The organism is Nocardioides sp. NPDC054178 (assembly GCF_055585005.1).
On sequence record NZ_JBVJKY010000001.1, the window covers coordinates 778,171 to 891,487 of the forward strand.

Here is a 113,317-nt window from a genome sequence, read left to right on the forward strand (position 1 = left end):
GGTCTGCGTGGTCGGGTCGCTCCGCGTCGCCAGCGGAGCGCTGAGCCTGGGGGAGCTGCAGGCCTTCATCCAGTACTCGCGCCAGTTCACCCAGCCCATCACCACCCTGGCCTCGATGATGAACCTGCTCCAGTCGGGCGTGGCCTCGGCCGAGCGCGTCTTCGAGCTCCTCGACGCCGAAGAGGAGTCGGCCGAGGCCGATGCCCCGCGCATGGGCGCCGACGGCGCCGGCGAGGTCCGCTTCGAGCACGTGAGCTTCTCCTACGACAAGGACAAGCCCCTCATCCAGGATCTCTCCCTGGTGGCTCGTCCGGGGCAGACCGTCGCGATCGTCGGTCCCACCGGGGCCGGCAAGACCACCCTGGTCAACCTGATCATGAGGTTCTACGAGCTCGACGGCGGCCGGATCACCCTCGACGGCGTCGACATCGCCTCGATCCCGCGGTCCGACCTGCGCGAACGCACCGGCATGGTCCTCCAGGACACCTGGCTCTTCGAGGGCACGATCCGCGACAACATCCGCTACGGCCGACCGGACGCGACCGAGGAGGAGCTCCTCGAGGCGGCCCGGGCGACGTACGTCGACAGGTTCGTGCACTCGCTCCCCGACGGCTACGACACCCTGATCACCGACCAGGGCGGCAACCTCTCGGCGGGCGAGCGGCAGCTGGTCACCATCGCGCGGGCCTTCCTCGCCGAGCCCTCGCTGCTGATCCTCGACGAGGCCACCTCCTCGGTCGACACCCGCACCGAGCTGCTCCTGCAGCACGCCATGGCGGCGCTGCGCTCGGACCGTACGTCCTTCGTGATCGCCCACCGGCTCTCCACGATCCGCGACGCGGACCTGATCCTGGTCATGCGCGACGGCGCGATCGTCGAGCAGGGCAACCACGCCGAGCTGCTCGAGGCCGACGGGGCGTACGCCGAGCTCTATCAGTCGCAGTTCAGCCACCCGGTCGTCGAGGAGGAGCCCGCGACGGCATGAGATAAACCCTTTGAACCCTGCCCGCCCCGACGTCTACCGTTGAGGCACACGGGAAAGGAGGTGATCCGATCAGATGAAGAACGATTGGATGCGTGAGGTGGCTGCTCGCTAGCAGCCCTCCAACCATGGATGGGGAGCTGGCAATCCAACGGCAGCCACCCGACCCGCAGGCGTACCGGACTCATCCACCGGGTCGGCCACCTGGCCCGCCTGCGGGTCGCCCCGTTTTCGGACAGCGGCCCGGCACCCGCGACAAGTTGTGTTTAACAACTAAACCGACGTACATTGGTTGACGATATTCAACCAGTTTCACGTGAGAGCCGAGTCCACACTTGTCAGAGTCCCAGCAGTCCTCGCAGGCCGTCGCGGCGCCGCAGATGACCCACCGTCAGATCATGGAGGTCCTCTCGGGCCTTCTGATGGCGCTCTTCGTCGCCATGCTGTCCAGCACCTCGGTCGCCAACGCGCTGCCGCGGATCGTCACCGACCTCGACGGCACCCAGGGCGGCTACACCTGGATCGTCGTCTCGAGCATGCTGGCGATGACCGCGACCACGCCGATCTGGGGCAAGCTCGCCGACCTCTACAACAAGAAGGTCCTGGTCCAGGTCGCGCTCGGCCTCTTCATCGTCGGCTCGGCGATCTGCGGGCTGGCCCCGTCGATGCCCGTGATCATCACTGGTCGTGTCATCGCCGGCCTCGGCATGGGCGGCATCGTCGCGCTGATCCAGGTGATCATCGCGATGATCGTCTCCCCACGTGAGCGCGGCCGCTACTCCGGCTACATCGGTGCCGTCTTCGCGCTCGCCACCGTCATCGGCCCGCTCGTGGGCGGCGTGATCGTCGACTCCCCGGTCGGCTGGCCGGGCGTCTTCTACGTCGGCGTGCCGTTCGCGGTGGTCGCCTTCGTCCTGCTGCAGAAGACCCTGCACCTCCCGCACGTACGCCGCGAGGTCAGCATCGACTACCTCGGCGCGTTCCTGCTGGTCGCCGGCGTCTCCACGCTGCTGATCTGGGTCACCCTCGGCGGCGACTCCTTCGCGTGGACCTCGCCGATGTCGTACGCCCTGGTCGCCGGCAGCGTCGTCGTGCTGGCCCTCGCGATCCTGGTCGAGGGCAGGTTCGCCAAGGAGCCGATCATCCCGCTGCGTCTCTTCCGCGACCGCACGATGATCCTCTCCACCCTCGCCTCGTTCTTCGTCGGTGCCGGGATGTTCGGCGCGACGGTCTACCTGCAGCAGTACTTCCAGACCGCTCGCGGGATGACGCCGACCCACGCCGGCCTGATGTCGATCTGCATGGTGCTCGGGCTCTCCGGTGCGGGCATGGTCACCGGCCGCCTGATCAGCTCCACCGGACGCTGGAAGCGCTACCTGGTCTTCGGCGGCATCATGCTGCCGATCGGGCTCTACCTGCTCAGCACGATCGACGAGCACACCAACCTCGCCCTGGTCGGCGCCTTCATGGCCGTCGTCGGGCTCGGCGTCGGCGCCACCAACCAGAACCTCGTCCTCGCGGTGCAGAACAACCTCGACAACAAGGACATGGGTGCGGGCTCCTCGGTCGTCGCCTTCTTCCGGTCGATGGGCGGCTCGATGGGCATCGCCGCGCTCGGTGCGGTGCTCTCCCACCGGGTCGAGGACGTCATCACCGACGGCATCCCCGCGCTGGTGGCCAGCGGAAAGGTCACCCCCGAGGAGCTCCAGAGCCTGCAGAGCGGCGGGCTCGCCGACCCGGCGAGCATGCCGAGCGCGATGCAGGCCCTCTACGAGCACGCCTTCGCCGTCGCCACCGCCGATCTCTTCCTGGTGGCCATCCCGTGCGCGGTCATCGCGCTGGTGGCGATCCTGGGTATCAAGGAGGTCCCGCTCAAGACTACGATCAAGGACCTCGCCGACGATGAGATCGCTCCTGAGGTCGCCGCGGAGCTCGAGGCGGGGGGAGCGGGCCGGAGATGACAGGGATGACAGCCATGGACGACGCCGCCCGGGGCGAGCAGCTCGACGACGGCCCTCGCGCCGAGTCGCTCAGCCGGCTCGAGTCCGAGGTCGGTGTGCTCGTGTGGAGGGCCAAGCGGGCCATGAAGGCACGCGGCCGGATGCTCCACCCGGACCTTCCGCCCGGCGGCTACATGATGCTGACCTGGATCGCCGAGCGTGGTCCGGTGCGCGCCTCCGCGCTGGTCGACGGGCTCGGGATCGACAAGGGAGCGGTCAGCCGGATGGTGCAGGCCATGATCGACCTGGGCCTGCTCGAGCGTCACCCCGACCCCGAGGACGGGCGCGCCAGCCTGGTCTCGGTGACGGCCGAGGCCCGGGACGGGCTCGACCGGGTGACCCGGGAGCGTCGCGTACGTTTCAACGACCGGCTGGCCGACTGGAGTCCCGACGACATCGACCGGCTCAGCGCTATGCTTTCCAGATACAACGAAGCCCTAGAACGCCAGGGCTCCTAGGGGATCGCGCAGCGATGATCTCTCCTGCAGGCCGACTTCGCTCGGGACACACCCTGCTGGGTTCGGTTTTTCTGACTGATTCAAGGATGTAGGATTAGCCCGTGAGCGATCTCATCGATACCACCGAGATGTACCTCCGCACCATCTACGAGCTGGTCGAAGAGGGAATCGTTCCGCTGCGCGCCCGCATCGCCGAGCGTCTGCACCAGTCCGGCCCCACGGTCTCCCAGACCGTCGCCCGGATGGAGCGCGACGGTCTGCTCACCGTCGAGGGTGACCGGCATCTGCAGCTGACCGACGAGGGTCTTCGCCTGGCCACCCGGGTGATGCGCAAGCACCGCCTCGCCGAGCGGCTGCTCACCGACGTCATCGGCCTCGACTGGGAGCTCGTCCACGAGGAGGCGTGCCGCTGGGAGCACGTCATGTCGGACACCGTGGAGAAGCGACTGCTCGACCTGCTCGGTGACCCGACCGAGTCCCCCTACGGCAACCCGATCCCCGGTCTCGACGAGCTCGGCGGCAAGCCCGCCGACGAGGACTTCATGGCCGGCGTCCAGTCGCTCACGGCGGCGGCGGGCTCCGAGCGCGCCACCGTCCTGGTGCGCCGCATCTCCGAGGAGATGCAGAAGGACGAGTCGCTGATGAGCGCCCTGCGCCGGGTCGGCGCGACCCCGGACCAGACCGTCGCCATCAAGGCGACCCCCGACGGGGTCCTGCTCGGCTCCGGTGGGGAGACCGCGGAGATCATCCCCGAGGCCGCGGACCATATCTTCGTCAAGGCCCTCTGACCCGCAGATACGTCGCCGATCGGCTCCACGAGTCGTCGTCGATGTGGCAACGCGGCGCCCACTTTTGCAACCGTGGGTGAAATTCTCTCGACGTCGGCAGAATCTGGCACATGACTCTGGACCGATTACGTCATCGATGCTTATGTTTGACGTGCAAGGCCTGCGGGAGGGAGACCTTCAGCAGTTGTCATGTCGAGACTTGCGGGGGTCTCCGGAGGGGAGAGCTCTATGGAGGTCGTTCATCTGCCCGCTCGCGGTCGCGAGCTGGATGAGACGTTCCGCCCAGTCGCCGTCCACCACACCGACACCGGCCTGACCCGTCACCTCGAGCGCGGCGAGGAGATCGTGCTCACCGACCTCGGTGGCGACTACCACAGCGCCAAGGTGCTGCTGATCGACGAAGGCCCGGTCTACCACTTCTTCATCGGAGCCAGACTCTCCGTCGACGAGGCCGCCGGGCGCATGGCCGACCTGCCGTTCCAGTCACGCTCGGCGTGAGGCCAAGGCCGTGAGAAACTCGGTGGTCCCGACCTCCAGCTTGTACGCAGCCTCCTCGTCACCCCTGGTGGCGCCGCGGTTCACGATGACGACCGGGATCTGGGCCTTCGCCGCTCTGCGCACGAACCGATAGCCGCTCATCACCGCCAGACTCGAGCCCGCGACGAGCAGCACGCCCTTCCCCTCGTGCCGCTCGCCGCGGGGCTCAGAGCCTTCCGTGCCGGCGAGCGCGTCGACGGCCGCCATGCACCGGGCGACCCGGTCCTTGGGGACGTTCTCCCCGAAGAAGACGACGTCCGGTTTGAGGATGCCGCCGCAGATCTCGCAGTCGGGCACGACGAAGTCCTGCGTCTCCTCGAGCGCGACGTCACCGTCGGGCCGGGTCTCCACGTCCGCGTGCGCCTCGGCCCAGCCCGCGTTGAGCGTCTCCATCCGCACCTGGAGGTCGCGCCGCGGGCTCACCGTGCGGCAGGACAGACAGATCACGTCGGCGACCCGCCCGTGCAGCGTGACGATCCGGCCGCTGCTCGCCAGCGTCGGTGCCGCCTGCTCGTGCAGACCGTCGACGTTCTGGGTGATCAGCAGCTCCGGGTCGATCGCGGCCAGCGCCCGGTGACCGGCGTTCGGCACCGCGCTGCCCATCCGCCGCCAGCCGAGGTGGCTGCGCGCCCAGTAGCGCTGCCGCTCCTGCGGGCCCGAGATGAACTGCTGGTACGTCATCGGCTGCCGCGACGGGCTGCCCGGGCTGCGGTAGTCGGGGATGCCCGAGTCGGTCGAGACGCCGGCCCCGGTCAGCACCACGAGGCGCCGGTCCTGGAGGAGGGCCAGGGCCGCGGCGTACGTCTCGTCCGTTGTCGCCCCGGGGGCGAGGGTCATCAGGCGTACCTCGCCTCGGCGCGAGCCTTGCGCTTGGCGGCCTCGACCTCACGGTTCTTCTTGGGGGCGTTGGTGACCAGGTCGTCGAGGAGATGCCGGGTGATGTGGGCGATCTCGGCGACGGCGTGGTCGAAGGCCTCCTGGTTGGCGGCAGAAGGCTTGGTGGTGCCGCTCACCTTGCGTACGAACTGCAGGGCGGCAGCGGCGACCTCGTCGTTGGTGGCGGGCGGCTCGAAGTTGTGGAGCGGGCGGATGTTGCGGCACATGCCTTCCACGGTACCTGGATCGAGGCGACCGTCAGCGGGACCGGCCAGGGGTGTGGGAGGGGGACTGGCCGCGCGGGTGCGGGGGGATCGGTCCGCCGTTGGGTGCGGTGCCCTTCGTCCGCCTCGCGTCGTCGGCCGGCGGAGCCGGCCGCGGCACGACGCCGTCCTCGAGCAGCTGGCTCGCCATCAGGGCCGCCTGGGTGCGGTGGCTGACGCCGAGCTTGGCGAGCAGACCGGTGATGTGGTTCTTCACGGTCTTCTCCGCCAGCACCAGGCGATCGGCGATCTGCCGGTTGGAGATCCCCTCGGCGAGCAGGACCAGGATCCGGCGCTGCTGCGGCGTCAGGTCGGCGACCACCTCGTGCATCCGGCGGCGCGCCTCGACGTTGTGGACCACCTTGGCCGCGGCCTCGGGGTCGAAGAGGGTGTGGCCGCTGGCCACGAGGCGTACGCCGGAGACCAGGCTCGTCGCCTCGATCTGCTTGAGCACGTAACCGGCCGCCCCGGCCATGATCGCCTGGCTCATCACCTCGTCGTCGGCGTCGGTGGCCAGGATCATGCAGCGGATGTCGCTCTTCAGCGCCAGCGCCTCGCGGCACAGCGCCACGCCGGAGGCGTCGGGCAGGCGAGCGTCGAGGATGAGTACGTCAGGACGGAGCGTCGCGATCAGCGGGCGCGCCTCGGCGGCGGTGCGGGCCTCACCGACGACCTCGATGTCGGGTTCGGGCGACAGGACCGTGCGCACGCCGACCCGCACAACGTCATGACCGTCGGCCAGCAGAACGCTGATCACCGCGTCGCCCACAGGCTCGTCTCACTCATCTCGTTGTTGGGGATGGTGCCTGGTCGTTCACTCATATGCCGATTCACCGAAAGAAACCGCTCAAGAGTATCCCTATTGATGCAACATTTGATCACTGAAAGACCCGTGCCGTCTCGGATTTCGTTGCTTCTGGAAAGGTAGCGGTCATGACGTCATCTCGCGATCTCGACATCGTCCTGTTCGGCGCGACCGGATTCACGGGCGGTCTGGTGGCCGGATACCTCGCCGAGAACGCGCCCGCGGGACTGCGGTGGGCGCTCGCGGGCCGATCGCTGTCGCGCCTCGAGGCGGTGCGCGACTCCCTCGGCTCCGCCGACGTCGAGCTCCTCCAGGCCGACGTGCACGATGCCTCGTCGCTGGCCGCGCTGGCGGCTCGGGCGCGGGTCGTGATCACCACGGTCGGGCCCTTCCTGGAGTTCGGCGAGCCGCTCGTCAAGGCCTGCGCCGAGGCCGGCACCGACTACGTCGACCTCACCGGAGAGCCCGAGTTCGTCGACCGGATGTTCGTGAAGTACGACGCCGTCGCCCGCGCCAACGGCGCCCGGATCGTGCACGCCTGCGGGTTCGACTCGATCCCGCACGACCTCGGTGCCTTCTACACGGTGCGCGAGCTCGCCGCCCGCGGGGAGATCACCGGACCGCTCACCATGAAGGGCGTCGTCCGCTCCAACGCCACCTTCTCCGGCGGCACCTTCCACTCGGCGCTGGGGCAGATGTCGCGTCCCCGGGAGATGGCAGCGGCGGCGCGCGAGCGTCGGGCGCTCGAGGTGCGGCCGGAGGGACGTACGTCTCGACCGGCGAAGCCCGCGTTGGGTCGCAACCGCGAGCTCGGCCTCTGGCTGCTGCCGCTGCCGACCATCGACCCGTTCATCGTCGCCCGCTCCGGCCGGTCCCTGGAGGCGTACGGCCCGGCCTTCACCTACTCGCACTACGCCGGGACGAAGACCCTGAGGTACGCCGTCGGCGGCGCGGTCGGTGTGGGCGGTCTCGCCCTCGCGATGCAGGTGCCGCCGCTGCGGGCCAAGCTCGGTGAGCGGTTCAAGCAGGGCACCGGCCCCTCCGAGAGCCGCCGTGAGAAGTCCTGGTTCACCGTCGACTTCGTCGCCGAGACCGACGGCCGGACGATCCGCACCAAGGTGTCCGGAGGCGACCCCGGCTACACCGAGACGGCGAAGATGCTCGCCGAGTCGGCGCTGTGCCTCGCCTTCGACACGCTCCCCGAGACCTCCGGGTCGGTGACCACCGCGGTCGCGATGGGCGACGCGCTCCTCGACCGGCTCCAGGCCGCGGGCATCCGATTCGAGGTCATCGGCGCATCGCAGGGCGCGGTCTCATAGGGAAATATCTGGAACTGGTGCCCCAGGCAAGAGTCGAACTTGCGACCTTTCGCTTAGGAGGCGGCTGCTCTATCCACTGAGCTACTGGGGCATTCGCGGATATCTTGCCATGCTGACGGGTGATACTACGGTTTGGGGTTCGATGCGGTCAGGGGTCAAACTTGGGGCCCTCGCGTAGGTTGAGTCACCGTCGACTCAACCCGAATCCCCCCAATGACAAGCGACGAGTGACGGTGACCTATGCCTGACGCCTCCATGCCTCCCCGACGTGGGGGTGCGGACTCAGGCCCCGGCGTGTCCGGATTCGAGTGGATGTACGGCGCCGACGAGCCTGCGAGCGACGAGCCCGGGGCGACTCGCGGCGGCCGTGGTGCTCGGGTCGCCGACGTACCGACCGACCAGCCGTCGGCGGAGCCCGGTGGTGGACGGCGGGCCGCCCGTCCGCAGTCGGAGTTCGTGTCGCCGCCGCCTCCGGGGCCGGGATCCTCGGGGGGTGGCCGTCGGGCTGCGCGTCCTGCGCGTCAGGAGCAGCCTGAGCCTCCCGCCGTCGAGCCGCTGCGCGCGGAGCCGGTGCGGCGGGAGCCGACCCGGGCCGAGCGCTACCAGGCGTTGGGCCGAGGCACCTCGGGGCCGACGCCCGCCCCGCCCGTCCCTCAGGAGTGGAACGCCCCGGACGAGACCGCCGTGGCCCCACCGCTGCGCGAAGCCCCGCGCCCCGCGCGCCGAATACCTCCGCCGCCGGCCCCCGCGCCCGAGGAGACCGCGATCGCGCCGGTGCCGGAGTGGTATCGCCAGGATCCTCACCCGGCTCCTCCCGTGCCCCAGGCCCCCGATCAGCAGCTCGCTCCGCCGGCCGCCCGCGAGTTCGACTGGAACGACCCCGGCGCGACCACGGTCGCGCCCCGGCCTGATCCGGCCGACCGGCCCCGAGGTCGTACGTCCTCACGCGATGAGCTGCACGAAGCCCGCCACGAGGCCTACCCCGCGCCGGGGCGCCGCGGCGCTGCGTACGCGTCCGGCTACGACGACGAGTCCTACGACGACTATCCGCCCCAGGGCGGCTACGACGAGCCCTACGCCCCCTACCCGGACGACGAGCGCGAGGATCGCGACAAGCCGCGGATCAGCGTGTGGCAGGTGCTCAGCTCGACACTGCTCGTGCTGGCGCTGATCGTCGGGCTGTTCACCGTCTACACCTATCGGCACCTGCGGTCGAACATCAGCACCGTCAGTCTTGGCGAAGAGGCTGCTGATGTCGGCCCGAAGGAACCGATCAACATCCTGGTGATGGGATCTGACAGCCGCGACTGCAAGGGTTGCGGCCTCGACGGCGAGAGCGGTGGCGGCTCGGACACCACCATCCTGTTGCACCTTTCCGCGAACCGTGAGTTCGCCTACGGCGTCTCCATCCCACGCGACACGATGGTCAGCCGCCCCTCCTGCAAGACGGAGGACGGGAAGACCGCCCCTGCTGACTATGTGCAGTGGAACGCTGCGTACGCCACCGCAGGTCCGACCTGCACTGTGGAGCAGGTGGAGTCGGTGGCCACCGAGATGTGCGGTGAGAAGTGCGACATCACCATCAACCATCTGGTCGTCGTCGACTTCGGAAGCTTCAAGGGAATGGTCGATGCGATCGACGGCGTCGACGTGTGCCTTCCGGAAGCAGTCGATGACAGCTACACCGGCGCGAAGTTCGAGGCCGGCCCTCAGACGTTGAACGGCAAGGAAGCGCTCCAGTACGTTCGCATGCGCCACGTCTTCGGTGACGGGAGCGACCTGTTGCGGGCGAAGCGTCAGCAGGCGTTCATCGGCTCGATGGCGGCGAAGCTGCTCTCCGGCGACACCTTGTCGAGTCCGACGAAGGTCCTCGGCTTCCTGAATGCGGCGACGAAGGGCCTCACCATGGACGAGGGCCTCAAGGACAACCTCGACACGATGGCCAAGATCGGTGCCGGCTTCCAGAGCATCGGGATGGAGAACATCAAGTTCCTCACCATCCCCGTGGCGACGGACCCGCAGAACGAGAACCGAGTCGTCCTCGACCCTGAGAAGGCCAAGAACGTCTGGAAGGCCATTGCGAACGACAAGCCGCTGACCAAGAAGATTGCGGCCGGGTCATTGGACGCTGGGCAGGCCGCGGGCGACAAGGATAAGAAGAAGTCCGGCGACTCGGGTGAGGGCACCGACGGCGAGACCGCTGGTTCGGCGCCCTCCGACGATGCCTCGTCGGGCGACGCCTCGGGCGACGCGTCCGGCAACGCCAGCAGCGGAGCGACCGAGGAAGAATTGGCCGAGATCGCCGAGCAGGCGAAGGCTGAGCGCGAGCGCGCGGGGCTGTGCTGATGGCCGACTCCGAAGAACCCGAAGCGCCCAAGGAGCCGGAGTGGAAACGCAAGCAGAGGCTGGCGCGGATCTTCGGTGACGTGCTCCCGGAGACGACCAGTGACGAGCGGGAGCCGTCGGAGGAGTCTGAGGAGTCGGCGTCGGACCGCTGGCTGAAATCGCAGGTGCCGCCTCATCACGGTGGGTGAGACGGCACCTGTCGAAGCGGAGCCCGAGGCAATCCGTGTTCTGGCGCGGATGTGTCAGCGGGCGCTGAGGCGGTCGCGGATCTGCTTGAGGATGTCGATCTCGGTCTCGCCTGGCTCGGGTTCCGGGAAGAAGCGCTCCTTGGCGGCGGTGTAGGGCTTCACGATCATGAAGTAGACGACCGCGGCCATGATGAGGAAGGAAATGAACGCGGTCAGCCAGGCTCCGAGGCTGACACCGCCCGGTTCGTAGTTCGAGAAGTCAGGCGTGCCGCCGAGCTTGCCGATCAGGTCCATGATGACGTCGACAGTGGCGGTGACCACCGACGCGAAGGCGGCGCCCATGATGAAGGCCACCGCCAATTTGATCAGGTCGCCCTGGAGCAGGAATTTCTTGAAGCCGTTCATGTCTTGCTTTCTCCTGTTGCTCATTGTGTGAGGTGAAGGAGACCCCGGATGTGGCGTGCGTTGGGCGTCAGTACGCGAAGGTGAGATAGCCACCCACCCCTGCTGATGTGACGTCCTCGACGCTGTCCTCGGCGACTCCGACGATGACCAGACGCCCCGCCGAAGCGTTCGTGACGCCAAATCCGTCGGTCTTTCCCTGTGCCATGGAATCATCCCGGCTCGCCTCCGCGGCCTGCGGGAGGCTGAGGATCAGCGTGTCGGTGGTGACCCGGGCGGTCTCGGCCGTGGCGGCGTCGGTGGCGTAGAGGTCGACGCTGTCGCCGACGTGGAGCAACCCGGCCATCTCGGCGTCGGGAAGCCGGACCGGGACGGCCACCAGGTCGGGGCGTCCCTCGGTCAGCTCCGGCCCCACGAGACGTACGTCGGTGACGGGCTCGCCGCGCCGCAGGGGCGCCGCGAGCCGCTCACCGAGCGGCGCTTCGGCCAGGTCGGCGGGCATGCCGGCTGGGTCGGTCTCGACGTCGGTGAGGTCGGCGGCGGTGAGGACCGTGCCGACCGGCAGATCTCGGGAGGCCACCGCCATCGTCGAGGTGTCGGGTGGGTCCGGCCGGGTGGCCGAGAACCCGATCGCGACCGCCGAGGCGGTCAGCAGGAACGCCAGCAGGCGTCGATGAGCGAGGACCCCGCGGCGTACGCGGCGGGAGAAGGACGTGATTCGAGTGAACATGCGGGCACGCTAGGTCGCTCCAGCGATTCCCGCATCTCGCTATCCACAGCCACGAACTCCCTGTGAGAAAACCTGTGGATAACCACCTGCCGAGACGTCACCTGCGTCGTTCGAGCTGGCACCGCGGTGCCACTTCGGCCGACGCGCGTGACGCCTCGGCCTCAGTCTGAGGAGCCGGAGGTGGCGGGCGCCGGGGAGGAGGTGCTCGAGGACGACGTCGTCGAGGACGTGGAGGACGTCGACGAGGAGGACCCGGAGCGGGAGTCGGTGCGGTAGAAGCCAGAGCCCTTGAAGACGACGCCGGCGGCGCTGAAGACCTTGCGCAGCTTGCCGCCGCACTCGGGGCACTCGGTCAGCGAGGCTTCGCTGAAGCTCTGGAACTGGTCGAAGGCGTGGCCGCACTCGGTGCAGGCGTACTGATAGGTGGGCACGTTTCTCCTAGAACAGAATCTGGCACTCGACGGGCGCGACTGCCAATATTAGCGAACGCCTAGGAGAAGCGCTGCATTCCCTCCGCGCTCGCGGCCGCACCCACGGCCCGGTCGTGCTCCTCCACCGGCACCGGGACCCCGATCTCCCACGGATAGAGCAGCGCGCAGGTAAAGGTTCCGGCCGGCACCCGAGCCAGGATCCGGTCGTAGGAGCCGCCGCCCCGCCCCATCCGATGGCCCTGCGAGTCGACGGCCAAGCCCGGGACGAGCACGACGTCGGCGCCGGCGATCGCCGAGACGCCCAACCGCTCCCCGCCCGGCTCCAGCAGCCCCCGAGGCGCCCGGACCAGCTCTCCGTCGTAGACGGCCCAGTCCAGGTCGTTGTCCGGTAGAAGGCAGGGCAGCAGGAGGCGTTTCCCGGCTGCGTCCAGCTCGTCGATAAGAGGTCCGGTGCCCGGTTCGGTGCCGATCGAGACGTAGAGGGCAACCGTTGCGGCGCTGCGTACGTCTGGAATACCAGTGACCACCTGTGACAGGGAGCGCGCCAGCGAACCCAGGCGGGGGAGCCCGATGCGCCCCCGGGTGGTCAACAACTGGTCACGTAAGGCAGTCTTGCGCCCCACGAAGTCAGCGGGGGCTGGACCATCAGAACCCGGAGGGGTGTGTGAACCCGACACAACGACAGCCTAGGCTTTCCTCTATGGGTAGCCCAGGTTTGGCCAAGGCAATGGCGAAGATGCGCGATGCCGGCGTGGAAGACGTCGCGGTGCAGACCTTCGCACATTACTACCGCCAGCTCGAGCACGGTGAGACCGGGATGATCCCGGAGGACACGATCGAGCCGGTCGACATCCCGTCGATCAGCGATGTCGAGGTCACTGACGAGGAGGCGCACGCCGCCATCGCGACCACCGCCGTGATCAAGCTCAACGGTGGCCTCGGCACCTCGATGGGCATGGACCGCGCGAAGTCGCTGCTGTGCGTGCGCAAGGGTCTGAGCTTCCTGGACGTGATCGCCCGCCAGATCCTGCACATGCGCGAGAAGTACGACGTACGTCTCCCGCTGCTGCTGATGAACTCCTTCCGCACCTCCGAGGACAGCCTGGCCGCGCTCGAGCGCTACCAGGACCTGCCGGTCGAGGGTCTGCCGCTGGAGTTCCTGCAGAACCGCGAGCCGCGCCTGCTGGTCGACGACCTGAGCCCGGTCGAGTGGCCGAAGGACCCCGAGCTCGAGTGGTGCCCGCCGGGCCACGGCGACATCTACACCGCGCTGCTCGACACCGGCCTCCTCGACCAGCTCATCGAGCAGGGCTACGAGCGGGTCTTCGTCTCCAACTCCGACAACCTCGGCGCCGTCCCTGACGAGAAGGTCGCCGGCTGGTTCGCCAAGTCCGGTGCCCCCTTCGCCATCGAGGCCGTACGCCGCACGCCGAGCGACCGCAAGGGCGGTCACTTCGCGCGCCGCAAGTCCGACGGCCGTCTCATCCTGCGCGAGACCGCGCAGACCCGCGACGAGGACAAGGTGGCGCTGCAGGACCTCAGCCGCCACAAGTACTGCTCGACCAACAACATCTGGTTCGACCTCAAGGCGCTCAAGAAGGTCCTCTCCGAGCGGGACGGCATCCTCGGCCTGCCGCTGATCCGCAACGAGAAGACCGTCGACCCCGCCGACCCGAAGACCCCGAAGGTGGTCCAGATCGAGACTGCCATGGGCGCCGCGATCGAGGTCTTCGAGGGCTCCCAGCTGATCGAGGTCGGCCGCGACCGGTTCGTGCCGGTCAAGACGACCAACGATCTCCTCGTCCTCCGCTCCGACGTCTACGACATCGGCGAGAACTTCGTGCTCGACCAGGTCGCCGACGAGGTGCCGTTCATCGACCTCGACGGCGACTACTACAAGTACGTCGCCAACTTCGACGAGCGCTTCCCGGAAGGTGCGCCGTCGTTGCGTAAGGCGAGGTCCCTGACCGTCAACGGCGACTGGACCTTCGGCAAGGGCGTCCAGGTCATCGGTGCGGTCGAGCTCGACGGCGCCGACGCCGAACGCGTCGCTCCGGCCACAGTCCTCTCCGACTAGTGTTGGCGGGGTGACCCCCGCTGAGTACCGCGAGCGAATCCTGGCCGACCTCGAGCCGATGCCGGCCTACCCGCAGCCCTTGATGGACTGCCTAGGACTGGCGGTGGCCGAGGACATCCATGCCGAGGTCGCGCTGCCGGGCTTCGACAACTCCTCGATGGACGGCTACGCGGTCCGCTACGCCGACGTCGCGACCGCCTCGGCCGAGGCTCCGGTGCGGTTGCCGGTGCTCGGTGAGATCGGTGCAGGACAGGCCTCGCTGCTGGCGCTGCCGCCGGGCGCGGCGGCGAAGATCATGACCGGTGCCCCGCTGCCGACCGGGGCCGACACGGTGGTGCCGTACGAGTGGACCGACCGCGGCGTCGCCGAGGTCGAGATCCGGCAGACGCCGGAGGAGGCTCAGCACGTCCGCTACGCGGGCGAGGACGTCGCCAAGGGTGACCTGCTCATCCCCGCGGGCACGGTGCTCGGCCCGCGCCATCTGGGCCTGATCGCCTCCGTCGGCCGTGCGCAGGTGGCGGTGCGTCCGCGTCCTCGGGTCGTGGTGCTCTCGACCGGCACCGAGCTGCGCGAGCCGGGCGAGACCCTGGGCCACGACTCGATCTACGACGGCAACTCCTTCCTGCTGGCCGCCGCCGCTCGTCGGGCCGGCGCGATCGCCTACCGCGTCGGGATCGTCCCGGACGAGCCGCGGGCATTCATGACGGCGCTCTCCGACCAGCTCGTCCGAGCCGACCTGGTGGTCACCTCCGGCGGCGTCTCGATGGGCGACTACGACGTGGTCAAGGAGGCGCTGACCCCGGAGGGTGTCTGGTTCGGCCCGGTTAGCATGCAGCCGGGCAAGCCGCAGGGGTTCGGCCGGATCGGCGAGGAGCGGGTTCCGGTCCTGTGCCTGCCCGGCAACCCGGTCTCCTCGTTCGTCTCCTTCGAGCTCTTCGTGCTCCCGGCACTGCGGCGGCTGATGGGGATGACCCCCGAGGCCAGGCCCGCGCGCCGCGCTGCGCTCACCCACCCGGTGCGCTCCCCGAAGGGCAAGGAGCAGTATCTGCGCGGCTGGTACGACGGCTCCCGCGCCGGGGTGTCGCCCATCGGTGGCCCCGGCTCGCACCTGATCGGCGACCTGGCCGGCGCGAACTGCCTGATCGTCATCCCGCCGGAGACGACATCGCTGGACAAGGACGCCGAGGTGGACGTGATCGAGCTGGATGTGGAGTTCTGATGGCTGACCGACTCACCCACGTCGACGAGACCGGCGCGGCCCGGATGGTCGACGTCTCCGAGAAGGCGGTCACGGCCCGCACCGCGACCGCATCCGGGCGGGTGCTGGTGGCACCTGAGGTCATCGAGCTGCTCCGCGGCGAGGGCGTACCCAAGGGCGATGCGCTCGCCGTGGCCCGCATCGCGGGGATCATGGGCGCCAAGAGGACCCCCGACCTGATCCCGCTGTGCCACCCGCTGGCGGTCTCGGGCGTCAAGGTCGAGCTGAGCGTCGCCGACGACGCCGTCGAGATCACCGCGACCGTGAAGACCACCGACCGCACCGGTGTCGAGATGGAGGCGCTGACCGCGGTCGCCGTCGCCGGCCTCACCGTGGTCGACATGATCAAGGCCGTCGACAAACGCGCGGTCATCACCGATATCCGCGTCGAGGCGAAGACCGGTGGAAAGTCGGGTACGTTCCAGCGATGAACGAGCGCCAGCGAGCGACCATCGAATACCTCATCGGGCGGCGTCCGTATCCTGGCGCTTGCGCTACGGAGGTCGCCCGATGAGCCTGAACGCGACCGTCGTCGTCGCCTCCAACCGTGCCTCGGCGGGCGTCTACGAGGACACCACCGGCCCCCTCCTCGTCGCCTTTCTGGAAGAGCTCGGATTCGTGGTCGGCCCTCCCGAGGTCGTACGCGACGGCGACCCGGTCGGCGAGGCGATCGCCCGCGCGGCGGAGGGTGGTGCGCGGGTCGTCCTCACCACCGGAGGCACGGGCCTGACCCCCACCGACCGCACTCCCGAGGTCACCCGTCCGCTGCTCGATCGTGAGATCCCCGGCATCGCCGAGGGCATCCGGGCGGCCGGAGTGGCCAAAGGGATCCCGACGGCGCTACTGTCCCGCGGTCTGGCCGGTCAGATCGGAGTGTGCGTGGTGGTGAACCTTCCCGGGTCCCGGGGTGGCGTGAAGGATGCGATCGACGTGCTCCGTCCGGTGCTGCTTCACGCCGTGGAGCAGTCGGTCGGCAGTGATCACTGATTGGTGCCATTGATGACCGACCCCGGCTGGCCCGCCGTCCTCTCCCACGGCGCGGTGACCCTACGCCCTCTCGACCGCACCGACGCCAACGCCTGGACCGAGGCGCGCCGCCGCTCGGCGGCCTGGCTGCATCAGTGGGACGCGACCGTTCCGCCCGGTTCGAGCGCGCGGCCCACGTCGTTCGCCAGCCTCGTACGTCGCCTTCGGCGCCAGGCCAAGCGGGGCGTGACCTATCCGTTCGCGATCGACGTCGACGGTGTTTTCGCTGGTCAGGTCACGGTCAACAACATCGTGCGGGGCTCGGCGCAGTTCGCCTCGATCGGCTACTGGATCGACCAGAGCTTCGCCGGCCGTGGGGTGATGCCGCTGGCGGTGGCGCTGGTCATCGACCACTGTTTCACCACCGCGAGGCTGCATCGGATCGAGATCTGCATCCGGCCGGAGAACTCCAACTCGCTCCGCGTCGTGGAGAAACTGGGCATCGACGAGATCGGATATGCACCCCGATTTCTGCATATCGACGGTGCCTGGAGAGATCACCGTATCTTCGCGATAACGGTTGAAGAATGTCACCAAGGAATGCTGGTCAGGCTCGGTTTGTCACCTGAATGAGGCATTGACTCGGCGTGTCCTGCTGAAATCACACAAGTCACACGCGACACACCACTGCACGTCCGCCTACGGGCTGGTAATGGCTCCTACGCTTCTTAACGTGGACCCGAGCGCACTCATCTTCGTCGCCCTCGCCGTGGCGTGGGCGGTGTACTTGGTGCCCAAAGCGCTCGAACAGACGGCGACGGCCGAGGACGGGACCAAGAGCCGGGCCAGCGCCGCCATCTCCAAGTCCCGCCGGATCCTCGCACGGCGAGAGGCCACCGGCAAGGACTCCAGCGATCTGGTGACCGAGAAGTCGCCGAAGAAGTCCGAGGTGGACGACGACGCGACCGCGGAGCCTGCTCCGCGACCCGTCCCGATGGCCGTACGCCGCCGCGCGGCTCGCGCCGCGGCCAAGCGCCGTTCGATCGTCCTGGGGGTGCTTGTCTTCGGCCTGGCCGTGGTCGGCGCGCTCGCCGGCTTCGGTGTCTTCGGCCCGGTGTGGATCGCGATCCCAGGTGTGCTGGTCGTCGCCTGGCTGGTCACCTGCCGGCTGAGCGTGCGCCACCAGCGTGAGGTCTGGGCACGGATCCCGTTCCCCGAGGACATCCCCGAGCCCGAGCCCGTCGCCCCGCCCCGGGTCACCTTCGACATCGACCAGGACACCGGCGACCTGGTGGCCGTCGTCGAGCACGACGACACCGGCGAGCACCTCCCCGCGGGTTCCTGGAAGCCGGTGGAGACGCCGCTGCCGACGTACGTCTCCAAGGAGGCCGCGCCGCGCCGCACCGTCCGCACCATCGACCTGGACGCCACCGGCGTATGGAGCTCGGGCCGCAACGCCGCCGACTCCGAGCTCGTCCGCCAGGCCGAGGAGGCCGAGCGCGCCGCTGCTGCGGCCGCCGAAGAGGCGCGCGGCCGCGCCACGGGCTCCTGAGGCCATCCTGATTGGGTAACACCGGCGACGAGATGCTAACGTTTCTCATCGCTTGGGGCTGTGGCGCAGTTGGTAGCGCGTCTCGTTCGCAATGAGAAGGCCAGGGGTTCGAATCCCCTCAGCTCCACAAATCAGAACCCCGCCTGACCTGCGGAAACGCAGAAGGTCAGGCGGGGTTCTTTGTGTTTGGTGCTGCCGTTGCGGGAAAGATTCCCCCCCCGAGCCGTTCCCGCGAGCCAACCGAACTCCTGCGCGCTCTTCGAGCCCGAGGTCTCTGACGCCCGCGAACTGCCAGCGGGTCTCCGAGTGGAGATCGGGCATGAGTCTTCGATGCGGGTCTGCGTGGGGTCGTTGGTCGAAAGTGCTGGCGGGGAACACAAGAACCCTGTAGTTGCACGTATCGCCGACCTGCGATGGTGTCCTTCATGAATACGGGGCCGCAGACTGATCCTGACCGGCACTACGACCCAGGAGGCTGGTTGGCGCGGTTCGCGAGTCGGATCCTTGTGGTCTGTCCGCGATGCGGGGGCCGTGCTCTCGTCGTCCCCCGGCCAGGCACTCCTGATCCCAAGTATTCAAGCGAGCTTCTGTTCCAGCCGCGTCGTTTGGTTTGTGGAGGGTGTGGTGCTGCCGACGACTGGAAGCCCGAGGTGCGGGGGGCAGGGCTGGTCGGTGCGGTGCTAGGCGGAAGCGAGGATCCGTTCTTCCGACAGCCTCTGTGGTTGCAGACTCGTTGCGCCGGGCACATCTTGTGGGCTTATAACGAGGAGCACGTCAACGAACTGTCTGCCTACGTCGGAGCGCGATTGCGAGAGCGTGGCGGCGCGCGGCCGACGAGGTCGATGTTCGCTCGGCTGCCAGTGTGGATGAAGGCGTCAAGGAATCGTTCAGAGGTACAAGCCGGCTTTGAGAGTCTGCGGAAGCTGGCGGAAAGGGCGGCGCCTGCTGACCGTTCCGCTGTTGCCCACGAGCGCGGCGACCGCGCCCGAGTGCACAGGAGTATGTACTTTCGGGGCGGCCCGTATGAGTCTTGACGGCTCTGATCAGGGTCGGGGACGATCGCGCGAACGTTCCCCCCGATTCCCCCCGAGGATGCAACGGCAGGCAACTGATGCAACGCTAGGGAGCCTCTCGTAGCGCATGGATCAGGGTCGACAAGCCTTCGCAATTAGAAGGCCAGGGGTTCGAATCCCCTCAGCTCCACAAGTAAGAACCCCGCCTGACCTGCGGAAACGCAGGAGGTCAGGCGGGGTTCTTTGTGTTTGGTGTTGCCGTTCCGGTGACGATGTCCCCGGGCTCCCCCGAGCCGTTCAGCGACTCGAAGGCACATCTGTCGCCGACCACGCCGCGAGCAGCTGGAGCCGCTCGGCGGTCGGCGAAGCGGGCTCCGGGATGTAGGTCGAGAGGATGATCGACGGCGCGGAGTCGATCGACAGCTGCTCGAACTGAAGGGCGAGCTCGCCGACTTCGCGGTGATGGATCGTCTTGCTGCCCGCCCGGTGCTGTGTGACGTCGTGGGTCGCCCAACGCGTACGGAAGTCCTCGCTGCGGGTGGAAAGCTCGCCGATCAGCCGCGTGAGGTGGCTGTCGTGCGGTGTTGCGCCGGCCTGGGCTCGCAGGATCTGCACGCACACGGAGGCCGCGTCGTCCATGTCGGCATAGAAGCCCTTGGCGGCAGGATCTAGGAACACGAATGAGGCGAGGTTGGGCGGAGCGGTGGCCGAGCGTCGGGTCGGGCTGCTGTAGACGACGTCGAACAGAGCCCGGCCCAGTGCGTTAGCGGCGAGCATGTCGAGGCACCCGTTGTGAGCGATCGCTGGGGTCAGAACCATCGAGTCCATGAGCAGCTGCACTCCCTGTGGCACGGCGGTGACCGTGTTTGTCCGCCGGCGCGCGCGGGAGGGACGTCGTGCGGTGCGCGCGAGATCGTACAGGTAGCTGATCTCGGCGTCATCGAGGCTCAGCGTGCGGGCGATGGCGTCCAAGACATCGTCGGATACACCAGTGAGGTCGCCCTTCTCGATCTTGGTGTAGTAGTCGACGGATACCCCCGAGAGCATGGCTACCTCCTCGCGGCGCAGACCCGGCACGCGTCGGAGGCCACTGGTCGGGAGCCCGACCATGTCCGGGGTGATCTTCGCGCGGCGCGTGGCCAGGAAGTCCCGCACGTTCTCGTCCTTCAGCGTCATGCCTCCAGGCTACGAACGCCTGGCGCCGCGAGCCAGGCTCTGACAGAACCCCCGGCGCACTGTCCGTGGCCCGGGTGAGGGGTTCCAACGGAACCTTCCGCGATGGAGCGAGCGCGTCAAGCATGGAGGTCGTCGAGAGATCGGCGACCAAACGGTCTCTCGGCAGACATCAGCAACGACCTGGAGAAATGTGATGACAGCACGAACCGAATCCGTGAGCTTCGGCTCCCCGGGGATGGCCTGGGACATGGCGGGGACCATCTACCTCCCCAGCGACTTCGACGCGAACGGTTCCTACCCGGCGATCGTCAGTGTGCACCCCATCGGTAGCTGCAAGGAGCAGACTGCCGGCAACGTGTACGCCAAGGCGCTTGCCGAGGCCGGCTACGTGGCGCTGGTCTTCGACGCCAGCTACCAGGGTGAGAGCGGCGGTCAGCCGCGGCGTGTCGAGGATCCCGCGCAGCGGGTCGAGGACATCCGCGTCGCGATCGACCACCTCGTCACACTGCCGTACGTCGACGCCGCCCGCATCGGCGGGATCGGAGTCTGCGGCGGTGGCGGGTACGTCATCAACGCGACGATGACCGACCGTCGCATCAAGGCCGTCACGAGCATCACCGGCGTGAACTTCGGCCGGCTCAGCCGGGAGAGCTTCGCGGGCTACGACCCGGTCGCGGCGCTGGAGCAGATGGCCGCGCAGCGCACCGCCGAGGCGCGCGGCGAGGACGTACGGGTGGACGGCTTCCTCCCTCCGTCGGTGGAGGAGGGCCGCGCAGCGGGCCTGACCGACATCGACGTGCTCGAGGCGACCGACTACTACAAGACCGACCGTGGCCGGGCCGCGAACGGCGTGACCAGTGCCGTGTTCTCGCGTCGCGCGAACGCGATCGGCTGGGACGCCTTCTTCGGGGCCGAGCGGCTCCTCACCCAGCCGCTGCTCGTCGTGATCGGTGACAAGCCCGGCGGCTTCGGCGCCTACCGGGACGGCCAGGAGATCTACGGCCGGGCGGCCTCGACCGACAAGCGACTCGTCGTCGTGGAAGACACGTCCCACTACGACCTCTACGACCAGCCGGAGCCCACGCGCCAGGCCGTCGAGGCCGCCGTGGACTTCTTCGGCACCCACCTGTGAGCCCTGCTCACACTCGATAACCACCCCAGGTCGAGGCAGGGTGAGGGGGGTGCCAACGGAACCTTCCTCACCTCTCGACCGCGACACAGGATTGAACTGTTCGACGCAGCCGGGTCCGCCAGATGCGGACCGACCCACAACGACACTGCGTCGCCTACAAGGAGAGTCATGAGCGAGAGCATCGAGATTCAGACCAAGAACGGCTACGGCACCACGCTGGCCGCCGTCATCAACTTCCCCCCGGACTTCGACGAGTCGAAGGCCTACCCGGCCGTCGTGGTCTCCCACCCTGGTGGTGGCGTGAAGGAGCAGGCCGCGGGCCTGTACGCCGGCCAGCTCGTCGAGCACGGGTTCGTCACGGTCGCCTACGACGCGTCGTTCCAGGGCGAGAGCACCGGAACCCCTCGTCAGCTGGAGAACCCGCACATCCGCACCGAGGACGTCAGCGCCGTCGTGGACTACCTGACCACGCTGTCGTACGTGGACAACGACCGGATCGGCGCGATGGGCATCTGCGCCGGTGCCGGCTACACCGCCAACGCGGCGATCAATGACCCGCGGATCAAGGCCGTCGGCACGGTGAGCCTGGTCAACATCGGCCAGATGTTCCGCAACGGCTGGGAGAACAACGTCAAGGACGCCGACGCGGCGCCGGTCCTCGCGATGGGGGCCGAGGCCCGCACGACCGACGCGGCCGGCAAGGACAACCAGTTCCCGCTGGCTCCGCTGCGCGAGGAGGACGCTCCGAACGAGGAGCTCCGCCAGGCATGGGAGTACTACCACACTCCCCGTTGCGAGCACCCGAACGCACCGGGCTGGATGACGACCCGGAGCCTGTCGCAGATCATCACCTACGACGCCTTCCACAAGGCTGAGGCGTTCTTCACCCAGCCGCTGCTCTGCATCGCTGGTAGCGACGCTGGGTCGAAGTGGATGAGCGACGACCTGTACGAGCGGGCCGCGAGCACCGACAAGTCCTTCTACATCGTCGACGGGGCCAACCACATGACCCTCTACGACGGTGAGAAGGAGGTTGCCGAGGCCGTCTCGCAGCTCGGCCCGTTCTTCACCGCCAAGCTCTGAGGCTGTTCGGGGCGGCGAATCCAGATCGGAGGAGCCGCCCCGTGCCCGCCTCCGGACCCGGTCAGCCGGATCATCGCCGCCTTCAGCTGAGCTGCCGGCCGGTAATCCGCCAACCCCCGTACTGGAAAGAAGGATGACATGAGTTCCTGGACCAAGGACGAGCTGGATCGCATCAACGCGGAGACCTACTTCACCGTAGGTGCGACGCTGCCCGACGGCACCACCCCGAAGACCGTCGACATCTGGTCGGTCCCGGTGGGAGACCGGATCTTCATCCGCTCCTACAACGGCACCGCTGGAAAGTGGTACGGCCCAGCCCTCGAGACCGGTCGCGGCCGGATCTCGGCCGGCGGAGTGACGAAGCAGGTGCGCTTCGTCGTGGTTCCGGCCGACGACGAGGAGACCAACAAGGCTGTGGACGCGTCCTTCTTCCAGAAGTATGCAAGCAGCCAGTATTCGGTGACGATGTCGACCGAGCCTGTTCGACGAAACACCCTCGAGGTCGTTCCCGAGGACTGACCGCACCCGTTGGACGAGTGTCCCGAAGGGCCGTGCTCGGCCTCCGGGACACTCGGACGTAGAGAGGTAGCAATGAGAGCCGAATCCCGTTTCCGACTCGTTCCCATGAGGCCGCGCGACCCCGAGGAGGACGGACGAACGGCCTCGACGCTGGAGTTGTTCTTCGACCTCGTCTTCGTCGTCGCGGTGAGCATCGCCGCGGTGCAGCTGCACCACGCACTCACCGAGGGCCACGTGCTGGACGGGATCGTCAACTACGGGATCGTGTTCTTCGGGATCTGGTGGGCGTGGATGAACTTCACCTGGTTCGCCACGTCCTTCGACAACGACGACTGGCTCTATCGGGTCCTGACCATCGTCCAGATGGGTGGCGTGCTCGTCCTGGCCTCCGGGATCGGCCCGGCGTTCGAGAAGCACGACTACTCGGTGCTCATCTTCGCGTACGTCGTGATGCGCCTCGCCCTGGTGGCCCAGTGGAGCCGTGCCTCTCGTTGGGCGGGTCCGTCCCGCCGGGCGACGATCATCTACGCAGCAGGTATCTCGCTGGTCCAGATCCTGTGGCTGGTCTCGCTGCTGCTGCCGGCCGAGATGTTCCCGGTCGCTCTTGTCGTGCTGATCGCTGCCGAGCTTGCGGTGCCGATCGTCGCCGAGCGCACGGGGAACACGCCGTGGCACCCGCACCACATCACCGAGCGCTACGGCCTGTTCACCCTGATCGTCCTGGGAGAGAGCCTGCTCGCCTCGGCCAACGCGATCATCGAGGCGCTCCACGACAGCGAGGAGCTGGGCCCGCTCATCGCCATCGCCGCGCTCGCCCTGATCGCGACCGCGGCGCTGTGGTGGATCTACTTCTGGCCGCCCCACCATCGAGCCATCAGCAGCTTCGCAAGCTCGCTGGCCTACGGCTACGGCCACTTCTTCATCTTCGCCGCCGCGGGTGCCTTCTCCGCGGGCATCGAGGTCGAGATCGACGTCCTCACTGGGCACAGCGAGCTGCACCAGCCGTACGCGTCGCTCGCCTACACGATCCCCCTGGCCGTGTTCATCCTCGGCATCTGGGTGTTGGCGATCAGGCCAAACGCGGATCGGGTGGTCAACGTCGTCGTCCCGACGGCCGGGCTCCTGGTGCTGGTCGACCCGCTGACCCCGGTGCCCTTCGCCCTCACCGCGGTCATCCTCATCGCCACCGTCGCCGTTCTCGTGTGGCGGCGGCCGATCGACGAGGACGCCTGAGTCCTCGCCGCCCTGAACGGGGTACTGGGAGCGTCTGGATCGGTCGCGGGGAGATGCCTAGCGTCTCGACCATGATGTCCTTGCCGCCACTCCGCACCGTACCCGTCGTGGTCGCCCTCCTCCTGCTGGCGCTGGCCGGGTGCGGATCGGGTGGCGAGGCGTCTGGTGCGAGCGGGGAGGAAGGGTCGCCGTCGAGCGCCGTGGCCTCGCGCTCGACCGAGGCGCCCGATTCGGCGGAGTCTCCCGGCGATCTGCTGCCGGTCGTCGCCGAGTTCCTCCGCGCGTGGAACGCCGACGACGCCGATGGCTTCGCCGCGACCTTCCCCGAGGAAGGCGTCCTCATCGATGCGGGCCGCCGGATGGAGGGGCGAGCCGCCATCAGGGAGTTCGCCACGGTCGAGCTGATGAACTACGACGTCGAGCTGGTCGAGATCACCGAGACCTCGGGATCTGGCTAGGTCATCCTTGTCCAGGTGAGTCAGGGGGAGACCGGCGGCTTCCGCGCCGTGTTCGACTTCACCCTCGACGGGGACCGGATCGGCCTCGCTGATCTTCAGTTCGCGCAGTAGTGGTGAACCGGTTGCGGACGCCTCGGGCGGCAGACCGTCACCCCTGATAGCATAAAATATGAAATACCTTGGAACTGAGGAGCGCCGCCATGAACACCCGAACCGCCCCGGACACTGTTGCGCCGCAGGACATCCGCGGCATCCTGGAGTCGCGCTGGAGCTGCCGCGCGTTCCTTCCTGACGCCGTTCCGGACGAGACGATCGACCAGATCCTGACGTTGGCGCAACGGACCGCGTCCTGGTGCAACACCCAGCCCTGGCATGTGTACGTCACCCGCGGCCAAGCCACCCGACGCCTCGCGGACAGCCTGCTCGGCTATGTCGCCGACGCGGATCCCGCACCTGACCTTCCCGCTCCCGGCGGCTACCTGGGCGTCTACAAGGAACGACGGCGCGAAGCCGGCCTCAAGCTGTACGCCAGCCTCGGTATCACCCGAGAGGACGTCGAGCGGCGAGATGCCCAGCACCTGCGCAACTACGGATTCTTCGACGCCCCGCACGTCGCGGTCGTCACGACCGACCGCACCCAGGGCGTCTACGGCGCGGTCGACTGCGGCGGGTTCGTCGCGAACTTCATCAACGCGGCGACCTCGGTCGGCGTGGCGACCATTCCCCAGGCCGCCATCGCCATGCACTCGCCCCACGTGCGCGAGTTCCTCGACCTGCCGGACGACCGTCTGATCGTGTGCGCGATCAGCTTCGGCTATGCCGACCTCGACGACCCGGTGAACGGCTTCCGTACGAGCCGCGCCTCGGTCGCCGACGCTGCATCCTTCATCGACTGAAGGTGGCGGTGAGCGCCGCCACCTGGGTGTCGTCGACCGTGGTGAGCCGCGCCTCGACGTCCGCGTCGCGGCGTACGTGCGTCACGGTTGCCGGCTGACCGCAGAACAGCGGAGCGGTGAGCCGGTGCGCCAGACGGCGGACGGGCCGTTCCGGCTCGGCCAGGCGCAGCGTCTCGGCGAGGGCGAGCGTGGACAGCGGGCCGTGGACGACAAGACCCGGGTAGCCCTCGACGAGGGTGGCGTAGGGCCAGTCGTAGTGGATCCGGTGGGCGTTGGCCGTCGCCGCGCTGAAGCGCATCAGCAGGGTCGGGTCGGTGACGAGGCGCCACCCGGGTCCGTCCGCGACGACTGCCGGACCCGAGGGGACCAAGGCGGAGGCAGCGGTCGCCGAGGGGGCGTCGGCGACCGGGGCCGCGGCGGGGCGGTAGACGATGTCCTGCCGCTCCTCGAGGAGCGGCTCCCCGTCCAGTGACCGCAGCCAGGTCCTGGTCTGCACGATCGCCAGCCGGCCGCTGCGGCCGTCCTTGACCTGGACGCTCTCGACGACGGCCTCGCGCTCCACCTGCGCTCCGACGCGCAGGTCGCCGTGGAGGACGACCTCGCCGCCGGCGAACATCCGCCGCGGCAGGTCGATCGGGGGGAGGAAGTCACCGCGCCGCGGGTGGCCGTCGACGCCGAGCACAGAGCTGGGGGACCAGCGGGGAAGCGCCACCCAGTGCCACAGCGGTGGAAGCACCTCCCCGACCCCGGGGAGGGGGGAGCCGGAGTCGAGGAGGGCGCTGAGGGCGATGACCGCCGACGGGTCCACGGTCTCGCGGGTGATCACCGGATGCGGTTCCCAGCCGGGGAACTGCGGCACGGAAGGGGTGGCGTCGGTGCTCACATGAACCGCCCGCCGGTGACCTCGGCGACGGTGCCGGTCATGTAGGACGAGAGCGAGGAGGCGTAGAAGACCGCGACCGAGGCGATCTCGGCCGGCTCTCCGGCGCGGCCCATCGGGATCTCGGCCATCTTCTGGTCCCAGGCCTTCTGCGGCATCGCCTCCGTCATGGCCGAGCGGATCAGGCCGGGCTGGATCGCGTTGACGCGTACGCCGTGGTGGGCCATCTCCTTGGCGGCGGCCTTCGTGAGGCCGATGATCCCGGCCTTCGCGGCCGAGTAGTTGGTCTGCCCGACCATGCCGACCTTGCCAGACAGCGAGGAGATGTTGATGATCGAGCCGGCGCGCTGCTCGCGCATCCGGGCGGCGGCGAGCCGGGTGCCGTTCCAGCAGCCCTTGAGGTGGACCGCGATGACCTGGTCGAACTGCTCCTCGGTCATGTTCCGCATGGTCGCGTCGCGGGTGATGCCGGCGTTGTTGACGACGATGTCGACCGCCCCGTAGGTCGCGGCGGCCGTCTCGAGCGCGGCTCCGACCTCGTCGGCGGACACGACGTCGCACGCGACGCCGATCGCCACACCGTCGCCGAGGCCCTTGGCGGCGGTCTCGGCGGCCGCGCCGTCGAGGTCTGCGATGACGACGCGTGCGCCCTCGGCCACGAACGCCTCGGCGATCGCCAGGCCGATGCCCTGCGCTCCGCCGGTGATGACCGCGGTCTTGTTGTCGAGAAGGCCCATGGTGGTGCTCCTATTGGGTGGTTGCGGGTGAGGTGTTCGGTCAGCTGGAGAGGTGGCTGGAAGCGGCGATACGTCGGGCGCGCGCGATGACCGGTGCGTCGACCATGCGTCCCTCGACGACCACGACGCCGTGCTCGGCGGCATCGGCCGCGGCGAGGATGCGTTCCGCCCAGGCGACCTCGTCGGCGCTCGGCGCGAGCGCCGCGGCGGCTGGCGCCACCTGAGCGGGGTGGATGCACAGCTTGCCGGTGAGGCCGAGAGCGGCCGATCGCATGACGTCCGCGGTCAGCCGTGCGGTGTCGCGTACGTCGCCGGTGACGCCGTCCACCGGCCCGGCGATCCGGGCGGCGGCGGAGGCGAGGACCAGGGCTGTACGGCTGCTGTCGATCGCGGGAGCGTGGTCCGGGTCGACGCCGAGCTCGGCGGCGAGGTCGTAGCTGCCGAGGGCGAGGCGGGCGACGCCGTCGACGGTCGCGATCTCGCTCGCGCGCAGGACGCCGAGCGCGGTCTCGATGAGGGCGACCACGCCGGATCCGGGTGCGAGGGAATCCAGGACCGCGGCTACCTCGGCCGGGTCCTCGGCCTTCGCCAGCATCACCAGGACCGGCCCAGTGGCGGCCAGAGCCGCGAGATCGGCCCGGTGCCACGACGTACCCACGGCGTTGATGCGTACGGCGACCGGGCCGGTGGCTTCGGAGATCCAGGCGCCGACGTGGTCTCGGGCGCTGTCCTTGGCTGCGGGGGAGACGGCGTCCTCGAGGTCGAGCACGGTCACGTCCGCGCCGCTGGCGGCGGCCTTGTCGAAACGCTCGGGCCGATCGCCCGGGACGAACAGCCAGGTGCGGGCGGTCGCCGCGCGGAGCAGGGCAGTAGTGGTCTCGGAGGACATGACAAATTTTATATAATACAAAGAATGTCTTGTCGAGCCCTTCTCTGCTGATCCCAATATAATATAAAGTGCTAGCCATGGACTGTCAGGGACTCCCGACCAGGGGCAAGGAGAGCAGGCGATGAGCGCGCCACTCGACGGCGTGACCGTCGTATCGCTCGAGCAGGCGATCTCGGCGCCGCTCTGCACCCGTCATCTCGCCGATCTCGGCGCCCGGGTGATCAAGGTGGAGAACCCGCGAGGCGGTGACTCCACGCGCCACTACGACCGGGTCGTGCACGGCAGCATGTCGGCTCACTTCGTCTGGCTCAACCACGGCAAGGAGTCCGCTGCTCTCGACCTGACCGACCCGGACGACTTCTCGGTGCTCACCGGGCTGCTGTCCAAGGCCGACGTCTTCGTCAGCAACCTGGCTCCGGGTGCGCTCGGCCGCCTCGGGCTGGCCCCCACCGACCTGACGCAGCGTCACCCGAGCCTGATCATCGTCGACGTCTCCGGCTACGGCACGGGTGGTCCGCTCGACCACAAGCGTGCCTATGACCTGCTGATCCAGGCCGAGGGCGGTTCGTGCGCCACCACCGGATGGCCCGGCCGGCCGGCCAAGTCGGGCATCCCGCTCGCCGACGTCGGCACCTCGCTCTACGCCTACTCCGGCATCCTCGCCGCGCTCTACCACCGTGAGCGCACCGGCCAGGGCGCGGTCATCCCGATCGCCATGCTCGACGTCGTCGCCGAGATGATGGGCTTCGCCCTCAATCAGGTGATCCACGGCGGCGTCGAGCCTCAGCCGGTCGGCATGGGATCGCCGATGGTCGCCCCGTACGGCGCGTACCCGACCCTCGACGACCAGACCGTCGTCCTCGGGACCACCAGCGACAAGGAGTGGCACCGCCTGGCCGGGCTGATCGGCCGCCCGGAGCTCGCCGAGGACGAGCGCTACCGGCACAACCACCACCGCGTCGCGGAGCGAGCCGATCTCGACGACGCGATCTCCGCCTGGACCTCGACGCTTCCCCTGGCCGAGATCCAGGAGCTCGCCGACGCGGCGGGGATCGGCAACTCGCGGTTCAACCTCGTCGGCGACCTCGCCGTGCACCCCCAGCTGACCGCGCGTGACCGGTGGCGACAGGTCGGCACCCCCGACGGTCCGGTGCCGGCCCTGCGTCACCCCGCAGTCGGCACCGACTGGACCCTCCGGTCCGGGTCGGTCCCCGCCCTCGGCGAGCACACCAACGCGATCCGTGCCGAATTCGCACAGACCCAGATCCAGGCCGACCCGGCCGTTGCAGGAGGACCCCATGAGTGACAGCCCGATCGTGAGCCAGGTCGACGACGAGGAGTTCGCCCAGATCCTCGACCTGGTGCGCACCTTCGTCCGCGACGAGGTGGTTCCGCGGGAGCGGGAGATCGCCGACACCGACACCATCCCGGAGGACCTTCGCAAGAAGGCTGCGGAGATGGGCCTGTTCGGCTACGCGATCCCGCAGGAGTACGGCGGCCTCGGGCTGCATCTCGCGCAGGACGTCGAGCTCGCCTTCCACTTCGGCTACACCTCGCTCTCGTTCCGCTCGCTGTTCGGCACCAACAACGGCATCGCCGGCCAGGTGCTCGTCGGCTACGGAACGCCGGAGCAGAAGGAGGCGTGGCTGCCCCGGCTCGCCTCCGGTGAGGTGATCGCCTCGTTCGCGCTGACCGAGCCCGAGGCCGGCTCCGACCCCTCCGGCATGCGTACGTCGGCCCGCAAGGTCGACGGCGGCTGGGTGATCAACGGCAACAAGCGCTTCATCACCAACGCCCCGCTGGCCGGCCTCTTCGTCGTCTTCGCAAAGGTCGTCGAGGAACGCGAGAAGCCGCGGATCGCGGTCTTCCTCGTGCCCGCCGAGACCCCGGGCCTGGAGGTGGCCAACAAGGACAGGAAGATGGGTCAGGAGGGGGCCAGCACCGCCGACCTCACCTTCGTCGACGTCGAGGTTCCCGACGACGCGCTGATCAGCGGCGACATCGACACCGGCTTCCGTGCCGCGATGTCGGTCCTCGCGCGTGGTCGCGTCCACATCTCCGCGCTCGCTGTCGGCGTCATGGAGCGGGCGCTCGAGGAGTCGGTGCGCTACTCCGCGGTGAACCTGCAGGGCGGCAGGCCGACCGGCGACCAGCAGCTCGTGCAGGCGATGGTCGCCGAGCAGAAGGCCCTCGCCATGGCCGGCAAGCAGATGACCCGGGAGGCGGCCCGGCTCTACGTCTCCGGCGAGGACCGCCGGCTCGCCCCGTCCGCCACCAAGCTCTTCACGACCGAGAGCGCCGGCCGCGTGGTCGATCTCGCCGTGCAGACCCACGGGGGCAGCGGCTACATGCGCGAGTCCACCGTCGAGCGCCTCTTCCGCGACGCCCGGCTACTGCGCCTCTATGAGGGCACCACGGAGATCCAGAAGCTCATCGTCGGGCGCGAGCTGATGCGCCGCGAACGTGCCGGCGAACCCGTCAACGGCCGCTGACCCGATCACGAACCAGGAGAACAGATGTCCCGCTACGTACGCTTCCCGAACCTGAGGATCGACGGCCCCGACGAGAACGGCGTGATCGAGCTCGTCTTCGACACGCCGCCGATGAACCAGGTCTCCGACGCGGCGCACGGCGAGCTGGCCGAGGTCTGGCGTGAGTTCGACCGCGACCCCGCCGTCCGCGCCATCCTGCTCCGCGGCGAGGGCCGCGCCTTCTCCGCCGGCGGGTCCTTCGAGCTCGTACAGAGCCTGATCGACGACCGGGAGAACCGCAGCCGCACCATGAGAGAGGCGCGTGACCTCGTCTACAACGTCCTCGACTGCAGCAAGCCCATCGTCTCCGCGATGCACGGGCCGGCTGTCGGGGCCGGCCTGGTGGCCGGCGTGCTCGCTGACGTGTCGGTGGTCGCGAAGACCGCTCAGCTCATCGACGGCCACACCCGGCTCGGCGTCGCGGCCGGCGACCACGCGGCGATCTGCTGGCCGCTGCTGTGTGGCATGGCGAAGGCGAAGTACTACCTGATGACCTGTCGCCCGCTGAACGGTGAGGAGGCAGAGCGGATCGGCCTGGTCTCGCTCTGCGTCGACGCCGACGACCTGCTCGACACCGCGCGTGAGGTTGCCCGCGACCTGGCGCTCGGGGCCGCCGAGGCGATCCGGGCGACCAAGCAGTCCCTCAACGGCTGGTACCGCTCGCTGGCCGCGCCGATCTTCGAGCACTCGCTCGCCCTGGAGTTCTACGGCTTCGGCGGCCCCGAGGTCGTCGAGGGTCTCGCCTCCCACCGCGAGCGTCGTACGCCTGACTTCATCAACATCGAAAGGACCCGGGCATGAGCATCAGCAAGGACGAGCAGGAGATCATCGACCTCGTCGCCAAGTGGGTCGACCAGCGGGTGCGTCCCGAGGTCCGCGAGGTCGAGGCGGCCAACGAGTATCCCGAGCAGTGGATCGCGGAGATGAAGGAGATGGGGATCTACGGACTCCTCGTCCCCGCTGAGTACGGCGGCATCGAGGTCTCCACCGAGTGCTTCGCCCGGGTCACCGAGGAGCTCGCCCGCGGCTGGATGAGCCTCGCCGGCGCCATGGGCGGCCACTCCGTCATCTCCTACCTGGTCCGCACCTTCGGCACGGACGAGCAGAAGGAGAAGTATCTCCCGCTGATGGCCACCGGCGAGCTCCGGGCCACGATGGCGCTCACCGAGCCCGGAGGCGGCAGCGACCTCCAGGCGATGCGGACCACCGCGACGGCATCCGCCGACGGCGAGAGCTACACGATCAACGGGACCAAGACCTGGATCTCCAACGCCCGCCGCTCCGGCCTGATCGGCCTGCTCTGCATCACCGACCCCAGCGTCAGCCCCTCGCACGGCGGCATGAGCGTGGTGCTGGTGGAGAAGGTCCCCGGTGTCGAGATCTCCAAGGACATCCAGAAGCTCGGCTACAAGGGGGTCGAGGCCTGCGAGGTCGTCTTCGACGGCGCGGTCGTCCCCGCCGATGCGGTCCTCGGCGGCGTACCCAACCAGGGGTGGAGCCACATGATGCGCGGTCTCGAGGTCGGCCGGATCCAGGTCGCCTCCCGCGCGCTCGGCGTCGGCCAGGCAGCGCTCGACGCGGCCGTCGACTACGCCCAGGTCCGCGAGTCGTTCGGCAAGCCGATCTGGAAGCACCAGTCGGTCGGCAACTACCTCGCCGACAGCGTCACCAAGCTCCAGGCGGCCCGCCTGCTGACCGCCGACGCGGCCCAGAAGCTCGACCGCGGGGAACGCGCGGACATGGAGGCCGGGATGGCCAAGCTCTTCGCCTCGGAGGCGGCCATGCAGATCGCGCTCGACGCGGTGAGGGTGCACGGCGGCTACGGCTACTCCAAGGAGTACGACGTGGAGCGCTACTTCCGCGACGCCCCGCTGATGATCGTGGGCGAGGGCACCAACGAGATCCAGCGCAACGTGATCGCGGCCCAGCTGGTCGCTCGCTCGAAGGGACGCTGACATGGCAGAGATCAGGAGGGCTGCGATCGTCAGCCCGCTGCGTACGCCGGTGGGCACGTTCGGAGGCTCGCTGCGTGACCTGCCGGTCGAGGACCTCGCTGCGACCGTGGTGCGCGCGGTCGTGGACGGCTCCGGCGTGGATCCCGAACGGATCGACGACGTCGTCTTCGCCCAGTCCTACGCCAGCTCCGAGGTGCCGTGCATCGGCCGCTGGGTCGCACTGCACGCCGGCCTGCCGATCTCGGTGCCGGGCATGCAGCTCGACCGTCGCTGTGGCGGTGGCCTCCAGGCCCTCACCTCGGCGGCGATGATGGTCCAGACCGGAGCGGCCGACGTCGTCCTGGCCGGCGGGGTCGAGTCGATGAGCCGCATCGAGTACTACTCCACGACCAACCGCTGGGGCGCCCGTGCGGGCACCGTGTCGCTCTACGACCGTCTCGACAGAGGACGAGAGCGATCCCAGCCGGAGGCCCGCTTCGGCAAGATCTCCGGGATGATCGAGACCGCGGAGAACCTCGCCCGCGACTACGGCATCAGCCGCGAGACCGCCGACGAGTTCGCCGCCCGCAGCCACCGCCGGGCCGCCGAAGCCTGGGCTGCCGGGCGGTTCGCCGACGAGGTCGTTCCGGTCGAGGTCCCGCAGCGCAAGGGTGACCCGGTCGTGTTCGCGCAGGACGAGGGGATCCGCCCCTCGACGACCCCCGAGAGCCTCGCCGGTCTGCGCACCCTGATGCGCGAAGGGACGGTCACCGCCGGCAACTCCAGCCAGCAGAACGATGCCGCGGCCGCCTGTCTGGTCGTCGCCGAGGACCAGCTCGAGGCCCTCGGGCTCGAGCCGCTCGGCTACCTCGACAGCTGGGCCGCGGCCGGATGCGACCCGGCCCGGATGGGCATCGGGCCCGTCCCGGCGCTCGAGAAGCTCGCCGCGCGACAGAGCAGATCCGCGCGCGAGGTCCTCGACGAGCTGACCCTGGTCGAGCTCAACGAGGCCTTCGCCGTCCAGGCGCTGTCGGTCCTCGAGGGCTGGAAGTGGAACGACCCCTCCCAGTGGGAGGACCGCCTCAACGTGAACGGGTCCGGCATCTCGCTGGGCCACCCGATCGGCGCCACCGGCGTCCGGATGGTCACCACCATGCTCCACGAGCTGAAGCGCCGCGGCGGCGGCAGCGGCCTCGCCACGATGTGCATCGGCGGTGGCCAGGGCATGGCCGCCACGTTCCGGAGCGCGTGACCCGAATCCCGACCGAACAGGAAGCAGAACCGATGACCACCCCAGAGAAGTTCGGCCCGCTCGCCGGGCTCCGCGTGATCGAGCTCGGCGCCGTCGGGCCCGGTCCCCACGCCGCCATGATCCTCGCCGACCTCGGTGCGGACGTCGTACGCATCGACCGGCCCAGCGGCACCCAGCTCGGCCGGCCCGACGCCACCGACCCCATGCTGCGAGGACGACGCCGGGTCGACGCCAACCTGAAGACCGAGGAGGGCAAGGCGATCCTGCTCCGGCTCGTCGAGCACGCCGACGTGATCCTGGAGGGCTACCGGCCCGGGGTCGCCGAGCGGCTGGGCATCGGGCCCGACGACCTGCTCGCGGTCAACCCGCGCCTGGTCTACGGCCGGGCGACCGGGTGGGGCCAGACCGGGGCGCTGGCCGACAAGGCCGGGCACGACATGAACTACATGTCGCTCACCGGTGCCCTGTACGCCCTCGGACGCGAGGACGAGTGCCCGCCACCGCCGCTCAACCTGATCGGTGACTACGGCGGCGGGTCGATGCTGCTGCTCTCCGGTGTGCTGGCCGGCATCTGGAGCGCCGGTCGTACGGGCCGAGGCCAGGTGGTCGATGCGGCGATGGTCGACGGGGTGACCCTGCTGTCCCAGAAGGTGTGGTCCTGGCTCAACCAGGACCTGTGGGTCGACAAGCGGGAGTCGAACTTCATCGACGGCGGCTCGCCCTGGTACCGCACCTACCGCTGCAGCGACGGCAAGTTCATGGCGGTCTGCTCGATCGAGCCGCAGTTCTACGCAGACCTGCTCACCGGTCTCGAGATCGATCCCGACAGCCTGCCGCCGCAGCGCGAGCCCGCGAGCTTCCCGGTGCTGACCGACACCTTCGAGAAGGCGTTCTCGACCCGTACCCGCGACGAGTGGACGGCGGTCTTCGACCAGCTCGACGCGTGCGTGACCCCGGTGTTGTCGTGGACCGAGGCCGCTGAGCACAAGGAGCTCCGCGAGCGGGAGAACATCGTGGTCGTCGACGGGGTGCCGCAGTCCGGCGTCGCTCCGCGATTCTCCGAGACCCCGGGCCGGGTCCCCGCCCCGATGCAGGACCCGATCGGCGTCGACGAGGTCGTCGCCTCCTGGGAGCAGCAGTCATGACCGCCGGCGGTTCGGCCTCGCAGTCGGGCAGGGTCGCCGTGGTCACGGGCGGCACCGCCGGCGTCGGTCTCGAGATCGCCGAGCGTCTCGCCGCACGTGGGGCGAGCGTGGTCATCACCGGACGCTCGGCCGAGCGTGCCGAACCGGCCCTGGACCGGCTTCGCAAGATCTCCGACGACGTCGCGTTCGAGGTCGCCGACTCGTGCGACGCCGCCCAGCTCGCCGCGATGGTCGATCGTGTCACCGCTCGTCACGACGGTGGCATCGACATCCTGGTCAGCGCCGGTACGCCGCACGAGCTCGGCCCGACACCGTTCGCGGAGATGACCGCGGACGAGTTGCGTACGGCGATCGACGGCCGCCTCTACCCGCGCATCCTGCCGGTGCATGCGGCCCTGCCCGGGCTGCGGAGGCGGGGTGGGTCGGTGGTCATGCTGACCACCGACGCCGGACGTCATGTGACACCGGGGGAGTCCGTCATCGGCGCCGTCGGTGCCGCGGTGATCCTGATGACGAAGGCTTTGGCCCGAGAGCTCTCCCGGGATCGGATCCGGGTGAACAGCGTCGCGATGACCATCACGTCCGACACCCCTTCGTGGGACGCGATCTTCGCGACCGAGAGCTTCCAGTCGAAGCTCTTCGCCAAGGCCGTCGAGCGCTTCCCGCAGGGCCGTCCCCCGAGCGCCGGTGAGGTGGCTGACGTGGCCGCGTTCCTGGCCGCCGACGCCGTTCAGGTCAGCGGGCAGACGGTCAGCGTCAACGGAGGGCTCTCCTTCGGCGGATGGTGAGGAGCGCTCTGTCGGGGGTACCGCCGGCCCCTGGCTCGGGCCGGCGGTTGCTGGGTAGCCTGCCGATATGAGCGCGGCCGACCAGGTCCGGCTTCCTCATGCAGTGACGAGAGCGGTCCACTCCCGGTGTTCCGGCTGTGGCCGACGTACACCTAGGGGGAACTGATGAACTGGACCAGCGACGAGGTCGAACGTATCGGCGGAGCCCAGGAGCTCCGCATCACCAGCTACCGGAACGATGGATCGCTCCGGCGCTGGACGCCCATCTGGGTGGTCAGGGTGGACGATGCCCTTTACATCCGCTCCGCTTACGGCGCGGACGGCGCGTGGTATCGGCATGCCACCCAGGGCAAGGCCCGTGTCGCCGCGGCGGGGATCGAGGCGGATGTCGATCTCGAGCCCGTCGACGAGGTGACGAACGGCCGGGTCGCCGAGGCCTACAGCGCCAAGTACAGCAACCAGCCGAGCTCGCTGCGACCCATGCTCGCCGAGCCGTCCGCCTCCTCGACCGTGCGGGTCACGAAGACGAGCTAGCGGCCGGCTCGATCCAGCTGCTCAGGGGGCTCCTCAGGGGGTACTGACAGCCCACCCCTAAAGCATTGCCATCGATCATATATTTCATAGTATCGAACGTGACGGCAGTCACAGGACTGATGGCAACGCGAGGTCTCACCTCGCAGCGAAAGGATCATCGTGGGCGAGAACCTCGACAAGGTGTTCATCGGGGGTGAGTGGGTCGATTCGACGTCGGCCTCGCTTCTGACAGTGACCAACCCGTACTCGGGCGAGGTCGTCGCGCACGTTCCGGACGGCACCCCGCAGGACATGGACCGTGCGGTCGCGGCGGCGCGCGAGGCGTACGACCACGGCCCCTGGCCGCGCCTGACGGTGGACGAGCGTGTCGCCGTGCTGCGTCGGCTCAGCGACCTCATGGGCGAGAACGCCGAGGAGATCGCCGGCATCGTCACCGACGAGATGGGCTGCCCGATCTCGCTGTCGCGCGGCTTCCAGTCGGTCGGCGCCAAGATGGCGCTCGACGCGTTCATCGAGCTGGCCGCCGACTATCCCTGGCGCAGCCTGCGCGAGGCGGCGACCGGCCGGGCGCTCGTCGTACGCGAGCCCGTCGGCGTGGTCGCCGCGGTGGTTCCGTGGAACGCGCCTCTGCAGATCGCTGTCATGAAGCTCGCGCCCGCACTCATCAGCGGCTGCACGATCGTCATCAAGCCGGACCCGAAGACTCCGCTCAACGCCTATCGCCTCGCCGAGCTGGTGGCGGCCGCCGGCGTCCCGGCCGGGGTGGTCAACGTGGTTCCCGCCGACCGGGAGGCGAGCGAGAGTCTCGTACGCCATCCGGACGTGGACAAGGTGACCTTCACCGGGTCCAGTGCCGCCGGCCGGCGGATCGCCTCGCTGTGCGGCAACGACCTCAAGCGGATCACGCTGGAGCTCGGCGGCAAGTCCGCGGCGATCGTGCTCGACGATGCCGACCTTGCCGCCACCGTGGAGTCGCTGCGCATCGGCACCTTCCGAAACACCGGGCAGGTGTGCAGCCTCAAGACCCGCGTCCTGGTGCCGCGCTCGCGCGAGGCCGAGTTCCTCGACGCCTTCACCTCGATGGTGGCGACCATGCCGATTGGCGACCCGCGTGACCCGGCCACCCAGCTCGGCCCGCTGGTCAGCGAGCTGCAGCGCGAGCGTGTCGAGGGCTACATCGCCTCCGGCAAGGAGCAGGGTGCGCGTCTGATCACCGGTGGCGGTCGCCCCTCCGGCCTCGACCAGGGCTACTTCGTGGAGCCGACAGTCTTCGCGGGTGTCGACCCGTCGATGAGGATCGCCCAGGAGGAGATCTTCGGCCCGGTCGCCGCCGTCCTCACCTACGACGGCGAGGACGAGGCCGTCGCCCTCGCCAACGACTCGGCGTACGGACTGAACGGTTCGATCTTCAGCGCCGACCCTGAACATGCCGTACGCCTCGCCCGCCGGATCCGGACCGGCACCGTCGAGGTCAACGGCAGCCCGGCCGGCTTCCACGCGCCGTTCGGCGGCTTCAAGACGAGCGGCATCGGCCGCGAGGCCGGCCACGAGGGCTTCGACGCGTACGTCGAGCTCAAGTCGATCGGTCTGCCTGCCGGCTACATCCCGGCGCTCTGACTTTCACTTCAACCCATCACTAAGGAGCAGGACAATGGCAGGAGCACACCTGGAGACCCAGGCACGTCTGGTCGTCTCGGGCCTCAACGAGGACGGCAAGTCCGTCATCGTCAGCGACGCTGACTCGACGGTCCGGGTCGCAACCCCCGGCTTCACGGTCTGCGAGCTGTGGCAGACGGACAGTCTGCCCGCGCCGGTGCTCAGCGACTCCACGCTCGGCACGGACCCCGTCATCGACCCGCCGGCCGCAGGCCTCGTGGTTCGTATCGCGTCCTTCCCGCCCGACGCCGAGTTCGACCCGGCGGCGTACGCGGACTCCCTTGACGCCTTCGGTCACGACGACGCCGGTGCCGGGGTTGACGACTCGACCGAGGGTCACGGCGGTGCCTGGCACGAGACCGACACCGTCGATGTCGTCACCGTCATCTCCGGTGAGGTCTATGCGGTGCTGGAGGACTCCGAGACGCTGCTCAAGCCCGGTGACACCATCGTCAACCGCGGCGTGAAGCACATCTGGAGCAACCGTACGGAAGAGCCCTGCGTGGTGATCGCGACCATGATGAAGGGTTCGCGCTGATGCGTGGCGTGGTCTTCACCGGCGACCGGAACCTCGAGATCCGCGACTTCCCCGACCCGACCCCCGGCCCGGGGCAGGTCGTGCTCCAGATCAAGGCCTCAGGGCTGTGTGGCAGCGACCTCAAGTTCTACCGTGACCCGCCGGGTGCGGCGCTGAAGGCGCTGGGCTTCAAGGACTTCGCCTCCCGTGGGATGGCCGAGGACGCCGCGATCATCGCCGGCCACGAGCCGTGCGGTGTCGTGGCTGCGGTCGGGCCCGACGTCCCGCCGTCGACGTTCAAGGTCGGCGACCGGGTGATGCAGTTCCACTACGACGGCTGCGGGGTCTGCGACCCCTGTCGGACGGGCTGGACGCAGATGTGCACCAGCGGTGCGACGATCTACGGCGCCACCGCCCACGGCGGTCACGCGGAGTACATGCTGGCCCCTGCGAGCTCGCTCGTGCACCTGCCCGAAGAGGTCAGCTTCTCGGCCGGCGCCGCCATCGCGTGCGGCACCGGCACGGCGTTCGGTGCGCTCCGGCGCGGTGACGTCACCGGCCGCGACACCGTCGCGATCTTCGGGTTGGGCCCGATCGGGCAGTCGGCGATCCAGTTCGCGGTCGCCCTGGGCGCCACCGTCATCGCGGTCGACATCGCGGCCGACCGTCTGGAGATGGCGACCAAGATGGGGGCGCACCACGTGGTCAACTCGGCCGAGTCCGATCCCGTCGAGGTGATCCGCGAGCTCACCGGCGGACGCGGCGCGACGGTCTCGATCGAGAGCTCGGGGGCCCCTGTCGCCCGGGTTGCGGCGACGCGGTGCCTCGGTGCCTGGGGTCGGGTGGTCATGGTCGGCCTCGGTGGTGACCTGACCCTCGACGTCTCGCCGGACCTCGTCCTCAAGCAGATCTCCGTGCTCGGGTCCTACACGTTCTCGAGCGTGGGCATGGGGGAGTGCGCCCGGTTCGTCGCGACGCACGGCATCGACGTCGACGCGCTCTTCACCGACCGCTGGGCGATCGACGACGCGGCCAAGGCCTACGTCGAGTTCGACAAGCAGACCCGGGGCAAGGCCGTCCTGGAGTTCTGACCCGTCACCTCGCCCCGGACCGGGGGCGGCCGCCCGTCGGCCGCCCCCGGTCCTGCGTACGTCGACACCGCCCGTCGCGGGCAGTGCGTCAGCGCGCTCGTCCGGGCGGCGTCGTGGCTGGCCGGGGCGGCGACGTCCAGCTCGCGAGCAGCTGGAGCGCCTCCGCGGTCGGGGAGCCGGGGTCGGCGGTGAACGCGACCAGCGTGGCGTCGGGGACGCCGGCGACCGCGAGCGCCTCGTAGCGGAGCGCGAGCTCGCCGGCCATCGGATGACGGAAGACCTTGAGACCGCGGCTGTGGAACCGGACGTCGTGGGTGCTCCAGCGCGTGCGGAAGCTGTCGCTGCAGATGGTGAGCTCGTCGATCAGGTCCGTCAGCGCACGTGAGTGCGGCGAGCGGCCGGCCTCGAGCCGGAGGAGCGCGACGACGTCGTCGGCGACGTGGTCCCAGTTCGGGAACGTCTCCTCGGCTCGGTCGTCGAGAAAGACGAACCGGGCGACGTTGGGCGGCTGGGTCGTGGCTCGGGCGAAGACCGAGCCGTAGAGAGCTCGGCCGAGGTCGTTGGTGGCGATCACGTCGAGCAGGGAGTTCAGGACCACCGCGGGCGAGCCGGTCATCGAGTCGAGGAGGATTTGGACGCCCTCCGGCACCTGGCGGCTCGCCGGGCGGCGGGGACGCGACCGCGGTTGCCGGCGGGCCTCGGCGCGGACGAGGTCGACGAGGTGCGCGACCTCCGCCTCGTCGAGCCGGAGCGCGTCGGCGATCGCCTGCAGCACCTCGTCCGAGACGCCGGCAACATGACCGCGCTCGATCTGGATGTAGTACTCCGGGCTGACCCCCGCCAGCAGGGCCACCTCGTCGCGACGCAGGCCTGGTACGCGTCGCCGGCCGCCGGTCGGAAGGCCCGCCTGCTCCGGCGTGATCTTGGCGCGCCTGGTCATCAGGAAGGCCTTGATGTCCTTGCTGACGTCCATGCCTGTCAGCCTAGGGCGGGCTCAGGAGTCCTGGAAGAGGACACCGGTGTCGAGCAGTTCCTCGACGCGCTCAGCGCCCAGGAACTCGGTCGCGACCGCGCGGCTGTCCGCGCCGACGCGCGGGGCGTTGGTGCCACGATCGGGTCGCTCGCCTCCGAAGCGCCAGGGGGGACGTACGAGGGAGACGCCGTTGCGCTCGGGCTCGATGAGCTCGAGCCACTGCGTCTGCGGGTGCTGCGAGAAGCTCCCCATCGTCAGGACCGGCGCGAACGGGACGTCGTTGCGGTCGAGGATCGTCTCCCACTCCTCGAGGGTGCGCTCGGCGAAGACGGGCTCGACGATCTTGACCAGCTCGAAGTAGTGCGCGACACGGTCGTTGTAGGTCGTGAAGCGCGGGTCGTCGAGGAGCTCGGGGCGGTCGATCGACGCGACGAGCCCCTGCCAGAACTTCTGCGACGAGGAGAGGTGGACGGCGACTGAGTCCCCGGTCTTGGTCAGGAGGCAGAAGTTCTGGGCCTGGGGGTGGCGGCTCTCGCGGCTGGGGTTCTGGTGGCCGTTCTCGAAGTACTGGGTGAAGGCGTCGACGGTGAGCGTGCTCATCGCCTCCATGATCGAGGTCTGGACGTGCTGTCCCTCACCGGTGGTCGCCCGCCCGACGAGCGCCGCCAGGATGCCGGCGGCCGTCGAGATGCCGGTGATCAGGTCGGCCACGATGATGCCCGACAGCTGAGGATGCCCCGCGTCGCCGAGCAGCGAGTACGCACCGCCGAAGGCCTGGCCGATCGTGTCGTACGCCGGCCGCTTCGCCAGCGGGCCGCCTTCTCCGAAGCCGCTCACCGAGGTGTAGACGATGTCGGCTCGGAGGGTGCGGCAGTCATCGGGGCCGAGTCCGAGCGCGGCCAGCTTTCCGGGCCGCATGTTCTCCAGGACGACGTCGAAGTGGGGGATGAGGTCCTTCACGAGCGCGATGCCCTCGGGGTCCTTCAGGTCGACGGCGATGCTGCGCTTGCCGGCGTTGTACTGGATGAAGTAGAGGCTCTTGTCGTTCGCGTGACGGCGGAAGTCGTCGCCGCCGTGGGGCTTCTCCACCTTCACGACCTCGGCGCCGAGGGCACACAGGAGAGAGGTCGCGTAGGGGCCGGAGATGTACCCGCCGAACTCGAGTACCCGGATGCCGGTGAGTGGCTTGTGCTGCATCGTTCACACCTCGTCTGGGAATGTGGTGGGGATCACCGTCCGAGCAAACATTATATAAAATCCAAGGATGTGGCAAGCGTCTCAAATGGGGATGCTGCTCCGGCAAAGTTTCATATGAAATCCTTGACCGATAATATATTGTACGTCATTCTGGTCTCGATGTGACGCGACTCACGTACGCACTTCGGAGGACCATGATGACCACGCTGTCTGTTGCCCGGACCGGCCAGGGGAGAAGACGTCGACAACTTGTCGGCCAGCTTCCCTGGATCGGCCTGACCGCCCTGGTGGTGGTGCTCGCCCTCATCCCGCTCGTGCCGCTGCAGGCCAAGGCCTTCGCCGACGGCGGGGCAGGCCTGCGGCAGCTGCTCGACATGCCGGGTCTCGGCGCGGTCGCGCGCAACACCGTGCTCCTCGGGGTCGGTGCCATGGCCGTCGGCATGGTTATCGGCACGATGCTCGCGCTGTGCGTCTACACGATGTCGCCGCGGCTGCAGGCCTTCTTGTCGTTCACCCCGGTGCTGCCGATGATCATCCCGTCGGTCGCGCACGTCGTCGGCTTCGTGTTCCTGTTCTCTCCGGAGAACGGCTACGCGAACATCCTGCTGCGCCAGCTTCCGCTGGTCGGCGACGACGGCGCCGGGCCGGTGAACGTCTACACGCCGTTGTGGATCGTGATCTACACCGGTGTCCATCTGTCGGCCTTCGTCTATCTCTTCGTCTTCAGTGGGCTGAAGGCGCTGGGGGCTGACTATGCGCAGGCGGCCCGCGTCAACGGTGCGGGCAGCTTCCGTGTCCTCGTCACCGTCACGCTGCCGATGCTGCGCCCCACCTTCGTGTACGCCGGCATGGTGAGCCTGCTGCTGGCGCTCGGCCAGTTCACCGGGCCGCTGATCCTCGGGCGGCGCGAGGGACTGGACGTCCTGACCACCAGGATGTTCGTCCTCACCAACGACTTCCCGGTTAACTACGCGCTCGCCGCGTCCCTCGGCACACCGCTGCTGGTCGCGGCCTTCTTCCTGATCTTCCTGCAGCGCCGTGCCGTCGGCGACCAGAAGCGCTTCGTCGGCCGTGGCGCCATGAGCATGGAGCGGGCGCACGTCAGCCGGCCCGTCAGCATCCTGGCGACCGGTTTCGTGGTCGCGTTCGTGACCGTCTCGGCGATCCTGCCGATGCTCGCCCTCGGGTACGTCTCGCTCTCGACGTACTGGAGCGGTGACATCAGCCTCGACAGCCTCACCTTCGAGCACTACCGCGAGGCGCTCGCCGGTCCGGCGCTCCGTGAGGCGATCACGACCAGTCTGACCGTGACGGTGATCGGCGTCCTCGCGGTCATGCCGCTCGGGCTCCTGGTGGCCCTCGCCCTCACCAACAAGGACCGGATCTGGCGCCCGGTCGCCGTGGTCGTCGACGTCTTCGCCGCATTGCCGCTGGCGGTGCCGGGTGCGCTGGTCGGCTTCGGGTTCCTGTTCGCCTTCTCCGCCCCGGCGGTCGGGCTCTACGGAACCCGGACCTCGCTGATCATCGCGTACGTCACGATCATGCTGCCCTACGCGGTCCGCTACCAGCTCGCGACGCTGATCGCGCTCGGCCAGCAGACGACCGAGGCCTCTCGGGTCAGCGGTGCCGGCGTGCTGCGCACCTTCGGTCGGATCGTCCTGCCGCTCGCCCGCGGTGGCATGGCCGCGTCGGGCGCGGTGATGTTCGTCCTGCTCATCCATGAGTTCGGCGTGTCCCTCCTGCTCCGGTCCCCGGACAGCACGGTCATGTCCGTCCTCCTCTACGACCAGTTCAGTACCGGCTCCTACCCGCAGGTCGGGGTGACCGCCATCGTCATGACGGTGATCACGGGAGCCGGTGTCATCGCCGCCCTCGTCTTCGGCGGCACGAAAGCAATGGAGCGACTGTGAGCAACACTTCCGTGACCGAGAAGAGTCCTGACGTCATGACCAAGCACGCCGCAGAGGTGGCGGTCCGGGTCTCTGGTCTCCACAAGACCTTCCAGCGCAACCGTCAGAGCGTCCACGTCCTGAAGGACGTCGACCTCGAGGTCCGGCAGGGTGAGCTCCTGGTCCTCCTCGGCCCGAGCGGCTGTGGCAAGACGACGCTCCTGCGTTCCCTGGTAGGCCTCGAGCGCCCGACGGAGGGGACCGTCGAGCTGGGTGGCGAGACGGTCGTCGACGCCTCCCGGGGGATCTTCCTCCCGCCCAACCGGCGCAACGTCGGCATGGTGTTCCAGAACTATGCGCTCTGGCCGCACATGAAGATCGCCGACAACGTCGCGTACCCCTTGAAGGCACGGAAGATGCGGACCGCGCTGCAGGCCGGACGGGTCGCAGAGGTGCTCGACACTGTCCAGTGCGGCCACCTCGCCGATCGGTACCCGCCCGAGCTCAGCGGTGGCCAGCAGCAGCGGGTTTCGCTGGCACGGGCCCTTGCTGCCCGGCCGGCTCTGCTGCTCCTCGACGAGCCGCTCAGCAACCTGGACGCCCTGCTCCGGATCGAGCTCCGGGCGCAGCTCAGGCTGCTCCACCGAGAGATCGGGTTCACCGCCGTCCATGTGACCCACGACCAGGAAGAGGCGCTCGCGCTGGGCAGCCGCGTCGCGGTCATGAACCAGGGCCGCGTCGAGCAGATCGGGCCACCGCGCGACGTCTACCGCCGTCCGGTGACGGAGACGGTCGCGGACTTCCTCGGCGCCCGGAACCGCTTCCCGGTCGTCGTCGACGCCGCCGGAACCCGCGTCGCGGGCCGCCCGGTTCCCGGGTTGACCGGCCGCTATCCACAGGGGGAGTACTCGCTGCGGGTCCGTCCCTCCCGCCTGCACCTGCGCCCCGCGGGCGCCGCGGAGATCGAGCCCGACGTCGCCTGGCTCGACGGCGGGACCGTGCTCGAGGTGCTTCCCGGGGTCGACCTCCGCGAGTACGTGATCGGCGTCGGCGACCAGCGAGTTTTCGTCGACCTGCCCGTGCGCGACCGCCAGTACGACGTGGGCGACCGCGTCGACCTGGGGTTCGTCCAGGACGCGACGCTCTGCTACCGCCCCGACGGCTCGATCGTCGACTGACCGCCCATTCCCCGAGATAAACAGGAGAGAACACCATGAGCAGCATCCGAGGTTGGCGGCGGATGGCCGCACTGGCCGTGCTGGGCCTGACGATCGCGACACTTCCGGCATGTGGGTCGTCGGGCGGTGGCGGCGGAGCCGAGCTGAGTGCCTGCCCAGCAGAGCCCGACGTGGAGAAGGCGAAGGCGGAGGGCGGTCTCGTCGTGTACACGACGGTGCCGGAGCCTCAGGAGAACCGCTTGGTCGAGGCCTTCAACGAGAAGTACCCCGACATCAAGGTGAACGTCGTGCGCGGCGCCGGCGAGCTGCCCGAGCGCATCGGCGCCGAGGCGAAGTCCGGCTCGGACGGCGCCGACGTGTTCACCTTCAGCGACCCCTCCTGGTTCAAGTCCAACGAGAAGGACGTCATGACGCTCGACGGCCCCTCGGCCCAGGCGTGGCCCGACGAATTCTGGGAGGTCGACTCGAAGGCCGCCCTGAGCAGCCTGGCGCCGTTCGGCATGATCGTGTGGAACACCGAGAAGTTCCCCGACGGTTTCAAGACCTGGGAGGACCTCCTCGATCCGTCGGTCAAGGGCCAGCTCGGCACGCGCTCCGACATGACCGCCGCGTACGTCGGCTACCTGGACTTCGCGGAGCAGAACCTCGGCGCCGACTATCTCCCGAAGCTCGCAGCGCAGAAGCCGAAGTTCTACCCCTCGGCCGTGCCGATGGTGCAGGCTGTCGCCTCGGGCGAGATCGGTGTCACCAACCTCTCCGTCCCGGTGATCGTGGACGAGTTGAAGAAGTCGGGCGCCCCGATCGAGTCCGTCGTGCCGGACCCCGGCTACGGCATCGCGTTCGCCACGGGCGTGCTGAAGAACGCCCACCGTCCGTACGCCGCGTGCCTGTACGCCGACTTCGTGCTCTCCAAGGCCGGCCAGACTGCCTACAACAGCGACGGTCTGGGAGCGAGCGCCCTCGAGGGCATCGACGGGGCGATGTCGACCGACGGCCTGCAGATCTTCGACTCGGAGAAGTACACCCCGGAGGTCCTCGCCGAGTGGAAGACGAAGTTCGACCAGACCTTCAACTGACGGCGACGGCGGCGATGGACGAGGTCTGCGGCGCAGAGGTGATGGGGGAGCGTGCCTCGGGGCGCTCCGCCGCGCGCCTGCTGCTCGACCCGCGGTTCGGGCCGTACTTCGCGGGCAAGGTCCTGTCGCTGATGGGGCTGTGGGGACACAACCTCGTCAGTGCCGTCGTCGCCTACCAGGTCACCGGGTCGGTCACGTTCGTCGGCCTGGTCAGCCTGGCCCAGTTCGGTCCGCAGATCGTCCTCGCCGGGTGGAGCGGCGCCGTCGCCGATCGCGCCGACCGGGTCACCCAGGTGATCCTGGGCCGTGGCCTGAGTCTGGCCGCCTCGGCCGGACTCGGCGTGTGGTGCCTCGGTGGTCTCGACCGGCCCGGCACGGTCGCCGTCATCCTGGTGACCTCGGTCCTCATGGGTCTCGGCCTCGTCCTCGGCGGCCCGGCCATGATGGCCCTGGTGCCGTCGCTGGTGGCTCCTTCCGAGCTGGCCACGGCGGTCCGGCTCGACTCGATGCCGATGCTGATCGGACGTACGGTCGGACCCGCGGTGGGTGCGGTGATGCTCGCCGGGATCGGTCCGGGACCTGCCTTCCTGGCGGCTGCCGGCGCCAACCTGGTCTTCCTCGTCGTGCTCCTCGGGATCCGCCCGTCCGGGCCCCGGCCAAAAGAGGTACGCACCGACGAGAACCGGTCGATGCGCGCGGCGCTCGCCCTCGTGCGGGATCGCCCGCGTCTCGCCCTCCTCATCCTCGGTGTCACCGCGACCGCTTTCGGTGCGGACCCGTCGATCACGCTGGCACCGGCCATCGCCCACGTGAACGGCATGGGGGAGGCGACCGTCGGGACGTACAGCGCCGCCTTCGGGTTCGGTGCCGCCGTCGCCGTCCTCGCCATGGGGCCGGCCGGCCGTCGCTTCGGCCTGCCGCGGCTCGCCTTCTGGGGGCTGACGATCCTCGCCGTCGCCAACGCGGCGCTGGCGCTGCCGATCGGGCTCGGTTCGTCGGTCGTGGCCTTCGGCCTGGGCGGGGTGGGCATGTCGCTGGCGATGACCGCGTGCACGACACTGCTTCAGCTCGCGGTCCCCGACGAGTTCAGGGGCCGGGTCATGGGGCTGTGGCTGATCGGCTTCGTCGGGTCCCGGCCGTTGGCCGCCCTCCTCAACGGCGCGCTCGCAGACCTGGTCTCGGTCGTCGCCGCCCTCGTCTTCGTGGCGATCGTCGTCGCGGTCTCGGCCTGGGTGTGCCGGCCGTCCCGCATCGGTCCCTCCTCGGAGAAAGCGAACTCGGATGCAAGGAGCACATGATGGATGACTCGGATCGGGTGGCGCAGTTGGACGGACTCGTCAGGGTGCGCTGGGGTCGCTACCTCCCCTCGCTCAAGGACACGGCGGCGGACGAGATCCGTCGGCGGATCTTCGCGGGCGAGCTGCCGCCCGGGTCGAAGATCGACCAGGAGCGGCTGGCTCGCGATCTCGGGATCAGCAGGGTCCCGGTGCGGGAGGCCCTGATCACCCTGCACGACGAGGGGATCATCGAGAACGTCGCCCGGCGGGGAGCCTTCGTCGCGAGGCTGAGCAGGGAGGACGTCCACGACCACTACCGGCTCCTCGGTGTGGTCTCGGGGCTCGCGGCCGAGCGTGCCGCGGCGAACCTGAGCGACGAGGACCTTGCCGGGCTGCGGGCCATCGCGGACCTGATGGAGTCGGGCGTCTCGGCGCGGGAGGAGGAGCGGCTCAACTTCGAGCTCCACCGCCGGATCAACCGAGCGGCTCGGTCCCGCCGGCTGCTCTCGGTCCTGGGAGTGCTCCAGCACGCCATCCCGGGGACGTTCTACGAGTCGCACTCGGAGTGGTCCGACCGTGCCCACGACGACCATCGCCGCATGATCGACGCGCTGGAGGCTCGAGACGGCTCCCGCGCGCGGCAGGAGATCGAGCGGCACTTCGTGGGCGCTGCCGATCGCGCGGTCGCGTACCTCGAGGCTCGCAACTTCTGGGGTGACGCTCGAACCACTAGCGCAAAACATAATATATAACGTACGATCTGAATCAGGTGGTGTCGCAACTCGTCGATGCCGCCCGCCCCGGATGAAGAGGTGAGGTATGACTGGACCCCTCAGCGACGTGCGCGTCGTGGTCCTTGCCGGCATGGGGCCGGTGCCCTTCCTGTCGATGCTGCTCGGCGACATGGATGCAAAGGTCGTGACGGTCGTACGCCCCCCGACGCGTCGGCAGCGGGCTCTCGGCCAGACCGAGGGGCTGCGGGAGGAGCACGACGTCGTCAACCGAGGCATCAGCAGGGTTCCGGTCGACCTCAAGGACGCGGCCCAGGTGGAAGACCTGATCACGCTGGTCGCGGAGGCGGACATCTTCGTCGAGGGGTATCGCCCGGGAGTCGTCGAGCGGCTCGGCCTCGGTCCCGAGGTGCTGCTCGCGCGCAACCCCGCCCTCGTCTACGCGCGGCTGACCGGCTGGGGTCAGACCGGTCCGCTCGCGCGCTCGGCCGGCCACGACATCAACTACGTCGCCCAGTCCGGAGCGCTGCATGCGATGGCGCGGGAGGGTGAGGCGCCTCGACCGCCGATCAATCTGCTCGGTGACTACGCGGCCGGCGGCACCGGTGCGGCGTTCGGTGTGCTCGCTGCGCTGCACGAGGCGCGCCGCACCGGTCGGGGTCAGGTCGTCGACGCGGCGATGCTGGACGGTGTTGCCCTGTTGACGGCTCGCCTGCACGGACTCCGTGCCGCCGGGCTGTTCAGCGACGTCGCCGGCACCAACTACATCGACTCGGGAGCGCCGTTCTACGAGGTGTATCGGTGCAAGGACGACCGCTTCCTGGCTGTCGGGGCGCTGGAGCCCGACTTCTACCGCGAGTTCCTTGCCGGCCTGGACGTGGACACCTCGCGCTGGCCGGACCAGGACGACCGGGAGCACTGGCCAGAGCTGCGCCGTCTCATCGCCGACACGATCGCGGCCCGGACCCGTGACGAGTGGGCGGACGTCTACGAAGGCACCGACGCGTGCGTCACTCCGGTCCTGACCTTCGACGAGGCGACCGCGCACCCGCACAACGCCGAGCGTGGGCTCTTCGCCGAGCGCCACGGCGTGCTCCATCCCGCGGCGGCGCCTCGGCTGAGCCTGACCCCGGGGCGCTCGGGCGCCCCCGCCGGTCCCCGCCACGACGACCTCGCCGCGCTGCGTAGCGCTTGGGCGAGCTGACCCCCAACCGACCACACAGCATCTGGAGAACCCGTGAGCGACTTCGACATCCTGGACCACCTCGAGGAGGGCGACACCGTCCTGATCGGTCAGGCGACGGCGGAACCACCTCGCCTGGTGCGCGACCTGATCACCGCCGCCGAGAAGCTCGAGGGCATCACTGCCTTCTGCGGCTACACGCTCAGCGACGAGTGGAACGCCGTCGGGGAGCATGGGCTCAGCGTGCGTGCGTACGCCGCGCACGGTGCGCTGCGCCGGCTCGGCAAGATCGGCAAGCTGGACGTGCTGCCGTGGCACCTGAGCTCGGTCGAGCCGTACATCACCAGCGGGCGCCTGCCGGTCGACGTGGTGCTCCTGCAGGTCGCGCCCAAGGACGAGGACGGCTTCTACAACCTCGGCGCCACCGTCGACTACGGGGTGATCGCCGCCGAGCACGCTCGCACGGTGCTGGTCGAGGTCAACCCGAACATGCCGCGCACTCGCTCGGCCCGTCGTCTCCACGAGTCGCTGGTGGCCGCCGAGATCCTGTCCACGGCCGAGCTCGCCGACTCGCCGGCCCGGCCGGCGAACGACGTCGAGAAGGAGGTTGCCCGACATGTGGCGGGCCTGATCCCGTCCGGGGCCACGGTGCAGCTCGGCGCGAGCGCGCTCGCCGACGAGGTCGCCCTCCGGCTCCACGACCGCCAGAACCTGACCGTACGTTCCGGGCTCGTCGGGGACTGGCTCGTCGATCTCTACGAGGCCGGTGCGATGGCGCCGGGCCCGAACACCACCGTCACCGGCATGGTGCTCGGCACACGCCGGCTCTACGACTTCGTCGACAGGAACGAACAGGTCTGGTTCGCCCCGACCCAGGACATCGTCGATCCCGCCGAGATGCGCAACTGCGCGCTCTATGCCGCGGTGAACTCCGCCATCGAGGTGGATCTGACCGGTGAGATCAATGCCGAGGTCGTCGGGGGCCGCTACGTCGGCGCCGTCGGTGGGCAGGTGGACTTCTTCCGGGGGGCGCGCGCCAGCCGCGACGGCCTGGCGATCGTCGCGCTCGCCTCCACGCACCCCAACGGGGACAGCCGGATCGTGACCGCGCTGAGCGGCCCGGTCACCTCGCTCAAGAGCGATGTCGACCTGGTCGTCACCGAGTGGGGGATCGCCGACCTGCGAGCCTCCTCGCTCCACGAGCGGACTGTCCGGCTGATCGCCGTGGCCGCTCCTCAGCACCGCGACGCGCTCGCGGCGGCCGCGGGCCTCTGACCCGGGTCAGGCGGTCTTCTCCTCGTCCCACAGCCCGCGGCTCTTGAGCAGGTCGACCAGGTGGCTGGTGCTCTCGAGGAGGTGCTCCTCGGTGAGCTTCCGAGCGGTGCGGCCGTCGCGCTTGCGGAGCGCCGCGATGATCTTGTCGTGATCGTCGCGGGTCGCCTCGACGTGCCCTTCGATCTCGGCGTAGAAGCGGTTCGGCAGGTGCTGGACGATCGAGCTCAGGATCAGCGCGAGGCGCTGGGAGTGGGCCGCCTGGTTGAGCTTGCGGTGGAAGGAATGCCCGAGCTCGCCGACGCGCTCGCGATTGCCGGCGTCGACCGCTGCGGCGTACTCCTTGTTGACCTGCTCGAGGTCGTCGATCTCCTCGGGTGAGATCCGCTTGGCGGCCCGCGCGGCGAGCTCGCCGGCGAGCTTGGCCTGCGCCCAGAAGATGTCGGTGACGTCCTCGGCGGTGAAGCTCTCCACCATGAAGCCACGGCGGGGGACGAGCCGGACGAAGCCCTCGTTGCTCAGTGCCAGGAGGCCCTCGCGCACCGGGGTGTTGCTGACCCCGACCGCCTCGGCGATCGGCTCGAGACGGAGAAAGTCTCCGGGGCGCACCTGCCCCGAGAGGATCAGCTCGCGCACGTACGTCGCGACCTCGTCGGGAAGCCCCCGAGACCTGTTTGCCACTGTCGCCAACTCGGATCAGTCCCTCTCGAACGCTCCAAAGGATTTTTCCGATGATATACCGCGCGGCCCGGCGCTGGAGGTAATGGAGGGCGGTTCGAAGGTGATCGTTTGCCGAGCACCTCTTGCGGATTACGCTTCGTCGATAATATATTATCCACAACATGAGTTGAAATGCCCGCGATTCCTGGAGGAAACATGGCCGGCCTGTACTTCGAAGAGTTCGAGCCCGGAATGGTGATCGAGCACGTCAACCGTCGCACCGTCACCGAGACCGACAACGTCCTCTTCAGCACCATGACGCTGAACCTGGCGCCGCTGCACCTCGACGCGGAGTACTCCGCGCAGAGCATCCACGGCCAGCGCCTGGTCAACAGCCTCTTCATCCTCGGCCTGATCTGCGGCATCACGGTCCCGGAGACCACTCAGGGCACGACGCTGGGCAACCTGGGCTTCACCGACATCAAGTTCCCCAAGCCCGTCTTCCATGGCGACACGATCCACGTGGAGACCGAGATCGTCGACAAGCGGCTCTCGAAGAGCCGCAGCGACTCGGGCATCGTCTTCTTCCGCCACAAGGGTCTCAACCAGCGCGGCGAGCTCGTCGCCGACGTCTACCGCACCGGCCTGATGATGACCCGTCCGGTCGCCGAGTCGGCCTGAGGACGGCCCGGCCATGGATGGAATCGAGCTCTTCGGAGTCGCCCCCGACCCGGCGTGGACCCCGACCGACGAGGTCCGGGACCGCAGTCGGCTGCTCCGCGCGATCGAGCGTTGGGGGTACGCCGGCCTGACCGAGATGCAGCGTGCCTCGGTCGAGGACACCGAGGGATTCTGGCGCGGCGTCGTCGACGACCTCGATGTCACCTTCGACGTGCCGTTCGAGCGCGTCCTCGACGAGACGGCCGGCAAGGCGTTCCCACGCTGGTTCGCCGGTGGCCGGCTGAACGCCGCGACGCTGTGCTCCCACCGTCATGCGGTGGGCCCGCTCGCCGAGAAGGAAGCGGTCGTCTACGAAGGCGACAGCGGCCAGCGCCGGTCGCTGACCTACGCGGAACTCGACCTCGAGGTGCGGCGGTTCGCCGCGAACCTGGCTGGTATGGGCGTACGCGAGGGGGACCGCGTCGTGCTCTTCGTGCCGGTCGTCCCGGAGGCCACGGTCGCGTTCCTGGCCTGCGCGATGATCGGTGCGATCACCGTGCCGGCCTTCACCGGCTACGGCCCGGACGCGCTCGCGACGCGGATCGCGGACTCCGAGGCGGTCGCGCTGATCACCTCGGACTCGACGACACGGCGCGGCAAGGACGTACCGCTCAAGGCCACGGCCGACGAGGCGATCGCCTCGCTCGGTGGCACGTCGCCGCTCCAGCACGTCGTCGTCGTACGCCACACCGGCTCCGACGTCCACATGGCTCCGGGACGCGACGTCTACTACGACGACCTGGACCCGAGTCCGGCGCCGGTCGAGACCGTGAGCGTCGACGCGAATGCCCCGCTGTGCATCGTCTACACCTCCGGCACCACCGGTCGCCCCAAGGGCATCGTCCACTCCCACGCCGGGCTGGCGGTCAAGGCCGCGGTCGACTTCGGCTACGGGTTCGACGTCCAGGAGGACGACACGATCGGCTGGATCAGCGACATGGGCTGGCTCGTCGGCCCGCTGATGATCATGGGCGGACTGCAGCTCGGCGCCACGATCGTGCTGATCGAGGGCGTTCCGGTCCACCCCACGACCCGGCGCATGTTCGAGATCATCGAGCGCAACCGCATCACGTTCCAGGGCGTCGCGCCGACCGCCATCCGCGCGGTCCTCGCCTCGGGCGTCACGGACTTCGGCGACCTCTCCTCGCTGCGTGCCTTCGCCTCGACCGGCGAGGCCTGGGACGAGCCCACCTGGTGGTGGCTCTTCTCCGAGGTCGGCCAGGGAAAGCGCCCGATCATGAACTACAGCGGCGGCACCGAGGTCGGTGGCGGTCTGCTGACCAGCTATCCGTTCCTGCCGATGGCCCCCGCGTCCTTCAACGCGCCGCTGCCCGGCATCGACCTGGCCGTCCTCGACCAGGACGGCAAGCCGGTGGTCGGCGAGGTGGGCGAGCTGTCCGTGCTCAACACCTTCCCGGGCATGACGCACGCCTTCTGGCAGGACACCGAGCGGTACGTCGAGACCTACTGGTCCCAGTTCGACGACGTGTGGATCCATGGTGACCTGGCCAGCGTCGACAAGAACGGCACCTGGCGGATCCACGGCCGCTCCGACGACACGATCAAGGTTTCCGGCCGCCGGGTCGGACCCGCCGAGATCGAGGCCGCTCTGCTCGTCGACCCGCGCATCGTGGAGGCGGCCGTCATCGGCGTACCCGACCAGCAGCGAGGGCAGCGCGTGGTGGCCTTCGTGGTCGAGGCCGCAGCGGGAGCGGACCGGGGCGACCTCGTCGCCACGGCGGAGGCCAACGTCGGCCGGGCGTTCGCGCCCACGGTCCACGTCGTCGAGACGCTGCCGAAGACCAAGAACGGAAAGATCATGCGCCGCGCCATCCGTGCCCGGCACCTGGGTACGCCGGTGGGGGACATGTCGTCCCTGGACCCGGCGACCCCCCTCGAGAACATCCCCGTGCACGAATCAGGAGACAAGTGATGAGCGAGACCGAAGAGAGCAACGTCGACATCGTCCGGACCGCGACCCGCGAGCTGGCCCGCAAGTTCGACTACGACTACTGGCGTCAGAAGGACAAGGACCACGAGTACCCCTGGGAGTTCGTCAAGGCCTTCGCCGACGGCGGCTGGCTCGGTGCGCTGATCCCGGAGGAGTACGGCGGCCTGGGCCTCGGCCTGCAGGAGTGCGGCGCCATGATGCAGGAGATCTCCGCGTCCGGCGCCGGCATGAGCGGTGGCTCGGCGATCCACTTCTACGTCTTCCCGCCCGCGCCGATCATCCGCTACGGCTCGGAGGAGATGAAGAAGGAGTTCCTCCCGAAGCTCGCCGCCGGCGAGATCCTGATGGCGTTCGCGATCACCGAGCCCGACGCGGGCGTCGACACCTCGCGGATCAAGACCCGCGCCGACAAGGTCGACGGCGGCTACGTGATCAACGGCAAGAAGGTCTTCATCACCAACGCCAAGAACGCGCACAAGATCCTGATCGTCGCCCGAACGTCCCCGCGCGACGAGGCGCGGCCGCTGGACGGCATCACCCTGTTCTTCACCGACCTGGACCGCGAGAAGATCACCGTTCGCGAGATCGACAAGCTCGGCCGCGCGGCGATCGACACCAACGAGCTCTTCATCGACGACCTGTTCGTCCGTGACGACGAGGTCATCGGTGAGGTCGGCAAGGGCTTCAAGTACCTGATCGACGGGCTGAACCCGGAGCGGATCGTGGTGGGCCTCGAGGGCGTCGGCCTCGGCCAGGCGGCGCTCGAGCTGGCCAGCAAGTACGCCAACGAGCGCGTCGTCTTCGACCGCCCGATCGGCAAGAACCAGGCCGTCGCGCACCCGCTGGCCGACTCCTGGATCCGGCTCGAGGCCGCGCAGCAGGTCGCGATGAACGCCGCCAGGCTCTTCGACGAGTACAAGGACTGTGGCAAGGAGGCGGCGGCCGCGAAGTTCCTCGGCGCCGAGTCCGGATTCGAGGCGTGCGACCGGGCGATGTCCACCCACGGTGGCTACGCCTACGCGAAGGAGTACCACATCGAGCGACTGTGGCGTGAGGTCCGACTGCTCCGCAACGCCCCGTTCTCGCAGGAGATGGTCCTCAACTACATCTCCGCGCAGGCCCTCAAGCTGCCGCGCTCGTACTGAGCCGCGGCGTACGACGAAAGTAGGAACAGCCATGAAGCCGTACCGCTCCATGCTCTTCGTGCCCGGCCACAAGCCGACCTGGGCCGAGAAGGGCGTCGCCTCCGGCGCTGACGCGATCATCCTCGACCTCGAGGACTCGGTCCCGCCGCAGGACAAGGAGGCCGCCAGGGGTCTCGTCCGAGACACGATCACCCGCCTTGGTGAGGCCGGCGCCCGTGCCGACGTCTGGGTGCGGCCCAACAGCGCCGACTCGGGCCTCCAGGGTGCCGACCTCGAGGCGGTCACCGTGCCGGGTCTCGCCGGTCTGTTCCTGCCCAAGGTCCTCGACGCGAACGAGGTCGTCGGGATCGATGCCGTCGTCTCGCACATCGAGGCCCGCGAGAGCATCGAGGCCGGGACGGTGGAGCTGATCATCAGCTACGAGACCGCCTGGTCGATGGCGCACTGCGAGGAGATCGCCGCGGCCTCCCCGCGCATCGGCAGCCTCCTCGGCGCCACCGGTCCGAACGCGGACGTCGGGCGCGAGCTCGGCTTCGAGTTCAGCCTCGCGGGTCTGGAGTCGCTCTACCTCCGCAGCAGGATCCTGCTGGCAGCGCGCTCCAACGGCATCCACCACGCCGTCTCCGGCGTGTGGCAGGACATCCACGACCTGGATGGCTGCCGCACGTTCACGGAGGACCAGCGCAAGCTCGGCTACCGCGGCCTGGTCGCCATCCACCCCTCGCACGTGGCGATCGCCAACGAGGTGTTCACGCCGTCCGAGGAGGTCGTGGAGGAGGCTCGCCGCCTGATCCAGGCCTACCGCGACGCCGAGGCCGCCGGTCACTCGGCGGTCACCTTCGAGGGGCAGCACATCGACCTGGCCCACGCGAAGACCGCCGAGGGCCTGATCGAGCTCGCGGACTCGCTGGCCTGACCCCGGGCGGCTCGTGCCGCTCATCCTGAAAGATCGAGGAACTGAATGAACATCGTTGTCTGTGTGAAACACGTACCGGACGCGACCGCGGACCGCAGGTTCGAGAGTGACGACACCGTCGACCGCGTCGGCGTCGACGGGCTCCTCTCGGAGCTCGACGAGTACGCCGTGGAGCAGGCGCTCCAGCTGGCCGAGAAGAACGAGGGCTCGGAGGTGACGGCTCTCTGCATCGGTCCGGAGGGCGCGGTCGACGCCGTGCGCAAGGCCCTCCAGATGGGGGCCGACAAGGGCGTCCAGGTCGTCGACGAGGCGATCGCCGGCTCGGACGCGATCGCGACCTCGCTGATCCTGGCCGAGGCGGTCAAGAAGATCGGCACGCCCGACATCGTCATCACCGGCATGGCATCGACCGACGCGGGCACCTCGCTGGTTCCCGCGGCACTTGCCGAGCGGCTCGGCCTGCCGCAGGTCACCTTCGCCTCCGTCGCGGAGGTCCAGGGCGACCAGATCCGGGCCAAGCGTGACGGCGACGTCGCCACCGAGATCATCGGCGCGACCCTGCCGGTCGTCCTCTCGGTGACCGACCAGAGCGGCGAGCCGCGCTACCCGTCCTTCAAGGGCATCATGGCGGCGAAGAAGAAGCCGCTGGAGAAGCTCTCGCTCGGCGATCTCGGTGTCGATGCCGGTCAGGTCGGTCTCGAGGCGGCGTGGACCGCGGTCGAGGCCATCGCCGCCCGCCCGCCGCGTACCGCCGGCGAGGTCGTGAAGGACGAGGACGGCTCCGGCGCTACCGCGCTGGCCGGCTTCCTCGCCTCGAAGAAGTTCATCTGAGGAGTTCGAGCATGGCTGAGATTCTGGTGCTCGTCGACCACGTCGACGGCAACGTACGCAAGACCACCAACGAGCTCCTGGCGATCGCTCGTCGCCTCGGTGAGCCGTCGGCGGTGTTCATCGGCTCGGGAGCCGCGCCGGTCGCCGAGCTGGCGAGGTTCGGTGCCGAGAAGATCTATGTCGTCTCCGACGCCGAGGTGAAGGGCTACCTCGTCGCGCCCCGGGCCGAGGTTCTCCAGCAGGTCGCTGCGACCGCTGCCCCGGGCGCCGTCCTGATCTCCTCCTCCGCGGAGGGGAAGGAGATCGCGGCCCGTCTCGCGATCAAGCTGGAGTCGGGCGTCATCACCGACGCCGTCGACGTCGATGCCGACGGCACCACGACGCAGTCGGTCTTCGCCGGTGGCTACACCGTCCGTGCGAAGGTCACCAAGGGCACCCCGATCATCGCGGTCAAGCCCAACGCCGCCGCACCCGAGGAGGTCGCCGGCGCCGGCACCGTCGTGGACGTCCCGGTGACGATCTCGGCCGCCGCGAAGGCGGCCACCATCGTCGCCTCGCAGCCGCGTCAGTCGACGGGTCGTCCCGAGCTCACCGAGGCCGCGATCGTGGTCTCCGGTGGCCGTGGCACCGGCGGTGACTTCGCTGCCGTCGAGGGCCTGGCCGATGCGCTCGGCGCCGCCGTCGGTGCCTCCCGTGCCGCGGTCGACTCCGGGTGGAAGCCGCACACCTTCCAGGTCGGCCAGACCGGCAAGGTCGTCTCCCCGCAGCTGTACGTCGCCAACGGCATCTCGGGTGCGATCCAGCACCGTGCCGGGATGCAGACGTCGAAGACGATCGTGGCCGTGAACTCCGACGAGGAGGCACCGATCTTCGAGCTCGTCGACTTCGGTGTGGTGGGCGATCTGCACACCGTCCTCCCCGCCGTCACCGCCGCGGTGGCGGCGAGCAGGAGCTGAGCCCGGTGACGACGGACGAGTTCGACGGCCGGGTCGCCGTCGTCACCGGTGCCGCCGGCGGCATGGGGTCGGAGATCGCGGCGCGGCTCGCGAGCCAGGGTGCCCGGGTGTTCGGAGTGGATCTGCACGTTCCCGATGCAGACGACGACGTCGCCCGAGGGATCACGTTGCTGTCGTGCGACATCTCCGACCCCGCCGCCGTACGTCAGGCCGCTCGGGCCGTCCTCGACGACGCCGGGCGCATCGACCTCCTGGTGAACGCCGCCGGCGTGGTGAGCACGACACGGCCCATGGAGTCCATCGGCGACGACGAGTGGGCGCGGATGATGGGAGTGAACCTGAACGGGGCGTTCCACTGGATGCGCGAGGTGCTCCCCGGCATGAAGCAACGGCGGCTGGGCAAGATCGTCAACGTGTCCTCCCGGGCGGGGCGGACGCTCGCCAACTTCGCGGGCGCCCACTACTCCGCGTCGAAGGCCGCCCTGCTTGGGCTCACCCGGCAGGTGGCGCTGGAGGTCGCCCCGGACAACGTCCATGTCAACGCCATCGCGCCCGGCCTGGTCGAGACGCCCATGCTGACCGGGGCGGTCGACGGCTCCCGGCTCGATGCCGCCCGAGAGACGACTCCGTTGCGGCGCGTCGGAACGCCGGGCGACATCGCGGAGCTCGTCCTGTTCCTGCTGTCGCACCGCTCCGACTACATCACCGGTGCCACCGTCGACATCAACGGCGGTGACCTGATCCTGTGAATCGCGACCCTCGCTTCCGGGGCGATGTCGTGATGACGTGTACCCATCTGACTGGAAGCTGGAGAAGGCGATGACCACCTACGAGATCGAGGGTTCCGAGGATCCGATGAGCACGCTGTGCCGCATGGCGGTGCAGACGCGCTACGAAGACCTTCCCGAGGACGTGCTCGAGCATGCGAGGCTGACGCTCCTCGACGCGATGGCGGTGATGATCGGCGGTTCGGGGATGGAGGGCATCCCGGCGATCGCCGAGCTCGTCAAGGAGAAGGGTGGCGCCGAGCAGTCGCTGCTGCCCTTCTACGGCGGCCGCGTACCGGCCCAGGAAGCGGCGCTCGCGATCGGTCCGATGCCGCGCGCGATGGACTGCGGCGACCTCCATGAGGAGGCCGGCCACATCAGCGAGTACATCCTCGCCAGCCTGTTGGCGGCGACCGGCCTGCGTGCCGACGTCACCGGCAAGGACTTCCTGACCGCCTGGGTGGTCGGGCAGGAGGTCCTCGTACGCGTCGGGTCGGCGTATCGGGTGATCAGCTCCGCGATCAAGCACAACGACTGCGGTGGCCACTACATCTTCGGTGCGGTCGCGGCGGTCGGGAAGCTCCTCGGCTTCTCGCAGGAGCAGATGGAGAACGCTCAGGGGATCGCCCGCACGATGACTCAGCCTCACACGATGGCGATCTACGCGCCGGCGACGCTGATGGTGAGGGTGCACCACGGGCTGGTCTGTCAGTCCGCGATCCTCGCCTGCCTCCTGGCCGAGCGCGGCATCACCGGACCGCGCCAGGAAGTCCTCCTCGGGGCGAGCGGATTCCTCAGCACCGCCCGCTGGGACACCGATCCCGAGGCGCTGACCCGGGGACTCGGCGAGCGCTGGGAGACGACCCAGATCACCACCAAGGGCTATAGCGCCTGCTACTTCTCGCACTCGTCCATCGACGGCATCATCGCCCAGATGGCCGACCACGGGTTCGGTCCCGGCGACATCGAGCGGATCGACGTCGCGGTGTCCACTCCCGGCTGGCGCGCGGTGTGCGAGCCCGTCGAGAGGAAATGGGACCCGCAGACCGTCCCGGAGTGCCAGTTCAGCCTTCCGTACGCGATCGCGACCGCTGCCTTCGACGGCACCGTCTTCGTGCAGTCCTACTCGGAGGAGGCACGAGAGCGCGGTGACGTACGTGAGCTCATGGCGCGGATCGTGGCGACCGAGGACCCTTCCGTATCGGACTGGGGTGCGCGCCTGGTGACGACGCTCCGTGACGGCCGCGTCATCGGCACCGATCACGTCTACGTCAAGGGGCATCCGAAGAACCCCTTCAGCCGGGACGACTTCGTGGCGAAGTTCCGCAGGTGCGTCCCCTTCTCGGCGCTTCCCCTGGACGAGGAGACCGTTGCGACCATGATCAGCGACGTCCTCGCGCTGGACGAGGTCGATGACGTCGTTGCTGCCCTGCTGATGCCCCTGATGCCGTCGGATCTCGGCACGCACTGACGTCTCGGGACGCGATGAGGCGCCCGCCCCGACTGTCGGGGCGGGCGCCTCATCTAGTGCGAGCTCATGTCGCTGTCGCGGGTCTCCCGCAGGGCGGCCGTGCACAGCAGCGCCACCAGGCAGAGTCCGGCGAGGAAGATCCCGAACGCGTACGTGCCGAACCGTGCCTCCAGGACCGGGGCGAGCAGCGGAGCCGCCGCACCGCCGAGGACCCCACCCAGGTTGTAGGAGATGCCGGTCGCGGTGAAGCGATGCCGGGTGTGGAACTGCTCGGGGATGAATGCGCCCAGCGGCCCGTAGGCGATGCCGGTGATGATCATCGTCACCCAGGCCACGACCATGAAGGTGGCGACGCTGTTGGTCCCCAGGATGTGGAACATGGACAGGGACCACACGACGCCGAGGGCCTGGGCGCCCATCAGCACCGGACGGCGGCCGAACCGATCGCTGAGCCGACCACCAGCCAGGGTGGCCGCGGTCAGGAAGACGCCGCTGACGATGCCGGTCAGGAGAACGTCTTGGAGTTCCAGGCCGAGGGTGCCGGTGGCGAAGCTGGTCATGTAGGTGCCGTTGACGTAGAAGAACGAGAAGACGAGCAGGCCGACTCCGCCGGCGAGCAGGATCTGCCGCCACTGGGTCCGGAATGCCTCGGCGATCGGGAGCTTGGCTCGTCCGCCGCGGTCGAACTCGTTCTTGAACACCGGCGTCTCGTCGAGCGACAGGCGAACCCAGAGCCCTACGGCGATGAGCACGATGCTGGCGAGGAACGGCAGGCGCCAGCCCCAGGACAGGAACGACTCCTGGCTCATCAGGAGGCTGGATGCCAGGAACGTGGCGCTGGCCAGGGACATCGCGACGGTGCCGCCGAGCAACGGGAACATCGTCCAGAAGCCGCGCTTTCCCGCGGGTGCGTACTCCGCGGAGAAGAGGGTGGCACCGGCCCACTCGCCGCCCGCGGCGAGGCCCTGGGCGATCCGCAGCGCGATCACCAGGATGGGTGCGGCGACGCCGATCGAGGCAGCCGTCGGCATCATCCCGATCGCCACGGTCGCGACCCCCATCACCATCAGCGAGGTGATCAGGGTCTTCTTGCGGCCGAGCCGGTCACCGAGGTGGCCGAAGATCACGCCGCCCAACGGGCGGGCGGCGAACGCGACGCCGAACGTGGCGAACGAGGCGGCCGTGCCCGCGGCGCCGCCCAACGCCGGGAAGAGGATCTGAGGGAAGACCACGGCGGCTGCCGTGCCGTAGATCATGAAGTCGTAGAACTCGATGAGCGTTCCGATGGAGCTCGCGATCGCGACGCGTCGGTTGACGCCCTTGGTGCTCGTGGTCGAGACGTTCGTGGAGGTGGGGGGCTGCTCGAGCCCCGCCGTGCTGTGTGGGTCCATGGCACTTCCTTCTGGTCTACGCCGGGCCAGTTGTGTGACCTGCGTCGCACGAGGATGATATATAATGCATAATGGTGTCAACCGACGGTGATAGGAAATGTTGTGCGCATGACGAGAGGGGTGCGGCGATGATCGCGTGGGCCGAAGCCACTGTCGGCGATGTCTTCGACGCGGCGCTGCGGGCGGAGCCGGACGGCGAAGCCGTGGTCTGTGGTGAGCAGCGGATGACGTACGCCGAGCTCTCGGCCGAGGTCGATCGGCTGGCGGAGGGGCTCCGGCAGATCGGCGTGGGCAAGGGGGACCGCGTCGCGCTGTGGATGGTGAACCGGACCGAGTGGCTGGTCACCTACTTCGCGGTCGCGCGCCTCGGGGCCGTGCTCGTCGCACTGAACACCCGCTACACCGCAGAGGAGAGTCGGCACATCCTCGAGGTCTCCGAGGCCAAGGTCCTGGTCGTCCAGGACCGGTTCCGGCGCCACGACTACGTGGCCACGCTGTCGACGTTCTGCCCGGAGGTCGATGATGCGGAGCCGGGGTCATGGTCGTGCCGCAGCCTGCCGGCACTCCGCGACGTAGTCGTCGTCGGATCCGGGGCGGCCCGGGGCACCCGCACCTACGGTGCCGTGGTCGAGGCCGGGGAGCGAGCCCTCGAGGGCGGAGCGGTCGCCCCGCGTACGGCCGTCGCCGTCGACGATCTCTTCCTGCTGCTCTTCACCTCGGGGACGACCTCGAGGTCCAAGGGCGTGATGCTGACGCACCGCAACATCGTGGCCAACAACTTCAGCAGCGGCGAGCGCCAGCGGCTGACCTCGGCGGACCGGATGCTCTTCGTGCTGCCGCTGGCATCTGCCTTCAGCTGCGCGCACGGGCTCATCGCGATCCTCAGCCACAGCGGAACCTTCGTCCTGCTCGACGCCTTCGACCCGACCGAGTGCATGCGCCTGATCGAGGCCGAGCGGTGCACCACGATGTACGGCGTCGGCTCGATCTTCCAGGATCTGATCGACGCCCCCGATCGGCCGAGCTTCGACCTCCGATCGTTGCGGACCGGCGTTGGCATCCTGACGCCAGAACAGGCACTGGCGATCCAGACGGAGCTTGGTGTCCCGGAGTACCACAATGGATGGGGTATGACCGAGTCTGGCGGCGTCAGCACGATGACGAGCCCGGCCGACCCGAGTGCCATCCGGACAGGCACCATCGGAACTCCGCTTCCGGGCGTGCAGATCAAGCTGGTCGACCCAGCTTCGGGAGCCCAGGTCGAGGTCGATGCCCCCGGCGAGATCCTCGTCCGAGGCAGTTCGGTGACACCGGGCTACTACCGCGACACTGCGGCGACCGAGGAGCTGATCGACGGCGGGGGCTGGCTGCACACGGCCGACCTCGGACAGTGGCTGCCAGGGGGCTATCTGAAGTACCTCGGCCGTCTCAAGGACGTCATCAAGACGAACGGGTTCAGCGTGTCTCCTCTGGAGATCGAGGAGGTCATCACCGCGATGCCGGGCGTCCGCGCGGCCGCGGTCGTGGGTGTCCCGGACCCGCGCGCCATGGAGGCGGTGTACGCCTTCGTCGTCCGCGAGCCGGGGGAGGGCGATGCGCTCGATCCCGACGGTCTGCGCCGGCTGTGCGCCGACCGGCTCGCCGGGTACAAGGTGCCGAGGCATGTCGAGTTTCTGGACGGGGACCTGCCCCGCAACGAGCTCGGCAAGGTACTGAAGAAGGAGCTGCGCGGGATGGCTCACTCGCACCTGTCGCGCGGATCTCAGCAGGAGGGGGAGTCATGAGCCGTCCGCTGGAAGGTATCCGGGTCGTCGAGCTCGCCGGGCTCGGCCCGGTCCCGCATGCCGGCATGCAGCTGGCGGATCTCGGGGCAGAGGTCGTCCTCGTCACGCGTACGACGGGGACCGAGCCGGAGGGCGGCAACAGCCAGGTGCTTCGCGGACGCACGATCGTGCGCGCCGATCTCAAGGACAGGGGCTCGCGCGACGAGGTGCTCGAGCTGGTCCGTCACGCAGACGTCCTTCTCGAGGGCTTTCGGCCGGGAGTCGCGGAGCGGCTGGGAGTCGGTCCGAGCGAGTGCCTGGCCGTCAACGACCGGCTCGTCTACGCACGGGTCACCGGATGGGGCCAGGACGGACCGCTGGCGACCGCCGGCGGCCACGACATCAACTACATCGCGTTGACCGGCGCCCTGCATGCGATCGGGACCCCCGACCAGCCGATCCCGCCCCTCAGTCTCGTCGGGAACTACGGTGGCGGGTCGATGTTCGCTGTCGCCGGCGTTCTGGCCGCTCTGCTCCAGCGGGAGCGAACCGGCAGGGGCGACGTGCTCGACATCGCGACGATCGACGGCACCGGTGCCCTGCTGCAACCCATCCTCGAGCTGCATGCGCAGGGCGAGTGGTCTGATCGACGGGGTGCCAACCTTCTCGACGGGGGACGGCCCTACTACCGGACGTACGTCTGCAGCGACGGTGAGCACGTCGCCGTCGGAGCGATCGAGCCGAAGTTCTACGCGAACCTCCTCGAAGGCCTCGGACTCGCGGGGGGCGATCTCCCCGAGCAGGACGACCCCGAGGGCTGGCCCGTCGTCGTGGACGCCGTCGCTGCGGCGTTCGCCCGGCACCCGCGCCGTCATTGGGAAGGGGTGTTCGCCGCGCTTGACGCATGCGTCACTCCGGTCCTCCGGTTCGAAGAGGCGGTGACGCATCCGCACGTTCGGGCACGCGGCACCCTCGTTCAGGGGCCGGACGGCATTCGTGCGGAACCGGCTCCCCGCTTCGCTTCGGTCACTGACGCGCAGGCGCCGGCCTCGCGATCGACGACCGCGACTGCCGTGGCGGAGGAGTGGGCGCGAGCCAAGGGGGGACATGACGGGCCCCCTCGGCTCGCGGACGAGGCGGCACCTCAGTAGCCACCCGGGCGTTCGTCGTCTATCGGTTGAACGCCGTAGTCATGCCTCTGTCAACAGAGTCACTTGCCGACGGCGGACAGGTCCTGATCGTCGATCGTCGCGAACGGCGTGTGCGTCGTGGGATCGAGAATCTCGGCAAGGTGCTGTTGGACGAGCTCGGGGGTGAGATCTCTGCTTGCAAAACCCTCGTTGAAGCCGAGCACGAGACGTTGTACCTCGCCCCCTTGGGTCTGGAGCACCTCGCCGTTCACCGCGCATTCTTCATGGGCCAGATAGGCGACGACCGGACTCACGAGCGATGTCGGCAGGTTGTCGCGCATGAACTGCTTGAAGTCATCGGGCAGGTCGGCCTCGTCGGACATCCGCGTCGCAGCGGTCGGCGCGATGGCGTTGACCTTGATCCCTACTGATTCCGCCTCGAACGCCAAGGTGCGGGTGAACGCGAAGAGCGCACCCTTTGCCGATACGTATGGCGTCTGCTCCGGGAAGCCGATGAGGGTCGGTGATGAGGTGAGGACGACCCTGCCCGCATCACTCTCGACGAGGTGCGGCCACGCGGCGGCCGTGATTCCGGCACTGCCGAAGAAGTGAACCTCCATGTGCCGTCGTATGGACGACATCGCGTCGGCACCGAATGGCTGTGCCTGATTGATGCCAGCGTTGTTCACGACGATGTCGAGCGCTCCGAACGCGCCCACCGCGGCCGCGACGACGCCCTCAGGATTCTCGGACACCGAGTCGAAGTTCGCGACGGCACGTCCGCCGGCCGCGACGATCTCGGCCACAACTTGTTCGGCCGGCTCCGTGCTCTCCCCGGTGCCCTGGGCCGACCCGCCTAGGTCGTTGACCACAACGGCGGCACCTCGCGCCGCCAGCAATCTGGCGTGCGACGCTCCGAGGCCGCGCCCGGCCCCCGTGACGATTGCGACGCGGTTCGAGAAGTCCAACATGTTTGCTCCTAATGCGTGGGGCGATTGACGCCCGAGGCAAGCGGCGACGCCGACCCTCATTGGTTCGTCGGGCATCCGCGGCGTGCTCGGTCTCCTCGGGCTTTGTGTGTGACGTGAGCCACATGGCCATATTACACATAATATTTGATCTGGCTGCGAGGTCCGACAGTGTCATGGCGGATGTCTGGCGGCACACCGACGCCACAGCGTGGTTGACGTCACACAATAATGTATTGCATATTGTGTAAATGGATGTGTCGCATGGTGGCGTGCGCTCGCTCGATTCGAGCGGTGTCCCTGGTGAGATCGGCGAGCGGTTGCGCGACGTCGCGGCGGCAGTGGCAGATCTGACCGACACCGATCCGGGTGCGTTCGGAGACATCACCCACTCCCGTGTCTTCGTTCGGGAACTATGGGACCGTCTCTTGTCCGGAGTCAGCAGCTCGATCCCGACCGAGACCGTGGTCGCGACCCTCGCGCGGGTTCGCGAGATCGAGCACGAGCTGGACACGCGTGAGCATGCCCGTGGGACGGAGGTCCTCGTCCGAGTCCGGTCTGCTCTGGCCGCGCTGCGGGCTGCGCGAACGGTCGATGATCTGTTCGGTCGCGCTGCTGTCGCCGCATGCGGCCTCGGGTTCGACCGGGCGCTGGTCTCCATCGTGGATGACGGCACCTGGCGATTGCACTCCATGCAGGTCGAGCAAGACGCACGATGGGCGGATGAGATCCTCGCCGTCGGCAAGGAAGCCTCTCCGGTTCTCGATAGCGGCATCGTCGAGCACGATGTGCTCGTCGGCGCCGATGCCGTACTGGTCCACGATGTCCAGCAGAACGAGCGGGTGAACCCCGAGCTCGCGACGGTCACACGCTCCGACTCCTACGGCATCGCTCCACTCGCGGTCGACGGACGTATCGTCGGCCTGGTCCACGGGGACTGCTACCACCAGCGTCGCCGTCTCGGTGAACGCGACCGCGCCCTCCTCGGCCTGTTTGCCGAGGGGGTGAGTCACGCGCTGGGTCGCGTGCTCGTCCTGGAGAGGATGGAGAGCATCAGGGCGGGCCTGGCGGAGATGTCGATCCCGGCCATGCCGAGACCAGCGGTTGCACGAGAGGTCGCCGATCCCAGCGTCGGCCACAGGCTGCTCACGCGACGGGAGAACGAGATCATGCAGCTGCTCGCCGACGGCGACGCCAACCGTATGATCGCCCGCCGGCTCTCGATCACCGAGGGCACGGCCAAGTGCCATGTGACCAGCATTCTGCGCAAGCTCGGAGCCGCCAATCGGGCAGAGGCCGTCTCCATCTGGCTCCGTTCCGTCTGACGATCATCCAAAGGTCAGAGAGAACATCTGACCGATGGCAGACGCGTGGTAACTCCCCTGGGAGGCACTGTGATCCGTGTCACGCCACCATCGGATCGACGGGATCCGGGAGGGGCGCACCTACGGATCACGGAGGCGCACATGAGCGGCAGCGAGTCGACGAGCGAATGGGTCGTGGGCATCGATGTCGGCGGCACGTTCACCGACATCATCGGTCTGAACCGAGACACGGGCGAGGTGAGGGACGGCAAGGTGCTGTCCACCCCCCAACAGGAGGACGGCGTCCTCGAGAGCATCGCGACCATCGGGCTGGAGATCGGACAGGTCGCCGAGATCGTCCACGGTCACACCGTCGGTATCAACGCGCTGCTCAGCCGGACGGGAGAGCGGACCGGGCTGATCGCGACCCGCGGCCACCGCGACCTGCTCGACATCGGACGTATGCACCGCGAGTTCGGGGACCGGTTCTACGACCCGACCTGGGTCCGCCCTCACCAGGAGCGGCCGATCGTCGCCCGCGAGTCTCGTTTCGGCATCCCAGAGCGCCTTCGCCACGATGGATCGACGTTGCTGCCGCTGGACGAGGACTCCGTCCGCCAGGCTGCGCGCGACCTGGCGGATCAGGGCGTGAAGTCGGTAGCGGTCTGTCTCATGAACGCCTACGGCAATCCCGCCCACGAGCAGCGGGCGGCGCAGATCGTCGCTGAGGAGCTCCCTGACGCGTACGTCCAGACCTCGGCGCTCTACCCGGTCACCAAGGAGCACGAGCGCACCGCGACGGTTGCCCTCGATGCGTACGTCGGCCCGCTGGTGGTCGGCTACCTGAACCGGCTGATGGCACGGCTGGACGAGGGCGGTTACGCCGGAACCCTCTGGATCATGATGATGAACGGCGGCGTCGCCACCTTCGCCGACGCCGGTCGGGCGCCGGTGTTCCAACTCGTCTCCGGCCCGGTGGGCGGTGTCAGCGGCAGCATCAAGCTCGCCAACGAATGTGGTTCGCCGAACCTGCTCACGATCGACGTCGGCGGCACCAGCACAGACGTCGCCGCCATCCGAGGCGGCTCGACACCGCTCACAGACCTGTGGACGCTCGAGACAGGATTGACGCTCACCATGCCCCTGGTCGACGTCGAGAGCATCGGATCGGGCGCCGGCAGCATTATCCAGCCGAATGCGCTGGGCAACATCGCGGTCGGGCCCGCATCGGCGGGATCCAATCCCGGACCGGTCTGCTACCAGCGAGGCGGCACCGAGCCGACGCTCACCGATGCCTGCGCCGCTCTTGGGGTTCTCCAACCGGACCTGTTCGCGAACGGCGCCATCACGCTCGATGTCGAGGCGGCGGTGAAGGCGCTCGAGAAGGCCGGCAGCCAGTGGGGCATGAGCGCGATCGAACTTGCTGCCGCGGCGTACGAGATCGCGTGTCAGGACATTGCCGCCAAGGTGCGTTCGATCTCGGTGTACCGAGGGCTCGATGTGCGTGAGTTCGCCCTGCAGCCCTCCGGCTCTGCCGGACCCATGCTCGCCGACCGGGTCGCGCAGATCCTGGGCACCGGCAAGGTGGTCGTGCCTCGCAGTCCGGGACAGTTCTCGGCGCTCGGCCTGCTCCGCAGCGACCTGATGGTCACACGCGCTCAGTCGATCATGGCCCCTCTTGCCGGGGCCAGCGCCGAGGTGATCGAAGACGCGTTCGTCGCGCTTCAGGACCAGATCCGCGACGAGCTGAAGATCCAAGGCGTCGACGTAGACCGGATCCGGTTCGACCGCGCGGTCTTCGCGATGTACCGCGGTCAGACGTGGGACAACCGGATGCCGATTCGGCCCGGAGCGCTCACCGCCGAGAGGGCCGACGCACTGGTTGGCGACTTCAACACGTTCTACCAGGAGTCCTACGGATTCGCTGCCCCGGAGATCCCGGTCGTCGTCTCGACCGTCGAGGTGACCGCGGTGATCCCGCGGGAGGGCGGGGTGTTCGACCTGACCGTCGACGAGGGCGAGTCGTTCCTGCGTTCGGCCCAACTGACCGTCCCGGGAACGACGGAGCCCGTCGAGGTGCCCGTCCATGTGCGTGAACGCATCAAGCCCGGCGAGCAGATCAGTGGCCCCGCACTGGTCGCCGAGAAGTTCGCGACCAGCGTCGTCCTGCCGGACCGCGAGGCCCGAGTCGATGACGACCTCAACCTCATCATCGAGCCTAAGCCCTGAGGAGCAGACAGATGACCATCACCACCCCTGACCCGACGACCGACCCAGCCGACGCCTCGGCCGACGTCGAGCTCGACATCCTTCGACACGGCCTCACCGAGGTGGCGCGCGAGATGCTCGACTCCCTCATGCGGAGCGCCTTCTCGCCCGTCTGTCGCGACATCCTCGACTGTACGGCGGCCGTCCACATGCGTACCGATGACGGTTGGGAGACCGTGGCGCTGTGGGAGGGCTGCATGCAGCACGCCTTCACCGCTCCGCATATTGCCAACTTCGTCATGGACGACTGGGACGTCGACACGATGCAGCCCGGCGATGTCATCTTCGTCAACGATCCCTGGCGTGGAACGATCCACCAGTCCGACGTGAACCTGCTTCGGCCGGTCTTCGTCGATGGCCGGGTGGAGTTCCTGCTCCACTCCACGTCACACCTGGTCGATCTCGGGGGAGCCATCCCGGGCGGCTTCTCGAACGGCACCCAGACGCACTTCGAGGAGCAGCTGAAGCTTCCGCCGACCCTGCTCTACGCCAACGATGTCGCCGTACGACCGACCTTCAACTTCATCCTCGAGAACAACCGCGTTCCGCAGATGGTGCTCGGTGACCTCAGGGCGCTCTACGGCTGTCTGGTGGTCGGCGAGCGGCAGCTGCTCGACCTGGTCGGCCGCGGGACCCTGGAGAAGGTCCGTGCCGCAGGCAGGTATGCGGTCGATTCGGTGGAGGCGAGCATGCGGCGTGCCATCGCGAGCATCCCCGACGGTGACTACTCCGCCGAGGACTTCCTCGACGAGGACGGCGTCACCGACGAGGCGATCCCGGTCCACGTGACCGTGAAGGTGCGAGGCGACTCGATGGAGATCGACTTCTCCGGCTCGGGGCGCCAACCCCTCGGCAACTGCGGTACGGCATGGGCAGAGGCCGGGCGCTGCATCGAGGCCGTCAAGCTGATGGCAGATCCGGCGACTCCGGTCAACAGCGGCACGATGCGACCGATCGAGGTGCTGCTTCCGGCCGGGAGCATCGTCCAGGTACTGCCGCCGTCGAGCTGCTCGAACCATGCTGACATCGGCGCCCGAGCCATCAACGTGGTCACCCAGGCGCTGAGCCAGGCGACCGACGAGTCCTTCGCCCCCGACACCGGTACGGCGGTTGTCATCAGCCTCGGGGGCATCGACAGCCGCCCCGGCCACGAAGGCACTCCGTGGGGCGCCTTCGCGCTGACGGGTGGCGGCTGGGGCGGCACCTGGAAGGGTGACGGGATCTCGTTCTGCGTCGTCCCGATCGGCAACTGCCGTACGTCGGTGCAGGAGCACGTGGAGATCGAGAGCCCGCTCGTGGTCGTGCAGCACGAGATGCTCATCGACACGGCCGGGGCAGGGCAGTTCCGCGGCGGGCTGGGGGCTGTCTACTCGATCTACGCCGAGTCCGACACCGTCGTGACGGTCACAGCGGACCGGGTCCGTCAGGGCGCTCCCGGCGCCAACGGTGGCGGTGCCGGCGCTCCCTCCGTCGGCTGGTACGTCGAGAACTTCGACATCGGGCGTCACACCGACCCGCTCGACCTGCGCGGGGCGACACCGCTCTTCGGCATGTTCGCCGCCGACGGCCGGCCCGACCCCAACGGAGGTGAGTTCGGCCTGGGCGCGCGTTACAACACCGGGAAGTTCTCCGGGCTGATGCTCAAGGCCGGCGACGCGCTGCGCTTCGTGATCGGCGGTGGTGGCGGCTGGGGCGATCCGCTCGCCCGGAGCGTGGAGAAGGTCGCCGAGGACGTACGCAACGGTCTGGTCAGCTCGGCGAGCGCGGAGCAGGCCTACGGCGTCATCGTCGGCGACGGCGACGGCGCCGTCGACACCGACGCGACGTCGGGCCTGCGAGCCGACCTCGCGGCGCGGCGTACCGCTGGCACCTGGAGCGTCCCCATCGCCGCCCCGCTCACCTGGACCCTCTGAACCGACAGGAGTTTCGTCATGGCTGTTGACCGTCTTCTCTTTCCTCGCCCCGCGACCGACCGGGTGTACGTCGAACGCACGCCCGTCGAGGCGATCTGCCCGTCCTGTGGTGGCAGCGATGTCGCCCGTTACCCCGTCGCGAGCCACCTGGGTCCGCGGATGGTCGTGAAGTGCCAGGACTGCTTCACACACCTGTCGCTGACGCGTCCCGAGCCGGAGGACAACTGGCCTGCCTGGCGTTCGCCTGCACGTGACTGGCCGGCCTCACGTATCGGCTGACGGGGGACCTCGACAAGTGGACGGCAAGGGCATTGTTCCGCTCGGCCAGATGTACGCCCGTGGCTTCCTCGATCACGCCGAACGGCCGGCGTTGCGCGACCGGCGACGGGAGATCGGCTACCAAGAACTGGGCGTGAGGGTTCGTCGCCTTGCGTCGGCTCTGCGCAGGTTGGGCCTCGAGCGGGGTGACCGTGTCGTGATCGTCGGGCCCAACCGGGTGGAGTGGGCCGAGGTGGAGCGCGCGCTCGCGATCGGTGGTTTCGTCCGGGTGGCGTTGTTGCCGAGGCTGCATCCTGCAGAGCTGGCGCAGATCGCCGCCGACGCCGATCCGGCGCTGGTGGTGGTCGATGCCTCGTGGTTGGCGGAAGCGGGCCGGTCCTGGATTCCCTCGCACGTCGAACAGTTGGTCGTCATGGGACCGGGCGAGATCCCGGCGGGAGCGTTGGGGTTGGAGGAACTTCTCGACTCCGGTGAGGACGAGCACGCTCCTCTGCCCGAAGGCAGCGATTTGGCGGCGATCCTCTATACGTCGGGCTCCACCGGGCTGCCGAAAGGGGTGAAGGTCACCCACCTGAACGCGGGCGCCCGGGTGCGTGGCATCCTCCATGAGCTGCCAGACCTCGGGGCCGAGGACAGTGCGCTGCACACCGCCCCGATCAGTCACTTCAGCGGCGGCATCAACGAGGCGGTGGCGGCGGTCGGTGGGCTCAACGTCCTCGAGGAGTCGTTCGAGGCCGGGCAGGTCGTGGACGTCGCGCTGTCGGGTGAGGTGACGGTGCTTCCGTTGGTGCCGACGATGATCACGATGGTCCTCGAGGAGCTCGAGACCCGCGCAGCGCCGACAGGGAAGGTCGGCAACGTCAGGGTGCTGCCGTACGCAGGATCGGCCATCCAGCCCGACCGAGCTGCGAGAGCCCACGACTACTTCGGCCGCGCGATGCAGCAGTTCTACGGGGCGAGCGAGGCGCAGATGCCGATCGCCGCCCTGGGCCCCGACGAGCATCTTCCGGACATCAATGCTCGCGGTCTGCCCCGCTTGGCTTCAGCCGGACGGCCCACGGCTTACGTCGAGGTCGCGATCGTCAGTCCTGATCGTCAGGCCCAATCGCCGGGAGAGGCGGGGGAGATCGCCACCCGTGGCGCCCATGTCGGCCCGGGCTACTGGCGGAACAAGGAGGCGACGGCAGAGGTCTTCGTCGATGGCTGGTGCTACACCGGCGACGTCGGTTACATCGACGAACACGGCTATCTGTTCATGCTGGACCGCCGTAAGGACATGATCATCACCGGTGGGTTCAACGTCTATCCACGCGAGATCGAGAACGTGATCTCGGCTCTTCCCGGGGTCCGGGAAGTTGCGGTCCTGGGTGCTCCGGACGAGCGGTGGGGCGAGGCGGTCACTGCGGTCGTCTCCCTGGTCGATGGAGCCACGGTCGCGTCGGAGGACGTGATCGCGCATTGTCGGAGCCAGCTCGGCGGTTACAAGGTCCCCAAGCGGGTCATCGTCATCGACGACCTACCCAAGGGCGGCACCGGAAAGATCCAGAAGGTCGTGCTCCGCGACCGGCTCTGGGTCGGCTGGGCTCGCCGTGTGTGAGCGCGTTATGCGTAAATCGGACGGGATCCCTGCGCGGAGCGGATGGTGACGTCGGTCACATTCTTCATACGGTCGATGTGAGGTCGACAACGACCCGTTGCCCAAGGAGAAAGCCCTATGTCGCATCCCGTCCAGACGAGTCCACCCGTCGTGCTCGAGCGCGTCAGTGTCACCGGCGACTGCCCGCGCTGCGGGGAGGCCGTTCTCGCCGCCTATCCGGTCTGCTCGGAAGGTGGCTGGTTCGATGTCGTGAAGTGCCAGTCCTGCCTGCACTCGATCTCGCGTGAGCGTGGGCCGCTGCTCGGCTCCATCCAGCTCCTCGCTGACCTGGTCTGAGGAGGACGAGATGAACATGATGGCAGTCGACGTGGGCGGGACGTTCACGGACGTGGTCGCGGTCAAGGACGGTCAGATAGTGACCGCGAAGGTCTCGACGGAGTACGGCGACGTCGCCTCACCGGTCCTCGCCGGGGCGGCGGAGCTCGGGGTCGGGGACCTCGCGACGTTCAACCACGCGAGCACGCACGGTCTGAACGCGGTGATCACGCGCAACCTCCCGAAGATCGCCTTCCTCACCACCGAAGGACATCGCGACATCCTCGACATGGGTCGGGTATGGCGGCCGGCAGAGGCGATCCTGGACCCGGGTTGGCGCCGTAGCTTCGGCGACGCGGCGCGGCCGCTGGTGCCGCGCTATCTGCGTCGCGGCGTCCGCGAGAGGCTTCTGGCCGATGGTTCGGTCCTCTTCGGTCTGGACGAGGAGCAGGCCCGGGAGCAGCTCGAGCTGCTGGGCCGCTGTGAGGTCGAGGGCGTGGCGATCTGCCTGATCAACGCCTACGTCAACGCTGCACACGAGGAGCGGCTGCGCGAGCTCGTCCGCGAGGTGCTGGGAGACGTCCCGTGCTCGATCTCGAGCGAGGTCTCCCCGCTCGCCAAGGAGTACGCCCGAGCGTCGACGACCGTGGTCGACACCCTGATGAAGATCATCTACACCGACTACACCGCGCGCCTCGACCGCGGCCTCGCGGAGCTGGACTTCGAGGGCCAGCTCAACTTCGCTGACTGCGCCGCGACGTTGGTCCCGGCGGCCGCGGCGATGAACCACCCGTTCCGCATCGTCTTCTCCGGCCCGTCGGCGGGCACCGTCGCCTCGGCGCACTTCGGTGCGTTGATGGGCGAGGACAAGCTGCTGTGCGCCGATATCGGGGGCACCTCCTGCGACATCAGCGTGGTCACCGACGGCACGCCGTTCGTGAACACCTCCTTCGAGCTCGAGCACGACCTCGTGGTGAACGCTCTGGCCAACGACATCACCGCGATCGGTGCAGGCGGCGGCAGCCTGGTCACCGTCGCGGCCACCGGTGAGATCCAGGTCGGTCCTGGCAGCGCTGGCGCCGAACCGGGGCCGGCGTGCTACGGCCGTGGCGGCACTCAGCCCACGACCACGGACACCTGCCTGATGATCGGCATCATCGACGGCGACTCCTTCGCCGGCGGTCGGATCAAGCTCGACAAGGAGCTCTCGCGTGCAGCCTTCGAGTCGTTGCCCGGCCAGCTGACGCTGGCGCAGCGGGTCCGGCACGCCTACGACATGGCCGTCCACAACATCGCCGAGGGCGTCTTCAACGTCGCGATCAAGAACGGGGTCGATCCGCGCGACTACAGCCTCATGGCATACGGCGCCGCGGGGCCGATGTTGCTCCCGGCCGTCCTCGACACGATCCGCTGCAAGCAGGTCGTCGTGCCGCCGTACCCGGGCCTCTTCTCCGCGCTCGGCCTGCTCTCGGCCGACCAGGTCTTCACCGTCAACCGTGGTGCGTACACGGTCCTCTCGGAGGAAGCGATCACCGAGATCGATGCGATGTACGCCTCGATGGAGGCGGAGCTCCGTGACCAGGTGGGCGCGGGCGACGGAGTGACGTTCGAGCGCAGCTTCGACGGTCACCTCCTCGGCCAGAGCTGGGAGACCCCCTTCGTCCCGGTCCCGGACGGCACCATCGACGCCGACGCGATCGGGCAGATGATCGCGGCCTTCCACGACACGTACGAGTCGCGTGCCGGCAACCGCTTCGAGCATTTCCCGGTGCAGGGAGTGACCTTCCGGGTGCGCGCCGTGGTCGACACCGACAAGGTCGCCTACCCGGTGCTCCCGACCCGTGATGGTGACGCTCTGGTGCCCGTCCGCAGGGTGCAGCTGGAGTTCCTCGGTGACGGCGACGCCGATGGTGGTCAGGTCGCTGAGGTCTACGACCGGACCGACCTGCGGCAGGGCGACGTCCTGACCGGCCCGGCCATCGTCCAGGAGGAGCTCTCCACCACGCACGTACGCGCCGGGCAGGAGGCGACCGTCGGTCGCCACGGCGAGCTGATCATCAGGAAGAAGTGAGTGAGATGACTCTTCAGACCACCCCAGAGACGCTGTTGCGCGAACTGCCGGACGCAGATTTCAGCGCCCGCTACCACGCGGACCGCTTCACCGCCTCGGTGATCACCAGCAGGCTCAAGTACGTTGTCGAGCACATGTCCGCGGCGTTCATGCGTGAGGCCTTCTCGCCGATCATCCGCGACTGGTACGACTTCGCGTGCACGATCAGCGGGCCGCCCGAGCAGGACTACCCGATGGCGGTGGTGAGCAACAGCCTGACACCGTTCCTCGGCACCATGGCTGACGCGGTGCGCAACGCCGTCGTCGAGTACGGCCCGGAGAACCTCCGGCCCGGTGACGTCCTGATCTGCAACGACCCCTACCGCGGCGGGCGCCACGTCAACGACGTGCTGTTCGTCCGCCCGGTCTTCGAGGGCGAACGCCTGGTGGCTTTCGTGAACATGTGTGCCCACCAGCTCGACATGGGCGGCACGGTCCCCGGCGGTTTCTCGGCGACCAAGCAGAACGTCTACGAGAACGGCCTCGTCATCCCGCCCATGCTGATGTGGTCGGGAGATGCGCCGGTCCGCTCGACGTTCAGCCTGTTCTTCGACAACACCCGGTTCGGCGCGCTCCTGCTGCCCGACTTCAAGAGCATCTTCCAGCAGCTCAAGCTCGGCGAGCGCCTGCTCCACGAGAACGTCGCGCGCTACGGTCTCGACGCGTTCCTCGGCACGCTCGGGTATGCCGTCGACACCTCGGCCGAGCGCATGCGGGTGGCAATCACGAAGATCCCGGACGGTGACTACGAGGGCACCGCGCTCATCGACGCCGATGGCCTGGACGCCTCGATCGACTATCGGCTGAAGGTGGCGGTCCGCAAGCGCGGGGAGGACATCGAGGTCGACCTGTCGGGGACATCTGCCCAGGCCCGCACCTGCATCAACGCGGGCGTGCTCGACGCGAAGACCACGGTCGGAGTCGCGCTCACGATGCTGCTCGACCCGCTGACGCCGTTCACCAGCGGAACCTGGCGCAACATCGACCTCGTCGCCCCTCCGGGTTCGCTGGTCACGTCGCTTCCGCCGGACGGCGCCAACATGATGTTCTGGGAGGCCTCAGGCGCCCTGATCGCCGCGGTCTTCCAAGCGCTCAACCCGGTGCTCGGCGAGCTCGGCGTCGGCGGCGACTACGGGTCCACGAACACGCACAACGGCATCGGTGTCATGCCGGACGGCACGCCGTGGTCGAGTGTCGTCCAGGCCGGTGGCGAGCACGGTCCGTGGGGCGCCACGCGCCACGGTGACGGAGACAGCTACACCGTGCTCTACAACCTCAACAACCTCGACCCGGCGACCGAGACGATGGAGCACGATGCGCCCCTTGTCGTCCTTCGGAAGGAGCACGCCATCGACACCGGTGGCGCGGGCGCCCACCGGGGCGGTGCCGCGCATCTGAAGGACACGCTCTGGCTGACCGATGCCCAGCAATGGCTCTCTCCGTTCCGCTACAAGGAGCCGAGCGGTGTCGGTGCCCACGGTGGCCGGCCGGGACCCAATGGCGCGATGTGGTTCATTCCGCCGGAGGACCCGGGCGTCGTGCCGACGTCCATGGTCGGTTTCAGCGACGAGGAGTACGCACGCAGCGAGCCCGTCGCCGGGCTCATCGACTCCGCGACCAAACGGCTCGAGCCCGGTGGGGACTATCGCCACTTCGGTGCCAAGCCGATGTGGACCACCTCGGCGAACACGGTTCTACGTGTGCAGACCAACGGCGGCGGTGGCTGGGGCCACCCGTTCGACCGTGACCCGGTCCGCGTCCTCGCGGACGTACGCGATGAGTACGTCAGCATCGCCGGCGCGGCGAGGGACTATGGAGTGGTCGTCCTCGGCGACCCTGCCACCGATCCGGAGGGTCTTCAGATCGACGCCGACGCCACGGCCGCACTACGCGCCGCACACCCAGGAGGTCTGTGATGGGTACGAGCTTGACCTGGATCACGGACTCGGTCGTCGGCCAGGCACCGCCGGTGCCGCCCCAGAAGGCGGCCATCGCCCTGGCCGACCAGCCGCCGCTGAGCTGGGCGGACCTGCATGCGTTGGAGCTGAGGTACGCGAGCGCCCTGCTCGCTGCGGGTGTCGGCAAGGGCGACCGGGTCGGGATGCTGCTGAAGAACTCCACCGATTACATCGCCCTCTACCTCGCGATCGCGCGCGCCGGTGCGATCGCCGTACGGCTCAACTGGCGGCTGGCTCCGGCGGAGCTCGAATTCATTCTCAATGACTCGGGCGCGGCGGTGCTGCTGTTCGACGAGGAGTACGCCGACGGCGTCGCCCGCATCCGGTCGGGGCTCGCGGTCGATACGTACGTGGTGCGCGGCGGAGAGCTGTCCTGGGCCGTAACGTTCGATGCGTTCGTCGACGTCGACGTCGCACCGCCCACGGCGTTTCCGGAGACATCGCTCGATGACCCGGTGGCACTGATGTACACCTCCGGCACGACGGGCCGGCCCAAAGGCGCGATCTGGACGCACGGCAACGATCTCTGGTTCGCATCGATCCAGGGCCTGCGCTGGGGATACGACACCGACACCGTCGCGCTCACTGCAGGGCCGCTCTTCCATGCCGGTGGGTTCGAGGCGCTGCTGCTCGGCGTGCTGTGCAGCCACGGCACGGCAGTCACCTACGCCTCGGGAGGCTTCGACCTGACGGAGTATCTCGCCGCCGGTCGCGAGCGCGGAGCGACCGACATGTTGCTTTACTCGTTCATGATCCCGGAGCTGCTGCGTCTTCCCGACGTGGCATCCCTGGTCCCGTCGACCCTGCGCCGCATCGTCTGTGGCGGAGACACGTTGATGCCCTGGGTCTACGAGGCGATGGCACAGCAGCTACCGGGCATCGAGCTGGTTCAGGTCTTCGGCCTCACCGAGGGCGGCGCGATCAGCACCTGCCTCGAGGGGAAGGACAGGGCACATGCCGGCTCGGTCGGCCGACCGATGCCGCTGACGCAGGTGCGGGTCGTCGATGCCGAGGGGCATGATGCTCCGGCCGGCGAGAGCGGTGAGATCTGGGTCCGCAGCCCTGCCGTCAGCGGTGGCTACTGGAATCGTCCGGAGGCGAGCGCCGAGACGTTCGTCGACGGATGGTGCCGCACAGGGGACCTTGGGGTGCTCGACGCCGACGGATTCCTCAGCATCGGAGGTCGTGCCAAGGACATGATCCGGACGGGCGGAGAGAACGTCTACCCGGCTGAGGTCGAGGCCGTCCTCACCACAGCGCCCGGTGTGGCCGATGCCGCAGTCGTCGGGGTTCCCGACGTCCGATGGGTCGAGGTCGGGTGCGCGATCCTTGTGCCGCTGACGGGCGCGACGATCGACGTCGAAGTGGTCAGACAGCACTGTCTGGACCGTCTGGCGAAGTACAAGGTGCCGCGCCACTTCGTAGTGGAGAACGGCCTGCCGCGCACGGCGTCGGGCAAGGTCAAGAAGTTCGAGCTGCGCGACCAGTATCGCGCCGTAACGACCTCGTGAGCGACCGGGCGCTCGACTCGATCGTCTCAGTGACGGCGAGGCGAGCGCCCGGTCTGCGACGGTGACTCACCGAACCGCTGACGATATTGCTGCGCGAAGCGCCCGGGGTGGAAGAAGCCCCAGCGTGCTGCGACGTCAGTGACGGGCTCGCCTCCGCGAAGCAGCTCGTTGTGGACACGGTCGAGACGAACACCTCGCACGTACGCGCTGGGGGACAGCCCCAGCACATCATGGAACTCTTGCTGCAGCGCCCTCACACTCAGCCCGACGCGGTGCGCCAGGTCGACGCTGGTCAGCTCGGCCGATGGGTCAGCATCGATCAGGTCGACGACCTCGTCGATCCGTGCGCGACGTACGGGCGTCGATGCCTGCGACTGCAGCGCCGTCCTGAGCTGGCTGGGCACCACCATGAGCACCTGGGTCATCAGCAGCGACTCGAGCTCGTAGAAGGCAGCGGGCATCGTTGCCAGACCTGCCGGGCGGCTGAGCTCGCCGTAGACGAACCCCGTGGTCGACAGCAGGGCCTGAGTGGCACCAGAGGTCAGGTCGAAGTTGAGGTCGAACTCGATGAGACCTACCGGGCGGCCGATCATCCTGCTCGCATGGGCCTCCAGCTGCTCGCGTCGCAGCTTGATGACGTACTGCTCGGCGTCGGGGCTCCAGGTGAGCAGGAGGGGATCGTTGGGGAGCAGGGTCACACCGGCCCGGCCTGCTCGCGCCTCCCCGTCCTGACCGCGTTGGCTGGCCGTGCTCGAACCGGTGAGCGGAAGGCTCACGACGTAGTAGGAGTGCATCGGCGGTGCCGAGATGGCGACCTGCGCCCCGTACGACATACGGCCGATGGCCGTCTGCCGGCCCACTGCCATATCGACGTTGAGATCCAGGGACTTGTCGCCGACGACGTGCATCTCGTGCTCGGAGAACGCCTGGGTGACGTGGTCGCGCGCCACTTCCACGTCAGATGTACGGAACGCGACATGGTGCGGCGACATCGAGCGCTCGGACATCAGCTCGGCGCCTTCGCCGTCGCGCGGGCGACCCCGGGTATGACTGCGTGGCGCGAGTTTGCCAACGCAACGACACTGGAGGTGCCGAATGCGCCCTGGCGGTCGTAGAGCACGGCCGACCCCACGGAGATCCCGGAGTCGCTGGAGCGGTGGGTCGCAGAGATCCCGACGCTGCCGCCGACCGGCAGCCGAGCCAGCGTGACGGACACGTCGGCGTTGATGAACTCGACACCACGGTCACCCCAGTTGACAGTCAGGCTCGTGATGTCACTGGCCGCCGACACGATCTCGAACGGCGTTGGGGAGGAGCCCTCGACGGTGACGAGGGGCTGCTGCCAGACGGACTTCGGAAGCTCGTTGTGGTGCTCTGCCGCGGTTGCGGTCCACGTGCCATCGCTGAAGTAGCTGCGCCCTTCTTCGTCATAGGCGAGCGAGTTCGCGGGCGGACGAACTCGACCGCTGGGCGTCCAGACCTGTCCGAGCGGTTCGTCCGAGGTCGCCAGGAACAGGACGTGAGCGCGGGCGACGACGGTCTCTTCCTGGAGCAGCTCGCTGTCCACCAGAGTCAGGCGACCCCCTGCACGAACGATGTTGGTGTGGGTGGTGGTCGGCAGCATGCGAGCAGCTCGGAAGAGCTCGAACGACGCCCGCGCCGGCCGGCGTCCATCGGCGGCGCAGGATTGCTCAGCAGCCCGCCCGAGAAGCCCGGTGATCGCAGGGCCGCGGAGGTTGTCAGGACCCCACCCGCTCATTGCCGGAGAGAGGGGGATGAAGCGGCCGTCCTCTTCGCGGAAGAAGGCGTCGGATGTGTTCATGACGTCGACGGGTCGAAGATGCTTGTCGAGCAGTCGACTACGGCGCCACCGCCGTCGGCCACCACTGTGTGCCCGGTGACCATCGAGGCATCGGACGAGGTGAGGAAGGCACACACCGCCGCGATCTCCGCCGGGTCGGCAGGCCGCCGGAGGGGTACGCGGGAGGTCGCCGCTGCGTACGCCTCCTCGATGGTCGTGCCGTCCCGATCAGCGATGAAAGCCATGCCGCCATCTCCGAGGGGAGTGCGGATCCAGCCCGGACTGACGCCGTTGACGCGTACGCCCTTAGGGCCGTATTCGCGGGCCAACCAGCGGACCAGGCCGACGACGCCCGTCTTCGCCGCCGTGTAGCCAGCGGCGCCGACCGGACCGGAGAAGATCCCGGCAGAGGAGGAGATCAGGACGGCTGACCCCTTCGAGGCGATCAGGTGAGGCATCGCCTCTGCGGTGAGATAGAACGGCCCGCTCAGGTTGATGTCGAGACTCTTCAGCCAGCCCTCCTGAGTCTTGGGACTCGTGGTAGAGGGGACCTGGGCTCCCTGGGCACCGATGACCGCGTCGATCCCGCCCAGTTCTTGCGCCGCTCGTGCCACGACCTCACGGAGTTCCTCGCGCACGGTGCCATCGGCTGGAAGTGCTATGCCTCCCAGCTCATCGGCGACGGCGCGCACCCCATCGGCGTTGATATCGGTCAGAGCTACCTGGGCACCATCGGCGGAGAGGCGTCGGGCGACGGCAGAGCCGAGGCCGCCGGCCGCACCACTGATGAGAACGCGAGCAGGACGCGCGATTGCATAGGTCATGAAATGCACTTTATATTCGAGTGGTCGGGTCGCCAAGGGGTATGGGATCTGTCTTTCGGGGGATGGCGCGGCGCCGTCGTATGCGGGAAGCATGAAGAAGTGCTCCTCGGAACATCTCGCTCCAGGTGTCACACCCCGAGTAGCTAAGGATGCAGATGAACAAGGTTGAGATCGGCGGATGCTCGGTCGCTCACGTCGACGATGTGTTCGTTGCGGGCGAGTGGGTGCCGGGTGACGGAGGGCGTGATCGTGTGGTGACGCCGGCGTCAGGGGCCCTCGTCGCCGAAGTCGCCTTGCCCAGCGTGAACCAGGCGACGGCTGCGGTGACGGCGGCCCACGAGCATGGACTCGCTCGATGGGGCGGGATGGCAGTGACCGAGCGGATCGCCGTGGTCCGACGCTTCTGTGACCTCCTCGAGTCGCGCCTGGATGACCTCGGTTGCGTGTGGGCGGTCGAGGCGGGCATGCCGGTCCGGTACAGCCGCACACTGCACAGGTTCGGTGCGGTGGGCGCTTGGAACGCGTCCATCGCCGCCGCACCCGATGCGTTGCAGGAGAAGATCGTCACCGGGCCGATGGGTGACGTGGCCGTGCGCCGCGAGCCTGCCGGCGTCGTCGCCGGCGTCTTCGCCTACAACGGGCCACTCGTCACGATGGCCACCAAGATCGTCCCGGCCCTCCTCGCCGGCTGCCCGGTGATCGTCAAGGCCGCACCGGAGTCACACCTGATCATGCGGCTCGTCGCGGCGTGTGCCGAGGAGGCGCGCTTCCCGGCGGGAACGCTGAGCATCTTCACGGGTCCCGCAGACACTGCGAGGGCGCTGACTCGAGACCCTCGGGTGGATCTGGTCTCGCTCACCGGAGGACAGGCGACGGCCAGGGACATCATCGAGGCGACCGCACCTCGCTTTGCCCGCACCCATCTCGAGCTGGGTGGGAAGTCGGCGGCGGTGATCCTTCCGGATGCGGATCTCGATCGGGTCCTGCGCAGCCTGGTCCCGGGTGCGACAGCAGGGACGGGACAGGTGTGTGCTCTCCTCTCCCGCGTCCTGGTGCCGGAGTCGCGGCACGACGAGATCGTCGAAGCCCTCCGGGCGGCGTGGAGCCGCCTCACCATCGGCGACCCGCTCGACCCGGCCACCGACATCGGTCCTCTGGCAAACGAGGCTGCGCTCGAACGTACCAAGTCCTTTCTCGCTCGGGCCCTCGAGGAAGGCGCCACGATCGCAGCCGGTGGCGGAGCTCCAGACGGACGCGAAGGGCTCTGGTTCGAGCCGACGATCGTGACGGGCGTGGCCCGCGAGGCGGACCTTGCCCGCAACGAGGTCTTCGGCCCCGTCACCGCCGTGCTCACCTACAGCGACCTCGATGATGCCGTTGCCCTGGCCAACGACACCGAGTTCGGTCTCGCGGCGAGCATCTATACGCGCGATCGGGCCGTGGCGCTCGACCTGGCCGGTCGGGTCACGGCCGGTTCGGTCGCCATCAACGGGTTCGGACCCGACGTCACCGTGCCCTGGGGTGGCCGCTGCGGTTCCGGATGGGGCCGCGAAGGCGGTGCGGAAGGCATCCAGGAGTTCACCGAGCTCAAGCAGATCCTGGTCGGGCCGGGTCTGTCCGACTGACCGATCATCCACCACCGAGAGAAGAGATCCCGATGACTGACGACCGACTTCCCGCCACCGTGGGAGACCGACACCTGTTCATGGCGTGGAGCACCCACACCACGAACTGGGACACCTACGGCACCTGGTACGACGAGGAACACATCCCGCAGGTGATGGACACCACCGGCATGGTCGGTGCCCAACGGTTCGTCCTGGACGACACCAAGCCGCTGCCCGGCGTGAAGAAGCTGGACTGGGGCCACCTCGCGATGTACGAGCTCGAGCAGACTCCGGACGCCTTCCGCGAGGAGGTCAAGAAGATGCTGATGTCCGGCGACATGGTGCTCCCTGGCTACATGGTGCAGCCGTTCAAGGCCCTCTTCCTTCGCCCCGTGAGTGAGGTCCACTACGGCGCAGACTGGGACGCCAACCGTCTCGACGAGCGCCACCTCTTCTTCGCCTGGAGCACCCACACCACCGACTGGGACACTTACGGCAAGTGGTACGACGAGGAGCACATCCCGCAGATTCTCTCCGTTCCAGGGATGCTCCGAGCGCAGCGTTTCCTCCCCGCTGAGACCAGGCCGCTTCCGGGGGTCGAGGTCCCGAACGAGGGTCACCTCGCGCTCTACGAGATGGCCGGGAGCCCCTCGACCTTCCGTGAGGAGTGCAAGCGGATGCTGATGTCGGGCGAGATGGTGCTCCCCGACTACATGGTGCAGCCGTTCGGAGCCACGTTCATGGCTCCGGCCAGCCCTCTCTGGCTCGCCGCCGACTGACCTGCAGTGCGCCAAGAGGGCGTCACTTACTCCGCGAATACTCCGCGAAAACCTCTCCGAGGGGCCCCGAGATCGCCCGAGACGATGAGGTAGCGTGGAGCGTGTCGTCGACGTCGATGACAGATGTCTGCCCAGGTCAAACGGTGGTTGCATGAGATCCGCCGAGAAATCTCGAGAGGTTTGGCACCCGAAGATGGGCGCCAGGCACCAAGAGAAGGCCAGGGGTTCGAATCCCCTCAGCTCCACCAAACGAAAACCCGGTCTCACCTGCGGAAACGTAGGACACGAGGCCGGGTTTCTTGGTTGTCATTCGCCCGCCTCCTCGTCATGTGCCCCCCTGGTGCCCTCCGGAGGCTTCTGAGCACCCCGGTGGCCGGTGTCGTTGAGCCGGTCCAGGCCCGCGGCGTCGGCGCCCGTGCCGAGGAAGTGCAGGTAGAGATTCGTGGTCGCGATCGACTCGTGACCCATCCACTCCTTGACCGTGCCGACGTCGACGCCGCGAGCCAACCACAGGCAGGCAGCCGTGTGACGGAGGTCGTGAAGCCGTCACCCCTGGCCGGTTTGCTCCTACTCCAAGGTGGGGTGACGGCATCTCGGTGCAGGATCGCCCCGGTGGCCGTTGCCCGGAACTCATCGCCCTGGAGCGACTTCGAGTACGTGGCAGCCACGACGTCGACGAGCGCCTCGACGCCTGGCGCGAGACTCCGAGGCTCCCCATCGCAGGCGTCAGGATCGACACCAGCGAGACAGCCCCCGAAGAGGCAGCGCACCGGATAGATCGAGTCGTCCGACGCGGGGGCTGACGACTTGGTCGACCGGCGAGTCGCCGCGGCAAGATTGGTCAGTGTCCCGGCTCCCAGCGAAGGAACACCCAGTGCTCGCCGGGCAACAGATCGCGGGTCGCGTGAGGGATTGCCCGGAACCTCACGGAAACCTCGGGCGGATAGTCAGCGATGCAGTATGTCTCGGCCAGGGAAACGCACTCCTCCTGCACCTCGCCGACGTCGCCCTCGTACAAGAAGCGACCTTCGATCGTGCCTTGCTCCGAGGAGCCTTCGTACTGCACGGCCACGCCACGCAGGTCGGCCGTGACCTGCTCCCAGAGGGCGCGCATCATCGACAGCATCACGTCTGACCGCATTTTCGTCACGGTCGAGTATCGCCTCCGCTGGGCGACCCGGGGGTCAGAAGGTCGCCCCGGTCGGGCTTCATGAGCGAAGCGTCACGACGGCAAGACGCTGGCGGTCTTGCGATCCGTCAAGTGACGGTGACCGTCCGCCGCCTGCGTCAGGGACGCACGCCCGGCTCAAGTAATCGGCCGATCAATCGGCGAGCAAAAGTCGATTCAGTTCCGCGACCCTGTGGATGGTGATGCCGTCCACCTGCTCACGAACGTGCCGCGCAAATGAAGAAGAGCGCCCGGTCCGTAGACCAAGCGCTCACTCTCCAGCCACAGCAGCGCAACGGATCAGCCGAACCCGTCCCGACCGCCACAGCCTGCCTATACCGTGCGGCCGGTGATTCTCGGCCAAGCCGCCTCGTCGAGCAGCGGCATCGTCTCCCACCTCCTGACCGTCATCAGCGTCTGTGTTCTCGGCGGCCTCCTCATCTCCATCCGGTGGGGCGTCAAACGACTCCGCGCGTTGCTATCCGATGCGCCAGCACTTTGGCGATGGGTGGCTCGCATCCTGGATGGGGCTCTCGTGGTGGCCTTCGCGCTGTTCATCCTCGGCATTGCGGTCGTCGTCTTTAGCCTTGCGACTGGGTAGCAGACGCCATTCCCGTTCCGTCCGGGCCGGTTGTTTGGCCGATGGCGAGTGGCGCGGCTGACCGGCAGGGACACTCCCCGCGATGCTTCTAGGAATGATGGTGTTGGGCAGCGTGGGGGCAAGCCCCGGACCCGCGCCAAGGGGCCAGGTGCCGGAATGGGCAACGCTCCGCCCCCGCGATACGGACTGGTGGGTGGATCGGATTTCGTCCCCCATGTGTTGAGTCGCGAACGGCGCGACAGGGAGCCCGGGCCGTCGGCCCGGGCTTCTTTGCGTGGTGCGCCCGTAGCTCTTCTCGGGTTCGATCTGGTGGATGACGAGGATCTCGCGGCTCCTCGGGCAGATCCCCGCAAATGGGGCATGACGCCGAAGAGCAGCGCTGGGCATCCTGCAAGAGGCTCGGGGCGGAGACGACACCACGAGCGGAGGGAATCATGGGGGCATGGCTTCGGCGCGCGCTGGCGGTCTCGGCGGCGGCGAGCGCGGTGGTGCTTGCGGTGGTGCCACCGGCGGCGGCCATTGTGTACGGGGAGCCAGACGAGGGTCGGCATCCGGCCGTAGGCAGCCTCCTCTACGACTTGGACGGGGACGGAGCGCTGGACCAGGCGTGCTCGGGGACCCTGATCTCGCAGACCGTGTTCCTGACCGCCTCGCACTGCACCGCGTTCCTCGACGCGCAAGGCGTCGGCGAGGGTGAGGCCGCGGTGACCTTCGACGACGAGATCGGCCCGGGCATGACCCTGCACCGCGGCACCGCGCACACTCACCCCGACTACGGCTACTCCGGGGCCGGCGGCTTCTCCGAGCCGCACGACATCGCGGTGATCGTGTTCGACGATCCCGTCGGGATCCAGCCCGCCCAGCTCCCCGAAGCCGGCCTCCTGGATGACCTCGACGCCGCACACCAGCTGAGGAGCACCGAGTTCACCACCGTCGGCTACGGGGCGGTCCGCGAAACCCGCAAGGGAGGGTCCGCCGGGATCCTGGCCAACACCGAGCGACGATTCGCCGTCCAGACGCCGGCATGGCTGACCAGGACCTGGTTCACCCTGTCGGTCAACCAGGCCACCGGCGACGGGGGCACCTGCTCCGGCGACTCCGGAGGGCCGCACTTCCTCGGCGCCGGGGCAACCGAGACCGACGTCGTCGTGTCCATCACGGCCACCGGCGACACCCTCTGCAAGGCCGTCGACGTGACCTACCGGGTTGACACCCCCGTCGCCCGCGACTTCCTGGCCGGGTTCGTGAACCTGCCCTGAGTTCGCTTCGCCATGGCCGCCCATACATTCGGCCGCCTCGACACCCCGCTCAGCAGTTTCGTCGTCCGTGCGTCGGGTGTTGCCTGACTCAAGTCCGGGCGGGGTCGACGGGAATGAAGTCGACCTTCTCCCGAACTCCGCAGTCGGGGCAGCACCAGTCGTCGGGTACGTCATTCCAGGCCGTGCCCGCGGCGAATCCCTCGAGCTCGTTGCCGGCGGCGACCTCGTAGAGATAGCCGCAGCCGGGGCACTTGGCGGCGAGAACCTCGACCGCGGAGATGCTCGCCACCGTGACGTCCTCGGTCGTTGCGCGAGCGTGCTCGCCGGCGCCCCACCTGGCCAGGACGCGCTCGCGCTTCCGCGGGGAGATGTTCGCCCGTGTCAGGTCACCGTCGAAGTGCGCGGCGACCCGCTTGTCCATGATGTGCCAGAACAGCGGAGGGATGAGCGCTACGACGATCATGCCGGTGTAGCCGGTCGGGAGCACCGGCGACTCCGGGAAGTCCCGCAGGGTCTGGTAGCGCCGGGTCGGGTTGGCGTGATGGTCGCTGTGCCGCTGCAGGTGGTAGAGCAATACGTTGGTGGCGATGTTGTTGCTGTTCCAGCTGTGCGAGGGGTTGACCCGCTCGTAGCGCTGCCGACCGCCGGTGCCGACCTTCTGTCGCAGCATCCCGTAGTGCTCCATGTAGTTGACCGCCTCCAGGAGCGAGAACCCGACGACAGCCTGGAGCAGCAGGTAGGGCAGGACGACGGGTCCGAGCCACAGGATCAGGGCGCCCCACAGCGCCACCGACATGAGCCAGGCGTTGAGGACGTCGTTTCCCAGGCGGAACGGGTGCTGCTTCTTGCGGGCGAAGCGCTTCTTCTCCAGGTGCCACGACGACGTCAGCGAGCCGGCGACGGTGCGCGGCCAGAAGCCGTAGAAGGTCTCACCCATCCGGGCGGAGGCGGGGTCGTCCGGGGTGGCGACGCGAACGTGGTGGCCGCGGTTGTGCTCGATGTAGAAGTGGCCGTAGAAGGTCTGTGCCAGCGCGATCTTCGAGAGCCACCGCTCGGCGTCCTCACGCTTGTGGCCGAGCTCGTGGGCGGTGTTGATGGCAACGCCTCCGACGATGCCGACCGAGACGGCGATCGCGACGCGGTCGACGGTGGACAGGTCATTCGACGCCAGGTACCACAGTGCGCCGACGAAGCCTGCGTACTGCACCGGAAGATAGAGGAAGGTCACCCAGCGGTAGTACGTGTCGTTCTCCAGCGCCTCGATGACGTCGTCGGGCGGGTTGGTGTCGTCGTAGCCGGTGAGCAGATCCAAGAGCGGGATGACGACGAAGAACATCGCCGGCGTGAGCCAGAGCCACAGGCTCGATCCGGTGGCGTCCCTCAGCAGGACGCCGATGATCGGGAACAAGGGCACGGCGATGCCGAGCACCCACAGGTAGCGCTTCTTGTCCTTCCACTCCGCGTGGGAGCGGGCGGACGCCGCTGATGCGGTCATGAGGGCCTCCTCGGAGAGTCACAGGCGGGGCTGGAACAGCCCGACACCACACGAGACTCGCTGGTGCGCCCCCTGCCACGCTCGTGGCGTGGTTCAAGATCCCATCCGCCATTTGTGTAGATGGCCAACATGTCCCAGCGCCAGGGGGACTACTTCGAGCTCGGTGACCAGCCCTGGCTGTCGGGGGTGTGGAACAGCTCGCGGTGTCGGATCGCCAGCCGAAGCTCGTCTCCGGCCTTGGCCACCGGCCGGTCCAGCAGCTCCTCGGCCCGGCCGAGCCGATACCGGACGGTGTTGCGGTGCACGCGGAGCTCCTCGGCCGCGTCCTCCACGTTCCCGCCGTGAGACATGAAGGCGAGGACGGTCTCGCGAATCCGTGCCGTCGACTCGTCGGGTGACCCCAGCGGCCCCAGCACACGGTCGACGAACCGGTCGACCTCGGGACTGCAGCCGAGCAGGGCGAGGAGCTCGACCTGGTCGTAGCGCAGGACCGGTGTCGATGTGCCGCCCCTCGCGACGATCCGCAGGGCGCGTCGGGCGTCCTCGTGGCTGCTGACGAATCCCTCCGGTCCGGGTGTGGGGGCGCCGGCGTACATGGCAGCCCTGATGCTCACCAGGTTGGGGGCGAGGTCGTCGAGACCGTCCAGCTCGGGCTGGTCACGCGTGCCGATCCAGGCCCACAGCTGACGGCCGCCGGGGTGCACCACGAGCGGGTTGCTCCCACCGAGCCTGCGGGCGACGTCGTGGACGACCCTTTCGAGCCCGTCGATCGCATAGGCGTCAGCGGTCTCCAGGATCAAGGCTGTGTGGTGCACCGACATCGGATAGCCGCCCAGGGCGGCCGAGGTGCGGCGGGCGTCGGTCGGCGCCCCGGCGAGGAGGGCCTTCACGACCTCGTACCGCTGTGCCGCCACGCCTTTGGTGTGGCGAGAGCTCTCGGCATGGAAGATCTCGGTGGAGTCGGTGATCGCTGCGTCGATCCATGAGCTCGCGCGTCCCCAGAGGAAGATGAGCAGCGCAGCATGGTCGATCTGGTCGGTCGGCAGCGCGTTGACGACGCCGGTGACGTAGCGCCACGACTCCTGCTGAGCGGCTCGGTAGATCTTGATCAGAAGCTCCAGCGGTAGCTGGCGAGCAGCGACCTCACGAGCCATCCGACTGCCGGCTCGTGGCAGGTGGGCTTGGAAGTCGGGATGGACGAAGGCTGCCAGGAACGCGAGCCAGTGTTCCTTGACGGCGTCGTCCAGGAGCGCGACGAAGTCCGGCTCCGAGGCCATCTCGGGCAGCTCGCGCCGGATCGCGCTGCTCGTCCGGGTGACCCAGCCGTCGATCATCTCCGGGCGCAGCTCGTCGGCGATGAACGCCGGGAGCCAGGCGGCGACCCCGGGAGGAAGAGCATCGATGGTCAACTGAGGTCCCTCCCGACCGGGGTAGGCGCGCTGGCTCGCCAGGCTAGCCCACTTTGTGACCGTGGCCACGTTGTGATCGCGCCAGTGCCGCGGGTGCCGATCCGGGCTCCAGCCCGATGCCGGACCGTTTGTCGTGCCGCACAACCGCGCGTCGACATTTGGGCGCTGACCACAAGAGGCCGCCGCAACTCCGTTGATGAACTACGCGAGCCCCGATCGTGTGACGGGCAACACTTTCCGAACAACTGACAGGAGTGCCCGGTGGATGCATCGTGCGCCGAGCAGGCCTATGACGTCGTCGTGGTCGGCTCCGGCTTCGGCGGCTCGGTCGCCGCTCTGCGGCTGGTCGAGAAGGGCTACCGGGTGCTGGTGCTCGAGGCCGGTCGTCGGTTCCGCGACGAGGACTTCGCCAAGACCTCCTGGGACGCCCGGAGATTCCTGTTCGCGCCTCGACTCGGCTGCTTCGGAATCCAGCGCATCCGTCTCCTCCGCGACGTGGTCGTGCTCGCCGGCGCAGGTGTGGGCGGTGGTTCGCTGGTGTACGCGAACACGCTCTACGAGCCGCGCTCGGACGCCTTCTACCGCGACACCCAGTGGTCCCACATCACCGACTGGCGCGAGGAGCTGGCTCCGTACTACGACCAGGCCAAGCGGATGCTCGGGGTCCGGCCGAACCCGACGACCACCCGCCCCGACGAGATCATGGGCGAGGTCGCCGCCGAGCTCGGCGTGGCCGATACCTACGGCCCTGCGCCGGTCGGGGTCTTCTTCGGCCGGGACGACGCCTTGGAGCCCGGCGTGACGGTCGCAGACCCGTACTTCGGCGGGGTCGGTCCCGACCGCACCGGATGCCTGGAGTGCGGCGAGTGCATGACCGGATGCCGGCACAACGCCAAGAACACGCTCCTGAAGAACTACCTCCACCTCGCCGAGCGCGGCGGCGCCGAGGTGCGGGAGCTCACCACCGTCGACAGCATCACGCCGGCCGACGGTGGCTACCGCATCGCCACCCACGAGACGGGCCGGTCACGCCGGCGCACCGCGCAGACGATCACAGCCGAACAGGTGATCATCGCCGCCGGCACCTGGGGGACCCAGGAGCTGCTGCACACCATGAAGCAGCAGGGCCTCCTGCCCGGCCTCTCCGACCGGCTGGGGGAGCTGACCCGCACCAACTCCGAGGCCCTGTGCACCGCGAGCACGCGACCGGGGCGCCGGACCGACGGCGACCTCAACCACGGTGTCGCCATCACCAGCTCGATCCACCCCGACGACCACACCCACATCGAGCCGGTACGTTACGGCGCCGGATCCGGCTTCATGGGGCTGCTCACCACGGTGATGACCGACGGCGGCGGCCGGGTGCCGAGGGCGGTCAAGTGGGTCGGCCAGATCCTGCGTCATCCGGTCCAGTTCGTCGGCCACTACCTGGGGATCCGCACCTGGGCGGAGCGTACGGTCATCGCCCTCGTCATGCAGACCAGCGACAACTCGATCACCGTCTTCGGCAAGAGGCGGCGCCTCGGCCGCGGGTCGCTGCGGCTCTCCTCGAAGCAGGGCCACGGCGAGCCGAACCCGACCTGGATCCCGGTCGCCAACCAGGCGATGCGCAGCATCAGCGAGAAGATCGACGGCCGGCCGTTCTCGAGCGTCGGTGAGATCTTCAACGTCCCGATGACGGCCCATTTCCTCGGCGGCTGCGTGATCGGGGACAGCGCCGAGAGCGGCGTCGTGGACCCCTACCACCGCGTCCACGGCCATCCCGGGCTGCACATCACCGACGGCTCGACGATCTCCGCCAACCTCGGGGTGAACCCGAGCCTGACGATCACGGCACAGGCCGAGCGCGCCATGTCGATGTGGCCGAACAAGGGCGGGAACGACCCGCGGCCGTCCCTCGGCGCGGCCTACCGGCGAACGGCGCCGGTCAGCCCGAACCGCCCGATGGTGCCGGTCGAGGCACCCGCTGCTCTGCGACTGCCGGTGATCACGATCAACCGCCGGGCGGCTTCATGACCGCCGCCCCGACCGACCGGGTCGAACCGTCCGGTGTCCGAGGCATGACGCCCGAGCGTCAGAGGATCGCCGCCGAGGCGCTCCAGTCCCACGCGATCTTCAAGGCTCTGGCGTCCTTCGGTGACTTCTACGCCTTCGTCGTCTCGGTCTTCCGGAAGGGGTTCACGCGGAGGTTCCAGTTCCGTGAGTTCGTCTCCCAGGCATGGTTCATCACCACCGTCTCGTTCTGGCCGGCGCTCCTGGTCGCGATCCCGTTCTGCGTGGTCATCATCTTCCAGGTCAACCAGCTCCTGATCGAGATCGGTGCGGTCGACCTGGCCGGCGCGGGCGCTGCCGTCGCCGTCGTCCGCGAGATCGGCCCGATCGTCAGCGTTCTCGTCGTCGCGGGGGCGGGAGCCACCGCGATCTGCGCGGACCTGGGCTCGCGCAAGATCCGCGAGGAGATCGACGCGATGACCACCCTCGGGATCGATCCGGTCCAGCGCCTCGTCGTCCCTCGCGTGGTCGCCTCGACCCTCGTGGGCATCGCGCTCAACGGCCTGGTGACCGTCGTCGGCCTGGTCGGCGGCTACTTCTTCTCCGTGGTGCTGCAGGGCGCCACCCCAGGGCTCTACCTCAACGACCTCACCCTTCTCGTGGGGCTCTCAGACTTCATCGCCGCTGAGGCCAAGGCAGCTGTCTTCGGACTGCTGGCCGGCCTGACCGCCTGTTACCTGGGGCTCAACGCCAAGGGCGGGCCCAAAGGCGTCGGGGAAGCAGTGAACCAGACCGTCGTGTTCGCGTTCATGCTCCTGTTCGCCGCCAACAGCGTGATCAGCACCCTGTTCCTCCAGCTCAAGTCGGGAGCCTGAGATGGCCGTCAACACATCAGCTCTCCGCGAGCTCGGCGAGCAGCTCGCCTTCCACGGCCGCGCCTACGCCCACTTCCCCCATGCCTTCCGCCGCTACCGCAAGGAAGTCGTCCGGCTCCTGGCCGAGGTCGCGATGGGAACCGGCGCCCTGGCGCTGATCGGCGGGACCGTTCTCGTGATCGGCTTCCTCACCGCGGCGTCGGGCATCGAGGTCGGGCTGCAGGCGTACACGTCCTTCGACAACATCGGCGTCTCCGCGCTGTCGGGGTTCTTCTCGGCGTACTTCAACACTCGCGAGGTGGCTCCGATCATCGCGGGGATCGCACTCACAGCGACCGTCGGCGCGGGGTTCACCGCCCAGATCGGCGCCATGCGGGTCTCGGAGGAGATCGACGCGCTCGAGGTGATGGCAGTGCCGCCGGTGCCCTACCTGGTCACCACCCGGATCATGGCCGGGCTCATCGCCGTCATCCCGCTGTACGCCATCGCGGTGATGATGTGCTGGCTGGCGACGCGGCTGGTGGTGACCGTCGGCTACGACGAGGCGCCGGGCACCTACCAGCACTACTTCGACACCTTCCTGATCCCCGGCGACCTGTTCCTGTCCATGCTGAAGGTGGCGATCATGGCGCTGGTCGTGGTCTCGGTGTGCTGCTACCACGGGTTCACGGCGTCGGGTGGACCCGCCGGCGTCGGCCGGGCCGTCGGCCGGGCCGTGCGCTCGGCCCTCGTCGCCATCATGTTCGTCGACCTGATCTTCGGCATCGCCATCTGGGGCGGTCCGTCGGTCCACATCGCGGGGTGAGGGGCATGGTTGATCGTCACGTCACCTACGGGCTCACCTTCATCGCGCTGATCCTCGCGCTCGTCGCCGGCACCGTCGCCACCTACCAGGGTGTCTTCCGCTCCACCGTCCCGCTCACCGTCTCCTCCGACCGGGCAGGGCTGACCCTGACCTCGGGCGCAGCGGTCAAGCTCCGCGGCGTCGCGATCGGCAGAGTCGGCTCCGTCCACGACGACGGCGGCGACGGGGTCTCGATCCAGCTCGACATCGACCGGGGCGAGTTCGACCAGATCTCCAGCGACACGACCGCCGAGATCGTCCCGCCGACGGCGTTCGGAGCGAAGTACATCCAGCTCAACCCCGGCGACCCGGGCACCGCGCGGATCCGAGCCGGATCGACGATCGACGCCGACCGGGTCACGGTCGAGGTCGACGAGGCGTTCGAGAACCTCACCCAGGTGCTCGACACCGCCAAGCCCGCCCAGGTCGCGGCCGCTCTCACCGCCGTCTCGCAGGCGGTGGACCAGCGCGGCGAGGACATCGGGCTCCTGATCACCCAGACCAACGGCTACCTCACCTCGTTCAACCCGTATCTGAACACGCTCACCAGCGACATCAGGTCGGGCGCGAGCGTCGCGCAGACGTACGACACCGCGCGGCCCGACCTGGTGGCCCTGGCCGACAACGCCGCGGTGACCAGCAAGACCCTGACCACCCAGCAGAAGTCGCTGCACGCCTTCGAGATGAGCCTGTACTCCTTCGACAACAGCGCGAGCAGGCTGCTGGACAGCTCGGGAAAGCGGCTGACCACCACGTTGAAGCTCACCGAGCCGGTCACCGACGTCGTGGCGAGGTACTCCCCGGAGCTACCCTGCACGATCCTCGGTCTCGCCTCGGCCAACAAGCTCGCCGAGGCCGCCGTCGGAGGCACACATCCGGGGGTCACCACGATCACCCGCATCGTCCCGGGGCGCGATCCCTACACGTACGAGCGCAACCTGCCGAAGGTCGGCGACACCAGGGGTCCGGAGTGCTACGGGCTTCCGTACGTCACCGAGGAGGAGGCGCAGGCCGCGGTGCCGACGTTCGTGACCGGAGCCAACCCCTATGCGGGCAAGCAACCCACGGTCCAGGAGAACACGCTCACCACGCTGCTCGGTCTGCTGGCCGGTGGCGCCAACGCCGCAGGAGGCAAGCAGTGACCAGCAACAGCAAGCTTCGGCGCCGGGAGCGTTCCGACCTGATCAAGTTCGGCATCTTCCTGGTCGTCGCGGCGCTGTTCACCTACTGGGTCGGGGTGGTGACGGCCGCGCACCGTCCCGGCGACCGGGTCACGTACGACGCCGTCTTCGCCAACGTGTCGGGTCTCCAGAAGGGCGACTCGGTCCGGATCGCCGGCGTGGACGTCGGGAAGGTCACGGCCCTGGCGGTCCAGCGCGACGCGACCGTGCGCGTCTCCTTCGACGTCCCGCGGGGCCAGAAGCTCAACGCCTCGACCGAGGCCACGGTGCAGTACCGGAACCTCATCGGCGACCGGATCGTCCAGCTCAGCCGACCCGACCCGGACGCGAGGCCGATCGCGGCCGGCGACACCATCCCGTTGTCCCGGACCAGGCCCGCTCTCGACCTCGACCTGCTGCTCAACGGGTTCAAACCGCTCTTCGCGGGACTCGCCCCGGCACAGATCAACGCCTTCTCGGGCGACCTGATCAAGATCCTCCAGGGGCAGAGCTCCGCGATCTCCACCCTGGTGGAGCGGGCGGCTTCGCTCACCACGACGCTCGGCAACCGCCAGGAGCTGATCGGGGAGGTGATTCGGAACCTCAACACCGTCGTCGGCACGCTCGACGACAAGCGCGAGACGATCCAGGCGCTCATCGACCAGTTCAGCAAGCTCCTCGACGGTCTCGAGCAGCAGGACACCCAGATCCTCGACGCCGCGGCCCAGACCGACCGGTTCGCGCGCCAAGCGGCGGCACTGGTCGAGGCGGGCAGGGGAGACCTCACGGCCGACCTGAGCCAGCTCACCAGGGCGGCGAAGGGCATCAACCAGGAGCAGGCCGCCCTTCAACAGGTGCTGCGGAAGCTGCCGAACCACTACACGGCGATCCAGAACGCCACCTCGTACGGCAACTACCTCAACTTCTTCCTGTGCGGGGTCCGGGTCCAGGCCGACGCCACCGTGACGACTCCATGGATCATGTCCGACGCGCAGAGGTGCAAGTGATGAGCTTCCGTACGCCCGCCCAGAACGCCGCCCGGGGCCTGATCGGCACCATGGCGATCGCGCTGGTGGTCACCGCCAGCCTCAACTACAGCGAGCTCCCGCTCGTGGGCAACGGAGACGCCATCCACGCCGCCTTCGCCGAGGCCGGGGGCCTCAAGGGCGGCGACGCCGTCATGGTCTCCGGCGCCCGGGTCGGCAAGGTTCGCGACGTACGTCTCGACGGCGACGAGGTCGTCGCCGACCTGGTCCTCACCGAGGGCAGTGTCGAGCTCGGCACCAAGACCGAGGCACGCATCATCACCGTGACCCTCCTCGGCCGCGCCGCCGTCGAGCTCGTCCCCTCAGGCGGTGGACGGCTGGGTGCCGGCGACACGATCCCGACCTCGCGGACGTCCTCGCCCTACAACCTCACCGCCACCCTGAACGAGCTGACGACGACCACGGCGGACATCGACAAGACCCAGCTCGCCGGCGCGCTCGACCAGGCCAGCACTGCGCTGAGCGGAACCCACGACGACGTCGGGCCCGCTCTGCGAGGCGTCACCGAACTCACCGCAGCCGTCGAACAGAACGACGACCAGCTCCGCGCTCTGCTCGCCCGCGCCTCGCGGGTCTCGGGGGTGCTCGCGAGCCGCAACGAGCAGATCGAGACCCTGCTCGTCTCCGGGCAGTCGCTGCTCGAGCAGCTCAATGCCCGACAGGCCGTCGTGGTCAGCCTGCTCGCCAGCGTGCAGGACCTCTCCGTGCAGCTGCGTGGCCTCGTCGACGACAACCGGGCCACGCTCGGCCCGGCACTCGACCAGCTCGACAAGGTGGTCACCCTGCTCAACCGGAACAAGGCCGCGCTGCAGGACGCCATCAGCGGGCTGCGCGGCTACGTCACCGGGATCGGGGAGGCCATCTCCACCGGACCGTGGTTCGACGCGTACATCCAGAACCTCACCTCGCCGGGCTCGCTGGCGCCGATCGTCTCAGGGGTCGTGAAGTGACCATCTCCTCCAGCCTCCTGCTGCGCCGTGTCCTGATCGGGCTCGCGCTGCTGCTCCTCGCCACGGGCGCCTACTACGCCGTCAAGGACACCCGCTCGACGGTGGTGACCGCGGTCTTCAGCAACGCCGACGGGCTCTACGAGGGCGACGACGTCAAGGTCCTCGGGGTCGCCGTCGGCCGGGTCACCGAGGTCGACCCGCAAGACGATGGCGTACATGTCGGGATCGAGGTCGAGGGCGGCCAGCGGATCCCGGCGGGCGCCCACGCCGCCATCGTCTCCCCGAGCCTGGTCAGCGGGCGGTTCGTCCAGCTCTCACCGGCCTACACCCAGGGTCCGGCGATGTCCGACGGCGCCCAGATCGAGCTGGACCGCACCGCCGTGCCGGTCTCGTTCGACGAGGTCAAGAAGCAGCTCACCGACCTCTCCACCGCGCTGGCCCCCGCCGGCTCCGGCAAGCAGCCGCTCCGATCCGCCATCGAGACCCTGGACGCCAACCTCCGCAACGGCAACGCCGAGCAGCTGCGCGAGGCGGTCGAGGGGCTCCGCAGCGCCACCGCGACCCTTTCCGACGGCCGCGCCGACATGTTCACGACCGTCTCGAACCTGAACAGCTTCACCAAGAACCTGGCGGTCAACGATGCCGCCGTGGCGGGGTTCACCGAGCAGCTCAGCGAGGTCTCCGCCGTGCTCGCGACCAACCGGCGCGAGCTCACCACGGCGATCGAGGAGCTCTCCGCGGCGCTGGCGGCGACAGGGGAGCTCACCCACGACAACCGGGCCAGGATCAAGAGCTCCGTACGCGACCTGAACCTGCTCAGTGCGGCCCTCGCGGACCGGTCCAACCAGCTCGCGGCGATCCTGCAGATGGCTCCGACGGCGCTGATCGATCTCTTCAACGTGATCGACAAGCAGGCGATCACCGGCCGGGCCTCGCTCACCGGGCTCAACGACGCCGCCCAGCTCGTCTGCGGCGCCGTGCTCGGTGCCGGCGGTACGGCGCAGCAGTGCCGCGATGCGCTGGCGCCGCTCGTCGACCTGATCAAGACCGCCCAGCAGAGCGGCCCGACTGCGGCGAGGCCGGGCGCAGCCGAGCCGGTCGACCCGAGTCGGCCGTCGACACCGACCCCGATCCCCGAGGTCGGCGAGGGCGTCGACGGCGTACAACCCCTCCTGCCCGGCCTGCTCGGCACCGACCTCGGCACCGCCCTCGGAGGCCACCGATGAAGACACGCATCTTGGCGACGATGGTCGCCCTCATGGTCGGCCTGACCGGCTGCGCCAGCCTCCAGCCGAACGACCACACGCTTCCGGGCCAGCCCGGCGTCGGCGGGGACGGCTACACCGTCACCGTCACCTTCGACGAGGTCGCGAACCTGGTGCCGAACTCCGCCGTGCAGATGGACAACGTCGTCGTCGGCACGGTCGCCGGCATCAGCGTCTCGGACTGGCAGGCAAAGGTCCGGCTCCGGCTGATGAAGTCGGCCCGAGTCCCGGCCGACGCGACCTTCGCGATCGGGCAGAAGACCCTCCTCGGCGCCCAGTACGTCGATGTCAGCGCGCCGGAGGCATCATCGACAGCGAGCAGCACCGGCAGCATCGCGGCAGCGGCGGAACGGACCGAGATGCTGCGGGACGGCGCCAGGATCCCCGTCTCCCAGACGGGCACCTATCCGGCCACCGAGCAGGTCCTCGGCGCGGTGGCGCTGCTGCTCAACAACGGTGGGCTGTCACAGATCGAGACCATCACCTCCGAGCTGGCGACCGCGTTGGACGACCGGGTCCCCGACACCCGCAACCTGGTGCGGCGCACCAACGAGCTCCTCGCCGTGCTCGATGACAACAAGGGCGAGATCGTGGGGGCGCTCGAGGCGCTCGATCGGCTCTCCGCCGGGCTCGCTCGGGACCGCACGGTCCTGGCGAACGCGATCGACGAGATCGCTCCGGGGCTGCGTACGCTCGAGGAGGAGCGGCAGAGCCTCGTCCGCGTCGTCACCCGGACCGGCGAGACCGGGGCCCAGGCGACGAAGGTCATCCGGGCCAGCCGTGCGGCTCTCCTCGCGAACCTCGACGCCCTGCGGCCGATCCTGACCAGCCTCGGCAAGGTCGGCGACTCCATCCCCGAGGCGCTCAAGCTCGGTCTGACCATCCCGTTCCCGGCGATGACCACGACCAACGCCCTCAGCGGTGACTACACCAACCTCTTCGCGACGCTCGACCTTCGCGGCTCGAGCCTCACGGACACCTGGCTCACCGGATCCGGACCGACCGGCCTGCCTCCCGCAGGCACCACCGCGTCGAAGCCCGCCCCGAGCACGCCCGACGACAGCGGCTGCCTGCTCGCGAACCTGGGAGGTTGCTGATGCTGCTGACGAGACTGGTGAAGCGGCAGCTGGGTGTCTTCGCCTGCCTGACGGCTCTCGCGCTCGGGCTGATGGTCTTCACCTACGCAAGGGTTCCGGCGATGCTGGGCATCGGGGTCTACCAGGTCACCGCCGAGTTCGAAGATGCCAGCGGGCTCTACGAGAGCGCCCTGGTCACCTATCGGGGCGTCAAGGTCGGGCAGGTGATCGACCTCGTGGTGACCCCGCGGGCAGCCGTGGCCACTCTTCGCCTCGACGACGGCACCCGGATCCCCGGCAACGTCGACGCCGAGCTCCACAGCACGTCGGCGGTCGGCGAGCAGTACGTCTCCCTGGTCTCCGGGTCCGCCACGAAGGCGACCTTGAGCGGCGGGGACGTGCTGCCGCCATCACGCACCGTCGCCATGCCCCAGATCGCGCCCGTCCTCGACGCCGTCAACCGCCTGCTCGAGTCCGTGCCGCAGCAGCAGACTCGCAACGTACTGGAGCAGGCCGACACCGGTCTCGGGTCGAGCAGCGAGGACGTCGGCCGGCTGATCGAGGACTCCAGCACGCTGATGGACACGGCCCAGCAGGAGGTCACCTCGACGACCGAGCTGATCCGCGCGCTCGAGCCGGTGCTCGCCACCCAGGACGAGATGGCGCCGCGGACCGTGTCGTCGATGTCGTCGCTGCGTGCGCTCACCAAGGAGCTCGCGGCGAACGACGCCGACCTGCGCTCGCTGCTCCGTGACGGGCGTACGGGTCTGGACAGCACCACCGCGACCGTCGACGACCTCCAGACCACGCTGCCGATGCTCCTGGACAACCTGATGGTCAACGGCGAGGTGCTCAACACCTATCTTCCGCAGCTTCAGCAGACCCTGGTCGTGTACCCCGCCACGATCGGACGACTTCAACAGACGGTCAATCCGCGGGCCAAGGAGGGCGACGTGCAGCTGGACCTACGCGCAGGCGTCAACAATCCACCATCGTGCACGGCGGGCTACCTGTCCACCGATGATCGCCGCAGCCCGTCCGAGGAGAACGTACGCAAGGCCGACCCGCTCGCGCACTGCGAGACCGCGCCCAGCGACCCGTCCTCGGTTCGGGGCGCTCGCAACCAGCCGTGTCCCAACTCCAGCGAGCGCGGCCATCTGCCCTCCTCGTGCGGGCTGGAGTTCGGCAAGGGGCGCTGGCCCGAGGGCGCCGATCCGAACGCTGCCTCGACCGCGCCGAAGGCTTCGCCGGGCGAGTCGTCCTCGAAGGGGACGACGGACGCGTCTGCTGTGGACAGCTCCTGGAAGCAGCTGTTCCTCGAGCCGGTCGGGATGTGGTGACGATGTCCAGACTCTCCACGAGGACCTTCGTGCTCCTGCTGGTGCTGGGCGTCGGGCTGCTCGTGTTCGCCGGGCAGCGCGCCTGGTCCTGGCGCGAGGACGTCACCGCCGAGCACCAGCGAGCCGAGGCCGTCTCGGCGGCGGCCACCGAGGTCACCCGACTGATCTCGGTCAGCGCAGAGGACTCGGAGACGGCCTTCGAGGCCCTTCTCGGCGGCGCGACCGCCTCCTTCCGCAACGACCTGAAGCAGCAGGCGAACGCGCTGCAGAAGGCACTGGAGGCCAACAAGGTCGACGCCGAGGGTGAGGTCGTCTCGGCCGGTGTGGCGCGCTCGACCGACGAGCAGGCGACGGTCTATGTCGCAGCGACCGGCACCGTGTCGAACTCGGGCACGAAGGCACCGCAGCAACGTGACTACCGGGTGAAGGTCGAGATGCGGAACGTCGAGGGCCGCTGGCTCGTATCCGGACTGGAGTTCATCCCGTGACCATCGAGGAGACCGAGATGGCGACCGCCCTCTCCGAAGAGACCAAGCACGACCAGGCTCTGCCGAGCTCATCCGGCCGGCTGCGCCTCAGCCTGGAGCGAAGACTGCTGCGTCGCTGGGCGATCGTGGTGCTCGTGGTCGTCGGCCTCGCCGCGGCGATCACCTTCGGCGTTCTCGCCGACCACGCCTCGGACCGTGCTCGCGACCGCGCCGACGCGCTCGCCGCGGCCAAGAGCCGGGTGCCCGTGCTCTTGAGCTACGACCGCCGCACGCTCGAGGCCGACCTCGCCCGGTCCAAGGATCAGACCACCGGACGGTTCCGCAACGACTACGCCAAGCTGCTCGACGGTCCCGTCGTCAAGGCCGCGACCCAGAAGCAGATCTCCACGAAGGCGACCATCTCCGGGGCAGGCGTCGTCGGGGCCACCGGGTCGCAGGTCACGGTCCTGGTCTTCCTCACGCAGACCACGGCGGCGCCAGGGGCCGAGCCCAGCGTCAGCGCATCGCGCGTCGAGGTGAAGATGCAGCAGGTCGGCAACGGCTGGAAGGTGGCCGGGCTCACGCCCCGCTGATCGGACAAGAACCTCGAGTGGAGGCATGGGCATGGGTGTAGACGTAAAGATCGAAGGGCTGACCAAGAGCTTTGGTAAGCAGCTCATCTGGAAGGATGTCACGCTGACGCTGCCTGCGGGCGAGATCAGTGTGATGCTGGGGCCGTCCGGCACGGGTAAGTCGGTGCTCCTGAAGACCCTGATCGGTCTGATCAAGCCCGACACGGGCTCGGTGGTCATCGAGGGTGTCGACATCGCCAGCTGTTCGGAGCGGGATCTCTACGAGGTCCGCAAGCTGTTCGGTGTGCTGTTCCAGGACGGCGCCATGTTCGGGTCGATGGATCTGTTCGACAATGTCGCGTTCCCGCTTCGTGAGCACACGAAGAAGAGCGAGTCCGAGATCCGCAACATCGTCATGGAGAAGATGGACCTGGTCGGTCTGATCGGTGCGGAGAACAAGCTTCCCGGTGAGATCTCTGGTGGTATGCGCAAGCGTGCCGGCCTGGCGCGTGCTCTGGTCCTCGACCCGGAGATCCTGCTGATCGACGAGCCCGACTCCGGTCTGGACCCGGTGCGCACCGCGTTCATCAACCAGCTCTTCATCGACCTGAACGCGCAGATCGATGCGACGTTCCTGATCGTGACCCACGACATCAACTCCACGCGTACGGTGCCGGACAACATCGGCCTGCTCTACCACAAGCACCTGGCGATGTACGGGCCCCGCGAGATGCTGCTCAGCTCCGAGGAGCCGGTGGTGCGGCAGTTCCTCAACGCCCAGACGATCGGCCCGATCGGCATGTCGGAGGAGAAGGACGCCGACGAGCTGGCTGCGGAGAAGGACATGGGCCTGCCGCCGTTGCCGCCGATCCCGATGCAGCTCGAGCCGTCCAACGGCATCCCGCGCAAGTACCAGCGCCCCCCGGGTGCCTGGTGCCGCGAGAACGGTGTCACCCCGCCGCCGGGATCGTTCCAGCCCGAGGTGGTGCTCACCGCAGCTGGCGTCGGCTGAGACGGACGGCCGGCCTGTCAACCGGGCAGGAAGTGCCTCGAGCGGTTGGCTGATGGACAAGTGGTCAACAGAGGTCTGAAGGTCCTGCGGGAAATGCCCGCGGAGGCTAAGTTCTGCCTTGCTCGCCGGCTCGGGATCGGAGGCGCCTTTTACCTGTCCGCTTCTGTGCCGGAGTCTCGTTGAATCTCGCTTGTCATCATCTGTTCGCTGCTGCCCGCCGGAGGCTGTCGCCCGGCGCTGTTCTGCCCACCTCCGTTGGTCACGGAAGGTCGAAGCGGGTGGCGATCGCAACGGTGGCGGTGGCGAGCACCGTGGGGGTGCTGTGCGGGCCGACGTCGACGGCGGAGGCGGCGGCGCTGCCCGGTCGGTTGGAGTCGGGGCGTCCGAACGTGCTGATGATCAACGTCGATGATCTGGCGGCGACCGACATCAGGTACATGCCGCACGTGCAGAGGCTGCTGGTGCAGCAGGGGACGACGTTCACCGATGCGGTGGCGCCGACGCCGTTGTGCGTGCCGGCGCGGGCGAGCCTGTTGACCGGGAAGTACGCGCACAACCACAAGAACTGGTCGATCACCGGGACGAACGGCGGCTACACCGGCTTCGCCGGGCGCCGGAACACGCTTCCGGTGTGGATGGACAAGGCCGGTTATCGGACGATGTTCCTCGGGAAGTACCTCAACGGCTACGGCAAGGGCTCGGAGCGCTACTCCGGCGGTGAGCCGGGGTGGGACGACTGGCAGGCGACGATCGATCCGTCGACATACAACCTGCTGAGTCCGAAGTTCAACAGCAACGGGACGATCCAGTCGCCGGGGCTCTACAGCTCGGTCGCTCTGCAGAACCGCAGCATCAAGATGATCAAGCGCGCCGGGACCAACGTGGGCGGCAAGAAGCCGTGGTTCATGTGGGTCAACTACGTGGCGCCCCATGCGGGCGGGCCGGTCGAGGCCAGCGACCCGAAGAAGCGCTACCCCGGTCAGCCGTCGTTGTGGCTGGAGAACACCCGGCCGATGGGTGCGGACAAGGGGCGCTTCAGCGGCCTCGAGCTGCCGAGGACGCCCGACATGTTCTACGCCGGACCGGGCCAGGTCACCGCCGGGAAGCCCTACACGACAGCCCAGAAGCGCGTCATGCGCTACGTCTACCAGCAGCGGATCGAGGCCGCGCAGTCGGTCGACCGGGCGGTCGCCCGCACGATCGCCCACCTGAAGGACAGCGGGCAGTACCGGCGTACCGTCATCATCTTCTCGGGCGACAACGGCTACACCACCGGGCACCACAACCGGCTGGGCAAGCTGTGGGAGTCCTCGCAGTCGATGCGGATCCCGCTGATCATGGTCGGGCCCGGGATCCCGAAGGGCACCAAGGTCGGCTCCGCGGTCGGCAACCCGGACATCGCGACCACGGTCGCCGCGCTCGGACGGGCGACGCCGGGGCGGACCCAGGACGGGGTCGACATCACCCGGGTGCTCGCGGCGAGCGTGAAGGCCGGCCGGACGCTCTACCGGCCGATCCCGGTAGCGGCCTGGCCGACCACGGGTGGCACGACCAGCAAGTATCGCGGCATCCGGTACGGGCGCTACACCTACGTCACCGTCACCGCGACCGGTGTGCCCGTCCTCTACGACCGCGCCATCGATCCGTACGAGACGCGCAACCTGGCCAAAGACCCGCGCTACGCCAAGGTCGTTGCCCAGCTGAAGGCACTCGACGCCAAGTACCGCGCCTGCGCGGGCAGCACGTGCCCGAAGACGTACGCAGCCACGCTGATCACCCCGAGCCCGAGCTAGCCGGGCCCACCGCGGCCGACCCCGGCGTGCCCCGCCGAGTCGCGAGCGGTCGCTTCCGGTGGGCGGGAGGGGCACCGGATTCGGCGGGCGGTCGGTGGCAGCATCGTCGCCACCCGTCTCAACCGCGCTAGGGGAGATCCTTGGACACCGAGTCCTTTGTTCTGGAGATCGTCGACATCGTCGACGAGACGGAGCACGCGAAGTCGATCCGCTTCGCCGTGCCGGCAGGTGCGGCAGAGGCGTTCGCCTACCGGCCCGGCCAGTTCCTGACGGTCGCCGTCCCGAGCGACACCACCGTCGTCGCGGCCCGCTGCTACTCGCTCTCGAGCAGTCCCCACGACGGCGGATCCCTGACGGTGACGGTGAAGCGCACGGCGGACGGGTACGCCTCGAACTGGCTCTGCGACCACCTCGAGGTCGGTGACACGCTGCGGGTGCTGCCACCCTCCGGCGTCTTCACCCCGGCCTCGTACGACCATGATCTGCTGCTCTTCGCCGCCGGCTCGGGCATCACCCCGATCATGTCGATCACGCGGGCCGCTCTGGCACAGGGCACCGGCCGGATCGTGGTCTTCTACGCCAACCGCGACCAGGACTCGGTCATCTTCGCCACCGAGCTGTCCGCACTGGCGGCCCGGCATCCCGGTCGGCTCCAGGTGGTCCACTGGCTGGAGTCGGTCCAGGGGCTGCCGACGGTCGAGCAGCTGAAGGCGTACGCCTCGGACCATCTCTCCGCCGATGCGTTCGTCTGCGGCCCGGCGCCGTTCATGAGCATGGTCACGGCCGCGCTCAAGGAGCTCGGGTTCCCGCGTGAGCGGCGGCACCAGGAGAAGTTCGTGTCGCTCGGGGGGAACCCGTTCGGGCACGTCGAGCGGGGGACCGAGCCGGAGCCTGCGCCCGCCGCCGGCGACGCCGCAGCGGCCCCGGTGAAGCTCGAGGTCGAGCTCGACGGTTGCGAGCGCATCTTCGACGACTGGGACCCGGGCACCACGCTGCTCGACTTCTTGGAGAGCAAGGGGGTGAAGGCGCCGTACTCGTGCCGTGAGGGGGAGTGCTCCGCCTGCGCGGTCCAGCTCCTCGAGGGTGATGTGAAGATGCTCCGCAACGACGTGCTCGACGAGGACGACCTCGCCGACGGCATCCGGCTCGGCTGCCAGTCGGTGCCGGTCACCGACACGGTGAAGGTCACCTACGGCTGAGAAGGAGCTCGACAGCTCAGAGGGCGTGCTTGAGGATCTTCCCGCTCGCGTTGCGCGGGAAGTCCTCCACGACCGTGAACGCCCGCGGGACCTTGAAGTTCGCCAGCCGCTCACGGCAGTACGCCCTCAGGTCGGTGTCGTCGAGCACGGCACCGGTGCGGAGCCGGAGGTGGGCGTGGCCGACGTCGCCCATCCGCCCGTCGGCGACGCCGACCACGGCGGCCTCGATGACGTCGGGGTGGCCGGTGAGCACGTTCTCGACCTCGGCGGGGTAGACGTTGAAGCCGCCGACGGTGAACATGTCCTTGATCCGGTCGGTGATCTTCAGGCAGCCGTGCTCGTCGAGCCGGCCGACGTCGCCGGTGTGCAGCCAGCCGTCGCCGTCGATGGCCTCGGCGGTCGCCTCGGGGTCCTCGAAGTAGCCGAGCATGACGTTCTCGCCGCGCAGCCAGATCTCGCCGTCCTCGCCGAGGGCCGCATCGATGCCGGCCGCGTCCACGACCCGCACCTCGATCCCGCGCACGGCGGGGCCGGTGGTGTCGGCGACGTGACGCGGGTCCTCGTGAGGACGGGACTGGGTGGCGACGAGGCACTCGGTGAGCCCGTACGCCTGGCCCACCTGGTCGAACCCGAGCACGTCGAGCATCTGCTCGAAGAGCGTCTCCGGGACGGTGGCCGCCCCGGCGATCGCGAACCGCAGCGAGGACAGGTCGAAGTCGGCGAGGCGCGGATGGTCGATCAGGGTGATGAAGATCGTCGGCGGCCCCGGGAGGACGGTGATCTGCTCACGCTCCACCAGCGCCAACAGCAGCTCGGGGTCGAAGGTGGCGACGGGGTGGATCGCGGCGCCGGCCGAGAGGGCGGCCATGATCCCCGCCTTGTAGCCGAACCCGTGGAAGAACGGGTTCACGACGGCGTACCGGTCGCGCTCGGTGAGCCCGGCGCCCTCCGCCCAGACCTGAGCGACGCCCAACGTCTGCCGATGGGCGCTCATCACGCCCTTGGGTACGCCGGTGGTGCCCGAGGTGAACAGCAGGTCGCACATCGTGTCCGGCGTCAGCGTCGCCTCCGCGGCCGCCAGCTCCCCGGCGGTGACCCGGTCGGCCCCGGCCACGAAGTCCGGCCAGCTCAGGATGCCCTCGCTCGTGCCGCCGTCGAGATCGACGATCGTGCGCAGGTGGGGGAGGTCGCTTCCGGGCACCGAGTCGCGCAGCATCGCCAGGTAGTCGTTGCCGAGGAAGCCGTTCGCGACGACGAGCGAGACCGCTCGCGACCGCTCGAGCACGACGCACGCCTCGCGGCCGCGGTAGCGCGTGTTGAGCGGTACGACGGCCGCGCCGGCCAGCTGCGCGCCCAGCATCGCGAGGACGTACTCGGACCGGTTCGGCGCCCAGATCGCCACCCGGTCGCCCGGGCGGACCCCGGCTGCGAGGTGGGCGCGCGCGGTGCGGCGTACGTCCTCGGCGAGCTCGGCGTAGGTCCAGGCGCGGTCGCCTTCGACGAGCGCCGGCCGGTCACCGAAACGGCTCGCGCCGGCGTCGATCAGCTCGGCGACGGTGCGTGGGGTGGGAGCCATCAGCCGGCGACGTTCTCGATGCCGGTGGTGTCCAGCTTCGCCACGCTGAACGCGGCGTAGGTCTGGTAGGGCGAGCGGCCCTCGAAGTAGGGCGTGAGCTGAGCATCGAGCTCGGCCACGGAGAACGTGCCGCCGGGCGCGACGAACTTGTTCTCGACCGTCGGGGCCGCCATCAGGGCCACCATGTCGCCGTAGACGACGAAGACCTGACCGCTGATCCCTGCAGAGGCGGGGGAGGCGAGGTAGCCGACGAAGGCGGCCACCCGCTCGGGGGCGAGGATGTCGAGGCGCTCGGCGTCGCCGTCCTCGGCGAAGACGTGCGAGGTCATCTCGGTGCGCGCCCGTGGGCAGATCGCGTTGGCGGTGACGCCGTAGCGCTCCAGACCGCGCGACGTCGACAGGGTCAGAGCCACGATCCCCGCCTTGGCGGCGGCATAGTTCGACTGGCCGGCGGCGCCGAAGAGGAACGCCTCGGAGGCGGTGTTGACGACCCGGCCGAAGACCGGGCCGCCGGCGGTCTTGGCGGCGGAGCGGAAGTAGACCGCGGCGGCGCGGGAGACGGCGGCGTGGCCCTTGAGGTGGACCCGGATCACGTCGTCCCACTGCTGCTCGCTCATGTTGAAGAGCATCGTGTCGCGCAGGATGCCGGCGTTGTTGACGACGACGTCGAGACTGCCGAAGGTGTCGACCGCGGCGTCGACGAGCTGCTGGCCCAGCGCCCAGCTGCTCACGTCGCCCTTGACGGCGACCGCCTTGCGGCCGAGGGCCTCGATCTCGGCGACGACCCGGTCGGCCGCGCCGCCCATGTCGTTGACGACGACGTTGGCGCCCTGGCCGGCCAGGGCCAGCGCCTCGGCCCGGCCGAGTCCGGCACCTGCTCCGGTGACCACGGCGGTCCGGCCGGTGAGGTCGGTGTTGCCCACGATTGCTCCTTCGGTCGGTCTTGGGTCGGCGCCCGTGACCCTAGGTACGCCGGCGGCCGGGTGCGAGCAGTGCTCCCGCTCACCGGGCCTGCGACCGGTGAGCGGGAGCGAGGCTCGCCCGGTGACGCGCGCGTCAGCAGGATGCGTCTGTTCGTGCTGAGACTCGAGAACGGGAACACCATGGCGTACGAGATCGACATGACAGGTCAGGTCGTGTTGGTGACAGGCGGTGCCAAGGGCGTCGGCGACGGCATCGCGCAGACCTACCTGGAGGTCGGTGCCACCGTGGAGATCTGCGGGCGCAGCACGCCCGAGACGCTGCGTGAGGTCGCCGGCCGCAGGCCCACCTTCTCGACGGTCGACGTGCGCGATCCCGGCCAGGTCGCGGCGTGGGTCGACGACGTCGCCGGCCGGCACGGGAGGATCGACGTCGCGGTCAACAACGCGGGTGGCGCGCCGTACTCCGGGTTCAGCGGCGCCTCGCCCCGCTTCCACGCCAAGGTGAACGACCTCAACTTCATGTCGGCCGTGTACGTCGCGCTGGCCGTGCACCCGCACCTGGCGAACGCCCGTGGCTCGATGGTCAACATCACCTCCATCTCGGCCAGGAGACCCAGTCCGGGCACGGCTGTCTACGGTGCCGCGAAGGCCGCCCTGGAGAGCCTGACCAGGAGCCTCGGCGTCGAGTGGGCGCCCGCGGTCCGGGTGAACGCGGTGAGCTGCGGCCTGGTCGAGACGCCGGGATCGGTCGATCACTACGGCGACGCCGAGCAGCTCGCGCGGGTCGCCGCGACCATCCCGCGAGGTGTCCTCGCCTCACCGCAGGACATCGGGCGGGCCTGCCTGTACCTCTCCTCGGACTGGGCCGGCCATGTCACCGGCGCGGTCCTCGACGTCGACGGTGGTGGGGAGTGGCCGGCCTTCCTGCAGCACACGCCCCACGGTGAGCGGGGACGTGCATGAGCGCCCTTCCCCGCGCCGGCGCGCCGGCCGGTGACTGGATCGGCTCGACCGTCGGGGAACGTACGGTGGCCTGGTCCGATCGAGACCCGATCCTCTTCGCGCTCGCCGTCGGCGCGCGCCCGGACGAGATCGATCTCGTCTTCGAGGAGCGGCTGCGGGTGCTTCCCGGCTTCGCGCTCACGCTTGCTCAGTGGGCGCCGGACGTGCTCGGCTCGGCGGGGGCCTGGGACAGGCGTACGGCACTCCACGGTGCGCAGGCGCTGACCGTGCTGAAGCCGCTGCCGGCCAGCGGCGAGATCACCATGACCGCGCGGGTGGCCGGCGTGTGGGACAAGGGCTCGGCCGCGGTCTACGACCTCGCCGTCGAGAGCGACCACTTCGTCGCCACCTGGTCGCTGTTCGCCCCCGGCCGGGGCGGGTTCGGTGGGGATCGGGGCCCCGGCCGGGCGGCGCCGCCGGTCGACGCTCCCGCATGGGACGCGGAGCTCACCACCGCGGACAACGCGGCCCTGCTCTACCGGCTGCTCGGGGACCGTCACCACATGCACGTCGACCCCGCGGCCGCGGCGGCCATCGACCAGCCGCGACCGATCCTGCACGGCTTGGCGACCCTGTCGGCCGCGACCCTCGTCGCGGCGCGCGAGAGCGGCGCCCACCCCGCCGACCTGACCCGGCTCGAGGGACGCTTCGCGGCGCCCGTGTTCCCGGGCGAGCCGCTGACCGTCCGCGGCTGGGCGGACGGTGGCCTGGACGTGGTCACCGAACGCGGGCCGGCCATCACCTCCGCGCGGGCGGTCTTCGGCTGATCCCGCTCAGCAGTAACGACACCCACCCATGCCGTCGCCGAGAACCATCATGACTGCGTGCCGCGTCCTGCGGTCATGATCGAGGAGGTTGGAGATGGGTTCCCTGGTGGGAAAGGTCGCGCTGGTGACCGGAGCGGGGCAGGGCGTCGGGCAGGGCATCGCGCTGGCGCTGGCGACCGAGGGCGCGGACGTGGCCGTCGTCGGCCGTACGGCGGCGAAGCTGGAGACGACCTGCGAGCTCCTCGTGGAGCGCGGGGTCCGCGCCGTCCCGTTCGTCGCCGACATCACCGAGACCAGCACGATCCCGGCCCTCGTCGCCCAGGTCGTCGAGGCGATGGGCGGCGTCGACATCCTGGTCAACAACGCCTACTCCGGTGCGTACGGGCCGCTGCTCACCATCGACGACGAGGCGGTCGAGCGGAGCTTCGCGTCGGGCCCGTTCGCGACCCTGGCCTTCATGAAGGCCTGCCACCCGCACTTCGTCGCCCGCGGGGGCGGCCACATCGTCAACCTGGTCACCTCCGCCATGGTCCGGTGGGACCCCACGACCTACGGCGTGTACGCCGCCGCCAAGCAGGCCGTCCGCGCGCTCACCCGCACCGCGGCCGTCGAATGGGCCCGCGACGGCATCCGCGCCAACAGCATCGCCCCGCACGCGCTCTCGCCGGGACTCAAGTGGTGGACCGAGAAGAACCCCGAGGAGGCCGAGGAGTTCGTCGCGGCCATCCCGATGGGCCGGATCGGGGACTGCGAGCTGGACATCGGTCGCGCCGTCGTCGCTCTGCTGGGCGAGGACATGCGCTACCTCACGGGCGCGACGATCCCGCTCGACGGAGGCCAGGCGTACTTCGGCTGACCGCCGGCGAAAGACTCTGCCGCCCCACTCCAGGAGTGGGGCGGCAGAGTCGATCTCGGCTCAGACCCAGCGGGCGGCGTACTTGTGGATCGAGTCGGTCACCCGCTCGACGTGGGCGTCGGTGAGGCCGTGGCTCATGCCGAGGCTCATGCCGCGCTCGAAGACCGCGTCGGCGTGGGGCAGCCCGTCGTCCGGGACCCGATGGTCGATGCCGGCCATCATCGGGTGCCGGGTCACGTTGCCGCTCCACACGGTGCGGGTGTCGATGCCGTCCGCCTCGATCGCCTCCTGCAGGTCGCCACGGGAGAACGGCGCGTCGGCGTTCACCAGCACCGGGTAGCACAGCCAGGCGGTGTCGAGCTCGGGAAGCTCGACCGGGGTGGTGAAGAGCTCCGGGTATGCACCGAACGCGGCCGTGTAGGCCGCGAAGGTCTTCGTGCGGCGCTCGTAGTTGGCGGCGAGCTTGTTCAGCTGGACGACCCCGTAGGCGGCGCCCAGCTCGGAGGGCTCGAAGTTCCACGCCAGGGTGTCGAAGATGAAGTCGTTGTCGTAGTCGACCCCGTCGAGCTGCTCGCGGAAGACCCGGCTGGTGCCGTTCCCGAACAGGTTCGGTTCCGAGCGGCGGCCCCAGCGACGCAGCAGCAGTGCCTGGTCGCGGTCGGTGACGTCGTCGGTCATCACCATGCCGCCGGTGCCGGCGCAGGTGATGATGTGGGCCATCGCGAAGCTGGTGCAGCTGTAGTCGGCTCGCGCACCCGTCGGGGTGCCGCGCAAGGTCGCGCCGAGCGCGTCGCAGGTGTCCTCGATGACCTTGAGGCCGTGCCGGTCGGCGACGTCGCGGACGACGTCCCAGTCGGGTGCGTTGCCGGCGAGGTTCGGCAGCAGGATCGCACCGGTGCGCTCGGTGACGAGCGCCTCGATCTTGGCCGCGTCGGCGTTGAATGTGGCCGGTTCGACGTCGACGAAGACCGGCACCAGGCCCGCGCGCACCAGCGGAGCCACGTCGGTCGAGAACGTGAGCGGCGAGGTGATCACCTCGCTGCCCGCGGGCAGGCCGAGCAGCTCGACGGCGACGTAGAGCGCCGAGGAGCCGGAGTTGCACATCACGCCGTACTCCTTGCCGCTCAGTGCGGCGACCCGCGTCTCCATCTCGGCGACGGACGGTCCGATCCGCAGACCTTGGTGGCCCCGGTGCAGGACGTCGAGCACGGCCTGGATCTCCTCCTCGCCGTGTGTCGCTCGGGCGTAGGTGATGCGTTCGGTCATGACGGTCTCCTCGGTGGATGGGATGTGATTCACAGGGCGCGGGCGACTCGCCAGGCCGAGTGGATGGCGCCCTGGATGTAGCCGACCTCGCCGGCGTCGCCGACGACGTGGACCTCCAGCCCGCGGGCCTGCAGGTCGTCGGCGAGGGGTGCGCCGGACTCGACATGGGACGCCACCACGACGAGGTCCGCGGCGACGGCGGCCGTCTGCTCCCCGGTCCGGTAGCGCACCTGGGTCGGGGTGATCTCGACGACCTCGGTGTCGCGATGGATCGTGACGCCGTGCTCGGAGGCCTGGCGGACGGCGGTCCACCGGCGCGGGATCGCCATCGGCAGGCCGGCCTGCGAGCCGTGCTCGAGGACGGTGACGGTCTTGCGGCGCTCGGCGAGGAACTCCGCCAGCTCCAGACCGACGAGCGTGCCGCCGATGACGACGACGTCCTTGCCGATGGGCAGCACCTTGCGGGTCAGCTCCCGGATCCGCTCCGGGTCACGGGTCAGCCCGCTCATCCGGCCGGCCTTGCCGAGCAGGCGCAGCGTACGGCTGCCGGAGTCGCCCTCGCCGGTGATCAGCCCCCGCAGGGTGTCGCCGGTGTGGACGTGGGGGAGGCCGGCGCCGGGCACGGACGGGATTCCGCGGTGGGCGCCCGTCGCCAGCACGACGGCGTCAGGAGCGAGGGCCGCGATCGTGTCGGCGTCCGCCGTCTCGCCGAGGCGTACGTCGACACCGAGCCGTTCCACCTCGTGCTCCAGCCAGGCGAGCAGCGGTCCGTTGGCAGGGGTGGTGAGCTGGGAGAACCAGGCCGAACCGCCCAGCCGGTCGCCCTTCTCGACCAGGGTGACCCGGTGTCCGCGGTCGGCGGCCACGCGGGCGGCCTCCATGCCGCCGGGCCCGCCGCCGACGACCACGACGTGGCGGCGCGCGGCGAGCGTCGGGAAGGGCAGCAGCGTCTCGTTGCCGAGGGCCGGGTTGACCGCACACACGGGGACGCCGTCCCAGAAGTTCTGCTCGACGCAGACGTAGCAGTTGATGCACGGGCGCACCGATGCCGCGCGACCCTCGCGCAGCTTGCCGACCAGCCCGGGGTCGGCCAGCAGCTGGCGACCCATCGCCACGAAGTCGGCGCCGCCGCCGGCGATCAGCTCCTCGCCGACGGCCGGGAGCACCCGGCCGACCGCGATCACCGGGATCGTGACCGCGGCCTTCACGGCACTGGCCAGGTCGGCGTAGGCGCCGACCTGGTTCGGCAGCGGGCCGTCGGTGAAGTCGCGGAACGGGTTGCGGGCCCAGCCGGTCACGTGGATCGCGTCGGCACCCGCCTCCTCGAACAGGCGGGCGGCGGCGACGGCCTCCTCGGTGGTGAGGGAGCCCTCCTCGCCGTACTCCTTGCCGGCGACGCGGACCAGGATCGCCAGGCCGTCGCCGACCGCGGCGCGGACGGCACGGATGACGTCGCAGGCGAGCCGTGCCCGGTTCTCCAGCGACCCGCCCCACCGGTCCGTACGACGGTTGTCGGCGCGGCTGAGGAAGGTGCCGAGCACGTAGCCGTGGGCGGCGTGGATCTCGAACGCGTCGGCGCCGGCCGCCTGCACCCGACGGGCGGCGTCGGCGAACTGCCCCACCAGCCAGGCGATGCCCTCCTCGGTCGCCTCACGGAAGCTCGGTGTCTTGCCCTCGGACACGGCGGTCGCCATCGCGCCGAGCTCGGTGGGGGTGTTGTCGCGCAGGGCGGACATGTCCCGCTCGCCGACCGGCATCGACGGTACGAAGAGCGGGCGCCCGTCGGCGGTGTCGACCTTCGACATCTTGCCGTGGTGGGTGGCCTGGACGCAGAGCTTGGCGCCCTCGGCGTGGACGGCGTCGGCCAGCGCGCGCAGGCCGGGGATGAACCTGTCGTGGGAGAGGCCGGGCTCCTTGCGGCTGGTCGCCCCGATCGGGTACGCGACGGCGGCCGCCGAGGTGATCACCAGGCCGGTCCCGCCGGCGGCGCGGGCGGCGTAGTGGGCGATGTCGCCGTCCTCGAGGACGCCCTCGTCGCAGAGGTTCATGTCCATCGCGGGCATCACCACGCGGTTGGCGAGGCTCATCGGGCCGATCGCCCCGGGGTTCAGCAGGTGCTTGAAGGTCGGGTTGTCTGACGAGGTCTGCACCGGGGCAGCGTGCCGCTCTTCGGGGTCACACGGCCGGGCCGCGCCCGCTGATCGGGAGGAGCCGCTCGGCCGACGCGGCGTGGACGTCACAGTGGCCGGGA

At 68.9% G+C, this 113,317-nt stretch carries 105 protein-coding genes and 2 tRNA genes (1 of these 107 cut by a window edge); 79 read left to right on the top strand and 28 right to left on the bottom strand.

The features are described 5' to 3' along the window. The 5 genes from ACZ6WN_RS03775 to ACZ6WN_RS03795 form a co-directional block, all read left to right on the top strand. On the top strand, positions 1-985 hold the final stretch of the coding sequence (locus ACZ6WN_RS03775) for an ABC transporter ATP-binding protein (RefSeq protein WP_465862789.1). The gene continues 1,016 nt to the left of window position 1, outside the view; only the last 985 of its 2,001 coding nucleotides appear in the window; its start codon lies beyond the left edge, outside the window; it ends in the stop codon at positions 983-985. Between the two features lie 332 nt (positions 986-1,317). Further along, positions 1,318-2,943: an MDR family MFS transporter gene (locus ACZ6WN_RS03780; protein ID WP_465862791.1), complete on the top strand. Its 1,626-nt coding sequence runs from the start codon at positions 1,318-1,320 to the stop codon at positions 2,941-2,943. A gap of 5 nt (positions 2,944-2,948) precedes the next feature. Further along, the gene (locus tag ACZ6WN_RS03785; protein ID WP_465862792.1) at positions 2,949-3,440 is read left to right on the top strand and encodes a MarR family winged helix-turn-helix transcriptional regulator; all 492 of its coding nucleotides are present in this window, start codon (positions 2,949-2,951) and stop codon (positions 3,438-3,440) included. A gap of 101 nt (positions 3,441-3,541) precedes the next feature. Continuing rightward, positions 3,542-4,228, top strand: coding sequence for a metal-dependent transcriptional regulator (locus ACZ6WN_RS03790; RefSeq protein ID WP_357336983.1), 687 nt, complete (start codon positions 3,542-3,544; stop codon positions 4,226-4,228). Positions 4,229-4,456: 228 nt separating this feature from the next. Next, on the top strand, positions 4,457-4,726 hold the full coding sequence (locus ACZ6WN_RS03795) for a hypothetical protein (protein ID WP_378817131.1): 270 nt from the start codon (positions 4,457-4,459) through the stop codon (positions 4,724-4,726). Here the strand turns inward: ACZ6WN_RS03795 and ACZ6WN_RS03800 are convergent. The 3 genes from ACZ6WN_RS03800 to ACZ6WN_RS03810 are packed head-to-tail and all read right to left on the bottom strand — an operon-like array spanning position 4,712 to position 6,661. Beyond that, complete coding sequence (locus ACZ6WN_RS03800) at positions 4,712-5,602, bottom strand: Sir2 family NAD-dependent protein deacetylase (RefSeq protein WP_465862794.1); 891 nt, start codon at positions 5,600-5,602, stop codon at positions 4,712-4,714. The two genes, ACZ6WN_RS03795 and ACZ6WN_RS03800, sit on opposite strands and share 15 nt — an antisense overlap. Further along, the gene (locus ACZ6WN_RS03805; protein ID WP_091044268.1) at positions 5,602-5,868 is read right to left on the bottom strand and encodes a DUF2277 domain-containing protein; all 267 of its coding nucleotides are present in this window, start codon (positions 5,866-5,868) and stop codon (positions 5,602-5,604) included. Before ACZ6WN_RS03805 ends, ACZ6WN_RS03800 begins: the two co-directional genes overlap by 1 nt. 31 nt (positions 5,869-5,899) lie before the next feature. Next, a complete protein-coding gene (locus ACZ6WN_RS03810) occupies positions 5,900-6,661 on the bottom strand; it encodes a response regulator (protein WP_465862795.1) in 762 nt (253 codons plus the stop codon). Between the two features lie 176 nt (positions 6,662-6,837). Here ACZ6WN_RS03810 and ACZ6WN_RS03815 point away from each other — a divergent pair, with 176 nt between their 5' ends. Next, positions 6,838-8,028: a saccharopine dehydrogenase family protein gene (locus ACZ6WN_RS03815; protein WP_465862796.1), complete on the top strand. Its 1,191-nt coding sequence runs from the start codon at positions 6,838-6,840 to the stop codon at positions 8,026-8,028. A 15-nt stretch (positions 8,029-8,043) separates the two neighbouring features. Here ACZ6WN_RS03815 and ACZ6WN_RS03820 read toward each other — a convergent pair. After that, positions 8,044-8,119: transfer RNA gene (locus tag ACZ6WN_RS03820), tRNA-Arg, on the bottom strand. Positions 8,120-8,322: 203 nt separating this feature from the next. Between ACZ6WN_RS03820 and ACZ6WN_RS03825 the strand changes: the two genes are divergently transcribed. Together ACZ6WN_RS03825 and ACZ6WN_RS03830 are read left to right on the top strand one after the other, a co-directional pair. Beyond that, the gene (locus ACZ6WN_RS03825; protein ID WP_465862797.1) at positions 8,323-10,374 is read left to right on the top strand and encodes an LCP family protein; all 2,052 of its coding nucleotides are present in this window, start codon (positions 8,323-8,325) and stop codon (positions 10,372-10,374) included. Continuing rightward, positions 10,374-10,562 (top strand): hypothetical protein, encoded by a 189-nt coding sequence (locus ACZ6WN_RS03830; RefSeq protein WP_465862798.1) that lies wholly within the window; start codon positions 10,374-10,376, stop codon positions 10,560-10,562. The genes ACZ6WN_RS03825 and ACZ6WN_RS03830 overlap by 1 nt, the downstream gene beginning before the upstream one ends. Positions 10,563-10,616: 54 nt before the next feature. Here the strand turns inward: ACZ6WN_RS03830 and ACZ6WN_RS03835 are convergent, their stop codons facing one another. The 4 genes from ACZ6WN_RS03835 to ACZ6WN_RS03850 all read right to left on the bottom strand — a co-directional run bounded on the left by ACZ6WN_RS03835 (position 10,617) and on the right by ACZ6WN_RS03850 (position 12,802). Next, the gene (locus ACZ6WN_RS03835; protein WP_465862799.1) at positions 10,617-10,967 is read right to left on the bottom strand and encodes an MscL family protein; all 351 of its coding nucleotides are present in this window, start codon (positions 10,965-10,967) and stop codon (positions 10,617-10,619) included. Between the two features lie 67 nt (positions 10,968-11,034). Beyond that, positions 11,035-11,694: an SAF domain-containing protein gene (locus ACZ6WN_RS03840; protein ID WP_465862800.1), complete on the bottom strand. Its 660-nt coding sequence runs from the start codon at positions 11,692-11,694 to the stop codon at positions 11,035-11,037. 161 nt (positions 11,695-11,855) lie between these two features. Then, positions 11,856-12,125 carry an FmdB family zinc ribbon protein gene (locus tag ACZ6WN_RS03845; RefSeq protein WP_465862801.1) on the bottom strand — a complete coding sequence of 90 codons (270 nt, stop codon included), beginning with the start codon at positions 12,123-12,125 and terminating at the stop codon, positions 11,856-11,858. Positions 12,126-12,184: 59 nt separating this feature from the next. Further along, on the bottom strand, positions 12,185-12,802 hold the full coding sequence (locus tag ACZ6WN_RS03850; RefSeq protein WP_465862802.1) for a 5-formyltetrahydrofolate cyclo-ligase: 618 nt from the start codon (positions 12,800-12,802) through the stop codon (positions 12,185-12,187). Positions 12,803-12,825: 23 nt separating this feature from the next. Here ACZ6WN_RS03850 and ACZ6WN_RS03855 point away from each other — a divergent pair, with 23 nt between their 5' ends. From ACZ6WN_RS03855 to ACZ6WN_RS03885, 7 genes are all read left to right on the top strand, one after another. Further along, on the top strand, positions 12,826-14,202 hold the full coding sequence (locus ACZ6WN_RS03855; RefSeq protein ID WP_465862803.1) for a UTP--glucose-1-phosphate uridylyltransferase: 1,377 nt from the start codon (positions 12,826-12,828) through the stop codon (positions 14,200-14,202). A 10-nt stretch (positions 14,203-14,212) separates the two neighbouring features. Then, complete coding sequence (gene glp, locus ACZ6WN_RS03860) at positions 14,213-15,421, top strand: molybdotransferase-like divisome protein Glp (protein ID WP_402995537.1); 1,209 nt, start codon at positions 14,213-14,215, stop codon at positions 15,419-15,421. Then, positions 15,421-15,891: a cyclic pyranopterin monophosphate synthase MoaC gene (moaC, locus tag ACZ6WN_RS03865; RefSeq protein ID WP_465862805.1), complete on the top strand. Its 471-nt coding sequence runs from the start codon at positions 15,421-15,423 to the stop codon at positions 15,889-15,891. Before glp ends, moaC begins: the two co-directional genes overlap by 1 nt. A gap of 79 nt (positions 15,892-15,970) precedes the next feature. After that, positions 15,971-16,447, top strand: a complete 477-nt coding sequence (locus ACZ6WN_RS03870; RefSeq protein ID WP_357336960.1) for a MogA/MoaB family molybdenum cofactor biosynthesis protein — start codon at positions 15,971-15,973, stop codon at positions 16,445-16,447. 12 nt (positions 16,448-16,459) lie between these two features. Next, a complete protein-coding gene (locus tag ACZ6WN_RS03875; protein ID WP_465862807.1) occupies positions 16,460-17,059 on the top strand; it encodes a GNAT family N-acetyltransferase in 600 nt (199 codons plus the stop codon). Between the two features lie 100 nt (positions 17,060-17,159). Further along, positions 17,160-17,978: a divisome protein SepX/GlpR gene (sepX, locus tag ACZ6WN_RS03880; protein ID WP_465862808.1), complete on the top strand. Its 819-nt coding sequence runs from the start codon at positions 17,160-17,162 to the stop codon at positions 17,976-17,978. Between the two features lie 54 nt (positions 17,979-18,032). Continuing rightward, positions 18,033-18,105: transfer RNA gene (locus tag ACZ6WN_RS03885), tRNA-Ala, on the top strand. Positions 18,106-19,288: 1,183 nt separating this feature from the next. Here ACZ6WN_RS03885 and ACZ6WN_RS03890 read toward each other — a convergent pair. Continuing rightward, positions 19,289-20,167 carry a helix-turn-helix domain-containing protein gene (locus tag ACZ6WN_RS03890; protein ID WP_465862810.1) on the bottom strand — a complete coding sequence of 293 codons (879 nt, stop codon included), beginning with the start codon at positions 20,165-20,167 and terminating at the stop codon, positions 19,289-19,291. A 193-nt stretch (positions 20,168-20,360) separates the two neighbouring features. Here ACZ6WN_RS03890 and ACZ6WN_RS03895 point away from each other — a divergent pair, with 193 nt between their 5' ends. The 6 genes from ACZ6WN_RS03895 to ACZ6WN_RS03920 all read left to right on the top strand — a co-directional run bounded on the left by ACZ6WN_RS03895 (position 20,361) and on the right by ACZ6WN_RS03920 (position 25,488). Next, complete coding sequence (locus ACZ6WN_RS03895) at positions 20,361-21,299, top strand: alpha/beta hydrolase (RefSeq protein ID WP_465862811.1); 939 nt, start codon at positions 20,361-20,363, stop codon at positions 21,297-21,299. A gap of 168 nt (positions 21,300-21,467) precedes the next feature. Beyond that, on the top strand, positions 21,468-22,382 hold the full coding sequence (locus ACZ6WN_RS03900) for an alpha/beta hydrolase (RefSeq protein ID WP_465862812.1): 915 nt from the start codon (positions 21,468-21,470) through the stop codon (positions 22,380-22,382). A 138-nt stretch (positions 22,383-22,520) separates the two neighbouring features. Next, a complete protein-coding gene (locus ACZ6WN_RS03905; RefSeq protein WP_465862813.1) occupies positions 22,521-22,901 on the top strand; it encodes a DUF2255 family protein in 381 nt (126 codons plus the stop codon). A gap of 105 nt (positions 22,902-23,006) precedes the next feature. Then, positions 23,007-24,134 (top strand): low temperature requirement protein A, encoded by a 1,128-nt coding sequence (locus ACZ6WN_RS03910; protein ID WP_465862814.1) that lies wholly within the window; start codon positions 23,007-23,009, stop codon positions 24,132-24,134. 71 nt (positions 24,135-24,205) lie between these two features. Then, positions 24,206-24,592: a nuclear transport factor 2 family protein gene (locus tag ACZ6WN_RS03915; RefSeq protein WP_465862815.1), complete on the top strand. Its 387-nt coding sequence runs from the start codon at positions 24,206-24,208 to the stop codon at positions 24,590-24,592. Positions 24,593-24,792: 200 nt separating this feature from the next. Continuing rightward, on the top strand, positions 24,793-25,488 hold the full coding sequence (locus ACZ6WN_RS03920) for a nitroreductase (protein ID WP_465862817.1): 696 nt from the start codon (positions 24,793-24,795) through the stop codon (positions 25,486-25,488). Here ACZ6WN_RS03920 and ACZ6WN_RS03925 read toward each other — a convergent pair. From ACZ6WN_RS03925 to ACZ6WN_RS03935, 3 genes are read right to left on the bottom strand one after another with little or no spacing between them, the layout of a single operon-like run. After that, entirely contained in the window at positions 25,478-26,371 is an 894-nt protein-coding gene (locus ACZ6WN_RS03925; protein ID WP_465862819.1) for an HTD2 family dehydratase, read from the bottom strand. The two genes, ACZ6WN_RS03920 and ACZ6WN_RS03925, sit on opposite strands and share 11 nt — an antisense overlap. After that, positions 26,368-27,105 carry a 3-oxoacyl-ACP reductase FabG gene (fabG, locus tag ACZ6WN_RS03930; protein ID WP_465862820.1) on the bottom strand — a complete coding sequence of 246 codons (738 nt, stop codon included), beginning with the start codon at positions 27,103-27,105 and terminating at the stop codon, positions 26,368-26,370. Before fabG ends, ACZ6WN_RS03925 begins: the two co-directional genes overlap by 4 nt. 40 nt (positions 27,106-27,145) lie before the next feature. After that, a complete protein-coding gene (locus ACZ6WN_RS03935; protein WP_465862821.1) occupies positions 27,146-27,994 on the bottom strand; it encodes an HpcH/HpaI aldolase/citrate lyase family protein in 849 nt (282 codons plus the stop codon). A 121-nt stretch (positions 27,995-28,115) separates the two neighbouring features. On the opposite strand from ACZ6WN_RS03935, the gene ACZ6WN_RS03940 reads away from it, so the two are divergent. From ACZ6WN_RS03940 to ACZ6WN_RS03990, 11 genes are all read left to right on the top strand, one after another. Continuing rightward, entirely contained in the window at positions 28,116-29,300 is a 1,185-nt protein-coding gene (locus tag ACZ6WN_RS03940) for a CaiB/BaiF CoA transferase family protein (RefSeq protein ID WP_465862822.1), read from the top strand. Next, entirely contained in the window at positions 29,293-30,486 is a 1,194-nt protein-coding gene (locus ACZ6WN_RS03945; protein WP_465862823.1) for an acyl-CoA dehydrogenase family protein, read from the top strand. The genes ACZ6WN_RS03940 and ACZ6WN_RS03945 overlap by 8 nt, the downstream gene beginning before the upstream one ends. 24 nt (positions 30,487-30,510) lie before the next feature. Then, on the top strand, positions 30,511-31,326 hold the full coding sequence (locus ACZ6WN_RS03950; RefSeq protein WP_465862824.1) for an enoyl-CoA hydratase/isomerase family protein: 816 nt from the start codon (positions 30,511-30,513) through the stop codon (positions 31,324-31,326). Beyond that, positions 31,323-32,480, top strand: coding sequence for an acyl-CoA dehydrogenase family protein (locus ACZ6WN_RS03955; RefSeq protein ID WP_465862826.1), 1,158 nt, complete (start codon positions 31,323-31,325; stop codon positions 32,478-32,480). Before ACZ6WN_RS03950 ends, ACZ6WN_RS03955 begins: the two co-directional genes overlap by 4 nt. 1 nt (position 32,481) lies before the next feature. After that, a complete protein-coding gene (locus ACZ6WN_RS03960) occupies positions 32,482-33,711 on the top strand; it encodes an acetyl-CoA C-acetyltransferase (protein WP_465862827.1) in 1,230 nt (409 codons plus the stop codon). Positions 33,712-33,743: 32 nt separating this feature from the next. Next, positions 33,744-34,856, top strand: a complete 1,113-nt coding sequence (locus ACZ6WN_RS03965) for a CaiB/BaiF CoA transferase family protein (RefSeq protein ID WP_465862828.1) — start codon at positions 33,744-33,746, stop codon at positions 34,854-34,856. Further along, complete coding sequence (locus tag ACZ6WN_RS03970) at positions 34,853-35,644, top strand: SDR family NAD(P)-dependent oxidoreductase (protein ID WP_465862829.1); 792 nt, start codon at positions 34,853-34,855, stop codon at positions 35,642-35,644. The genes ACZ6WN_RS03965 and ACZ6WN_RS03970 overlap by 4 nt, the downstream gene beginning before the upstream one ends. A gap of 165 nt (positions 35,645-35,809) precedes the next feature. After that, positions 35,810-36,178, top strand: a complete 369-nt coding sequence (locus tag ACZ6WN_RS03975) for a DUF2255 family protein (RefSeq protein ID WP_465862830.1) — start codon at positions 35,810-35,812, stop codon at positions 36,176-36,178. Between the two features lie 180 nt (positions 36,179-36,358). Further along, positions 36,359-37,795 (top strand): aldehyde dehydrogenase, encoded by a 1,437-nt coding sequence (locus ACZ6WN_RS03980; protein ID WP_465863512.1) that lies wholly within the window; start codon positions 36,359-36,361, stop codon positions 37,793-37,795. A 34-nt stretch (positions 37,796-37,829) separates the two neighbouring features. After that, entirely contained in the window at positions 37,830-38,372 is a 543-nt protein-coding gene (locus tag ACZ6WN_RS03985; RefSeq protein ID WP_465862831.1) for a cupin domain-containing protein, read from the top strand. Next, positions 38,372-39,442, top strand: a complete 1,071-nt coding sequence (locus tag ACZ6WN_RS03990; RefSeq protein ID WP_465862832.1) for a zinc-dependent alcohol dehydrogenase family protein — start codon at positions 38,372-38,374, stop codon at positions 39,440-39,442. Before ACZ6WN_RS03985 ends, ACZ6WN_RS03990 begins: the two co-directional genes overlap by 1 nt. A gap of 88 nt (positions 39,443-39,530) precedes the next feature. Here ACZ6WN_RS03990 and ACZ6WN_RS03995 read toward each other — a convergent pair whose 3' ends face one another. Beyond that, positions 39,531-40,415, bottom strand: a complete 885-nt coding sequence (locus ACZ6WN_RS03995; protein WP_465862833.1) for a helix-turn-helix domain-containing protein — start codon at positions 40,413-40,415, stop codon at positions 39,531-39,533. 21 nt (positions 40,416-40,436) lie between these two features. Then, complete coding sequence (locus tag ACZ6WN_RS04000) at positions 40,437-41,612, bottom strand: CaiB/BaiF CoA transferase family protein (RefSeq protein ID WP_465862834.1); 1,176 nt, start codon at positions 41,610-41,612, stop codon at positions 40,437-40,439. A gap of 197 nt (positions 41,613-41,809) precedes the next feature. Here ACZ6WN_RS04000 and ACZ6WN_RS04005 point away from each other — a divergent pair, with 197 nt between their 5' ends. The 7 genes from ACZ6WN_RS04005 to ACZ6WN_RS04035 all read left to right on the top strand — a co-directional run bounded on the left by ACZ6WN_RS04005 (position 41,810) and on the right by ACZ6WN_RS04035 (position 50,221). Further along, positions 41,810-43,522, top strand: a complete 1,713-nt coding sequence (locus ACZ6WN_RS04005) for an ABC transporter permease (RefSeq protein ID WP_465862836.1) — start codon at positions 41,810-41,812, stop codon at positions 43,520-43,522. Further along, complete coding sequence (locus ACZ6WN_RS04010) at positions 43,519-44,679, top strand: ABC transporter ATP-binding protein (RefSeq protein WP_465862838.1); 1,161 nt, start codon at positions 43,519-43,521, stop codon at positions 44,677-44,679. The genes ACZ6WN_RS04005 and ACZ6WN_RS04010 overlap by 4 nt, the downstream gene beginning before the upstream one ends. A 35-nt stretch (positions 44,680-44,714) precedes the next feature. Continuing rightward, on the top strand, positions 44,715-45,755 hold the full coding sequence (locus tag ACZ6WN_RS04015; protein WP_465862839.1) for an extracellular solute-binding protein: 1,041 nt from the start codon (positions 44,715-44,717) through the stop codon (positions 45,753-45,755). Between the two features lie 14 nt (positions 45,756-45,769). Then, positions 45,770-47,053, top strand: a complete 1,284-nt coding sequence (locus ACZ6WN_RS04020; protein WP_465862840.1) for an MFS transporter — start codon at positions 45,770-45,772, stop codon at positions 47,051-47,053. Further along, positions 47,053-47,784 (top strand): GntR family transcriptional regulator, encoded by a 732-nt coding sequence (locus tag ACZ6WN_RS04025; protein WP_465862841.1) that lies wholly within the window; start codon positions 47,053-47,055, stop codon positions 47,782-47,784. The genes ACZ6WN_RS04020 and ACZ6WN_RS04025 overlap by 1 nt, the downstream gene beginning before the upstream one ends. Before the next feature lie 67 nt (positions 47,785-47,851). Beyond that, entirely contained in the window at positions 47,852-48,967 is a 1,116-nt protein-coding gene (locus tag ACZ6WN_RS04030; protein WP_465862843.1) for a CaiB/BaiF CoA transferase family protein, read from the top strand. A gap of 33 nt (positions 48,968-49,000) precedes the next feature. Continuing rightward, positions 49,001-50,221 carry an acetyl-CoA hydrolase/transferase family protein gene (locus tag ACZ6WN_RS04035; protein WP_465862845.1) on the top strand — a complete coding sequence of 407 codons (1,221 nt, stop codon included), beginning with the start codon at positions 49,001-49,003 and terminating at the stop codon, positions 50,219-50,221. Between the two features lie 6 nt (positions 50,222-50,227). Here the strand turns inward: ACZ6WN_RS04035 and ACZ6WN_RS04040 are convergent, their stop codons facing one another. After that, a complete protein-coding gene (locus ACZ6WN_RS04040) occupies positions 50,228-50,899 on the bottom strand; it encodes a GntR family transcriptional regulator (protein ID WP_465862847.1) in 672 nt (223 codons plus the stop codon). Positions 50,900-51,094: 195 nt separating this feature from the next. Between ACZ6WN_RS04040 and ACZ6WN_RS04045 the strand changes: the two genes are divergently transcribed. The 8 genes from ACZ6WN_RS04045 to ACZ6WN_RS04080 all read left to right on the top strand — a co-directional run bounded on the left by ACZ6WN_RS04045 (position 51,095) and on the right by ACZ6WN_RS04080 (position 59,635). Beyond that, positions 51,095-51,559 (top strand): MaoC family dehydratase, encoded by a 465-nt coding sequence (locus ACZ6WN_RS04045; protein ID WP_465862848.1) that lies wholly within the window; start codon positions 51,095-51,097, stop codon positions 51,557-51,559. A 13-nt stretch (positions 51,560-51,572) separates the two neighbouring features. Beyond that, positions 51,573-53,531, top strand: coding sequence for an AMP-binding protein (locus tag ACZ6WN_RS04050; protein ID WP_465862849.1), 1,959 nt, complete (start codon positions 51,573-51,575; stop codon positions 53,529-53,531). Next, a complete protein-coding gene (locus ACZ6WN_RS04055; protein WP_465862850.1) occupies positions 53,531-54,694 on the top strand; it encodes an acyl-CoA dehydrogenase family protein in 1,164 nt (387 codons plus the stop codon). The genes ACZ6WN_RS04050 and ACZ6WN_RS04055 overlap by 1 nt, the downstream gene beginning before the upstream one ends. A 31-nt stretch (positions 54,695-54,725) precedes the next feature. After that, a complete protein-coding gene (locus ACZ6WN_RS04060; RefSeq protein WP_465862851.1) occupies positions 54,726-55,610 on the top strand; it encodes an HpcH/HpaI aldolase/citrate lyase family protein in 885 nt (294 codons plus the stop codon). Between the two features lie 63 nt (positions 55,611-55,673). Further along, on the top strand, positions 55,674-56,441 hold the full coding sequence (locus ACZ6WN_RS04065; RefSeq protein ID WP_465862852.1) for an electron transfer flavoprotein subunit beta/FixA family protein: 768 nt from the start codon (positions 55,674-55,676) through the stop codon (positions 56,439-56,441). A gap of 11 nt (positions 56,442-56,452) precedes the next feature. Continuing rightward, positions 56,453-57,397, top strand: coding sequence for an electron transfer flavoprotein subunit alpha/FixB family protein (locus ACZ6WN_RS04070; protein WP_465862853.1), 945 nt, complete (start codon positions 56,453-56,455; stop codon positions 57,395-57,397). Positions 57,398-57,402: 5 nt separating this feature from the next. Next, positions 57,403-58,146: an SDR family NAD(P)-dependent oxidoreductase gene (locus ACZ6WN_RS04075; RefSeq protein WP_465862854.1), complete on the top strand. Its 744-nt coding sequence runs from the start codon at positions 57,403-57,405 to the stop codon at positions 58,144-58,146. Positions 58,147-58,216: 70 nt separating this feature from the next. After that, positions 58,217-59,635 (top strand): MmgE/PrpD family protein, encoded by a 1,419-nt coding sequence (locus ACZ6WN_RS04080; protein ID WP_465862855.1) that lies wholly within the window; start codon positions 58,217-58,219, stop codon positions 59,633-59,635. 53 nt (positions 59,636-59,688) lie between these two features. Here ACZ6WN_RS04080 and ACZ6WN_RS04085 read toward each other — a convergent pair whose 3' ends face one another. Then, a complete protein-coding gene (locus ACZ6WN_RS04085) occupies positions 59,689-61,026 on the bottom strand; it encodes an MFS transporter (RefSeq protein ID WP_465862856.1) in 1,338 nt (445 codons plus the stop codon). A 128-nt stretch (positions 61,027-61,154) separates the two neighbouring features. On the opposite strand from ACZ6WN_RS04085, the gene ACZ6WN_RS04090 reads away from it, so the two are divergent. Both ACZ6WN_RS04090 and ACZ6WN_RS04095 read left to right on the top strand, forming a co-directional pair. Next, positions 61,155-62,810, top strand: a complete 1,656-nt coding sequence (locus tag ACZ6WN_RS04090; protein WP_465862858.1) for an AMP-binding protein — start codon at positions 61,155-61,157, stop codon at positions 62,808-62,810. Next, positions 62,807-63,940 (top strand): CaiB/BaiF CoA transferase family protein, encoded by a 1,134-nt coding sequence (locus ACZ6WN_RS04095; RefSeq protein ID WP_465862859.1) that lies wholly within the window; start codon positions 62,807-62,809, stop codon positions 63,938-63,940. Before ACZ6WN_RS04090 ends, ACZ6WN_RS04095 begins: the two co-directional genes overlap by 4 nt. Before the next feature lie 59 nt (positions 63,941-63,999). Here the strand turns inward: ACZ6WN_RS04095 and ACZ6WN_RS04100 are convergent, their stop codons facing one another. Further along, positions 64,000-64,890, bottom strand: coding sequence for an SDR family NAD(P)-dependent oxidoreductase (locus tag ACZ6WN_RS04100; protein ID WP_465862860.1), 891 nt, complete (start codon positions 64,888-64,890; stop codon positions 64,000-64,002). Positions 64,891-65,138: 248 nt separating this feature from the next. On the opposite strand from ACZ6WN_RS04100, the gene ACZ6WN_RS04105 reads away from it, so the two are divergent. The 9 genes from ACZ6WN_RS04105 to ACZ6WN_RS04145 all read left to right on the top strand — a co-directional run bounded on the left by ACZ6WN_RS04105 (position 65,139) and on the right by ACZ6WN_RS04145 (position 78,142). Next, positions 65,139-66,212, top strand: a complete 1,074-nt coding sequence (locus ACZ6WN_RS04105) for a LuxR C-terminal-related transcriptional regulator (RefSeq protein ID WP_465862862.1) — start codon at positions 65,139-65,141, stop codon at positions 66,210-66,212. Positions 66,213-66,353: 141 nt separating this feature from the next. After that, on the top strand, positions 66,354-68,420 hold the full coding sequence (locus ACZ6WN_RS04110; RefSeq protein ID WP_465862863.1) for a hydantoinase/oxoprolinase family protein: 2,067 nt from the start codon (positions 66,354-66,356) through the stop codon (positions 68,418-68,420). Positions 68,421-68,431: 11 nt separating this feature from the next. After that, positions 68,432-70,372, top strand: coding sequence for a hydantoinase B/oxoprolinase family protein (locus ACZ6WN_RS04115; protein ID WP_465862864.1), 1,941 nt, complete (start codon positions 68,432-68,434; stop codon positions 70,370-70,372). A gap of 18 nt (positions 70,373-70,390) precedes the next feature. Then, complete coding sequence (locus tag ACZ6WN_RS04120) at positions 70,391-70,651, top strand: hypothetical protein (RefSeq protein ID WP_465862865.1); 261 nt, start codon at positions 70,391-70,393, stop codon at positions 70,649-70,651. Between the two features lie 16 nt (positions 70,652-70,667). Next, positions 70,668-72,248 (top strand): class I adenylate-forming enzyme family protein, encoded by a 1,581-nt coding sequence (locus ACZ6WN_RS04125; protein ID WP_465862867.1) that lies wholly within the window; start codon positions 70,668-70,670, stop codon positions 72,246-72,248. Positions 72,249-72,365: 117 nt separating this feature from the next. Beyond that, complete coding sequence (locus ACZ6WN_RS04130; protein ID WP_465862868.1) at positions 72,366-72,584, top strand: hypothetical protein; 219 nt, start codon at positions 72,366-72,368, stop codon at positions 72,582-72,584. Positions 72,585-72,594: 10 nt separating this feature from the next. After that, a complete protein-coding gene (locus tag ACZ6WN_RS04135; protein WP_465862869.1) occupies positions 72,595-74,634 on the top strand; it encodes a hydantoinase/oxoprolinase family protein in 2,040 nt (679 codons plus the stop codon). A 5-nt stretch (positions 74,635-74,639) separates the two neighbouring features. Further along, positions 74,640-76,589 (top strand): hydantoinase B/oxoprolinase family protein, encoded by a 1,950-nt coding sequence (locus ACZ6WN_RS04140; RefSeq protein WP_465862871.1) that lies wholly within the window; start codon positions 74,640-74,642, stop codon positions 76,587-76,589. 11 nt (positions 76,590-76,600) lie between these two features. Beyond that, positions 76,601-78,142 (top strand): class I adenylate-forming enzyme family protein, encoded by a 1,542-nt coding sequence (locus tag ACZ6WN_RS04145; protein ID WP_465862872.1) that lies wholly within the window; start codon positions 76,601-76,603, stop codon positions 78,140-78,142. 26 nt (positions 78,143-78,168) lie between these two features. Here ACZ6WN_RS04145 and ACZ6WN_RS04150 read toward each other — a convergent pair whose 3' ends face one another. Genes ACZ6WN_RS04150 through ACZ6WN_RS04160 form a run of 3 tightly spaced genes read right to left on the bottom strand, consistent with a single transcriptional unit; the run spans position 78,169 to position 80,860 of the window. After that, positions 78,169-79,149 (bottom strand): AraC family transcriptional regulator, encoded by a 981-nt coding sequence (locus ACZ6WN_RS04150; RefSeq protein WP_465862873.1) that lies wholly within the window; start codon positions 79,147-79,149, stop codon positions 78,169-78,171. Continuing rightward, a complete protein-coding gene (locus tag ACZ6WN_RS04155) occupies positions 79,149-79,964 on the bottom strand; it encodes an acyl-CoA thioesterase domain-containing protein (protein WP_465862875.1) in 816 nt (271 codons plus the stop codon). Before ACZ6WN_RS04155 ends, ACZ6WN_RS04150 begins: the two co-directional genes overlap by 1 nt. Further along, positions 79,961-80,860, bottom strand: a complete 900-nt coding sequence (locus tag ACZ6WN_RS04160; protein WP_465862876.1) for an SDR family NAD(P)-dependent oxidoreductase — start codon at positions 80,858-80,860, stop codon at positions 79,961-79,963. The genes ACZ6WN_RS04155 and ACZ6WN_RS04160 overlap by 4 nt, the downstream gene beginning before the upstream one ends. 62 nt (positions 80,861-80,922) lie before the next feature. Between ACZ6WN_RS04160 and ACZ6WN_RS04165 the strand changes: the two genes are divergently transcribed. Continuing rightward, positions 80,923-82,392 carry an aldehyde dehydrogenase family protein gene (locus ACZ6WN_RS04165; protein ID WP_465862877.1) on the top strand — a complete coding sequence of 490 codons (1,470 nt, stop codon included), beginning with the start codon at positions 80,923-80,925 and terminating at the stop codon, positions 82,390-82,392. A 32-nt stretch (positions 82,393-82,424) separates the two neighbouring features. Then, complete coding sequence (locus tag ACZ6WN_RS04170) at positions 82,425-83,153, top strand: hypothetical protein (protein ID WP_465862878.1); 729 nt, start codon at positions 82,425-82,427, stop codon at positions 83,151-83,153. A gap of 306 nt (positions 83,154-83,459) precedes the next feature. On the opposite strand, the gene ACZ6WN_RS04175 is transcribed toward ACZ6WN_RS04170, so the two are convergent. Together ACZ6WN_RS04175 and ACZ6WN_RS04180 are read right to left on the bottom strand one after the other, a co-directional pair. Beyond that, positions 83,460-83,660 carry a hypothetical protein gene (locus ACZ6WN_RS04175; protein ID WP_465862879.1) on the bottom strand — a complete coding sequence of 67 codons (201 nt, stop codon included), beginning with the start codon at positions 83,658-83,660 and terminating at the stop codon, positions 83,460-83,462. A 334-nt stretch (positions 83,661-83,994) separates the two neighbouring features. Beyond that, positions 83,995-84,294, bottom strand: coding sequence for a MafI2 family immunity protein (locus ACZ6WN_RS04180; protein WP_465862881.1), 300 nt, complete (start codon positions 84,292-84,294; stop codon positions 83,995-83,997). 376 nt (positions 84,295-84,670) lie between these two features. On the opposite strand from ACZ6WN_RS04180, the gene ACZ6WN_RS04185 reads away from it, so the two are divergent. Further along, on the top strand, positions 84,671-84,922 hold the full coding sequence (locus ACZ6WN_RS04185; protein ID WP_465862882.1) for a hypothetical protein: 252 nt from the start codon (positions 84,671-84,673) through the stop codon (positions 84,920-84,922). Positions 84,923-85,356: 434 nt separating this feature from the next. Beyond that, the gene (locus tag ACZ6WN_RS04190; RefSeq protein WP_465862883.1) at positions 85,357-86,181 is read left to right on the top strand and encodes a trypsin-like serine protease; all 825 of its coding nucleotides are present in this window, start codon (positions 85,357-85,359) and stop codon (positions 86,179-86,181) included. Between the two features lie 88 nt (positions 86,182-86,269). Here ACZ6WN_RS04190 and ACZ6WN_RS04195 read toward each other — a convergent pair whose 3' ends face one another. Further along, entirely contained in the window at positions 86,270-87,676 is a 1,407-nt protein-coding gene (locus ACZ6WN_RS04195) for a fatty acid desaturase (protein WP_465862884.1), read from the bottom strand. 149 nt (positions 87,677-87,825) lie between these two features. Further along, on the bottom strand, positions 87,826-89,085 hold the full coding sequence (locus ACZ6WN_RS04200; protein WP_465862885.1) for a PucR family transcriptional regulator: 1,260 nt from the start codon (positions 89,083-89,085) through the stop codon (positions 87,826-87,828). Between the two features lie 261 nt (positions 89,086-89,346). Here ACZ6WN_RS04200 and ACZ6WN_RS04205 point away from each other — a divergent pair, with 261 nt between their 5' ends. The 14 genes from ACZ6WN_RS04205 (at position 89,347) to ACZ6WN_RS04270 (ending at position 104,676) form a co-directional block, all read left to right on the top strand. Next, on the top strand, positions 89,347-91,101 hold the full coding sequence (locus tag ACZ6WN_RS04205) for an FAD-dependent oxidoreductase (protein ID WP_465862886.1): 1,755 nt from the start codon (positions 89,347-89,349) through the stop codon (positions 91,099-91,101). Beyond that, the gene (locus ACZ6WN_RS04210; RefSeq protein ID WP_465862887.1) at positions 91,098-91,952 is read left to right on the top strand and encodes an MlaE family ABC transporter permease; all 855 of its coding nucleotides are present in this window, start codon (positions 91,098-91,100) and stop codon (positions 91,950-91,952) included. Before ACZ6WN_RS04205 ends, ACZ6WN_RS04210 begins: the two co-directional genes overlap by 4 nt. 1 nt (position 91,953) lies before the next feature. Then, a complete protein-coding gene (locus tag ACZ6WN_RS04215; protein WP_465862889.1) occupies positions 91,954-92,757 on the top strand; it encodes an MlaE family ABC transporter permease in 804 nt (267 codons plus the stop codon). A gap of 5 nt (positions 92,758-92,762) precedes the next feature. Continuing rightward, positions 92,763-93,938, top strand: a complete 1,176-nt coding sequence (locus ACZ6WN_RS04220) for an MCE family protein (protein ID WP_465862890.1) — start codon at positions 92,763-92,765, stop codon at positions 93,936-93,938. Next, on the top strand, positions 93,935-94,963 hold the full coding sequence (locus tag ACZ6WN_RS04225) for an MCE family protein (RefSeq protein WP_465862891.1): 1,029 nt from the start codon (positions 93,935-93,937) through the stop codon (positions 94,961-94,963). Before ACZ6WN_RS04220 ends, ACZ6WN_RS04225 begins: the two co-directional genes overlap by 4 nt. Further along, positions 94,963-95,952, top strand: coding sequence for an MCE family protein (locus ACZ6WN_RS04230; protein ID WP_465862893.1), 990 nt, complete (start codon positions 94,963-94,965; stop codon positions 95,950-95,952). The genes ACZ6WN_RS04225 and ACZ6WN_RS04230 overlap by 1 nt, the downstream gene beginning before the upstream one ends. After that, positions 95,949-97,178 carry an MCE family protein gene (locus ACZ6WN_RS04235; protein WP_465862895.1) on the top strand — a complete coding sequence of 410 codons (1,230 nt, stop codon included), beginning with the start codon at positions 95,949-95,951 and terminating at the stop codon, positions 97,176-97,178. Before ACZ6WN_RS04230 ends, ACZ6WN_RS04235 begins: the two co-directional genes overlap by 4 nt. Continuing rightward, positions 97,175-98,314, top strand: coding sequence for an MCE family protein (locus tag ACZ6WN_RS04240; RefSeq protein WP_465862896.1), 1,140 nt, complete (start codon positions 97,175-97,177; stop codon positions 98,312-98,314). The genes ACZ6WN_RS04235 and ACZ6WN_RS04240 overlap by 4 nt, the downstream gene beginning before the upstream one ends. Next, positions 98,314-99,633, top strand: a complete 1,320-nt coding sequence (locus tag ACZ6WN_RS04245; protein ID WP_465862897.1) for an MCE family protein — start codon at positions 98,314-98,316, stop codon at positions 99,631-99,633. Before ACZ6WN_RS04240 ends, ACZ6WN_RS04245 begins: the two co-directional genes overlap by 1 nt. Before the next feature lie 2 nt (positions 99,634-99,635). Beyond that, complete coding sequence (locus ACZ6WN_RS04250) at positions 99,636-100,121, top strand: hypothetical protein (protein WP_465862898.1); 486 nt, start codon at positions 99,636-99,638, stop codon at positions 100,119-100,121. Next, positions 100,118-100,693, top strand: a complete 576-nt coding sequence (locus tag ACZ6WN_RS04255; RefSeq protein ID WP_465862899.1) for a hypothetical protein — start codon at positions 100,118-100,120, stop codon at positions 100,691-100,693. Before ACZ6WN_RS04250 ends, ACZ6WN_RS04255 begins: the two co-directional genes overlap by 4 nt. A 31-nt stretch (positions 100,694-100,724) precedes the next feature. Then, positions 100,725-101,684, top strand: coding sequence for an ABC transporter ATP-binding protein (locus ACZ6WN_RS04260; RefSeq protein ID WP_465862901.1), 960 nt, complete (start codon positions 100,725-100,727; stop codon positions 101,682-101,684). A gap of 278 nt (positions 101,685-101,962) precedes the next feature. After that, positions 101,963-103,477 carry a sulfatase-like hydrolase/transferase gene (locus ACZ6WN_RS04265; RefSeq protein WP_465862902.1) on the top strand — a complete coding sequence of 505 codons (1,515 nt, stop codon included), beginning with the start codon at positions 101,963-101,965 and terminating at the stop codon, positions 103,475-103,477. A 140-nt stretch (positions 103,478-103,617) separates the two neighbouring features. Then, entirely contained in the window at positions 103,618-104,676 is a 1,059-nt protein-coding gene (locus tag ACZ6WN_RS04270) for a 2Fe-2S iron-sulfur cluster-binding protein (protein ID WP_465862904.1), read from the top strand. Between the two features lie 16 nt (positions 104,677-104,692). Here the strand turns inward: ACZ6WN_RS04270 and ACZ6WN_RS04275 are convergent, their stop codons facing one another. Both ACZ6WN_RS04275 and ACZ6WN_RS04280 read right to left on the bottom strand, forming a co-directional pair. Continuing rightward, complete coding sequence (locus ACZ6WN_RS04275) at positions 104,693-106,252, bottom strand: AMP-binding protein (protein ID WP_465862905.1); 1,560 nt, start codon at positions 106,250-106,252, stop codon at positions 104,693-104,695. Then, complete coding sequence (locus ACZ6WN_RS04280) at positions 106,252-107,175, bottom strand: 3-oxoacyl-ACP reductase (protein WP_465862906.1); 924 nt, start codon at positions 107,173-107,175, stop codon at positions 106,252-106,254. Before ACZ6WN_RS04280 ends, ACZ6WN_RS04275 begins: the two co-directional genes overlap by 1 nt. A 153-nt stretch (positions 107,176-107,328) precedes the next feature. Here ACZ6WN_RS04280 and ACZ6WN_RS04285 point away from each other — a divergent pair, with 153 nt between their 5' ends. From ACZ6WN_RS04285 to ACZ6WN_RS04295, 3 genes are all read left to right on the top strand, one after another. Beyond that, positions 107,329-108,138 (top strand): SDR family oxidoreductase, encoded by an 810-nt coding sequence (locus tag ACZ6WN_RS04285; RefSeq protein WP_465862908.1) that lies wholly within the window; start codon positions 107,329-107,331, stop codon positions 108,136-108,138. Beyond that, a complete protein-coding gene (locus ACZ6WN_RS04290; protein ID WP_465862909.1) occupies positions 108,135-108,944 on the top strand; it encodes a MaoC/PaaZ C-terminal domain-containing protein in 810 nt (269 codons plus the stop codon). Before ACZ6WN_RS04285 ends, ACZ6WN_RS04290 begins: the two co-directional genes overlap by 4 nt. Positions 108,945-109,038: 94 nt before the next feature. Then, on the top strand, positions 109,039-109,800 hold the full coding sequence (locus ACZ6WN_RS04295; protein ID WP_465862910.1) for an SDR family NAD(P)-dependent oxidoreductase: 762 nt from the start codon (positions 109,039-109,041) through the stop codon (positions 109,798-109,800). Positions 109,801-109,860: 60 nt separating this feature from the next. Here the strand turns inward: ACZ6WN_RS04295 and ACZ6WN_RS04300 are convergent, their stop codons facing one another. Then, complete coding sequence (locus ACZ6WN_RS04300; RefSeq protein WP_465862911.1) at positions 109,861-111,066, bottom strand: DegT/DnrJ/EryC1/StrS family aminotransferase; 1,206 nt, start codon at positions 111,064-111,066, stop codon at positions 109,861-109,863. A gap of 29 nt (positions 111,067-111,095) precedes the next feature. Beyond that, the gene (locus ACZ6WN_RS04305; protein ID WP_465862912.1) at positions 111,096-113,216 is read right to left on the bottom strand and encodes an oxidoreductase; all 2,121 of its coding nucleotides are present in this window, start codon (positions 113,214-113,216) and stop codon (positions 111,096-111,098) included. Positions 113,217-113,317: the final 101 nt, after the last annotated feature.

Bases quoted from the DNA above. Each gene is read 5' to 3' on its own strand.
- ACZ6WN_RS03785 (WP_465862792.1), top strand. From the start codon at position 2,949: ATGACAGCCATGGACGACGCCGCCCGGGGCGAGCAGCTCGACGACGGC.
- ACZ6WN_RS03795 (WP_378817131.1), top strand. From the start codon at position 4,457: ATGGAGGTCGTTCATCTGCCCGCTCGCGGTCGCGAGCTGGATGAGACG.
- ACZ6WN_RS03800 (WP_465862794.1), bottom strand. From the start codon at position 5,602: ATGACCCTCGCCCCCGGGGCGACAACGGACGAGACGTACGCCGCGGCC.
- ACZ6WN_RS03805 (WP_091044268.1), bottom strand. From the start codon at position 5,868: ATGTGCCGCAACATCCGCCCGCTCCACAACTTCGAGCCGCCCGCCACC.
- ACZ6WN_RS03815 (WP_465862796.1), top strand. From the start codon at position 6,838: ATGACGTCATCTCGCGATCTCGACATCGTCCTGTTCGGCGCGACCGGA.
- ACZ6WN_RS03830 (WP_465862798.1), top strand. From the start codon at position 10,374: ATGGCCGACTCCGAAGAACCCGAAGCGCCCAAGGAGCCGGAGTGGAAA.
- ACZ6WN_RS03835 (WP_465862799.1), bottom strand. From the start codon at position 10,967: ATGAACGGCTTCAAGAAATTCCTGCTCCAGGGCGACCTGATCAAATTG.
- ACZ6WN_RS03840 (WP_465862800.1), bottom strand. From the start codon at position 11,694: ATGTTCACTCGAATCACGTCCTTCTCCCGCCGCGTACGCCGCGGGGTC.
- ACZ6WN_RS03855 (WP_465862803.1), top strand. From the start codon at position 12,826: ATGGGTAGCCCAGGTTTGGCCAAGGCAATGGCGAAGATGCGCGATGCC.
- moaC (WP_465862805.1), top strand. From the start codon at position 15,421: ATGGCTGACCGACTCACCCACGTCGACGAGACCGGCGCGGCCCGGATG.
- ACZ6WN_RS03870 (WP_357336960.1), top strand. From the start codon at position 15,971: ATGAGCCTGAACGCGACCGTCGTCGTCGCCTCCAACCGTGCCTCGGCG.
- ACZ6WN_RS03875 (WP_465862807.1), top strand. From the start codon at position 16,460: ATGACCGACCCCGGCTGGCCCGCCGTCCTCTCCCACGGCGCGGTGACC.
- ACZ6WN_RS03890 (WP_465862810.1), bottom strand. From the start codon at position 20,167: ATGACGCTGAAGGACGAGAACGTGCGGGACTTCCTGGCCACGCGCCGC.
- ACZ6WN_RS03895 (WP_465862811.1), top strand. From the start codon at position 20,361: ATGACAGCACGAACCGAATCCGTGAGCTTCGGCTCCCCGGGGATGGCC.
- ACZ6WN_RS03900 (WP_465862812.1), top strand. From the start codon at position 21,468: ATGAGCGAGAGCATCGAGATTCAGACCAAGAACGGCTACGGCACCACG.
- ACZ6WN_RS03905 (WP_465862813.1), top strand. From the start codon at position 22,521: ATGAGTTCCTGGACCAAGGACGAGCTGGATCGCATCAACGCGGAGACC.
- ACZ6WN_RS03910 (WP_465862814.1), top strand. From the start codon at position 23,007: ATGAGGCCGCGCGACCCCGAGGAGGACGGACGAACGGCCTCGACGCTG.
- ACZ6WN_RS03915 (WP_465862815.1), top strand. From the start codon at position 24,206: ATGATGTCCTTGCCGCCACTCCGCACCGTACCCGTCGTGGTCGCCCTC.
- ACZ6WN_RS03920 (WP_465862817.1), top strand. From the start codon at position 24,793: ATGAACACCCGAACCGCCCCGGACACTGTTGCGCCGCAGGACATCCGC.
- fabG (WP_465862820.1), bottom strand. From the start codon at position 27,105: ATGGGCCTTCTCGACAACAAGACCGCGGTCATCACCGGCGGAGCGCAG.
- ACZ6WN_RS03935 (WP_465862821.1), bottom strand. From the start codon at position 27,994: ATGTCCTCCGAGACCACTACTGCCCTGCTCCGCGCGGCGACCGCCCGC.
- ACZ6WN_RS03940 (WP_465862822.1), top strand. From the start codon at position 28,116: ATGAGCGCGCCACTCGACGGCGTGACCGTCGTATCGCTCGAGCAGGCG.
- ACZ6WN_RS03945 (WP_465862823.1), top strand. From the start codon at position 29,293: ATGAGTGACAGCCCGATCGTGAGCCAGGTCGACGACGAGGAGTTCGCC.
- ACZ6WN_RS03950 (WP_465862824.1), top strand. From the start codon at position 30,511: ATGTCCCGCTACGTACGCTTCCCGAACCTGAGGATCGACGGCCCCGAC.
- ACZ6WN_RS03955 (WP_465862826.1), top strand. From the start codon at position 31,323: ATGAGCATCAGCAAGGACGAGCAGGAGATCATCGACCTCGTCGCCAAG.
- ACZ6WN_RS03960 (WP_465862827.1), top strand. From the start codon at position 32,482: ATGGCAGAGATCAGGAGGGCTGCGATCGTCAGCCCGCTGCGTACGCCG.
- ACZ6WN_RS03965 (WP_465862828.1), top strand. From the start codon at position 33,744: ATGACCACCCCAGAGAAGTTCGGCCCGCTCGCCGGGCTCCGCGTGATC.
- ACZ6WN_RS03970 (WP_465862829.1), top strand. From the start codon at position 34,853: ATGACCGCCGGCGGTTCGGCCTCGCAGTCGGGCAGGGTCGCCGTGGTC.
- ACZ6WN_RS03975 (WP_465862830.1), top strand. From the start codon at position 35,810: ATGAACTGGACCAGCGACGAGGTCGAACGTATCGGCGGAGCCCAGGAG.
- ACZ6WN_RS03985 (WP_465862831.1), top strand. From the start codon at position 37,830: ATGGCAGGAGCACACCTGGAGACCCAGGCACGTCTGGTCGTCTCGGGC.
- ACZ6WN_RS03990 (WP_465862832.1), top strand. From the start codon at position 38,372: ATGCGTGGCGTGGTCTTCACCGGCGACCGGAACCTCGAGATCCGCGAC.
- ACZ6WN_RS03995 (WP_465862833.1), bottom strand. From the start codon at position 40,415: ATGGACGTCAGCAAGGACATCAAGGCCTTCCTGATGACCAGGCGCGCC.
- ACZ6WN_RS04000 (WP_465862834.1), bottom strand. From the start codon at position 41,612: ATGCAGCACAAGCCACTCACCGGCATCCGGGTACTCGAGTTCGGCGGG.
- ACZ6WN_RS04005 (WP_465862836.1), top strand. From the start codon at position 41,810: ATGACCACGCTGTCTGTTGCCCGGACCGGCCAGGGGAGAAGACGTCGA.
- ACZ6WN_RS04015 (WP_465862839.1), top strand. From the start codon at position 44,715: ATGAGCAGCATCCGAGGTTGGCGGCGGATGGCCGCACTGGCCGTGCTG.
- ACZ6WN_RS04020 (WP_465862840.1), top strand. From the start codon at position 45,770: ATGGACGAGGTCTGCGGCGCAGAGGTGATGGGGGAGCGTGCCTCGGGG.
- ACZ6WN_RS04025 (WP_465862841.1), top strand. From the start codon at position 47,053: ATGGATGACTCGGATCGGGTGGCGCAGTTGGACGGACTCGTCAGGGTG.
- ACZ6WN_RS04030 (WP_465862843.1), top strand. From the start codon at position 47,852: ATGACTGGACCCCTCAGCGACGTGCGCGTCGTGGTCCTTGCCGGCATG.
- ACZ6WN_RS04045 (WP_465862848.1), top strand. From the start codon at position 51,095: ATGGCCGGCCTGTACTTCGAAGAGTTCGAGCCCGGAATGGTGATCGAG.
- ACZ6WN_RS04050 (WP_465862849.1), top strand. From the start codon at position 51,573: ATGGATGGAATCGAGCTCTTCGGAGTCGCCCCCGACCCGGCGTGGACC.
- ACZ6WN_RS04055 (WP_465862850.1), top strand. From the start codon at position 53,531: ATGAGCGAGACCGAAGAGAGCAACGTCGACATCGTCCGGACCGCGACC.
- ACZ6WN_RS04060 (WP_465862851.1), top strand. From the start codon at position 54,726: ATGAAGCCGTACCGCTCCATGCTCTTCGTGCCCGGCCACAAGCCGACC.
- ACZ6WN_RS04070 (WP_465862853.1), top strand. From the start codon at position 56,453: ATGGCTGAGATTCTGGTGCTCGTCGACCACGTCGACGGCAACGTACGC.
- ACZ6WN_RS04080 (WP_465862855.1), top strand. From the start codon at position 58,217: ATGACCACCTACGAGATCGAGGGTTCCGAGGATCCGATGAGCACGCTG.
- ACZ6WN_RS04085 (WP_465862856.1), bottom strand. From the start codon at position 61,026: ATGGACCCACACAGCACGGCGGGGCTCGAGCAGCCCCCCACCTCCACG.
- ACZ6WN_RS04090 (WP_465862858.1), top strand. From the start codon at position 61,155: ATGATCGCGTGGGCCGAAGCCACTGTCGGCGATGTCTTCGACGCGGCG.
- ACZ6WN_RS04095 (WP_465862859.1), top strand. From the start codon at position 62,807: ATGAGCCGTCCGCTGGAAGGTATCCGGGTCGTCGAGCTCGCCGGGCTC.
- ACZ6WN_RS04100 (WP_465862860.1), bottom strand. From the start codon at position 64,890: ATGTTGGACTTCTCGAACCGCGTCGCAATCGTCACGGGGGCCGGGCGC.
- ACZ6WN_RS04105 (WP_465862862.1), top strand. From the start codon at position 65,139: ATGGATGTGTCGCATGGTGGCGTGCGCTCGCTCGATTCGAGCGGTGTC.
- ACZ6WN_RS04110 (WP_465862863.1), top strand. From the start codon at position 66,354: ATGAGCGGCAGCGAGTCGACGAGCGAATGGGTCGTGGGCATCGATGTC.
- ACZ6WN_RS04115 (WP_465862864.1), top strand. From the start codon at position 68,432: ATGACCATCACCACCCCTGACCCGACGACCGACCCAGCCGACGCCTCG.
- ACZ6WN_RS04120 (WP_465862865.1), top strand. From the start codon at position 70,391: ATGGCTGTTGACCGTCTTCTCTTTCCTCGCCCCGCGACCGACCGGGTG.
- ACZ6WN_RS04130 (WP_465862868.1), top strand. From the start codon at position 72,366: ATGTCGCATCCCGTCCAGACGAGTCCACCCGTCGTGCTCGAGCGCGTC.
- ACZ6WN_RS04135 (WP_465862869.1), top strand. From the start codon at position 72,595: ATGAACATGATGGCAGTCGACGTGGGCGGGACGTTCACGGACGTGGTC.
- ACZ6WN_RS04140 (WP_465862871.1), top strand. From the start codon at position 74,640: ATGACTCTTCAGACCACCCCAGAGACGCTGTTGCGCGAACTGCCGGAC.
- ACZ6WN_RS04150 (WP_465862873.1), bottom strand. From the start codon at position 79,149: ATGTCCGAGCGCTCGATGTCGCCGCACCATGTCGCGTTCCGTACATCT.
- ACZ6WN_RS04155 (WP_465862875.1), bottom strand. From the start codon at position 79,964: ATGAACACATCCGACGCCTTCTTCCGCGAAGAGGACGGCCGCTTCATC.
- ACZ6WN_RS04160 (WP_465862876.1), bottom strand. From the start codon at position 80,860: ATGCTTCCCGCATACGACGGCGCCGCGCCATCCCCCGAAAGACAGATC.
- ACZ6WN_RS04165 (WP_465862877.1), top strand. From the start codon at position 80,923: ATGAACAAGGTTGAGATCGGCGGATGCTCGGTCGCTCACGTCGACGAT.
- ACZ6WN_RS04170 (WP_465862878.1), top strand. From the start codon at position 82,425: ATGACTGACGACCGACTTCCCGCCACCGTGGGAGACCGACACCTGTTC.
- ACZ6WN_RS04180 (WP_465862881.1), bottom strand. From the start codon at position 84,294: ATGCGGTCAGACGTGATGCTGTCGATGATGCGCGCCCTCTGGGAGCAG.
- ACZ6WN_RS04190 (WP_465862883.1), top strand. From the start codon at position 85,357: ATGGGGGCATGGCTTCGGCGCGCGCTGGCGGTCTCGGCGGCGGCGAGC.
- ACZ6WN_RS04195 (WP_465862884.1), bottom strand. From the start codon at position 87,676: ATGACCGCATCAGCGGCGTCCGCCCGCTCCCACGCGGAGTGGAAGGAC.
- ACZ6WN_RS04210 (WP_465862887.1), top strand. From the start codon at position 91,098: ATGACCGCCGCCCCGACCGACCGGGTCGAACCGTCCGGTGTCCGAGGC.
- ACZ6WN_RS04215 (WP_465862889.1), top strand. From the start codon at position 91,954: ATGGCCGTCAACACATCAGCTCTCCGCGAGCTCGGCGAGCAGCTCGCC.
- ACZ6WN_RS04220 (WP_465862890.1), top strand. From the start codon at position 92,763: ATGGTTGATCGTCACGTCACCTACGGGCTCACCTTCATCGCGCTGATC.
- ACZ6WN_RS04230 (WP_465862893.1), top strand. From the start codon at position 94,963: ATGAGCTTCCGTACGCCCGCCCAGAACGCCGCCCGGGGCCTGATCGGC.
- ACZ6WN_RS04240 (WP_465862896.1), top strand. From the start codon at position 97,175: ATGAAGACACGCATCTTGGCGACGATGGTCGCCCTCATGGTCGGCCTG.
- ACZ6WN_RS04245 (WP_465862897.1), top strand. From the start codon at position 98,314: ATGCTGCTGACGAGACTGGTGAAGCGGCAGCTGGGTGTCTTCGCCTGC.
- ACZ6WN_RS04250 (WP_465862898.1), top strand. From the start codon at position 99,636: ATGTCCAGACTCTCCACGAGGACCTTCGTGCTCCTGCTGGTGCTGGGC.
- ACZ6WN_RS04260 (WP_465862901.1), top strand. From the start codon at position 100,725: ATGGGTGTAGACGTAAAGATCGAAGGGCTGACCAAGAGCTTTGGTAAG.
- ACZ6WN_RS04275 (WP_465862905.1), bottom strand. From the start codon at position 106,252: ATGGCTCCCACCCCACGCACCGTCGCCGAGCTGATCGACGCCGGCGCG.
- ACZ6WN_RS04290 (WP_465862909.1), top strand. From the start codon at position 108,135: ATGAGCGCCCTTCCCCGCGCCGGCGCGCCGGCCGGTGACTGGATCGGC.
- ACZ6WN_RS04295 (WP_465862910.1), top strand. From the start codon at position 109,039: ATGGGTTCCCTGGTGGGAAAGGTCGCGCTGGTGACCGGAGCGGGGCAG.
- ACZ6WN_RS04300 (WP_465862911.1), bottom strand. From the start codon at position 111,066: ATGACCGAACGCATCACCTACGCCCGAGCGACACACGGCGAGGAGGAG.